At 65.1% G+C, this 111,095-nt stretch carries 108 protein-coding genes, 2 tRNA genes and 1 pseudogene (1 of these 111 only partly in view); 69 read left to right on the forward strand and 42 right to left on the reverse strand.

The window, feature by feature from the left end; all coding sequences use genetic code 11:
• Together WKW82_RS24580 and WKW82_RS24585 are read right to left on the reverse strand one after the other, a co-directional pair.
• Window positions 1-280, reverse strand: partial view of a response regulator gene (locus WKW82_RS24580; RefSeq protein WP_340344978.1) — the start only. It extends 4,190 nt beyond the left edge of the window; the window shows 280 of its 4,470 coding nt (coding positions 1-280); the start codon lies at window positions 278-280; the stop codon falls past the left edge of the window.
• 33 nt (window positions 281-313) lie between these two features.
• The gene (locus WKW82_RS24585; RefSeq protein ID WP_340344980.1) at window positions 314-1,477 is read right to left on the reverse strand and encodes a response regulator; all 1,164 of its coding nucleotides are present in this window, start codon (window positions 1,475-1,477) and stop codon (window positions 314-316) included.
• Window positions 1,478-1,730: 253 nt separating this feature from the next.
• Here WKW82_RS24585 and WKW82_RS24590 point away from each other — a divergent pair, with 253 nt between their 5' ends.
• The 3 genes from WKW82_RS24590 to WKW82_RS24600 are packed head-to-tail and all read left to right on the forward strand — an operon-like array spanning window position 1,731 to window position 3,897.
• A complete protein-coding gene (locus WKW82_RS24590) occupies window positions 1,731-2,228 on the forward strand; it encodes a flavodoxin family protein (RefSeq protein WP_340344982.1) in 498 nt (165 codons plus the stop codon).
• Complete coding sequence (locus WKW82_RS24595) at window positions 2,229-3,482, forward strand: MFS transporter (protein ID WP_340344983.1); 1,254 nt, start codon at window positions 2,229-2,231, stop codon at window positions 3,480-3,482.
• Between the two features lie 13 nt (window positions 3,483-3,495).
• Window positions 3,496-3,897, forward strand: coding sequence for an SRPBCC family protein (locus tag WKW82_RS24600; protein ID WP_340344984.1), 402 nt, complete (start codon window positions 3,496-3,498; stop codon window positions 3,895-3,897).
• A 77-nt stretch (window positions 3,898-3,974) separates the two neighbouring features.
• Here WKW82_RS24600 and WKW82_RS24605 read toward each other — a convergent pair whose 3' ends face one another.
• From WKW82_RS24605 to dnaG, 6 genes are all read right to left on the reverse strand, one after another.
• Window positions 3,975-4,733 carry a peptidoglycan-binding domain-containing protein gene (locus WKW82_RS24605; RefSeq protein WP_340344986.1) on the reverse strand — a complete coding sequence of 253 codons (759 nt, stop codon included), beginning with the start codon at window positions 4,731-4,733 and terminating at the stop codon, window positions 3,975-3,977.
• A gap of 185 nt (window positions 4,734-4,918) precedes the next feature.
• Entirely contained in the window at window positions 4,919-5,473 is a 555-nt protein-coding gene (locus tag WKW82_RS24610) for a DedA family protein (RefSeq protein ID WP_340344988.1), read from the reverse strand.
• A gap of 7 nt (window positions 5,474-5,480) precedes the next feature.
• Window positions 5,481-6,584: an HPP family protein gene (locus tag WKW82_RS24615; protein WP_340344989.1), complete on the reverse strand. Its 1,104-nt coding sequence runs from the start codon at window positions 6,582-6,584 to the stop codon at window positions 5,481-5,483.
• A 26-nt stretch (window positions 6,585-6,610) separates the two neighbouring features.
• The gene (locus WKW82_RS24620; protein ID WP_340344991.1) at window positions 6,611-7,840 is read right to left on the reverse strand and encodes a multidrug effflux MFS transporter; all 1,230 of its coding nucleotides are present in this window, start codon (window positions 7,838-7,840) and stop codon (window positions 6,611-6,613) included.
• Window positions 7,841-8,011: 171 nt separating this feature from the next.
• Window positions 8,012-10,381: an RNA polymerase sigma factor RpoD gene (gene rpoD / locus WKW82_RS24625; RefSeq protein WP_340344992.1), complete on the reverse strand. Its 2,370-nt coding sequence runs from the start codon at window positions 10,379-10,381 to the stop codon at window positions 8,012-8,014.
• A gap of 260 nt (window positions 10,382-10,641) precedes the next feature.
• Window positions 10,642-12,654 (reverse strand): DNA primase, encoded by a 2,013-nt coding sequence (dnaG, locus tag WKW82_RS24630; protein ID WP_340344994.1) that lies wholly within the window; start codon window positions 12,652-12,654, stop codon window positions 10,642-10,644.
• 73 nt (window positions 12,655-12,727) lie between these two features.
• Here dnaG and WKW82_RS24635 point away from each other — a divergent pair, with 73 nt between their 5' ends.
• Window positions 12,728-13,657, forward strand: coding sequence for a YihY/virulence factor BrkB family protein (locus tag WKW82_RS24635; protein WP_422823571.1), 930 nt, complete (start codon window positions 12,728-12,730; stop codon window positions 13,655-13,657).
• 32 nt (window positions 13,658-13,689) lie between these two features.
• On the opposite strand, the gene WKW82_RS24640 is transcribed toward WKW82_RS24635, so the two are convergent.
• Window positions 13,690-14,511, reverse strand: a complete 822-nt coding sequence (locus WKW82_RS24640; protein WP_340344995.1) for an IclR family transcriptional regulator — start codon at window positions 14,509-14,511, stop codon at window positions 13,690-13,692.
• Between the two features lie 133 nt (window positions 14,512-14,644).
• Here WKW82_RS24640 and WKW82_RS24645 point away from each other — a divergent pair, with 133 nt between their 5' ends.
• From WKW82_RS24645 to WKW82_RS24695, 11 genes are all read left to right on the forward strand, one after another.
• Window positions 14,645-16,399 carry an FAD-dependent oxidoreductase gene (locus tag WKW82_RS24645; RefSeq protein ID WP_340344997.1) on the forward strand — a complete coding sequence of 585 codons (1,755 nt, stop codon included), beginning with the start codon at window positions 14,645-14,647 and terminating at the stop codon, window positions 16,397-16,399.
• Between the two features lie 31 nt (window positions 16,400-16,430).
• Window positions 16,431-17,207, forward strand: coding sequence for an SDR family NAD(P)-dependent oxidoreductase (locus WKW82_RS24650; protein ID WP_340344999.1), 777 nt, complete (start codon window positions 16,431-16,433; stop codon window positions 17,205-17,207).
• Between the two features lie 61 nt (window positions 17,208-17,268).
• Window positions 17,269-18,468, forward strand: a complete 1,200-nt coding sequence (locus tag WKW82_RS24655) for an ABC transporter substrate-binding protein (protein WP_340345001.1) — start codon at window positions 17,269-17,271, stop codon at window positions 18,466-18,468.
• Window positions 18,469-18,548: 80 nt separating this feature from the next.
• Window positions 18,549-19,472 carry a branched-chain amino acid ABC transporter permease gene (locus WKW82_RS24660; RefSeq protein ID WP_340345003.1) on the forward strand — a complete coding sequence of 308 codons (924 nt, stop codon included), beginning with the start codon at window positions 18,549-18,551 and terminating at the stop codon, window positions 19,470-19,472.
• The gene (locus WKW82_RS24665; protein ID WP_340345005.1) at window positions 19,469-21,256 is read left to right on the forward strand and encodes a branched-chain amino acid ABC transporter ATP-binding protein/permease; all 1,788 of its coding nucleotides are present in this window, start codon (window positions 19,469-19,471) and stop codon (window positions 21,254-21,256) included. Before WKW82_RS24660 ends, WKW82_RS24665 begins: the two co-directional genes overlap by 4 nt.
• Window positions 21,257-21,271: 15 nt before the next feature.
• On the forward strand, window positions 21,272-21,982 hold the full coding sequence (locus WKW82_RS24670) for an ABC transporter ATP-binding protein (protein WP_340345006.1): 711 nt from the start codon (window positions 21,272-21,274) through the stop codon (window positions 21,980-21,982).
• 138 nt (window positions 21,983-22,120) lie between these two features.
• Window positions 22,121-23,080 (forward strand): MBL fold metallo-hydrolase, encoded by a 960-nt coding sequence (locus tag WKW82_RS24675; protein WP_340345007.1) that lies wholly within the window; start codon window positions 22,121-22,123, stop codon window positions 23,078-23,080.
• Between the two features lie 22 nt (window positions 23,081-23,102).
• Complete coding sequence (locus tag WKW82_RS24680; protein WP_340345008.1) at window positions 23,103-24,299, forward strand: MFS transporter; 1,197 nt, start codon at window positions 23,103-23,105, stop codon at window positions 24,297-24,299.
• A 57-nt stretch (window positions 24,300-24,356) separates the two neighbouring features.
• Window positions 24,357-25,544, forward strand: coding sequence for an NADH:flavin oxidoreductase/NADH oxidase (locus WKW82_RS24685; protein WP_340345009.1), 1,188 nt, complete (start codon window positions 24,357-24,359; stop codon window positions 25,542-25,544).
• Window positions 25,541-26,236 carry an EthD domain-containing protein gene (locus tag WKW82_RS24690; RefSeq protein WP_340345010.1) on the forward strand — a complete coding sequence of 232 codons (696 nt, stop codon included), beginning with the start codon at window positions 25,541-25,543 and terminating at the stop codon, window positions 26,234-26,236. Before WKW82_RS24685 ends, WKW82_RS24690 begins: the two co-directional genes overlap by 4 nt.
• Window positions 26,237-26,255: 19 nt before the next feature.
• On the forward strand, window positions 26,256-26,894 hold the full coding sequence (locus tag WKW82_RS24695; RefSeq protein WP_340345011.1) for an EthD domain-containing protein: 639 nt from the start codon (window positions 26,256-26,258) through the stop codon (window positions 26,892-26,894).
• Window positions 26,895-26,986: 92 nt separating this feature from the next.
• Here the strand turns inward: WKW82_RS24695 and WKW82_RS24700 are convergent, their stop codons facing one another.
• From WKW82_RS24700 to WKW82_RS24715, 4 genes are all read right to left on the reverse strand, one after another.
• A complete protein-coding gene (locus tag WKW82_RS24700; RefSeq protein ID WP_340345012.1) occupies window positions 26,987-27,418 on the reverse strand; it encodes a growth inhibitor PemK in 432 nt (143 codons plus the stop codon).
• 4 nt (window positions 27,419-27,422) lie between these two features.
• Window positions 27,423-27,689, reverse strand: a complete 267-nt coding sequence (locus tag WKW82_RS24705; protein WP_340345013.1) for a type II toxin-antitoxin system prevent-host-death family antitoxin — start codon at window positions 27,687-27,689, stop codon at window positions 27,423-27,425.
• 49 nt (window positions 27,690-27,738) lie between these two features.
• Window positions 27,739-28,497: a 3-hydroxyacyl-CoA dehydrogenase gene (locus tag WKW82_RS24710; protein WP_340345014.1), complete on the reverse strand. Its 759-nt coding sequence runs from the start codon at window positions 28,495-28,497 to the stop codon at window positions 27,739-27,741.
• A 192-nt stretch (window positions 28,498-28,689) separates the two neighbouring features.
• Entirely contained in the window at window positions 28,690-29,250 is a 561-nt protein-coding gene (locus tag WKW82_RS24715; RefSeq protein ID WP_340345015.1) for a phasin family protein, read from the reverse strand.
• Between the two features lie 191 nt (window positions 29,251-29,441).
• On the opposite strand from WKW82_RS24715, the gene WKW82_RS24720 reads away from it, so the two are divergent.
• A complete protein-coding gene (locus WKW82_RS24720) occupies window positions 29,442-29,888 on the forward strand; it encodes an acyl-CoA thioesterase (protein ID WP_340345016.1) in 447 nt (148 codons plus the stop codon).
• Between the two features lies 1 nt (window position 29,889).
• Here WKW82_RS24720 and WKW82_RS24725 read toward each other — a convergent pair whose 3' ends face one another.
• Together WKW82_RS24725 and WKW82_RS24730 are read right to left on the reverse strand one after the other, a co-directional pair.
• Window positions 29,890-30,294, reverse strand: coding sequence for a hypothetical protein (locus WKW82_RS24725; RefSeq protein ID WP_340345018.1), 405 nt, complete (start codon window positions 30,292-30,294; stop codon window positions 29,890-29,892).
• 40 nt (window positions 30,295-30,334) lie between these two features.
• Window positions 30,335-30,568, reverse strand: coding sequence for a CsbD family protein (locus WKW82_RS24730; protein ID WP_340345019.1), 234 nt, complete (start codon window positions 30,566-30,568; stop codon window positions 30,335-30,337).
• 182 nt (window positions 30,569-30,750) lie between these two features.
• Here WKW82_RS24730 and pncB point away from each other — a divergent pair, with 182 nt between their 5' ends.
• The 5 genes from pncB (at window position 30,751) to WKW82_RS24755 (ending at window position 37,326) form a co-directional block, all read left to right on the forward strand.
• Window positions 30,751-31,950, forward strand: coding sequence for a nicotinate phosphoribosyltransferase (pncB, locus tag WKW82_RS24735; protein ID WP_340345021.1), 1,200 nt, complete (start codon window positions 30,751-30,753; stop codon window positions 31,948-31,950).
• Window positions 31,947-33,359, forward strand: coding sequence for a sodium:proton antiporter (locus tag WKW82_RS24740; protein ID WP_340345023.1), 1,413 nt, complete (start codon window positions 31,947-31,949; stop codon window positions 33,357-33,359). The genes pncB and WKW82_RS24740 overlap by 4 nt, the downstream gene beginning before the upstream one ends.
• 5 nt (window positions 33,360-33,364) lie before the next feature.
• Window positions 33,365-34,354 carry a 2-hydroxyacid dehydrogenase gene (locus WKW82_RS24745; protein ID WP_340345024.1) on the forward strand — a complete coding sequence of 330 codons (990 nt, stop codon included), beginning with the start codon at window positions 33,365-33,367 and terminating at the stop codon, window positions 34,352-34,354.
• A gap of 43 nt (window positions 34,355-34,397) precedes the next feature.
• Entirely contained in the window at window positions 34,398-36,032 is a 1,635-nt protein-coding gene (locus tag WKW82_RS24750) for a DNA recombination protein RmuC (RefSeq protein ID WP_340345025.1), read from the forward strand.
• A gap of 109 nt (window positions 36,033-36,141) precedes the next feature.
• Complete coding sequence (locus WKW82_RS24755) at window positions 36,142-37,326, forward strand: MFS transporter (RefSeq protein ID WP_340345026.1); 1,185 nt, start codon at window positions 36,142-36,144, stop codon at window positions 37,324-37,326.
• Here WKW82_RS24755 and WKW82_RS24760 read toward each other — a convergent pair.
• A complete protein-coding gene (locus WKW82_RS24760; protein WP_340345027.1) occupies window positions 37,314-38,177 on the reverse strand; it encodes an LOG family protein in 864 nt (287 codons plus the stop codon). The two genes, WKW82_RS24755 and WKW82_RS24760, sit on opposite strands and share 13 nt — an antisense overlap.
• A 72-nt stretch (window positions 38,178-38,249) precedes the next feature.
• Entirely contained in the window at window positions 38,250-38,723 is a 474-nt protein-coding gene (locus tag WKW82_RS24765) for an Lrp/AsnC family transcriptional regulator (protein ID WP_340345029.1), read from the reverse strand.
• Window positions 38,724-38,824: 101 nt separating this feature from the next.
• Between WKW82_RS24765 and WKW82_RS24770 the strand changes: the two genes are divergently transcribed.
• Both WKW82_RS24770 and WKW82_RS40665 read left to right on the forward strand, forming a co-directional pair.
• Window positions 38,825-39,985: a M20 aminoacylase family protein gene (locus WKW82_RS24770; RefSeq protein WP_340345031.1), complete on the forward strand. Its 1,161-nt coding sequence runs from the start codon at window positions 38,825-38,827 to the stop codon at window positions 39,983-39,985.
• A gap of 8 nt (window positions 39,986-39,993) precedes the next feature.
• Entirely contained in the window at window positions 39,994-42,426 is a 2,433-nt protein-coding gene (locus WKW82_RS40665; RefSeq protein ID WP_422823572.1) for a diaminopropionate ammonia-lyase, read from the forward strand.
• A gap of 51 nt (window positions 42,427-42,477) precedes the next feature.
• Here the strand turns inward: WKW82_RS40665 and WKW82_RS24785 are convergent, their stop codons facing one another.
• Window positions 42,478-43,164, reverse strand: a complete 687-nt coding sequence (locus tag WKW82_RS24785; RefSeq protein ID WP_340345032.1) for a GntR family transcriptional regulator — start codon at window positions 43,162-43,164, stop codon at window positions 42,478-42,480.
• Window positions 43,165-43,363: 199 nt separating this feature from the next.
• On the opposite strand from WKW82_RS24785, the gene WKW82_RS24790 reads away from it, so the two are divergent.
• The 4 genes from WKW82_RS24790 to WKW82_RS24805 all read left to right on the forward strand — a co-directional run bounded on the left by WKW82_RS24790 (window position 43,364) and on the right by WKW82_RS24805 (window position 48,642).
• Window positions 43,364-44,341 carry a Bug family tripartite tricarboxylate transporter substrate binding protein gene (locus WKW82_RS24790; protein ID WP_340345033.1) on the forward strand — a complete coding sequence of 326 codons (978 nt, stop codon included), beginning with the start codon at window positions 43,364-43,366 and terminating at the stop codon, window positions 44,339-44,341.
• A gap of 205 nt (window positions 44,342-44,546) precedes the next feature.
• Window positions 44,547-45,323, forward strand: coding sequence for a LamB/YcsF family protein (locus tag WKW82_RS24795; protein WP_340345034.1), 777 nt, complete (start codon window positions 44,547-44,549; stop codon window positions 45,321-45,323).
• Complete coding sequence (locus WKW82_RS24800) at window positions 45,323-46,909, forward strand: 5-oxoprolinase subunit B/C family protein (RefSeq protein WP_340345193.1); 1,587 nt, start codon at window positions 45,323-45,325, stop codon at window positions 46,907-46,909. The genes WKW82_RS24795 and WKW82_RS24800 overlap by 1 nt, the downstream gene beginning before the upstream one ends.
• On the forward strand, window positions 46,906-48,642 hold the full coding sequence (locus tag WKW82_RS24805; RefSeq protein ID WP_340345035.1) for an acetyl/propionyl/methylcrotonyl-CoA carboxylase subunit alpha: 1,737 nt from the start codon (window positions 46,906-46,908) through the stop codon (window positions 48,640-48,642). The genes WKW82_RS24800 and WKW82_RS24805 overlap by 4 nt, the downstream gene beginning before the upstream one ends.
• A 273-nt stretch (window positions 48,643-48,915) precedes the next feature.
• Here the strand turns inward: WKW82_RS24805 and efp are convergent, their stop codons facing one another.
• The 3 genes from efp to WKW82_RS24820 form a co-directional block, all read right to left on the reverse strand.
• Complete coding sequence (gene efp / locus WKW82_RS24810) at window positions 48,916-49,470, reverse strand: elongation factor P (RefSeq protein WP_340333947.1); 555 nt, start codon at window positions 49,468-49,470, stop codon at window positions 48,916-48,918.
• A 139-nt stretch (window positions 49,471-49,609) separates the two neighbouring features.
• Window positions 49,610-50,692 (reverse strand): elongation factor P maturation arginine rhamnosyltransferase EarP, encoded by a 1,083-nt coding sequence (gene earP, locus WKW82_RS24815; protein WP_340345194.1) that lies wholly within the window; start codon window positions 50,690-50,692, stop codon window positions 49,610-49,612.
• Between the two features lie 31 nt (window positions 50,693-50,723).
• Window positions 50,724-52,703 carry a gamma-glutamyltransferase family protein gene (locus tag WKW82_RS24820; protein WP_340345036.1) on the reverse strand — a complete coding sequence of 660 codons (1,980 nt, stop codon included), beginning with the start codon at window positions 52,701-52,703 and terminating at the stop codon, window positions 50,724-50,726.
• Between the two features lie 263 nt (window positions 52,704-52,966).
• Between WKW82_RS24820 and uvrC the strand changes: the two genes are divergently transcribed.
• The 3 genes from uvrC to WKW82_RS24835 all read left to right on the forward strand — a co-directional run bounded on the left by uvrC (window position 52,967) and on the right by WKW82_RS24835 (window position 56,447).
• The gene (gene uvrC, locus WKW82_RS24825) at window positions 52,967-54,916 is read left to right on the forward strand and encodes an excinuclease ABC subunit UvrC (protein ID WP_340345037.1); all 1,950 of its coding nucleotides are present in this window, start codon (window positions 52,967-52,969) and stop codon (window positions 54,914-54,916) included.
• Window positions 54,917-54,993: 77 nt separating this feature from the next.
• Window positions 54,994-55,560 carry a CDP-diacylglycerol--glycerol-3-phosphate 3-phosphatidyltransferase gene (pgsA, locus tag WKW82_RS24830; protein WP_340345038.1) on the forward strand — a complete coding sequence of 189 codons (567 nt, stop codon included), beginning with the start codon at window positions 54,994-54,996 and terminating at the stop codon, window positions 55,558-55,560.
• Entirely contained in the window at window positions 55,557-56,447 is an 891-nt protein-coding gene (locus WKW82_RS24835) for a DMT family transporter (RefSeq protein ID WP_340345039.1), read from the forward strand. The genes pgsA and WKW82_RS24835 overlap by 4 nt, the downstream gene beginning before the upstream one ends.
• Here WKW82_RS24835 and WKW82_RS24840 read toward each other — a convergent pair.
• Entirely contained in the window at window positions 56,410-57,408 is a 999-nt protein-coding gene (locus tag WKW82_RS24840; RefSeq protein WP_340345195.1) for a LysR substrate-binding domain-containing protein, read from the reverse strand. The two genes, WKW82_RS24835 and WKW82_RS24840, sit on opposite strands and share 38 nt — an antisense overlap.
• A gap of 74 nt (window positions 57,409-57,482) precedes the next feature.
• On the opposite strand from WKW82_RS24840, the gene WKW82_RS24845 reads away from it, so the two are divergent.
• The 7 genes from WKW82_RS24845 to WKW82_RS24875 all read left to right on the forward strand — a co-directional run bounded on the left by WKW82_RS24845 (window position 57,483) and on the right by WKW82_RS24875 (window position 62,594).
• A complete protein-coding gene (locus WKW82_RS24845; RefSeq protein ID WP_340345041.1) occupies window positions 57,483-58,358 on the forward strand; it encodes an alpha/beta fold hydrolase in 876 nt (291 codons plus the stop codon).
• Window positions 58,359-58,377: 19 nt separating this feature from the next.
• On the forward strand, window positions 58,378-59,463 hold the full coding sequence (locus WKW82_RS24850) for a tartrate dehydrogenase (RefSeq protein WP_340345043.1): 1,086 nt from the start codon (window positions 58,378-58,380) through the stop codon (window positions 59,461-59,463).
• Between the two features lie 223 nt (window positions 59,464-59,686).
• Entirely contained in the window at window positions 59,687-59,959 is a 273-nt protein-coding gene (locus WKW82_RS24855; RefSeq protein ID WP_068642416.1) for an HU family DNA-binding protein, read from the forward strand.
• A gap of 16 nt (window positions 59,960-59,975) precedes the next feature.
• Window positions 59,976-60,051, forward strand: a tRNA-Val gene (locus WKW82_RS24860).
• 77 nt (window positions 60,052-60,128) lie between these two features.
• Window positions 60,129-62,036, forward strand: coding sequence for a SurA N-terminal domain-containing protein (locus tag WKW82_RS24865; protein WP_340345044.1), 1,908 nt, complete (start codon window positions 60,129-60,131; stop codon window positions 62,034-62,036).
• A gap of 29 nt (window positions 62,037-62,065) precedes the next feature.
• Window positions 62,066-62,141, forward strand: a tRNA-His gene (locus WKW82_RS24870).
• Between the two features lie 117 nt (window positions 62,142-62,258).
• Window positions 62,259-62,594 carry an H-NS histone family protein gene (locus tag WKW82_RS24875; RefSeq protein WP_340345045.1) on the forward strand — a complete coding sequence of 112 codons (336 nt, stop codon included), beginning with the start codon at window positions 62,259-62,261 and terminating at the stop codon, window positions 62,592-62,594.
• 87 nt (window positions 62,595-62,681) lie between these two features.
• On the opposite strand, the gene WKW82_RS24880 is transcribed toward WKW82_RS24875, so the two are convergent.
• On the reverse strand, window positions 62,682-63,668 hold the full coding sequence (locus tag WKW82_RS24880) for an NADPH:quinone oxidoreductase family protein (RefSeq protein ID WP_340345046.1): 987 nt from the start codon (window positions 63,666-63,668) through the stop codon (window positions 62,682-62,684).
• Window positions 63,669-63,854: 186 nt separating this feature from the next.
• On the opposite strand from WKW82_RS24880, the gene surE reads away from it, so the two are divergent.
• The 5 genes from surE (at window position 63,855) to rlmD (ending at window position 68,903) form a co-directional block, all read left to right on the forward strand.
• The gene (surE, locus tag WKW82_RS24885; protein WP_340345048.1) at window positions 63,855-64,613 is read left to right on the forward strand and encodes a 5'/3'-nucleotidase SurE; all 759 of its coding nucleotides are present in this window, start codon (window positions 63,855-63,857) and stop codon (window positions 64,611-64,613) included.
• Window positions 64,613-65,389, forward strand: a complete 777-nt coding sequence (locus WKW82_RS24890) for a protein-L-isoaspartate(D-aspartate) O-methyltransferase (RefSeq protein ID WP_340345050.1) — start codon at window positions 64,613-64,615, stop codon at window positions 65,387-65,389. Before surE ends, WKW82_RS24890 begins: the two co-directional genes overlap by 1 nt.
• An 11-nt stretch (window positions 65,390-65,400) precedes the next feature.
• On the forward strand, window positions 65,401-66,354 hold the full coding sequence (locus WKW82_RS24895; protein WP_340345196.1) for a peptidoglycan DD-metalloendopeptidase family protein: 954 nt from the start codon (window positions 65,401-65,403) through the stop codon (window positions 66,352-66,354).
• A gap of 99 nt (window positions 66,355-66,453) precedes the next feature.
• Complete coding sequence (locus WKW82_RS24900; RefSeq protein ID WP_340345051.1) at window positions 66,454-67,374, forward strand: sigma-70 family RNA polymerase sigma factor; 921 nt, start codon at window positions 66,454-66,456, stop codon at window positions 67,372-67,374.
• A gap of 98 nt (window positions 67,375-67,472) precedes the next feature.
• Entirely contained in the window at window positions 67,473-68,903 is a 1,431-nt protein-coding gene (gene rlmD / locus WKW82_RS24905; protein ID WP_340345053.1) for a 23S rRNA (uracil(1939)-C(5))-methyltransferase RlmD, read from the forward strand.
• A gap of 60 nt (window positions 68,904-68,963) precedes the next feature.
• On the opposite strand, the gene WKW82_RS24910 is transcribed toward rlmD, so the two are convergent.
• Complete coding sequence (locus WKW82_RS24910) at window positions 68,964-69,665, reverse strand: Bax inhibitor-1/YccA family protein (RefSeq protein WP_340345054.1); 702 nt, start codon at window positions 69,663-69,665, stop codon at window positions 68,964-68,966.
• 131 nt (window positions 69,666-69,796) lie between these two features.
• Between WKW82_RS24910 and WKW82_RS24915 the strand changes: the two genes are divergently transcribed.
• Window positions 69,797-70,204, forward strand: a complete 408-nt coding sequence (locus WKW82_RS24915) for a GlcG/HbpS family heme-binding protein (RefSeq protein ID WP_340345197.1) — start codon at window positions 69,797-69,799, stop codon at window positions 70,202-70,204.
• Between the two features lie 175 nt (window positions 70,205-70,379).
• Here WKW82_RS24915 and hemP read toward each other — a convergent pair whose 3' ends face one another.
• The 6 genes from hemP to bfr all read right to left on the reverse strand — a co-directional run bounded on the left by hemP (window position 70,380) and on the right by bfr (window position 73,840).
• Window positions 70,380-70,589, reverse strand: coding sequence for a hemin uptake protein HemP (hemP, locus tag WKW82_RS24920; protein WP_340345055.1), 210 nt, complete (start codon window positions 70,587-70,589; stop codon window positions 70,380-70,382).
• 94 nt (window positions 70,590-70,683) lie between these two features.
• A complete protein-coding gene (locus WKW82_RS24925) occupies window positions 70,684-71,097 on the reverse strand; it encodes an ExbD/TolR family protein (protein WP_340345056.1) in 414 nt (137 codons plus the stop codon).
• Window positions 71,098-71,102: 5 nt separating this feature from the next.
• The gene (locus WKW82_RS24930; RefSeq protein ID WP_340345057.1) at window positions 71,103-71,816 is read right to left on the reverse strand and encodes a MotA/TolQ/ExbB proton channel family protein; all 714 of its coding nucleotides are present in this window, start codon (window positions 71,814-71,816) and stop codon (window positions 71,103-71,105) included.
• Between the two features lie 14 nt (window positions 71,817-71,830).
• Window positions 71,831-72,535 carry a TonB family protein gene (locus WKW82_RS24935; RefSeq protein WP_340345059.1) on the reverse strand — a complete coding sequence of 235 codons (705 nt, stop codon included), beginning with the start codon at window positions 72,533-72,535 and terminating at the stop codon, window positions 71,831-71,833.
• A gap of 98 nt (window positions 72,536-72,633) precedes the next feature.
• A complete protein-coding gene (locus WKW82_RS24940; RefSeq protein ID WP_340345061.1) occupies window positions 72,634-72,906 on the reverse strand; it encodes a (2Fe-2S)-binding protein in 273 nt (90 codons plus the stop codon).
• Between the two features lie 457 nt (window positions 72,907-73,363).
• The gene (gene bfr, locus WKW82_RS24945; protein WP_340345062.1) at window positions 73,364-73,840 is read right to left on the reverse strand and encodes a bacterioferritin; all 477 of its coding nucleotides are present in this window, start codon (window positions 73,838-73,840) and stop codon (window positions 73,364-73,366) included.
• Window positions 73,841-74,081: 241 nt separating this feature from the next.
• Here bfr and ahpC point away from each other — a divergent pair, with 241 nt between their 5' ends.
• The 9 genes from ahpC (at window position 74,082) to WKW82_RS24990 (ending at window position 82,917) form a co-directional block, all read left to right on the forward strand.
• On the forward strand, window positions 74,082-74,654 hold the full coding sequence (gene ahpC, locus WKW82_RS24950) for an alkyl hydroperoxide reductase subunit C (RefSeq protein WP_340333918.1): 573 nt from the start codon (window positions 74,082-74,084) through the stop codon (window positions 74,652-74,654).
• A 79-nt stretch (window positions 74,655-74,733) separates the two neighbouring features.
• On the forward strand, window positions 74,734-76,335 hold the full coding sequence (gene ahpF / locus WKW82_RS24955) for an alkyl hydroperoxide reductase subunit F (RefSeq protein WP_340345063.1): 1,602 nt from the start codon (window positions 74,734-74,736) through the stop codon (window positions 76,333-76,335).
• A gap of 194 nt (window positions 76,336-76,529) precedes the next feature.
• Window positions 76,530-78,698 carry a TonB-dependent hemoglobin/transferrin/lactoferrin family receptor gene (locus tag WKW82_RS24960; RefSeq protein WP_340345065.1) on the forward strand — a complete coding sequence of 723 codons (2,169 nt, stop codon included), beginning with the start codon at window positions 76,530-76,532 and terminating at the stop codon, window positions 78,696-78,698.
• A 26-nt stretch (window positions 78,699-78,724) separates the two neighbouring features.
• Entirely contained in the window at window positions 78,725-79,861 is a 1,137-nt protein-coding gene (locus WKW82_RS24965) for a hemin-degrading factor (RefSeq protein WP_340345067.1), read from the forward strand.
• The gene (locus tag WKW82_RS24970; protein ID WP_340345068.1) at window positions 79,858-80,082 is read left to right on the forward strand and encodes a VOC family protein; all 225 of its coding nucleotides are present in this window, start codon (window positions 79,858-79,860) and stop codon (window positions 80,080-80,082) included. Before WKW82_RS24965 ends, WKW82_RS24970 begins: the two co-directional genes overlap by 4 nt.
• 9 nt (window positions 80,083-80,091) lie before the next feature.
• Complete coding sequence (locus WKW82_RS24975; RefSeq protein WP_340345070.1) at window positions 80,092-80,235, forward strand: VOC family protein; 144 nt, start codon at window positions 80,092-80,094, stop codon at window positions 80,233-80,235.
• Window positions 80,232-81,107, forward strand: a complete 876-nt coding sequence (locus tag WKW82_RS24980) for a heme/hemin ABC transporter substrate-binding protein (RefSeq protein ID WP_422823573.1) — start codon at window positions 80,232-80,234, stop codon at window positions 81,105-81,107. The genes WKW82_RS24975 and WKW82_RS24980 overlap by 4 nt, the downstream gene beginning before the upstream one ends.
• Window positions 81,104-82,141, forward strand: coding sequence for a FecCD family ABC transporter permease (locus tag WKW82_RS24985; protein WP_340345072.1), 1,038 nt, complete (start codon window positions 81,104-81,106; stop codon window positions 82,139-82,141). Before WKW82_RS24980 ends, WKW82_RS24985 begins: the two co-directional genes overlap by 4 nt.
• The gene (locus WKW82_RS24990) at window positions 82,138-82,917 is read left to right on the forward strand and encodes a heme ABC transporter ATP-binding protein (RefSeq protein WP_340345074.1); all 780 of its coding nucleotides are present in this window, start codon (window positions 82,138-82,140) and stop codon (window positions 82,915-82,917) included. The genes WKW82_RS24985 and WKW82_RS24990 overlap by 4 nt, the downstream gene beginning before the upstream one ends.
• A 2-nt stretch (window positions 82,918-82,919) precedes the next feature.
• Here WKW82_RS24990 and ppsR read toward each other — a convergent pair whose 3' ends face one another.
• Window positions 82,920-83,741: a posphoenolpyruvate synthetase regulatory kinase/phosphorylase PpsR gene (gene ppsR, locus WKW82_RS24995; RefSeq protein WP_213956392.1), complete on the reverse strand. Its 822-nt coding sequence runs from the start codon at window positions 83,739-83,741 to the stop codon at window positions 82,920-82,922.
• A 186-nt stretch (window positions 83,742-83,927) separates the two neighbouring features.
• Between ppsR and ppsA the strand changes: the two genes are divergently transcribed.
• The 7 genes from ppsA (at window position 83,928) to WKW82_RS25030 (ending at window position 91,740) form a co-directional block, all read left to right on the forward strand.
• Window positions 83,928-86,321 carry a phosphoenolpyruvate synthase gene (gene ppsA / locus WKW82_RS25000; RefSeq protein ID WP_340345077.1) on the forward strand — a complete coding sequence of 798 codons (2,394 nt, stop codon included), beginning with the start codon at window positions 83,928-83,930 and terminating at the stop codon, window positions 86,319-86,321.
• A gap of 380 nt (window positions 86,322-86,701) precedes the next feature.
• Window positions 86,702-87,079, forward strand: coding sequence for a 30S ribosomal protein S6 (rpsF, locus tag WKW82_RS25005; RefSeq protein ID WP_213956395.1), 378 nt, complete (start codon window positions 86,702-86,704; stop codon window positions 87,077-87,079).
• Between the two features lie 4 nt (window positions 87,080-87,083).
• Entirely contained in the window at window positions 87,084-87,386 is a 303-nt protein-coding gene (gene priB, locus WKW82_RS25010) for a primosomal replication protein N (protein ID WP_340345079.1), read from the forward strand.
• Between the two features lie 18 nt (window positions 87,387-87,404).
• Window positions 87,405-87,686: a 30S ribosomal protein S18 gene (gene rpsR / locus WKW82_RS25015; protein WP_007830781.1), complete on the forward strand. Its 282-nt coding sequence runs from the start codon at window positions 87,405-87,407 to the stop codon at window positions 87,684-87,686.
• A 13-nt stretch (window positions 87,687-87,699) separates the two neighbouring features.
• The gene (rplI, locus tag WKW82_RS25020) at window positions 87,700-88,152 is read left to right on the forward strand and encodes a 50S ribosomal protein L9 (RefSeq protein ID WP_340345081.1); all 453 of its coding nucleotides are present in this window, start codon (window positions 87,700-87,702) and stop codon (window positions 88,150-88,152) included.
• Between the two features lie 193 nt (window positions 88,153-88,345).
• Window positions 88,346-89,752, forward strand: coding sequence for a replicative DNA helicase (gene dnaB, locus WKW82_RS25025; RefSeq protein ID WP_340345083.1), 1,407 nt, complete (start codon window positions 88,346-88,348; stop codon window positions 89,750-89,752).
• Window positions 89,753-89,754: 2 nt separating this feature from the next.
• Window positions 89,755-91,740 carry a UvrD-helicase domain-containing protein gene (locus WKW82_RS25030; RefSeq protein ID WP_340345085.1) on the forward strand — a complete coding sequence of 662 codons (1,986 nt, stop codon included), beginning with the start codon at window positions 89,755-89,757 and terminating at the stop codon, window positions 91,738-91,740.
• 301 nt (window positions 91,741-92,041) lie between these two features.
• On the opposite strand, the gene WKW82_RS25035 is transcribed toward WKW82_RS25030, so the two are convergent.
• Both WKW82_RS25035 and WKW82_RS25040 read right to left on the reverse strand, forming a co-directional pair.
• Entirely contained in the window at window positions 92,042-92,737 is a 696-nt protein-coding gene (locus WKW82_RS25035) for a helix-turn-helix transcriptional regulator (protein WP_340345086.1), read from the reverse strand.
• Window positions 92,737-92,940 carry an MGMT family protein gene (locus WKW82_RS25040; RefSeq protein ID WP_340345088.1) on the reverse strand — a complete coding sequence of 68 codons (204 nt, stop codon included), beginning with the start codon at window positions 92,938-92,940 and terminating at the stop codon, window positions 92,737-92,739. The genes WKW82_RS25035 and WKW82_RS25040 overlap by 1 nt, the downstream gene beginning before the upstream one ends.
• Between WKW82_RS25040 and WKW82_RS25045 the strand changes: the two genes are divergently transcribed.
• Complete coding sequence (locus WKW82_RS25045) at window positions 92,931-93,149, forward strand: hypothetical protein (protein ID WP_340345090.1); 219 nt, start codon at window positions 92,931-92,933, stop codon at window positions 93,147-93,149. The genes WKW82_RS25040 and WKW82_RS25045 overlap by 10 nt on opposite strands.
• 49 nt (window positions 93,150-93,198) lie before the next feature.
• Here WKW82_RS25045 and WKW82_RS25050 read toward each other — a convergent pair whose 3' ends face one another.
• The 5 genes from WKW82_RS25050 to WKW82_RS25070 form a co-directional block, all read right to left on the reverse strand.
• Entirely contained in the window at window positions 93,199-93,651 is a 453-nt protein-coding gene (locus tag WKW82_RS25050) for an EVE domain-containing protein (protein ID WP_340345092.1), read from the reverse strand.
• A 5-nt stretch (window positions 93,652-93,656) separates the two neighbouring features.
• Window positions 93,657-94,028 carry a VOC family protein gene (locus tag WKW82_RS25055; RefSeq protein WP_340345094.1) on the reverse strand — a complete coding sequence of 124 codons (372 nt, stop codon included), beginning with the start codon at window positions 94,026-94,028 and terminating at the stop codon, window positions 93,657-93,659.
• A 327-nt stretch (window positions 94,029-94,355) separates the two neighbouring features.
• The gene (locus tag WKW82_RS25060; RefSeq protein ID WP_340345096.1) at window positions 94,356-96,152 is read right to left on the reverse strand and encodes a PhoH family protein; all 1,797 of its coding nucleotides are present in this window, start codon (window positions 96,150-96,152) and stop codon (window positions 94,356-94,358) included.
• Between the two features lie 168 nt (window positions 96,153-96,320).
• Window positions 96,321-96,797 carry a peroxiredoxin gene (locus WKW82_RS25065; protein WP_213956404.1) on the reverse strand — a complete coding sequence of 159 codons (477 nt, stop codon included), beginning with the start codon at window positions 96,795-96,797 and terminating at the stop codon, window positions 96,321-96,323.
• 137 nt (window positions 96,798-96,934) lie between these two features.
• Complete coding sequence (locus WKW82_RS25070; RefSeq protein ID WP_340345097.1) at window positions 96,935-97,321, reverse strand: Mth938-like domain-containing protein; 387 nt, start codon at window positions 97,319-97,321, stop codon at window positions 96,935-96,937.
• A gap of 67 nt (window positions 97,322-97,388) precedes the next feature.
• On the opposite strand from WKW82_RS25070, the gene WKW82_RS25075 reads away from it, so the two are divergent.
• Genes WKW82_RS25075 through WKW82_RS25100 form a run of 6 tightly spaced genes read left to right on the forward strand, consistent with a single transcriptional unit; the run spans window position 97,389 to window position 103,439 of the window.
• Window positions 97,389-98,612 carry a pyridoxal phosphate-dependent aminotransferase gene (locus WKW82_RS25075; RefSeq protein WP_340345098.1) on the forward strand — a complete coding sequence of 408 codons (1,224 nt, stop codon included), beginning with the start codon at window positions 97,389-97,391 and terminating at the stop codon, window positions 98,610-98,612.
• A 4-nt stretch (window positions 98,613-98,616) separates the two neighbouring features.
• A complete protein-coding gene (locus tag WKW82_RS25080) occupies window positions 98,617-99,942 on the forward strand; it encodes a homoserine dehydrogenase (RefSeq protein ID WP_340345099.1) in 1,326 nt (441 codons plus the stop codon).
• Window positions 99,942-101,357, forward strand: coding sequence for a threonine synthase (thrC, locus tag WKW82_RS25085; RefSeq protein WP_340345101.1), 1,416 nt, complete (start codon window positions 99,942-99,944; stop codon window positions 101,355-101,357). Before WKW82_RS25080 ends, thrC begins: the two co-directional genes overlap by 1 nt.
• 39 nt (window positions 101,358-101,396) lie before the next feature.
• Window positions 101,397-101,942 carry a molybdopterin-guanine dinucleotide biosynthesis protein B gene (mobB, locus tag WKW82_RS25090; protein WP_340345102.1) on the forward strand — a complete coding sequence of 182 codons (546 nt, stop codon included), beginning with the start codon at window positions 101,397-101,399 and terminating at the stop codon, window positions 101,940-101,942.
• Entirely contained in the window at window positions 101,935-103,188 is a 1,254-nt protein-coding gene (locus WKW82_RS25095) for a molybdopterin molybdotransferase MoeA (RefSeq protein WP_340345104.1), read from the forward strand. The genes mobB and WKW82_RS25095 overlap by 8 nt, the downstream gene beginning before the upstream one ends.
• Entirely contained in the window at window positions 103,188-103,439 is a 252-nt protein-coding gene (locus WKW82_RS25100; protein WP_340345201.1) for a MoaD/ThiS family protein, read from the forward strand. The genes WKW82_RS25095 and WKW82_RS25100 overlap by 1 nt, the downstream gene beginning before the upstream one ends.
• Before the next feature lie 192 nt (window positions 103,440-103,631).
• Here WKW82_RS25100 and WKW82_RS25105 read toward each other — a convergent pair whose 3' ends face one another.
• Together WKW82_RS25105 and dapA are read right to left on the reverse strand one after the other, a co-directional pair.
• Window positions 103,632-104,318, reverse strand: a complete 687-nt coding sequence (locus WKW82_RS25105) for an RraA family protein (protein ID WP_340345105.1) — start codon at window positions 104,316-104,318, stop codon at window positions 103,632-103,634.
• A gap of 35 nt (window positions 104,319-104,353) precedes the next feature.
• Window positions 104,354-105,237 (reverse strand): annotated as a pseudogene (dapA, locus tag WKW82_RS25110) (4-hydroxy-tetrahydrodipicolinate synthase).
• A 271-nt stretch (window positions 105,238-105,508) separates the two neighbouring features.
• Here dapA and WKW82_RS25115 point away from each other — a divergent pair.
• Window positions 105,509-105,997, forward strand: coding sequence for a molybdenum cofactor biosynthesis protein MoaE (locus WKW82_RS25115; protein ID WP_340345107.1), 489 nt, complete (start codon window positions 105,509-105,511; stop codon window positions 105,995-105,997).
• 136 nt (window positions 105,998-106,133) lie between these two features.
• On the opposite strand, the gene WKW82_RS25120 is transcribed toward WKW82_RS25115, so the two are convergent.
• Both WKW82_RS25120 and WKW82_RS25125 read right to left on the reverse strand, forming a co-directional pair.
• On the reverse strand, window positions 106,134-106,982 hold the full coding sequence (locus tag WKW82_RS25120; protein ID WP_340345108.1) for an acid phosphatase: 849 nt from the start codon (window positions 106,980-106,982) through the stop codon (window positions 106,134-106,136).
• Window positions 106,983-107,026: 44 nt separating this feature from the next.
• A complete protein-coding gene (locus WKW82_RS25125; protein WP_340345109.1) occupies window positions 107,027-108,019 on the reverse strand; it encodes a Bug family tripartite tricarboxylate transporter substrate binding protein in 993 nt (330 codons plus the stop codon).
• A gap of 102 nt (window positions 108,020-108,121) precedes the next feature.
• On the opposite strand from WKW82_RS25125, the gene clpB reads away from it, so the two are divergent.
• Window positions 108,122-110,743 (forward strand): ATP-dependent chaperone ClpB, encoded by a 2,622-nt coding sequence (clpB, locus tag WKW82_RS25130; RefSeq protein WP_340345111.1) that lies wholly within the window; start codon window positions 108,122-108,124, stop codon window positions 110,741-110,743.
• 6 nt (window positions 110,744-110,749) lie between these two features.
• Window positions 110,750-111,091 carry a hypothetical protein gene (locus tag WKW82_RS25135; RefSeq protein WP_340345112.1) on the forward strand — a complete coding sequence of 114 codons (342 nt, stop codon included), beginning with the start codon at window positions 110,750-110,752 and terminating at the stop codon, window positions 111,089-111,091.
• The last annotated feature ends 4 nt before the right edge of the window (window positions 111,092-111,095 follow it).

Raw genomic sequence — 111,095 nt, forward strand, 5'->3', positions numbered from 1 at the left:
CGAACTGCCTGAGCAACTCGTCGCGTTGCACCGCGCTCTCCACCCACATGGCGTTGCGCAGCGTCAGCCGCAGCCACACGAGCTGGGTCTGGGCCTCCTTGGTGCGCGCCATGCCGACCACTTCCTTGGACTGCAGCAACTGGATGTCGCGGTGGAAGCGGTCCTGCGTGAGCACGCTTTGCACGCCGAGCGCCAGCGTCAGCAGCAGCACCGACCCAAAGCCCAGGACCAGCTTGCTGCGCAGCGGCAGTCGTTCGAGCAGTTCGAGGAGCTTGCGCATGGGCGCTCGGTGGCCGGCGGGGAATCCAAGCCTTCAGGCGGATTCGGCGATGAAGACGAGCGCTTCCATCTTCCTTGCGATGTCCTCGTCGGTATCCGCGAAGCGCACGGCGATCTCGCGAAAGTCCTCCGCGCGCGCGAGGAAGGCATCGACGACATCGGGATCGAAATCGACACCGCGGCCTTCGTCGATCAGCTTCACCGCCTCCTCATGCGGCATGCCGTCCTGGTAGATGCCGCGGCGGGTGTGCGCGTCATAGGCGTCGGCCACGGCCATGAGGCGCGCCGCGATCGGGATGTCGTTGCCCGACAGGCCCTCGGGGTAGCCGCTGCCGTCCCACTTCTCCTGGTGGCTGTAGACGATGTCCTTGGCCACGCGCAGGAAGGCCACGTCGGTGCCCAGCTGGCGCTCGGCCTGCTCGATCGCATCGCGGCCCAGCGTGGTGTGGGTCTTCATGATCTCGAAATCCTCCGGGCTCAGCGTGCCTGGTGCGAGCAGGATGCGGTCCGGTATGCCGGCCTTGCCGATGTCGTGCAGCGGCGCCGACTTGAACAGCAGCGCGATCGTCGCGTCGTCGAGGAAGTGGCCGAAGCGCGGATGCTCGCGCAACTGCTGGGCCAGCACCTTCACGCCATGCTGCGTGCGGCGGATGTGCTTGCCGGTCTCGTTGTCGCGCGCCTCGGCCAGCGAGGCCATGGCCAGGATCGTCACGTCCTGGATCGCCACCACCTCGCGCGTGCGGCGGGCCACCTCCTGCTCCAGGTAGTCCTTCTGGTCGCGCAGGAAATCGGCGGCGGCCTTGATCTTGAGTTGGGTGTCCACGCGTGCCAACAGCACCGGCGGGCGGATCGGCTTGGTGATGTAGTCGGCGGCGCCGATTTCGAGGCCGAGCGTCTCGTCCTGCTCGGACGACAGCGCGGTGAGGAAGATGATCGGGATGTCGCGGGTACCGAGGTCCGCCTTGAGTTGACGCGCGACCTCGTGGCCCGACAGGCCCGGCATCATCACGTCGAGCAGGATCAGGTCGAGCGGATCGCCCGCGCGCACGACCTTCAGCGCCTTCTCGCCGCTGTTCGCCACCTTCACCGTGTACTGGTCCTTGAGCAGGCTGCTCAGCAGCATCAGGTTGTCAGGCGTGTCGTCCACCACCAGGATGGTCGGCCGACGGGCGATGTCAGGAACTGGATCGAGGCTCACCGCGGGTTCCTTCGGGAGGAAAAGTGGTACTTATACGCTGTGATCCGGATTCGCCATAGTCATTCGAACGCAGTACATGGGGCCCGATTTGCGGCGCGATGTGCCCGATGAAGTCACATTGACAAGGCCCCGCCAATGCCGGATGCCGCATCGACGCGGAGAACCCGAACTGCTCGTGCTTTGAAGGCGGCGGAATCATCGCAGCGACGCCAGCGCAAGCGGGCCGCGCCGGTTCCCACTATGCTGGCCGGCCATGACTTCGAAGACGCTGTTGATCGTCTACCACTCCATGACCGGCGGCTCCGAGCAGATGGCCCATGCGGCGGCCGACGGCGCGCGTGAGGAGGCCGGCGTGCACGTTCGTTTGCTGCGTGCCTCGGAGGCAGGGCCGGAGGATGTGCTCGGCGCCGACGGCTATCTGTTCGCCACGCCGGAGAACCTGGCATCGATGGCCGGCCTGATGAAGGATTTCTTCGATCGCTGTTACTACGCCGCGCTCGATCGGCTCAATGGCCGGCCGTATCTCGCGTTGATCTGCGCTGGCAGCGACGGCCAGAACGCACTGCGCCAGCTGGAGCGCATCGCCACCGGCTGGCGGCTCAAGCAGGTCGCGCCCACACTCATCGTCTGCACGCATGCGCAGACGCCGGAGGCCATCCTGCGGCCGAAGCAGATCGGCCCCGCTGACCTTGCACAGTGCCGTGAACTCGGCGCCGCATTGGCCGCCGGCCTCGCATTGGGCATCTACTGAATGTCTTCCACCACCACGCAGGCGCCCGCGCCATCCTTCGCGGCCTTGCGGCACCCCGGCTACCGGGCGCTCGTCGGCACCTACCTGCTGGCCATGATGGCCGACAACGTCGAGCACGTGATCAGCTACTGGATGGCGTTCCAGAAGTTCCAGTCGCCCGCGTTGGGCGGCTTCGCGGTGGTGTCGCACTGGCTGCCGTTCCTGCTGTTCTCGGTGCCGGTGGGTGCGCTGGCCGACCGGGTCGACCCACGCCGGCTGATCCAGTGCGGCATGGCGCTGTTCATGACGGCCTCCGCCGGCTGGGCGTACTTCTTCATCACCGACACACTGCAGATATGGCATGCGATGGTGCTGCTCATCATCCATGGCTGCGCCGGGGTGCTGTGGCAGGGTGCCACGCAACTGTTGCTCCACGACGTGGTGCCGGCGCGCGACCTGCCCAGCGGCGTGCGCCTGCTCGCGACCGCACGCTACCTGGGCGTGCTGGTCGGGCCGGCGGTCGGCGGGCTCATCATGCTGACCATCGGGCCACGCTACGGCTTGCTGCTCAACACTGTGTTCTTCCTGCCGGCATTTCTGTGGCTGTGGCGCGCGCCGTACGGGCCGCGTTTCCGCAAGGGTGCTGCTGCACCGCCGCGTGCGGTGCGTGGCCTGGTCGACATCCTCCAGACGATCCGTGAAGTGCGCGCCGATCCATCACTGGGCTCGATGATCCTGCTGGCCGGGCTGGCGTCCTTCTTCGTCGCCAACAGCTACCAGGCGCAGATGCCGGGCTTCGCGCGCGACCTCGGCCACGGCGACCCGGGCACCACCTACAGCATGCTGCTCGCGGCCGACGCCGCGGGCGCACTCCTGGCCGGCCTGCTGATGGAAAGCCGGGGTGGCCTGGTGCGCGCCGCGCCTTCGACCGCGCTGCTGCTGTGCATGTGCTGGTGCTTGTCGCTGGCCGCATTTGCAGCGACCGGCTCGTATCCGCTGGCGCTGCTGCTGTTGTTCGCGGCGGGCGTGTTCGAGTTGTCCTTCAGCTCGATGGCGCAGACACTGGTGCAGTTGAATGCGCCGGCTGCGTCGCGGGGCCGCGTGATCGGGCTGTTCAACATGTCGGCGTTGGGCCTGCGCGCGTTCGCGGGCATCACGGTCGGCTTGGGCGGCAGCGCGGTCGGCATCCATGCGTCGCTGGCGGGCGCGGCGCTGAGCCTGTTGATGATCCTGGTCCTGCTGCGATGGTGGCTGGCGCGGAACGTCAGGGCTTGAAGAGGAGACTCCCATGGCATCGATTCATCGTGAAATGAAGCTCACAGCGGACGCGGCCCAAGTCTGGGACGCCGTGCGCGACCTGGGCGCCTTGCACACCCGCCTGGTGCCCGGCTTCGTCGTCGATTGCCGCATGGACGGCGCCGACGCGCGCATCGTCAAGTTCGGCAACGGCGTCGAGGCGCGCGAGGTGATCGTCGACCTCGACGATATGGCGCGGCGCCTCGTGTGGTCCGCCGCGGGCGGCAGGCTGTTGCATCACAACGCGTCGTTCCAGGTGTTCGACGAAGGTGCCGGGAAGTGCCGGGTGGTTTGGATCGCAGACCTGTTGCCGAACGAGATGGCCCCGGCCATTGCGGGGAGGATCGATGCGGGGATGCAGGCGATGAAGGTGAAGCTCGAAGCATCCAATTGAGACTTGGCTTGCACAGCCCCGTTTGGAAGAGGCGTTACACCCCCCGCGCGGCAGCAGCGGATCGAGCAGGCATGCACTCAAATCAGGATGGGCTTGCGAGCATCGAGCGCAGTCAGGCTCTTGCAAAAAAAGCGATCTTCGAGGTACCGCGCCTCATAGGCCCTCACATCGTAGTGAACCCAGGTCGGTGCGACGTTGTCTGGTTCAAGGGCCTTTCGATTCACGGCGCCCCATCCGATCTGCGCATTCGATACTTCGACGAGCCTGCCCCGAATCTTGGTGCACTTGATGGCGTCCTCGCGCTTTCCTTCCCCAGGTTCGAGCGCGGCGTCCAGATCGACCGCCTTGCCGCAATGATTGGTCGTGTTGCGATGATGTTGTTGGTTGTCGACGCCGCAACGGTAGCCAGAGCTGAAGCTGAAACGGTGTTCGGGCAGGTAGAAGACAGCGGCTCTCACCGCCCACAGAAGCATTCGATGGATGCCCGGATATTCGTAGAGGTGGAAGGCCTCGGCCTTTTGATTGCCGAGATACTTTCCTTTGAACCGGCCTTGCCCAAAGCCATCGCATTTGCCACATCGGCATTTCAATTGGGCAAAGTCAATGGAAAATTGATCCGCGAACGAATCGATTGCCCGCAGCGTTTCACCGTCAGCAACGCCTGTGGGAGTGCTACTGCCCATGACGTCGCGCTGAAAGTTGCTGACCTGCAGTTCAGTGCCTGGCCCGAACTCTCCATCCGGTAGCGTTCCGCGAAAACCCGCAAGGCGGATCTGCAGTTCCTCCACGTCCGCGCCCTTGACGCCCTTCGAAAGAATCCTTGATCCGTAGTCCATCACTGCCTCCAGATGTTGGTGGGCCTTCCCTTGGCTTTTCCGGTGCGCATCGCAAGATTCCGACGATAAGGGTGAACGCTGCCCTCGGAATCCCCTGAAGTGATGAGGCTTGGGGCAAGACGCTTTCGCCAGGAGGCGATGCGGCTCAAAGACGTCGGGGCGCCGGCACGCTTTGGTCGGAGGCCCTACCGCCGAACCCGCCACTGCCGCAGCAGCGCCACCGTCAATGCGATGGCAAGGGCGCCAAAGACGATCACATGCTCGTGATGCTGCACCTTGCTCATCAAGGAATGCACCACGCCCGCGATGTTGACGCCGAACAGTGCGATGACCGACGCCCACACCACCGCCGCCACGGCGTCCAGCGCAACATACATCGCGAGCGGCATCTTGCTCATGCCCAGTGCCGCTGGCATCACCACGCGGAAGCCCCAGGCAAAGCGCATGAGGAAGATCGTCGCGACCGGATGGCGCTCGATGAAGCCCTGCACACGCGCCAGGTGCGCCGCGAGCTTCGGACGCTTGGCCATCAGTTCGGCGCCCTTGCGCCGCCCCACCTGGAAATAGAACTGGTCCGGGCAGAACGCCGCCAGCGCGCCCACGGCGATCAAAGGCAGCATCGACAGGTACCCCTGGTGCACCGCATAGGCGCCCAGCATCAGGATCGTCTCCCCCTCGAACATCCCGATGAAGAAGACCGCGTAGTAGCCGTAGTGTTCGAGCAGTTGGTGAGGGTGCATGTGCGATTCAGTTCCCAGGGCGCACGGCGCGATAGAGCGCACGCACGAAGTCGGACTGCGTGATCATGCCCACCAGCCGCTGCCCGCCGTCGATGATCGGTATGTGGTGATGGCCCGCATCCGAGAACAGCGGCACCAGGTCCAGCGCCGGCCGGTCGTCGGTCGCCACGCGCACCTGCTTCGTCATGATCTGCCCGACCACCTCCGCCTTGCTCGAGGTCACGCTGGGCGAAGGCTGGAGGAAGCTGCGCAGCCGCGCGCCCAGTCCCTGGTGCAGCCGCAGGTCGATGTGCCGGAAGAAGTCGGCCTGCGTGACGATGCCGACCACGCGCTGCGTGCGGTCCATCACCGGCAGTGCCTTGATGTGCCGCTGCTGCATGATCTGCCAGGCCTCCTGCAGCGGGGTGCCGAACTGCACCGACACCGGGTCGCGCGACATGATGTCGGCACAGCGCAACTCGCCCATGCGGCGCCGGAAGGATTCGACCTCGGTCTGCTGGATCAGCGATTCGAGGTCGTCGCGGCTGATGTCCAGCACCTGGTTGTAGCGGGCCAGCACCGCGTCCAGGTCGGCGGAACTGAAGCGCGCATCCGGCGGCGGCGTGGCGGGCGCGGCCTGGACGTGCGGATAGCGTCGCCCCGTCAGCGTGTTGTACGCCACGCCCGCCAGCATCAGCAGCAGCGAATTGGCCATCGCTGGAAACAGCGCGAAGGAGAAATCCGTTGTGTGCGTGAGCACGACCAGCAGGGCCATCGCGCCACCCGGCGGATGCAGGCAGCGCAGCGAGAACATCACGCCGATGGCCAGCGCGGTCGCGCAGGCGCCGGCCCAGGCGGCATCCGGAATCCAGTGGACGCAGGCGATGCCGACCAGCGCGGACACCGTGTTCCCGCCGACCACCGACCACGGTTGCGCCAACGGACTCGCCGGCACCGCGAACACCAGCACCGCGCTCGCGCCCAGCGGCGCAATCAGCCAGACGGCGCCCAGGCCGGCGAACTCGCGGCACACCAGGCCCGTCAGCAGAAGCCCCAGCAGTGCCCCGGCCACGGCGCGCAGGCGCTCCTTCGCGTCGATGCGCGTTGGCGCCGGCAGCCACGTGCGCAACATGGCGCGAATCGATCCCTCTGCCATGCTCAGACCGCGATCATCCGGCCGATCTCGGGCCAGCGGCGATGCAGCCACAACCAGGCCACGAGCCCCACACACAACATCAGCATCGACGACACCGCCAGCGCCACCGTCGAATGCATCACCAGCGGCGCGATCACGCCCGCGACGACGCCGTTGGCCGTCGAGCCGATCACCGCCTGCAGCGACGAGGCCATGCCGCGGCGCTCCGGGTGCAGGTCCAGCACCAGCAGCGTCACGCCCGGCACCATCAGCGCCCAGCCGAAGGCGAAGATCGCGATCGGCCACAGCGCCCACCAAACGTTCGGTGTGAACAGCAGGTTGGCCACCACGTTCACGAGCGAGGTCACCACCATGATCAGGAAGCCGTCGCGGATCTGCCGCTTGGGCGCCACCCGGCCCGCCATCTGCCCGCTGGCCCGTGCGCCGGCCATGATCCCGCCGATGGTCATGATGAAGAACCAGAAGAACTGCGTGGGCGCCAGCGCCAGGTGGTCACCCAGGAAGGCCGGCGCCGACAGCACGTAGAGGAACATGCCGTTGAAGGGCACGCCGCTCGCCAGCGCGAGCAGCAGGAAGCGCGGGTCGGAGCACAGCTCCCGGTAGCCGCGCATCAGGTGCCGTACATGGAACGATTGCCGATGGTCCGGATGCAGCGTCTCGGGCAGCAGCTTCCAGTTGGCCACGAACAGCACCACGCCCACGCCGACCAGGAACCAGAAGATGCTGTGCCACCCCAAATGCACGAAAAGGAACCCACCCACGATCGGCGCGATGGCCGGCGCCACGCCGAAGTAGATCGTGACCTGCGCCATCACCTTCTGCGCTTCCGCGGGCGGGAACATGTCGCGGATCACCGCACGCGACACCACGATGCCCGCGCCCGTCGACAGCCCCTGCAAGGTCCGGAACAGCACCAGCTGCCCGATGGTCTGCGACAGCGCACACCCCAGCGACGCCAGCGTGAACACCGCCAGCCCCCACAGCACCACCGGCCGCCGGCCGAAGCTGTCCGACAGCGCGCCGTGGAACAGGTTCATGAAGGCAAAGCCGAACAGGTAGCCCGACAGCGTCTGCTGCATCTCCGCCGGCGTCGCGCCGATGGTGGTCGCGATGCCCGAGAAGGCCGGGATGTAGGTGTCGATCGAGAACGGCCCGAGCATGCCCAGCACCGCCAGCAGCACGGCCAGCGCCCAGCGCGGCGCTTTCCAGAGGGTGTCGGCGTTGGGGTTCATGGGTGGGCTCGGGGGAGTGAAAACAATAAAGCGGACTTCCGGACGCAAAGGTCGCGAAGGTTCCGCGAAGGACGCGAAAGAAGCCAGAAAAATTTGGCTGTTCTTTCGCGACCTTTGCGAATCTTCGCGTCCTTCGCGGCCGGTCAAGTCCGCTTTTGAAGGCCGTTGAATTTACAACGTATCGATGAACGAGCGCAGCTTGTCCGAACGCGACGGGTGCTTCAGCTTGCGCAGCGCCTTCGCCTCGATCTGGCGAATCCGCTCACGCGTCACGTCGAACTGCTTGCCGACTTCTTCCAGCGTGTGGTCGGTCGACATCTCGATGCCGAAGCGCATGCGCAGCACCTTGGCTTCGCGCGGGGTGAGCGAGTCGAGGATGTCCTTGACCACGTCGCGGAGACCCGCCTGCATCGCGGCCTCGATCGGCGCCGTGTTGCTGCTGTCCTCGATGAAGTCGCCCAGGTGCGAATCGTCGTCGTCGCCGATCGGCGTTTCCATGGAGATCGGCTCCTTGGCGATCTTCATGATCTTGCGGATCTTGTCTTCCGGGATCTCCATCTTCGCGGCCAGGATGCCGGCGTCCGGCTCAAAGCCGAATTCCTGCAAATGCTGGCGCGAGATGCGGTTCATCTTGTTGATCGTCTCGATCATGTGCACCGGAATGCGGATGGTGCGCGCCTGGTCTGCGATCGAGCGGGTGATGGCCTGGCGGATCCACCACGTCGCGTACGTCGAGAACTTGTAGCCGCGACGGTATTCGAACTTGTCCACCGCCTTCATCAGGCCGATGTTGCCTTCCTGGATCAGGTCCAGGAATTGCAGGCCGCGGTTGGTGTACTTCTTGGCGATGGAGATCACGAGGCGCAGGTTGGCCTCGATCATTTCCTTCTTGGCATCGCGCGAGGACGATTCGCCCTCGTTCATGCGCTTGTTGATGTCCTTGAGCTGCGTGAGCGGCACCACCACGCGCGACTGGATGTCGGCGAGCTTCTGCTGCAGTTCCTGCACCGGCGGGATGTTGCGGGCCAGCACGGCGCTCCAGGGCTTGCCGGCGGCGGCCTGCTTCTCGACCCACTTCTGGTTCAGCAGGTTGGATGCGACCTTGTGGCCGTTCTTGTCGAGGCCGCTGAAATCGCGGATGAACTCTTCCTGCGGAAAGCCGCACTTGTCCACGATGATGCGGCGCAGCTCGCGTTCCTTCTTGCGAACGTCGTCGACCTGCGTGCGAACCATGTCGCACAGCTTCTCGATCGTGCGTGCGGTGAAGCGGATGGTCATCAGCTCGTCCGACAGGGCGCGCTGCGCCTTCTCGTAGGCCGGCGTGCCGTAGCCTTCCTTGTCGTAGATCTTGTGGACCTTCTCGAACATCTCGGCCATGCGGTCGAAGCGCTCCAGCGCGTCGCGCTTGAGTTCTTCCAGCTTCTTGGTCAGCGCCTTGGAGCCGCCGTTGCCGTCGTCGTCGTCTTCCGCGTCGAACTCGTCGAAGTCTTCTTCGGCCACGTAGTCGTCGGCCTCATTGGGGTTGGAGAAGCCGTCGACGATGGTCGAGATGACGACCTTGCCTTCGCGGATCTCGTTGCCCAGGCGCAGGATCTCGGCGATCGTGGCCGGGGAGGCCGAGATCGCTTCCATCATGGCCATCAGGCCGCCTTCGATGCGCTTGGCGATCTCGATTTCGCCTTCGCGCGTCAGCAGTTCGACCGTGCCCATTTCGCGCATGTACATGCGGACCGGGTCGGTGGTGCGGCCGAATTCGCTGTCCACGGTGGACAGGGCGGCTTCGGCTTCTTCTTCGGCTTCTTCCACCGTGGTGGCGGTGGGGGCGGTGTTGTTCAGCAGCAGGGTCTCGGCATCGGGCGTCTGTTCGTACACCGCCACGCCGAGGTCGTTCAGCATCGTGACCACGACTTCCATGGTCTCGGCGTCGACCAGCTTGTCGGGCAAGTGGTCGGAGATTTCGCCCTGGGTCAGGTAGCCGCGGGTCTTGCCCAGCGTGATCAGCGTCTTCAGGCGCTGGCGGCGCTTGGCCATGTCTTCTTCGGAGAGCACGGTCTCGTCGAGGCCGAACTCCTTCATCAAGGCGCGTTCCTTCGCCTTGCTGATCTTCATGCGCAGCGGCTTGACCTTTTCCTCGGTCGAGCTCGCAACCGGCTCACCCGCGAGATCGTCCTCGATGTCCGACATGTCGATGTCGGCCGACGGCGCGTCGTCCTTGGCCTTGGGCTTGCGGCCGCGCTTGGCGCCGGTGGTGGCGGGGGCGGTCGCGGCGTCACCGGCCGCGGCGGCGGCGGCCTTGGGCGGACGGCCGACCTTGCGCGGGGCGGCCGGGGCTGCCCCAGCGGCAGCGGGCGCGGCGGCAACAGCCGTGGCGGCTGCGGCGGGTTTCTTGAGTTCAGCGGTGGCGGGCGATTTCGTGGAGGTCAAGGGTTTGGCTTTCGTGGCAGTCGGGGCGACGGACGCCTTGGGCGCGGCGGCGGTCTTCAACGGCTTCGCCGCGACAGGTTTGGCGACTGACACGGCAGGCTTCTTGGAACTGGGCATACAACCTCGTGGATCAAGAATGAACAAGCGGAATCACTGAGCCAAACAGGGTTTGGCTGCGCCTACCCGGCGCGGGCATACAGAAACGGAGAGGAATCTCTCCAGACGGCAAGATGTCGGGCGAACATTTGGTGTGCAGTCCTTGCGGTGTATTGACCCTTTTCCCGTTGGGAAGTGCATTGCGCGTGGGGTCGGCCCGGAGGTGCTGCTGTCGCTCTTGCCGTACAGACAGCCTTAGATTATAGCTTGACAAGCAGAAATCAAGAGCTGTTACGTGCGGGAGAAAGTCTTGCTTGAAGCTCTCTTCGGCGTGTCTGCAACGCCCGGTAGCGGTCGAGGGCGCCCGGATCGGCGCCGGCGGCGGCAATGGCCTCGGTTTCCTGCGCCTTGAGGTGGGCGTCGAGGATGTAGTCGAGCACGTTGCGCAGTTCGGCCGCGGCTTCCGCCGCCGAACTGTCGGCCGCGGAATCGATGGGCGCGCCGTCCGGGCCGGTCATCACCTTGTCCACCAACGCCTCGAAGGGCAATCCGCGCATGCCTTCCCGCAGCGCCGCCCACGGCTGGGCGCCGTGCTCGTGCACCTGGCTGTCCAGCCACGCAAAGAGCTGGCCATGCGCGCCGGGCAGGTCGCAGAGGATGCCGTGCATTTCCTGGCTCATCGCCTCCCATGCCGTCGTGTTCGACAGCACGAGGCGGGCCGCGACGTCCGAGCGGCCGATGGGCAGGGAGCGGCCACGGGGCGCGGCATCGGCGGCGGACTTTTCGCGGCCCCAGCGACCGCCTCTGTCCTTGTCCCAAGTGCCCTTTTCCCATTTTTTCTTGATCGGGCGCTTGGCGCCGCTGACGCCGTCGCCGCTTTCACCCGGGCCGTGATCGGGCGTCCAGGAAGGCTCCCAGTCGGCATCCGGCATGAGCGGCCAGTCGTCCGTCGGTGACGATGACGGTGGGGGCGCCGACCCACGCCGGGCCGGCGCAGCGGGTTTCCACAGGTCGGTCAGCGCCTGCGAGCTCAGCTGCACCAGGCCGGCGATCTCTTCCAGCAGTTGCCGCTTCAGCGCGCCGTCGGGCATGGCCGTCCAGAGCGGGCGCACATTGCTGGTCATGCGGGCGCGACCCTCGGCCGTGCCCAGGTCGCAGCCGTCGCGGGCCGCGTCGAGCATGAAGCGGCTGAGCGGCGTCGCCTCGCCGACGAAACGGGAGAACGCGTCGGCGCCGTGCTCGCGGATGAAGCTGTCGGGGTCGTGCTCCGCCGGCAGGAACAGGAACTTGATGCTGCGCACGTCGGTGGCAAAGGGCAGGGCGCCGTCCAGCGCCTTGCGCGCCGCACGCCGGCCCGCCGAATCGCCGTCGAAACTGAACACCACCGACTCGGTGAAGCGGAACAGCTTCTGCACATGCTCCGGCGTGCAGGCCGTGCCCAGCGTGGCCACCGCGTTCGGGAAACCCAGCTGCGCCAGCGCCACCACGTCCATGTAGCCCTCGGTGACCAGCACGTAGCCCTTGTCGCGCAGCGCGCTGCGCGCCTCGAACAGGCCGTAGAGTTCCCGGCCCTTGCTGAACACCGGGGTTTCAGGGGAATTGAGGTACTTGGGCTTCTCGTCGCCCAGCACCCGCCCGCCGAAGCCGATGCATTCGCCCTTGACGTTGCGGATCGGGAACATCACCCGGTCGCGGAAGCGGTCGTAGCGCTTGTCCTCGCCGTCTTCGCCGGTGATGACCAGGCCGGACTCGGCCAGCAGCGGGTTGTCGTATTCGGGGAAAACGCTGGCCAAGGTGCGCCAGCCGGGCGGGGAATAGCCGATGCCGTATTGCCTGGCCACCTCGCCCGAGACGCCGCGGCCCTTCAGGTAGTTGACCGCGATGTCCGATTCGCGCAGGTGCTTGCGGTAGGCGTCACCGGCCTTTTCGAGGACTTCGGTCAGCGTGGCCTGCTTCTGGCGTTGGCCGGCGGCGCGGGCGCGTTCCTCGGGCGAGGCGTCGTCTTCGGGCACCTGCAGGCCGTACTGGCCGGCCAGGTCGTGCACCGCCTCGACGAAGCCCATGCCGGCGTGCTCCATCAGGAAGCCGATGGCGTTGCCATGCACGCCGCAACCGAAGCAGTGATAGAACTGCTTGGTCGGGCTGACGGAGAAAGAGGGCGACTTCTCGCTGTGGAACGGGCACAGGCCGGAGAAATTGGCGCCGGTCTTCTTCAATTGCACGTAGCGGCCGACGATTTCCACCACGTCGGCACGTGCGATCAGTTCCTGGATGAAAGAAGCGGGGATGGTCATGTCGGCGGGGAGCGGCAGATGATACGCATGGCGTCTTGCCTTCGCCCGGCGCGACTGCATACTGGCAGCAAAGATGATGCGCAATCCGTTCGCCAACGCCCCGCCCTTCATGCGCCACCCGCTGCGCTTCGCGTGGGGCGCACTCAAGGCCTTCCGGACGAACCAGGGGCTGCTGCTGGCGGGCGCGGTGGCCTACTATGCCTTGCTGTCGATCGTGCCGCTGCTGATCGTGATCGTGATGGCGATGTCCCACTTCGTCGGCGAGCACGAATTGCTGAGCACGATCGGACGCTACCTGGAATGGCTGCTGCCGGGGCAGTCCAAGGCAATCGTCATCGAGTTGTCGAACTTCATGGACCACCGCGACGTGCTCGGGCCGGTGTTGCTGGTGACGATGATCTTCTTCAGCTCGCTGGCCTTCACCGTACTGGAGAGCGCGATGGCGGTGATCTTCCACCACCGCAAGGCGCTGCACCGGCGGCATGCGCTGCTGTCGCTGGTGATGCCGTATCTCTACATCCTGAGCCTGTGCGTCGGGCTGCTGCTGGTGACAGTGGTGTCGGGCGCCCTGCAATTGATCGGGCAGGAAAGCGTCGAACTTCTGGGGCACAGCTGGTCGCTGTCGGGTGTGTCGGGGCTGCTGCTGTACCTGCTGGGGCTGGCCGGCGAGATCTTCATGCTGACCTCGCTCTACTTGGTGATGCCGGTCGGGCGGCTGTCATGGCGACATGCCTTGCTCGGCGGCGTGACGGCGGCGCTGTTGTGGGAAGTGACGCGGCGCCTGCTGGTCTGGTACTTCTCGACGCTGTCGCAGGTGAACGTGGTCTACGGCTCGCTGACCACGGCGATCGTGGTGCTGCTGAGCCTGGAGATCGCGGCGACGCTGGTGCTGTTCGGGGCGCAAGTGATTGCGGAGTACGAACGGCTGGAGCGAGCGCATCGGGCGAAGGTGGGCGGGCATGCGGCGAAGGGGCCTTGGCATCCGCCGGGGCGGCATTTGTAGGGGGTGGGGGGCGGACTGCTCAGCCCAGAATCTCAGCCAGCGCGCAGCGTCTGATGACCGAGGCGCTTGGAAATCTCGACGCCGCATGCCTTTGCGGCCTTGGCCTGCAAGCCGGTCCAGTCCGTGTCGAAGGATCGTGAGCGGCCCATGAGCGTCACGCCCAGGACGATGTTTCCGGAGTAATCGAAGACCGGTGCGGCAAAGGAGCTGACGCCCGGCGTCGGGTTGTTGATGGAGCGCGACACGCCATGCTGGCGCACCTCGTTCAGCATCCCCTGGAATTCCCCGCGATCGGCAGGTGTGGCGATGTCCGGCCCGAGCCGCCGCTCGTCCTCGAGCAGCGATTCCTCGATGAGCCTGGCGGGCAGATAGGCCGCGAACAGCCGGCCGGTGGCCGTGCCCGCCAGTGACATCACCGTCCCCGTCCGGATGTTGGTGTGGAGCGGATAGATCGCGTCGAAGAGGTAGACGATCGTCGGTCCCTGGTTGCCCCAGACCGACAGCGCCACGCTGTGGCCGGTTTCCCTCGCCAACTGTTCCGCGAAGGGCGTGGCCTCGCGCACGGGGTTGAGCATCCGGAGCGTGACCAGGCCCAGCTGCATGGCGGTCGGGCCGAGCCAGTAGTAGCCGGTCGAAGCCTCCTGCGTCACCAGGCCCAGTTTGGCGAAGCTCACCAGATAGGGGTGGGCCTTGCCCGGCGCCATGTCGGCCGCCTTGGCGAGTTCCCTCAGCGGCATGGGGCGGCCCTGCGCCCCCAGCGCCAGCAGCAACTGGCCGCCAGCCTCGATGGACTGGATGCCCCTGCGTTCCTTCTCGGAACCCGATTCGTTGCCTTCGTTTTCAAGTTCGGCCATGCATGTCTCCTAACAATTAGATTCTAACAATGTCGTTAGTTCAGGGTAAACCATTAGCATAGGAAAGATGCGTTAGCACCATACTAACGTCATCGGGTCGACGGATGGCCCCAACTTTCTGGAGTGACGGTCAATGAATAAGCAGGAATCGGAGTACGACGTACTGGTGATCGGCACCGGCGCGTCGGGCATGTCGGCGGCGGTCACCGCGGCCTGGCAGGGGCTCAAGGTGCTGGTCGTCGACAAGGCGTCGGTGTTCGGCGGCACCACCGCGCGTTCGGGTGGCTGGCTGTGGATCCCCGGAACCAGCCTGGCGAAAGAGCAGGGCGTCAATGAAGCGCCGGGCGCGGCCCGTGCCTACCTGCAGCACGAGGCCACCACGCATTTCGATGCAGCGCGCGTCGACGCCTTCCTCGAGAACGGCCCGAAGGCCTTCGACTTCTTCACCGAGAACACCTGCGTGCAGTTCGACATGCCGCCGGTGTTCCCGGACTACCACGCCGAAGCGCCTGGCGGCCAGCCGGGCGGCCGGTCCATGGTGACCCGTCCGTTCGATGGGCGGGAACTCGGCGAGCGCATCGCACTGCTGGCGCCACCGGTGCCGGAGCTGACGGTGTTCGGGATGATGCTGGGCTCTGGCAAGGAGCTGTGGCACTTCCTGCGCGCCTTCAAGTCGCTGGAGTCCTTCTGGTATGTCGCGAAGCGCTTCGGCGGGCATCTGCTCGATGTCGTGCGCTACGGCCGCGGGATGACGCTGACCAACGGCAATGCGCTGGCGGGGCGGCTTGCCAAGGCGGCGGTGGATCTCAACGTGCCGGTGTGGCTGAACTCGCCGGTGAAGTCGCTGATCGTGGAAGGGGATGCGATAGTCGGTGCGAACGTCGTGCAAGACGGCAAGTCGCGCGAGATTCGCGTGCGCCGTGGCGTGGTGCTGGCGTGCGGTGGCTTCCCCTATGACGTGGCGCGTCGCAAGCAGTTGTTCCCGCATGCGCCGACCGGCCACGAACACTTCACGCCCTCGCCGGCGCTGAACACCGGGGACGGCCTGCGCCTGGGGGAATCCGTGGGCGGATGGGTCGACCCGACGATCCCCAACGCCGCCGCCTGGTGCCCGACCTCGGTGACGAAGCGCAAGGACGGCTCCGAGGGTGTCATGCCGCACTTCATCGACCGGGCCAAGCCGGGTGCGATCGCGGTCACACCCAAGGGGCGCCGCTTCACCAACGAGGCGCTGTCGTATCACGACTTCATCCAAGACCTCGTGAAGGCTTGCAAGGGTCTCCCGGAAGTCACTTGCTGGCTCATCTGCGATCACAAGCACCTGCGCGAGTACGGGCTCGGGGCCGTGGCGCCTTTCCCGTTGCCCATCGGCAAGCATCTGAAGAACGGCTATCTCAAGAAGGGCAACAGCCTTCAGGAGTTGGCCCAGGCGATCGGCGTGCCGTATGTGGCGCTGCAGGAGGAGGTCGAAGCGTTCAACCGTGACGCGGCCCAGGGCGTGGACACGAAGTTCGGCAAGGGCAGCACGGCGTACAACCGCTTCCAGGGCGACTCGCTGGTGACGCCGAACCCGTGCATGGCGCCCGTCCGCCAGGGTCCGTACTACGCCATCAAGATCGTCGTCGGCGAGATCGGCACTTTCGCGGGATTGCTGACGGATGAGTCCTGCCAGGTGCTCACGCAGGACCGGCAACCGGTCCGGGGACTCTATGCCGTCGGCAACGACGCGGCCAGCATCATGGGTGGCAACTACCCCGGGGCCGGCATCACGCTCGGCCCGGCGCTGACCTTCGGCTACGTCGTGGGTAACGCGCTCGTGAATCAAACCCGGCGACCTGCGGCCGAAGTCGTGCAATTCGCCGCTCCGCGTCAGCGTGTGCACGCCTGACCTCAAGACATATCTACCGGAAAAGACTCCAATGGAAATCACTGAACTCATGGCGCCGCAGGTGCTGGCTGGGCGCATTGCGCTGGTGACCGGCGCGGGGCAGGGCAATGGCAAGGCCATCGCCAAGGGGCTTGCGAAGGCGGGCGCCCAGGTCGTCGTGACGGACCTGAACGAAGACAACGCCAAGGTTGTGGCCGGCGAGATCAACGCGTCTGGCGGGAAGGCCGTCGCCTACAAGCTGGACGTGACCTCGCGAGATGCCTGCCAGGCACTGGCGGCCACCGTGAGCAGCGAAGTCGGGCACATCGACATCCTGGTCAACAACGCCGGCATCATCATTCGCGAAGGGCTCAACAGCCCGCAGGTCGCCTCGAACCTCGAACGCACGCTGAACGTGAACGTGATGGGCACCTTCCTGCCGACGCACGCCTGGCTGGATGCGCTGAAGAAGACCAAGGGCGTGATCATCAACGTCGGATCCATCGCGTCGAGCACCGGGATTCCCAATGTCGTCGGCTATTCCCCATCAAAGGGCGCGGTCAAGCTCATGACGCAGGCCCTTGCCGTCGAGTTGGCCAAGGACGGCGTGCGGGTCAACGCGATCGCGCCCGGTGTCATCGAGACGCCGATGACCTCGTACACACGGGAAGCGCCGGAGCGCCTCGACAAGTTCATGTTGCGCACGCCGATGGCGCGCGTCGGGCAGCCGGAAGAGCTGGTCGGGCCCGTGGTGTTCCTGGCCTCCCACATGGCCACCTACGTGACGGGCGTGACGCTGCCCGTCGATGGCGGCTTCCTCGCCTCCTGATCAACCCCATTCCTTGTTCAAAACCCTGGACTCGTCGAGTTCATCCAAACCGGAGACAGCCATGCGCATTCCCAAGTTCCTGAAGCAAGCCGCCCTTGCCGCGAGCCTCGTTGCGGCGGCATCGGCCGCAAGCGCCCAAGACATCAAGCTGGGCTACAACGGCGACCTGTCGGCCTCGCCCTCCGCGCAAAGCGGCCAGGCAGCGGTGCTCGGCATGGAGGCCGCGATCGCCGACATCAATGCCGCGGGCGGCGTCCTCGGCAAGAAGCTGGCGCTCGTCACGCGGGACGACACGTCGGCCCCGCCCAAGTCGATCCAGAACATGAGCGAACTGGTCGACAACGAAAAGGTCGCCGCCGTGTTCGGTCCGACCAATTCCGGCAATGCGATGGCCTGGAAGCACATCGCCAACCAGAAGAAGATTCCTGTGATCGGCAATGTGGGCTCGGGCACCGACATCACCAAGCCGATGAGCCCGGGCGCGGACAACTACATGTTCCGCGTCTCGATGGTGGATCGCGAGCAGGTGTCCGCGCTGATGGCTTACGTCAAGAAGAATTCGGACAAGTCGAAGGTCGTCGGATTGATGGCCGAGACCACGGGCTACGGGCAGGGCGGGCTGAAAGACATGGAGGAGCTTGCCAAGGTGCAGGACATCAAGATCGCCGCGACCGAGCGTTTTGGCGTGGGCGACACGGACATGACTTCCCAGTTGAGCAAGATGAAGTCCGCGGGCGTCGACACGGTCGTGGTGTGGGCACAAGGCACGCCGATTGCACAGTTGGTTCGCAGCATGGAGAAGATCAACTACTTTCCGCTGGTGCTGACCTCGTGGGCGGCGGACAACATCACCTTCTATGACGCGGCCGGCAAGACCCTGGCGGAGAAGCCCATCTTCATGCGCACGGTCAGCGAGACACGCACGCCCGCCCAGCAGAAGCTGTTCGACCGCGTCGGCCCCAAGCTCAAGGCGCCGGGCTCCTTCTCCTTCGCGCTGCATGGCTATGACTCGGTCATGCTCTACGCCGCTGCTGCCAAGCAGGCCAACAGCGTGGATGGCCCGGCCGTTCGTGTCGCACTGGAGGACCTGAAGACCCCGGTGCAGGGCCTGCTCAAGACCTATGACAAGCCCTTCAGCAAGACCAACCACGAAGCCCTGACGGCCAAGGATCTCGTGTGGATTCGCTGGAAGGACGGCAAGCTGATGCCGTACTCGGACCCGATCGTCAGCGCACTGGCTGGCGCGGACTTCAAGCAGTAACGCGGCACACCCGCGACACACACGCGAATCACGCGACGCCGGGCCGCATCCCGCGGCCTGGCCAACATCTCGGAGGCAATATGGTTGAGGCGCTCTTGCAGGCGATTCTCAGTGGCTTGGCCGTGGGCGGTGCCTACTCGCTGGTGGCCCTGGGTTTCAGCATCACATTCACGACGACCAAGACACTGAACTTCTCGCATGGGGAGTTCGTCTCGGCAGGCGCATTCATCGGCATGAGCGCGCTCTTCCTGGTCCTGGGTCTTCCAGTGACCTCGACCACCTTCGGCCAGGCGCTGCCCGGCGCAGGCGCCCAACTGCTGGCATTGGCTGTGGCGCTCGGAGTCATGGGCCTGCTCGGATGGCTGCTCTATGCCATCGGCGTGCGGCCCTTTGCGGGGCGGCCCGGCATGGCCTGGGTCATGAGCACGCTCGGCTTCGGTGTCATCCTGCAGAGCATCGGCCTGGCCATCTGGGGGCCCAAGCCCGTGGTGGTGCCTGGGCCGGTGGGCGACGAGGTGATCCGGCTGCTCGGCGTCGGTGTCCGTCCGCAGGAACTCCTGACGCTGGTGGTTGCCGTGGTCATCATGATCGGCTTCGACTACGTCATGAGCAAGACGATGGTGGGCAAGGCGATGCGCGCCGTGGCGGCGAACGGCAACGTCGCCAGCCTCATGGGCATCAACACCAACGCGGTGATGATCGGCGCCTTCGTGATCAGTTCAGCGCTCGCAGGGCTCTCCGGCTTCCTGCTGGCGCCGATCGCGCAGGCCTCGCTTTTCATGGGGCTGACGGTGGGGCTCAAGGGTTTCTCCGGCGCCATGATCGGCGGCCTGAGCAATCCGCGGGGCTGCGTCATCGGCGGCTTCGTCCTCGGTGTCTTCGAGTCCCTGGTCAACCTGTGGCAGGCCCAGTGGCGCGAGGTGGCCGTCTTCGGACTGGTGATCCTGGTCCTCGCATTCCGTCCGACCGGACTGTTCGGCAAGAAGCTGGTGGAGAAGGTATGAAGCGCAGTCAACATCTGGTGGGCGTGTTGCTCGCCGCCGCCGCGCTGGTCGGCATCACGTCCCTCTTCGGCAACGACTACTACCTGCGCATCGTCTTCATGATGTGCGTCTACTACCTCTGCGCTGCGGGCATGAACGTGCTGGTGGGCTATGCGGGGCAGAAGTCGCTGGGCCAGGCAGGGCTCTTCGCGGCGGGCGCCTATGCGGTGGCGCTGCTGACGACGCGTACGGAAATGAACCCATGGCTCGCCCTGGTGGCTGCGGCGGGCATCTCCGCAGTGTGCGGGGTGCTCATCGCCTTGCCATCGCTGCGGGTGAAGGGGCCGTACCTTGCGATGGTGACGCTGGCCTTCGGCATCGTCGTGGAAAAGCTCGTGGGCGAGTGGACCGATGTGTTCGGCGGTGCACAAGGGATCTATGGCATCAAGGCCTTGACCTGGGATGGCCAACCCTTGACGCAGTTGCAGTGGGTCTGGCTCGGCATCGGCCTGTGCGCCTTGGCGCATCTCTTGTTGCGCAACCTGCTGGAGGGCCGCTTCGGTCGCGCGCTGCTGTCGCTGCAAGCCGACGAGATCGCTTCATCCTCGGTGGGCGTTCGCGTCTATCGGGCCAAGGTCATTGCGTTCGTCGTGGCGGCTGTGACCTGCGGCATTGCCGGGGCGCTGGTGGCCCAGCAGAACCAGTACATCAACTCCGACTTCATCACCTTCCACCTGTCGATCTTCATCCTGTTGCTGGTGCTGTTCGGCGGCGCCGGCTCCCAGTACGGGCCGCTGGTGGGCACCATCGTGCTGACGGCGGTCGATGCGGCCCTGGCGCGCTGGCCCTCGGCGCAGCACTTCCTCTATGGCTTCCTGCTGCTGTTTGCGCTCTATGTGATGCCGGGCGGCGTGACTGGCTTGTTCTCGAAGTGGTTCCGCCGTTCGGCCGAGGCGCCCGAGCCCTCGAAGGCGGCTGCCGTTCCCACGCGCATCGGCCCTGGAGGCCAGGGCGAATTGCTGGTGGTGCAGGGCGTCACCAAGAACTTCGGCGGCGTGAAGCCAGCCCAGAACGTGTCGTTCCGGCTGCAGCGCGGCCACATCCACGCGCTGATCGGACCGAATGGCGCAGGCAAGAGCACGATGATCAATATGTTGACCGGGTTGATCGATCCGACCGAGGGCTCGATCCAGTTCCTCGGCCAGGAGGTCTCCGGCCGGCCGGTGCATTCGATCTGCTGCATGGGCATGGGACGCACCTTCCAGAACCTGCGGCTCTTCGCGGAACTGTCGGTGCTCGACAACGTGATGCTGGGGCGTCACAGCCGGATGACGAACGGCTTCTTCGCTTCGCTGTTTCACCTGCCGAATGCGAAGAGGGAAGAGGCCGCGACACGGGCCCGTGCGCTGCAGTTGCTGGACCTGGTGGGGTTGCTGCATCTGGCACACCATCCGGCGGGAAGCCTGCCCTACGGCCTGCAACGCCGCGTCGAACTGGCACGGGCACTGGCGACCGAGCCGCAACTCCTGCTGCTCGATGAACCTGCCGCGGGTCTCAATCCGCAGGAGACGGCCGAGCTGGGGCAACTGTTGCTTCGCATCGGCAAGTGCGGTGTGAGCATCCTGATGGTCGAGCATCACATGGACCTGGTCATGTCGATCTCTGACCACGTCATCGTGTTGGACTACGGCATCAAGATCGCCGAGGGCAAGCCGGCCGAGGTGCAGGCCAACCCCCGTGTCGTCGAAGCCTACCTGGGCGTCGACGAGCCTGAAGAAGAACAACACGCGCTTTGCGCAGCCTGAACCGGAGACTCGATCATGCTGAAAATCGAATCAGTCAAGGTGGCCTACGGCGCAATCCAGGCCGTCAAGGGCGTGAGCATCGACGTGCGCAAGGGCGAAGTGGTGACCATCATCGGCGCCAACGGCGCCGGCAAGAGCACCTTGCTCAAGAGTATTTGCGGCCTGGAGCCCGTCACGGAGGGACGCATCCTGCTCGACGGCAAGGACATCACGAACGTCGCGTCGCATCATCGTGTGGGCCTTGGCATCGCGATGTCGCCAGAAGGCCGCGGCGTCTTCGCGGACCAGACGGTGCGCGAGAACCTGATGCTCGGCGCCTATTCGCGCAAGACCGACCCCGCCGCCACCGCGGCCGCCATCGAGCGCGAGTTCAAGCGATTCCCGCGGCTGCGCGAGCGCCAGGACCAGTTGTCCGGGACCTTGTCCGGCGGCGAGCAGCAGATGCTGGCCATCTCGCGCGCCCTGATGAGCGAGCCGCGCCTGCTGCTGCTCGACGAACCGTCGCTCGGCCTGGCGCCCTTGATCATCAAGGACATCTTCAATGCGATTCGCCAGTTGCGCGAGGCGGGCCTGACCATCCTGCTGGTCGAGCAGATGGCCAAACAGGCGCTCGGTGTAGCGGACCGGGCCTACGTGCTGGAGACAGGACACATCACCCTCGAAGGCACGGGCCGCGCACTGCTCAACGATCCCAAGGTCAAGGCCGCCTATCTCGGCTCGCACTGATACGACCTTGCAATCAATCGCATAACTGCGTTGGATCGCCTTGCCGTGCTACAGCACTGTCTGCGGCGCTCCGCCTTGTTCTGCGCTTGATTGCAAAGTCGTCGACCCCACCAGAACCACCCACACAAGGAACACCCCATGTCCGATACCAAGAAGTTCGCAAGCCAGGCCGACCTGGAAGAGAAGAACGTCACCTTCAGCCAGATCTCTGAGCACGCCTGGGCGTACACGGCCGAAGGCGACCCCAACACCGGCATCATCATCGGCGACGACGCCGTGCTGGTGGCCGACACCCAGGCCACGCCGGCGATGGCCGCCGATGTCATCCGCCGCATCCGCGAGGTCACCGACAAGCCGATCCAATACGTCGTGCTCACGCACTACCACGCGGTGCGCGTGCTCGGTGCCAGTGCCTACGCTGCGCAACACATCCTCGCGAGCCAGGACACGTATGACCTCATCGTCGAGCGTGGCGAGCAGGACAAGGCCAGCGAGATCGGCCGTTTCCCGCGCCTGTTCGCGGGCGTCGAGACCGTGCCGCCCGGCATGACTTGGCCGACGATGACCTTCACCGGAAAGATGACGCTGTGGCTGGGCAAGCTCGAAGTGCAACTGTTGCAGCTCGGCCGCGGCCACACGAAGGGCGACACGGTCGTCTGGCTTCCGGGCGAAGGTGCATTGCTGTCGGGCGACCTGGTCGAGTTCGGCGCCACACCGTACGCTGGCGACGCCTACTTCAAGGATTGGCCGAAGACGCTGGAGAACCTCGCCGCGCTCAAGCCCAAGGCGCTGGTGCCCGGCCGCGGCGCTGCGCTGACTACGCCCGAGGCGGTGTCCAAGGGCCTCAGCGAAACACGCGAATTCATCTCGGACGTGTACGCCACTGTCCGAAAGGGCGTTGACGGCGGCAAGGACCTGAACGCCGTCTACCGGGACACCTTCTCCGCCCTGAAGCCCAAGTACGGCCACTGGGTGATCTTCGACCACTGCATGCCCTTCGACGTCACGCGCTGCTACGACGAAGTGACGCAGTACACCGACCCGCGCATCTGGACCGCCGAGCGGGATGTCGAGATGTGGAAGACGCTGGAAGGTTGACGTCTCCCCGAGCGATGCAAGCATGAGCACGCGCGCCCTCGATTCCCGAACGCTCTGGCTGCTGGGCACGTGCGCGTTTGCGAGCATGGCGTCGATGCGCATTTGCGACGCCATGCTGCCGTCGCTGGCAGCGGAGTTCTCGGCAACGACGGGCCAGGTTGCGCGGACGATCTCCGGCTTTGCCTTGGCCTATGGGCTCCTTCAGTTGTTCTATGGGCCTCTCGGAGATCGTTACGGCAAGGTACGCGTGATCGCATTTGCGACGCTGGCTTGCACGATCGGAAGCATGGCGGCGGCGCTCGCACCTTCGCTGGACTGGCTGGTGGCCGGTCGCATCCTGTCCGGCGTCGCTGCCGCCGGAATCATCCCGTTGACGATGGCGTGGATCGGCGACAGCGTGGCCTACGAAGGGCGCCAGGAAGTGTTGGCCCGACTGCTCGGCGCGACGGTGTTCGGCATGATCTGCGGCCAATGGCTTGGTGGCCTTGTCGCCGAGGTGTGGAACTGGCGGGCGGCGTTTGCATTGCTCGCGACGATCTTCCTGGTCGGCGGCGCGATGCTGACCCGGCGAGCGCGCGGCCTTGCATCGCCTGCGCGGCCAGACATGGCAAGCGTTCCTCGCCGGCTCCTCGACGTGCTCGCCCAGCCATGGGCGAGGACGGTGTTGCTCGTCACCTGCATCGAAGGGGCGCTGGCCTTCAGCGCGTTGGCCTTCATTCCGTCCCACCTGCATGCTTCGTTCAAGCTGTCGATGCCAGCGGCCGGGGCGGTCGTTGCGCTCTATGGCGTCGGCGGCCTTGTCTACAGCCGGTGCGCACGCGTGCTCTTGCGGCGCTTCGGTGAAACCGGCCTGGCAACCACCGGGGGTGTCAGCCTGGGCATTGCTTTCGCGGCGATCGCCACCGCGCCATCCTGGCCGTGGACGCTTCCCGCCTGCATGCTGGCCGGCTTCGGCTTCTACGCCTTGCACAACACCCTGCAGACCCACGCGACACAGATGGCGCCGACTGCGCGCGGTACGGCCGTCTCGCTCTTTGCCTGTGTCCTGTTCCTCGGGCAGTCGCTTGGCGTGTTGCTCGCGTCGTGGGTGGTCGACACCGCGTCGACAAGCATGGTCTTCGCATCGTCAGCGCTCGGCCTCCTGCTGCTCGGCGTTGCGTTCGCGACCTTGATCCGGCAGCGGAACAGCCGGCTGCGCCAAGGCGTGATCGATGCCTGATCGCCCAAGCATGCGCAACCGCCGCGGTCTTCGCCCCTTCAACTCTCAGGCTTTTGCATGACCCCCACTGAACCACTTCTCTTCCAGCCCATCCAGCTTCGCGAGTTGGTGCTGAACAACCGTATCGTGATCTCGCCGATGTGCCAGCACGCCGCCGAGAACGGGCGCGCGACGCCGTGGCACATGGTCCACCTCGGCAAGTTCGCGCTGGGCGGCGCCGGGCTGATCCTCACCGAAAGCACTGCCGTCGATCCGCGCGGCCGCATCGGCACGGCCGACCTGGGGCTGTGGGAAGACAGCCAGGTCGAACCGTTGAAGGCAGTGGTCGATTTCGTCCATGCCAATGGTGGCGCCATCGGGGTCCAGTTGGCCCACGCGGGACGCAAGTCGGGAAGCCAGCCGTTGTGGGAAGGCGGCGCCGCGCTCTCAGAGCAACGCCTTGCATCCGATCCGCAGCCCTGGCAACGCCTCGGCCCGAGCGCCTTGCCTGCAGGCCCCGGATGGTCCGCGCCCGTGGCCCTGGACGCCGCGGGCATCGCGGACGTGGTGCAGTCCTTCGTCGACGCGACCTTGCGTGCCGATCAGGCCGGCTTCGACGTGGTGGAACTGCATTTCGGCCATGGTTACCTGGTGGCGAGCTTCCTGTCGCCGAACTCGAACCATCGTGATGACGAGTGGGGCGGCAGCCTCGAAGGTCGCATGCGCCTGGCCCTGGAGATCGCGCGCAGGGTTCGCGCGGCGTGGCCCGAAGGCAAGCCGCTGTTCTGCCGGCTATCGGCGGTGGACGGTAGCGTGGACGGGTGGAGCCTGGAAGATTCCATCGTCCTGTCGCGCGAACTTGCGCGCTGCGGCGTCGATGTCATCGATTGCTCGTCCGGGGGCCTCACCGAAGAAACCCGCGCACTCCCGGTGCCGCGCGGCCTCGGCTTCCAGGTGCCGTTCTCGGAACGGATCCGCCAGGAGGCGCAGGTCAGGACGCAGGCCGTCGGAATGATCGTCGACGCGCACCAGGCCGACGCGGTGCTGCGCGAAGGAAAAGCCGACCTGATCGCCTTGGGTCGCGAAGCGCTCTTCGATCCCTACTGGCCGCATCACGCCGCACTCACGCTGGGCGTCGACCCCGCCTACAAGCGCTGGCCCGAGCGGCACGGCGTCTGGCTCGCCAAGCGCGCCCCGGGGCTCGCGCGCGCCCGCGCACAGGCTGCCACCGAACTCATCGAATCCAATCTGGAGCAAACGACATGAACGTACGAATGGGCCTGATCCACAAGAAGCCGGATTGGTCGAGCGAGAGATTCAGCGCGTACTGGCGCGGCCACCACGGCGCACTCGCCAGGCGCGCGCCCGGCTTGCGCGGCTACTGGCAGAACCCGGTGACGGAGCGCTTGCAACGAGGCATCGATTTCGCGCGCGGACCGTGGGACTTCGACGGCTTTTCGCAGTTGTGGTTCGACGATGTCGGCAAGGCGGACCGCGCGTTCAATGACAGTGCGCTTGCCGCAGACCTCATCGCCGACGAGAACCACTTCCTGGGCGGCGTGCACATCGTGACCGCCGAGCAACGCGTGGTCATCGACTTGCCCGAGCGGGAAGCCCGCGCTCGCCTCTTGAAGCGCATGTCGATCCTCAAGCGGCGCCCTGATCTCGGCGAGGAGGATTTCCGCCGCGAATGGAAGGTGCACGGTGACCTGATGCGCAAGATGCCGGGCGTGAGCGCCTATCGGCAGAACGTGGTGATTGCGCGCGAGCGGGTGAAAGGCCAGCCCTGCGGCTACGACGACTTCCCGATCGACGGCATCGTCGAGCTCTGGTTCGAGGACGCCGCAACGCTGGAGCAGGCGTTCGGCTCGGCAGCAGGGAAGGAGACGATGGCCCATGCGAGGACCTTCCTGGCGGAGATCACGGCCTTCGTCGTGGCTGAGCGCCAGATTCTCTAGTAGCGGGAGGCCTCGAATGATGAAACGGATGACCCTTCTTGCCAGGAAGGAGGGGACGGCGACCTGCGATTTCCGGGCGTATTGGGCGGGGCCTCATGCGCAGCTTGCCCTGGGCATGGAAGGCATCACCCGTTACACCCATAACCGCGTGGACAAGGTGCTGTGGGCGAGCGATGGCGAGCCCGCCTTCGATGTCGACGGTATCGTGGAACTCTCCTTTGCCGACGCGGATGCCATGCGCCGGGCCCAGGCGTCCGCGGTGGGTCAGAAATACATCCCGGCGGACGAGCCGAATTTCCTCAAGGGCTGGACGCTTTGCGTGGTCGAGACCGAGGGCGATGAGCCTGTCGGGCAGGCGGTGAAAGTCCTCATCCCGTTCCATGCGCAGGCTGAGTCGCGGGACGTGCTCTGGTGCGAGCTTCGCCGAGTCGCGGCCACCACAGGCGACAAGCTCGCATTGAACTGGACGGTCTCCACGGCTCGCCGGGAGCGGCTGTGGGCAGAGCCAGATCCCCCGTCCGGCTTCATCTGCGTCTGGCTCGACAGCGTCGCCAAGGCCCATGAGGCTTTTGAACCCTGTTCCGAATTGCGCCGAGTCATGGAGTGCTGCACCACTGGGAGCGTCGCCTATCTCATCGACCTGCTTCGCATCAGGTAGACCTTCATCAGCAGCCCGCTGCTACCGAGGGTCTGCAAATAGGCGGCCATTCTGCGTCCATCGGTCGGTGCCCGACGGACTCGAGAGCAAGCTCACTCCCTCAACGTCGAGATTCGCGTCCCGGTACGAATGCTGGCCAGGATTCCAGCCTTGATCTGGTCGAACAGGGCGGGCGGCAGGAACCCGTAGTCCACTCGCGAGTCCCGGGTCGAAATCGGGCGCAAGTCATAGCCTGGCCAGGTGAAGCGATTGACTTCGGTCAAGATCACCCAGGACTTCTCGCCATCCAGCCCGAGGTGGCGCTTGACCCTTGCTGGAATCTCGATTCCCGATGCCGGATTTTCTGGCTGAGCATGTGTGATGGGAGACACGGTGACAACGATCTCTCCGTCGACTGATTCGATGGCGGTCACGATGACGCAAGGGCGATTCTTCGCCCCTTCGGTGTTCCCGCGTTGCTGTTCGCGATGCCACAGATAAGCGAAAGACACGACAAGGCCCACCTCGGGCGACGGGAAGGCCATTCGCTCAGTCTGTCAGGAGATCGTTCAGCTTGTCATGCCGCGCATCCATGCGGCTGTCTGCAAGGGCGCGGACCGCTTCTTCAGGAAGATCCGCCACGGCATATGCCTTCGTAGCGCGGGCTTTCAGGCGCACAAGCTCCTCGAACTCCTTTCGCGAGATGAAGTATCCAGTGACGCGGTTATGGCTCGTGACGGCCACGGGTTCGCCTTGGACGACTTCGCGATAGTGGCCAAAATTCTTGGCGAATTCGGTGGAAGGAACGGTGCGCATGATTTTCTCCGTGATTTCCGTATTTTACGTAATTTCATGCGCGCCGCGATCATTTCGGCGGCAACCGAATGGCCCCGTCCAGCCGGATCACTTCCCCGTTCAACATGTCGTTCTCGATGATGTGCTTCGCCAGCTTCGCATAGTCCGCCGGCGTCCCCAGCCGCGAAGGGAAGGGCACGCTGGCCGCCAGTGCGTCCTGCACCTCCTGCGGCATCCCGAACAGCATCGGCGTACCGAAGATGCCCGGTGCAATCGTCATGTTGCGGATCCCGTTGCGGGCCAGGTCGCGGGCGATCGGCAGCGTCATGCCGACCACGCCGCCTTTCGACGCAGAGTAAGCCGCCTGGCCCATCTGGCCGTCATAGGCGGCCACGGACGCGGTCGAGATCAGCACGCCGCGCTCGCCGGTGGATTCGGGCTCGTTCTTGCTCATGGCCTCGGCCGCGAGCCGGATCATGTTGAAGCTGCCGATGAGGTTGACCGTGACCGTCTTGCTGAACACCGACAGCGCATGCGCGCCGTTGCGGCCGACCGTCTTCTCCGCCGGCGCGATGCCGGCGCAGTTGACCAGGCCCACCAGCTTGCCGAGTTGCAGTGCCGCGGCGACGGCGGCCTGGCCGTCGGCTTCCTGGCTCACGTCGCACTTGACGAAGACGCCGCCGATTTCCTGTGCCACCGCAGCGCCCTTGTCGGCCTGCATGTCGGCGACAACGACCTTGCCGCCGCTGGCCGCCAGCATGCGCGCCGCACCTTCGCCCAGGCCGGACGCCCCGCCCGTGACGATGAAAACCCTTCCTTCGATCTGCATGAGAGTTGTCTCCTGATGTGAGGACGCGGATTATCGAAGACGCGCGCGCCGCAAAGTTACCGATCGTGCAGTCCTCGATGCACCCGCCGCGGACAAAAAAAGGGCCCTGTCTTGCGACAGAGCCCTGAATTGGATCCGGGAGGACCCAAGGAGACAACTTGTTCTAGAGGGGAGGCCGAAGCCTCGAATTACTTAGGCGCGCTTGCGGGTAGCGGTTTGCGCGGTGCTCTTGGCGGCGCTCACGGCCGAGTTCGACACGGCGGTGAAGTTGGCTTCGGCGACGTCGCTGGCTTGCTTGACAGCCTTCTGGACCGATTCGAAAGCGTTGTTGGCGGCAGCCACGGCGCTCTTCAGGATCGCGACGGCGGTTTCCGAGCCGGCGGGTGCGTTCTTCGAAGCGCTGTCGACCAGGTTCACCAGGGTCGATTGGGCTTCAGCGGCCTTGGCTTCGAAAGCCTTGGTGAATTCGGCTTGCGTGCCTTGGGTGATGTCGTACACGTGACGGCTGTAAGCGGTGACCTTTTCGGCCAGGGGCTGGAACAGGCTGGCTTGCAGGGCCAGGAGTTCTTGCGCGTCCTTGACGCTCAGCAGGGCCTGGGCGTTGCTGCTGGCTTCAGACAGGGCGGTCTTGGCAGTGGTGACGTTGAGTTCGATCAGCTTCTCGACGCCTTCGAAGGCCTTGGAGGTCAGGCCGAACAGGGTTTCGACGGATGCCTTTTGAGCGGCGAGGAATTGGTCAGCGGTCAGTGCCATTTGGTAGCTCCAGTAAAAAGATGAGAGGAAGAGAGGCTTTGTGCCGACATCCGCATTTGTTGCGCCGCAGCATGGATTGAAGTATAGGCCTGCGGACAATCAAATCAACACTTTTTTGTTGCTATGCAGCAATCTAGGGGGCGCCTTCTAAAACTCGGCGTAAATGGACGTAACGGGCACAATCCGGCGCCATGAATCGCCCAGCCACAAAGCCCACGCCCGACCACCGCAGCCAGTACGCCGCGTTCCGCACGATCCCCACCCGCTGGTCCGACAACGACATGTACGGCCACGTCAACAACGTCGTCTACTACAGCTGGTTCGACACCGCGATCAACGCCCTGCTGATCGAGCGCGGTGCCCTCGACGTCCGCCAGGGCGAGGTGGTCGGCTACGTGGTCGAGACGCAGTGCAACTACTTCGCCCCGCTGGCCTTCCCTCAGCCGGTCGAGGCCGGCATCCGGGTGACGCAGTCGGGCCGCTCCAACGTGCGCTACGAGATCGGCCTGTTTGAGCAGGGCGCCGAAACGGCTGCGGCGCAAGGCCACTTCGTCCACGTCTACGTCGACCGCAAAAGCCAGCGGCCAGTCGAGCTTTCGCCCGAACTGGCCGCGGTGGTTCAGTCGCTGACGCGCTGAATTACATCTTCATGGCCTTGATGTCGGCCTTGCCCTTGGCCTCGTCGGCCTTGGCCTGCTTCTCACAAGCGCTCTTTTCCGCACCCTTCTGGTCGTCGCACTTTTCCTTGGCGACCGCGTACTGGGCGTCTACCTTTTCTTCAGCCACCTTGCGTTGATGGCTGGGGCTGGGCTGGTAGGCCTGTTCCAGTTCGGCCTTGGCAACGTTTTCCTTGCCCTTGGCTTCCTTCTCGCACACGTCCTTGGCGTTGTCCTTCATCGTGTCGCACTTGGCCTTGTCGACCTTGTAGTCGGCCTCGATCTTTTCCTTGGCGACCTTGTATTCGTCCTTGGTCATGGCATTGGACGCCTGTGCGCCGAGCAGGCAGGACGAAGCGATTGCGATCATGAGCAGATGTTTTTTCATGGTGGTTTCTCCGGGTAGTTACTGAAAAGAGTGCAGGTGATCAGACGCGTTCGAACCAGAGCGCGCTCGGTTCGCGGCCATCCCGCGTTTCCCATTCGCTGACCTGCTTTTCGGCTTCATCGCGGCTGATGCCATGGCGTTCCTGGATGCGGCCGAGCAGCTGGTCGCGCTTGCCGGCGATGACGTCGAAGTCGTCATCGGTCAGCTTGCCCCACTGTTCCTTGACCTTGCCCTTGAGCTGCTTCCAATTGCCCTCGATGGTGTCCGTGTTCATGGCTTGCTCCTTCGTTGCGGTTGAGTCGTCGGCGTGTTTGTCGACGTGGAGGCAATGTGGCCGAGGCCCCTGCGCACAACGGTAGGACTTGCAGGGAAGGGCCCGTAGGCACGCGCCGACGCAAAGCGGCACAGGCCGTGATAATGGCCTCGGCACCCAAGAGACAACCCGGTTCTGCACCCATGATCATCAACAGCCTCCTCGACACCGACCTCTACAAGTTCACGATGATGCAAGTGGTGCTGCATCGCTTCCCGGGGGCGCGCGTGGAGTACCGCTTCAAGTGCCGCAACCCGGGCGTCAACCTCGCGCAGTTCGCCAACCAGATCCGCGAGGAAGTGCGCCACCTGTGCTCGCTGGAGTTCAAGGAACCGGAGCTGGCTTACCTGCGCACGATGCGCTTCATCAAGAGCGACTTCGTCGATTTCCTCGGCCTGTTCCGTCTCAACGAGAAGTACATCCAGATCACTCCGCAGCCCGACGGCCAGCTCGACATCCTCATCAAGGGACCGTGGCTGCACACCATCCTGTTCGAGATCCCGGTGCTGGCCATCGTCAACGAGGTCTACTTCCGCAACACGCAGCCCTCGCCGGACCTGGCGCAGGGCCGCCGCCGCCTCGAAACCAAGATCGCGCAGCTGCAGGGCGAAGGCCTGAGCGACCTCAAGATCGCCGACTACGGCACGCGCCGCCGCTTCTCCAAGGAATGGCATGAGGAAGTGCTGCGCACGCTGAGCGGCAAGCTCGGTGCGGTGACGGTGCCGGCCCGCCTCGGCGATCGCAGCCCGCAGCTCGCCGGCACCAGCAATGTGCTCTATGCGATGAAGCTGGGCCTGATCCCGCTGGGCACGATGGCGCACGAATACCTGCAGGCCTGCCAGGCGCTCGGTCCGCGATTGCGCGACAGCCAGGTGTTCGGCTTCGAGATGTGGGGGCGTGAGTACCGCGGCGACCTGGGCATCGCGCTGTCGGACGTATATGGCATGAGCGCCTTCCTGCGCGACTTCGACCTGTTCTTCTGCAAGCTCTTCGACGGCTCGCGCCACGACAGCGGCGACCCCTTCCAGTGGGGCGAGCGCATGCTGGCGCATTACGTGGCCAACCGAGTCGACCCGCGCACCAAGACGCTGATCTTCAGCGACGGCCTGACCGTCCCGCGCACCATCGAGCTCCACCAGCAGTTCCGAGGGCGTTGCCAATTGGCCTTCGGCATCGGCACCAACCTCACCAACGACCTCGGCTACGAGCCGCTGCAGATCGTCATCAAGATGATCCGCTGCAACGACCAGCCCGTGGCCAAGCTGTCCGACACGCCGTCCAAGAACATGTGCGAGGACGAGAAGTACCTGGCCTATCTGCGGCAGGTGTTCGAGATCGCATGAAGACCGTGGCTCGCGCTGCCGCCACGTTTTTCTTCGTCCTCCTGTTCCCGACGCTGGCCGGCGCGGCCGGGTTCGATGCCTCCGCGCTGTCCCCGCTGTGGGGCGTGCCCTTTGCCGGCATCCTGCTCTCGCTCGCCTTGATGCCCTTGCTGGCGCCAAGCTTCTGGCACCACCACTACGGCAAGGTGGCGGCGGCCTGGGCGCTGGCGTTCCTCGTGCCCTTCGGCGTGGCCTACGGGGCGCCGTTCGCAGGCGAGCAACTGTTGCACGCACTGGTGGGCGAATACATCCCCTTCGTCGTGCTGCTGACGGCGCTGTACACCGTGGCCGGTGGCATCCACATCCGCGGCAACCTGCATGGCGCACCGGGTTTGAACACCGGCATCCTCGGCATCGGCGCGCTGCTGGCCAGCCTGATGGGGACCACCGGTGCATCGATGCTGCTGATCCGCCCGCTGATCCGGGCCAACGACAACCGCAGGCACCGGGTGCATGTGGTGGTGTTCTTCATCTTCATCGTGTCGAACGTGGGCGGCTCGCTCACGCCCCTGGGTGATCCGCCACTGTTCCTCGGCTTCCTGCAAGGCGTCGAGTTCTTCTGGACGCTGCGCAACATCCTGCCGGACACGCTGTTCGTCGTCGGCCTGTTGCTCGTAGTGTTCTACCTGATGGATCGCCACTACTACCGCAAGGAAGGCGTGCTGCCCGCCGACCCGACGCCGGACACGCCCGGGATCGGCTTCGACGGTGCCCGCAACTTCTGGCTGCTGGGCGCGATCGTTGCGCTGGTGCTGATGAGCGGGGTGTGGAAGTCGCCGGTGAGCTTCGAGATCCACGGCACCCACGTCGGCTTGCCGGGTCTCGTGCGCGACCTGGGGCTGGTGGGGGTGACGTTGCTGTCGCTCGCGATCACCCCCCGCAAGGTGCATGCCGACAACCGCTTTTCCTGGGCCCCGATGGCCGAAGTGGCCAAGCTCTTCGCGGGCATCTTCCTGACCATCATCCCGGTGATCGCGATGTTGCGCGCGGGCGAGCAAGGCCCCTTCGGCGCGGTCGTCTCCGCCGTGACCCGTGCCGACGGCCAGCCCGACCCGGCCATGTACTTCTGGGCCACCGGCGTGCTGAGCGCCTTCCTCGACAACGCGCCGACCTACCTGGTGTTCTTCAACACCGCTGGCGGCAATGCCCAGACGCTGATGACCACCCATGCCGACACGCTGGCGGCGATCTCCGCCGGCGCCGTGTTCATGGGCGCTTGCACCTACATCGGCAATGCGCCGAACATGATGGTCAAGGCCATCGCGGACGAACGCGGCATGGGCATGCCGGGCTTCTTCGGCTACATGGCCTGGTCCGGTGGCATCCTGTTGCCCCTGTTCATCCTCACCACCCTCATCTTCTTTCGCTGAACATCATGAGCAAACCCAAGGTACTGATCGCACGCGGCATCTTTCCGGAAACCATCTCGCGGCTTGAAGAACACTTCGAGGTCGAGTCCAACCAGGCCGACGCGCTCTGGAGCAAGGCCGAACTGATTGCGCGGCTGCAGGGCAAGGTGGGCATGTTCAGTTCCGGCACCGAGCGCATCGATGCCGAAGTGCTCGACGCCTGCCCGGACTTGAAGATCGTCTCCAACATGTCCGTGGGCTACAACAACCTCGATGTCGACGCGATGACCGCGCGCGGCGTGCTCGGCACGAACGCGCCCGACGTGCTCACCGAGACCACCGCCGACTTCGGCTTCGCGCTGCTGATGGCGACGGCCCGCCGCGTCTCCGAGAGCGAGCATTTCCTGCGCGCCGGGAAGTGGACCAAGTGGGCCTACGACATGTTCTCGGGCGCTGACATCCATGGCAGCACGCTCGGCATCATCGGCATGGGACGCATCGGGCAGGGTATTGCCAGGCGCGGTGCGCATGGCTTCGGGATGAAGGTGATCTATCACAACCGCTCGCGGCTCGATGCATCGCTGGAAGCCGAATGCAAGGCCAGCTATGCGAGCAAGGAAGAGCTGCTTAAGACGGCTGACCACGTCGTCCTGGTCGTGCCCTACAGCCCCGCATCGCACCACACCATCGGCGCGGCTGAACTGGCGCTGATGAAGCCGACCGCCACGTTGATCAACATCGCGCGCGGCGGCATCGTCGACGATGCGGCGCTGGCCGTGGCCCTGCGCGAGAAGCGCATCGCCGCCGCCGGCCTGGATGTGTTCGAAGGCGAGCCCAAGGTGCACCCGGACCTGCTGACCGTGCCGAACGTGGTCCTCACGCCGCACATTGCCAGCGCCACCGTGCCCACGCGCCGCGCCATGGCTGACCTGGCGACCGCCAACCTCATCGGTTTCCTCACCCAGGGCAAGGCGGTGAGTCCGCTCAACCCCGCGGCGCTCGCTGGCAGGACATAGTGCAAGCCAGGCTGAACAAACAGGCAGAACAGAACTTCGCTGAATGATGGACTGGAACGGATGGATGGTGCCTGCCGCGCTGGCGGCTGTGGCGCTGCTGGTGGGACTGTTGGCGGGCTGGCTTTTCGGTGGCGCGTCGGCGCGTCGCAGCGCCGCGGAGACCTTGCGGGAGCAAGTGGACGAGGCCCGTGCGCAAGCGCTGCAGATGGCCACGGCCGAGGCCGAAGGCAGCCTGCGCCCGCAGATCGCGGTGGCGCAGGAGCGTGCGCGCGGGGCGGAGCAGGAACTCGGCGCGCTGCATGCGGAATTCGCCGACCTGCGCGCCCAGTCCGATGATTGGCGCGACGCGTTGGACAACGTGCGCGACGAGCGTGCGCAACTGGCCGAGCGCGCGGAACGCGTGCCGGTGCTCGACCAGGCGCTGACACAGGAGCGCCGCGCGCATGACGTGCTTCGCAACGAGGCCAGTGCGCTGCGCACGCAAGTCGCGGAACTGAAGACGCAGATGGAAGCCGATCGGCACGAGGCCGAGAAGGTGCAGGCGCTGCAACGCACGCAGGCCGAGGAAAAGCTGGCCTACCTGCATGAAGCGCGCGAGGCGCTGGCCAACCAGTTCAAGGCGCTGGCCAACGACATCCTCGAGGAAAAGAGCAAGCGCTTCGTCGAGCAGAACCAGACCAGCCTGGGCGCGCTGCTCGATCCGCTGCGCATGCGGCTGGCCGACTTCCAGGGCCGGGTCGAGCACTTCTACGACACCGAGGGCAAGCAGCGCTCCGCCCTGGCGCAGCAGGTGACGCAGCTGATGGAACTCAACCAGTTGCTCGGCGCCGAGGCCCGCAACCTGACGCAGGCGCTCAAGGGCTCGTCCAAGACGCAGGGCAACTGGGGCGAACTGATCCTGGAGCGCGTGCTCGAAGCGTCTGGCTTGCGCCGTGGCGTCGAGTACCACGTACAGCAGAGCCACACGCGTGAAGACGGCTCGCGCGCGCAACCCGACGTCATCATCCACCTGCCGGAAGACCGCAAGCTGGTGGTCGATGCCAAGGTGTCGCTGCTGGCTTACGAGGAATGCGTGAGCGCGGCGTCCGACGAGCAACGGCATTCGGCGCAGCGCCGGCACCTGGCGTCCATCCGAACGCACATCGACGGACTGTCGAGCAAGCGCTACGAGCAGCTCTACAGCCTGAAGTCGCTCGACTTCGTCTTGATGTTCGTGCCGATCGAGCCCGCGTTCATGCTGGCCGTGTCGGCCGACGACCAGTTGTTCATGGATGCGTGGGCCCGCAACGTATTGCTGGTCAGCCCGTCCACGCTGCTGTTCGTGGTGCGCACCGTGGCGCACCTCTGGCGGCAGGAGCAGCAGAGCCGCAACGCGCAGGACATCGCCAAGCGCGGCGCCGAGCTCTACGACAAGCTGGCGGCTTTTGTCGGCGACCTGGAGCGCGTCGGCAAGTCGCTCGACCAGGCGCAGGCCGCGTATGGCGAGGCCTTCAAGAAGTTCAGAAGCGGCAACGGCAATGCGATCCGGCAGGCCGAGATGCTGCGCGCGCTCGGTGTGAAGCCGACCAAGACCTTCAGTGCGGCCACGCTGGATGCGGCCATTCCGGAGGCAGGCCTTGAAGCGCCGGAGCCCGGGTTGCCCTTGATCGGACTTCCGGAAGACCTGCCACCAACATGAAAGCCTTGTGTGGCGGGATTGCCCCTGATCGACCTTCCGGAAGATCCGCCCTCGGCATGAATCTCTTGCGCAGCACCGCGAGGGCGCGGCCAATCGATCGGCAGGTGCGATGACGCCGGACCTGCTGCGCCTGATCGTCGCGCAAGTCTGCCTGCACGCGGCCATGACAGGCACGCGGCTGGCGTCGCCGCTGCTCGCACTGAAGGAAGGGCACAGTGCGGCGACGGTGGGGGTCTTGCTGGCCTTGTTCGCACTCACGCAGGTGTTCCTGGCGCTGCCGGCAGGGCGCTTCGCCGATCGCCATGGCTTGAGGCTGCCGCTGCAGATCGCGGTGGTTGCGGCGAGCTCGGGCGCCGCGCTGGCCGCCTTGTTCCCGGTGCTGCCGGTGCTCTGCCTGGCCGCGCTGCTGACTGGCGGCGCTACCGGCATCGCGCTGATCGCCTTGCAGCGCCACGTCGGCCGCGCCGCGGCCAACCCGACCCAGCTCAAGCAGGTGTTCAGTTGGCTCGCCATCTCCCCGGCCGCCGCCAACTTCGTCGGGCCCTTCGCGACCGGCCTGCTGATCGACCATGCAGGCAGCGTGCCTGGCGACCTCGTCGGCTATCGCACGGCCTTCGTACTGCTGGCCGTGCTGCCGGTCATCTGCTGGCTGTTGGCCCGAGGCACACCGGAACTGCCGATCACGCGCGCACCCGCCGGTACGCCAAAGCCGCGCGCCTGGGATCTGCTGGGCCAGCCGATGTTCCGACGCCTGCTGTTCGTCAACTGGCTGCAGTCGGCCTCATGGGACGTGCACACCTTCGTGCTGCCGCTGTTGGGCCATGACCGCGGCCTGAGCGCATCGGTGATCGGCTCGGTACTCGGCGCCTTCGCGGTCGCCGCGGCGGCCATCCGCGTGGTGCTGCCGATGGTGGCATCGCACCTCAAGGAGCGCACCGTCATCACCGCCTCGAACGTCGTCACGGCGCTGGTGTTCGCGGTCTATCCGCTGATGACCACGGCGCTCGGCATGGGCGCCTGCTCGGTCGCGCTGGGCATCGCGCTCGGTGCGGTGCAGCCGATGGTGATGAGCATGCTGCATCAGATCACGCCGCATGCGCGGCACGGCGAGGCGCTCGGCCTGCGGGTGATGACGCTCAATGCGTCCAGCGTCGCGATGCCGATGCTGTTCGGCGCGGCCGGCTCGCTGATCGGCATCGCGGGTGTGTTCTGGTTGGTGGGCGGCATCGTGGCCGCGGGGACGCGCGCGGTGTGGGGGCTGAAGGTTCCAGCCCCCGCCGATCACAGCTTGTAGAACTTCTTGATGTAGTCCCACGCATCCGCGGGCGCATCGACATACTCGAACAGGTTGACGTCGCCCGGCGAGATCACACCTTCGTCCACCATGAAGTCGAAGTTCACCAACTGCTTCCAGTAGTCCGAGCCGAACAGCACGATCGGCACCGGCTTCGACTTGCGCGTCTGCACCAGCGTGATGATCTCGAAGAGTTCATCCATCGTGCCGAAGCCACCGGGGAAGGCCACCAGCGCCTTGGCCCGCATCATGAAGTGCATCTTGCGGATCGCGAAGTAGTGGAACTTGAAACTCAACGCCGGCGTGACATACGGATTGGCCGCTTCTTCCATGGGCAGCGCGATGGCCAGCCCGACGTTGAGGCCGCCGCCTTCGTAGGAGCCGCGATTGGCCGCCTGCATGATGCCGGGGCCGCCGCCGGTGCAGATGAAGAGCTTGTCCTCCGGCTCCTTGTCGTTGCTGTATTCGGCCACGAGCTTGCCGAAGGCGCGGGCCTGCTCGTAGTAGTGCGAGCCGCGTGCGAGCTTGCGCAGGCGCTCGACCAGCGGTGCGTCGCCGGCTGCCTCGGCCTGGGCGATCAGTGCGCGCGATTCCTCCTCGCTGCGAAAGCGCGCGCTGCCGAAGACCACCACCGTGTTCTCGATGCCGTGCTTGCGCATCTCCAGGTCGGGCTTCATCAACTCCAGTTGCATGCGGATGCCGCGTGTTTCCCGGCGCAACAGGAACTCGGGGTCGGCGAAGGCGATGCGCGATGGATCGGGGTCGAGCGGCAAGCCGCTGTCGGCGTGGGTCTGCAGCGTGGCCCATGCGTCGGCCAGTCGCTTGTCATGGATGTTGTGGGTCTTGTTCATGGCGGTTCAGCTTGGAGGAAGTGGACTTGATTGTGCGCGTTGCAGGATGCGGGCCAACCTGATTTATCAGCGTCAAGCGGGTGGTTCGGCCAGCGGAATGCGCGTCTCGAACTTGGAGCAGTTCATGGCGAAGGTGCTCTTGAAATTGCGCACGTTGTTGTTCGACGAAAACACCTCGCGCGTGAAGGCGTGGTAGCGCTCCATCGAGGCCGCATTGACGACCAGCAGGAAGTCGAATTCGCCGGACACTTCGTAGCAGGCCATCACATCAGGCTCCCCGCTCATGCGCTTCTCGAAGTTGCGCAGCAAGGCATCGTTCTGCTTGTCCAGCTCGACAGAGACGAACACCGTGAGCGGTCGCCCGACCTTCAGCCGGTCCACGATCGCCACCTGCTTGAGCAGCACACCGGAGGCCTTGAGCTGGGCAATGCGGCGCTGGCAGGTCGCGGGGGAGGCGTTGAGCTTGTCGGCCAGTGCGCGCAGGGGAAGCGAAGCGTCCTGCTGCAGCTGGTCGAGGATCTGCGTGTCGAGGCGGTCGAGGTTCATGCGGTGTCTGTTTCATCCGAGGGGCGAAGTCGGGCGAAATGAAGCAAAAGCGGGGCGCGAATGGTAAATCCACCCGCTCCCCCGTTCCTAAGATCATCACCATGATCACCGAAGACTTCAGCCAGCAATTGGTGCGCTGGCGCCATCACCTGCACCGCCATCCCGAGACCGGCTTCGAGGAGAAGAAGACCTCCGACTACGTTGCCAGCGTGCTCGGCGCCTTGGGCCTGGAGGTGCACCGGGGCATCGGCGGTACAGGCGTCGTCGCCAACCTCAAGGTGGGCAAGGGAGAAGGCGCGATCGGCTTGCGCGCCGACATGGATGCGCTCGCGATCAACGAGGACGCCGCCGGCCGCGACCATGCCTCGCAGTCACCCGGCTGCATGCATGCCTGCGGCCACGACGGCCACATGGCGATGGTGCTGGGCGCGGCGCAGCTGTTGGCGGAGCGGCGCGATTTCAACGGCACGGTGCGTTTCATCTTCCAGCCCGCCGAGGAACACGGCCGGGGCGCCAAGGCCATGATGGACGACGGCCTGTTCCAGCGCTTTCCGGTCGACGAGATCCATGGCGCGCACAACATGCCCGGCATGCGGGCCGGCCATTTCGCGACTCGCACCGGCGGCATCATGGCCAGCGAGGACAACTTCGTGATCCGCATCACCGGACGCGGCGGACATGCGGCCCGGCCGCACATGGGCGTGGACCCGCTGGTGATCGGCGCGGAGATCGTGCTGGCGCTGCAGACGGTGGTGGCACGCTCGGTCGACCCCGGCATGTCGGCCGTGGTGTCCTGCACCGAGTTCATCACCGACGGCATCCGCAACGCCATCCCGACGCACGTGACCATCAAGGGCGACACCCGCAGCTACGCGCCCGAGGTGCAGGCGTTGCTGGCGCGCCGCATGCGCGAGATCAGCATGGGCATCTGCCAGGCGCACGGTGCCGAATGCAGCTTCGAGTACACGCACGAGTTCGCACCCACCGTGAACTGGCCCGAATGCGTGCCCACCGCGTTGGCCGCCGCCACCGCCATCGTCGGCGCCGACAAGGTCGATGCCAACGTGCAGCCGATGATGATCTCCGAGGACTTCGGCGCCTTCCTCCGCCACGTGCCGGGCGCCTTCGTCTTCATCGGCAACGGCGATGCGGGGCAGGGCGGCGTGCCGTTGCACAACGCGCGCTACGACTTCAACGACAACGTGCTGCCCGTGGGCGCCCGCTACTTCGCAGAACTGGCGCGCATCCGCCTGCCGCGCTGAAGGACACCATGCTGATTGCCAACACGCGCGCCCGTCGGGGCGCCTACGAGCCTGCGCTCGCGCAGGTCATGAACATCGCCGCCGCCCGTGAGAGCCGTCGCTGGCTGTCGCACTGGTCGGGCCTCAATCCCGGCGCGACGCCGTTGCGCACGCTACCGGGGCGGGCGCAAAGCCTGTCGATCGGCAGGCTCGATCTCAAGGACGAATCCGCGCGTTCGCCGCTCGGCAGCTTCAAGGTGCTGGGCGCGCCCATCGCGCTGCTGAGGCTGGTGCTGCGTCGTTGGCCTCACGACGCGTTCCAGCCTGCGGACCTGTTCGCCGGGCGGCATGCCGACGTGTTGAAGGACTTCACCGTCATCAGCGCCACCGACGGCAACCATGGCCGCGCGCTGGCCGCCGCCGCGCAAAGCCTCGGCTGCCGCTGCGTGATCGTGCTGCATGCGAATGTGAGCCAGGAACGCGAGGACGCCATCGCAGCCTTCGGCGCGACCATCGTGCGCGTGGCCGGCAACTACGACGCCTCGGTACAGGAGGCCGCTCGACTCGCCAAGGCCAACGGCTGGCAGGTGGTCTCCGACACCTCTTACGAGGGCTATGAAGACATCCCGCGCGACGTGATGCAGGGTTACGCGGGCATCGTCGACGAGTTGCTCGAAGGTCAAGCTGCATGCCCCTGGACGCACGTCTTCCTGCAAGGCGGCGTCGGCGGGCTCGCGGCCGGCATCGTGAGTTACTTCTGCGAGCGCTTCGGCGCAGCCCGGCCCACCTTCATCGTGGTCGAGCCCGAGCAGGCCGATTGCCTTTTCCAAAGTGCCCGCTTGGGCCGACCGGCGCTCGCGACCGGCTCGGTCGATTCGGTGATGGCCGGGCTGGCCTGCGGCGAAACCTCGCCCCTGGCCTGGCGCTTCCTGGAGCCGGCCGTCGATTTCTTCATGACGATCCCTGATGCCGCCGCCGTGGGTGCGATGCGCTTGCTGGCCGAAGGAGCGGAAGGTGACGTGCCCGTCCTGAGCGGCGAGTCAGGCGCCGCGGGCTTGGCCGCGTTGCAGCTGCTGGCCAATGCACCGTCGCTGCGCCAGCAGATCGGGCTCGACGGCGATTCGCGCATCCTCCTCATCAACACCGAAGGCGCGACGGCGCCCGGCGTGTACCGGGAGCTCACCGGCCGATCGCCCGCCGATGTGCTGGCGGCACAGACCGCCTTTGCCGCGCGCACGGACATCGACGAACACGCGCTGATGCATCGCATCGCCGCCCACGCCGAAGTGGGCGCAACCCCGCAGGGCGGCGTCTGCCGCATCGCGCTGACCGACGCCGACCGCGATGGCCGTGACCTTCTCGTGCGCTGGATGAAGGAACTGGCCCTCGACGTGCACATCGACCAGATCGGCAACATCTTCGGCATCCGCGCAGGGGCCCAAGCCGACGCCGCACCGGTCATGACGGGCTCGCACATCGACACCGTGGCAACCGGTGGCCGCTATGACGGCTGCTACGGCGTGATGGCCGGGCTGGAGGCGGTCCGCGTGATGAATGCGGGTGGCATCCGAACGCATCGCCCCGTCGTCGTTGCCGCATTCACCAACGAAGAGGGCGTGCGCTTCATGCCCGACATGATGGGTTCGCTCGTCCATGCGGGCGGCTATCCGCTGCAACAGGCACTGGCCACCGTCGGCACGGACGGCAGCGTGCTCGGTGCGGAACTCGCGCGCATCGGCTACGCGGGCGCCATGGCTTGCGGCGCGATCCGGCCGCATGCCTTCGTCGAATTGCACATCGAGCAGGGCCCGGTGCTGGAAGCCGAAGGCATCACCATCGGCGCGGTGCAGGACCTGCAAGGCATCTCGTGGCAGGAGATCACCGTCGCCGGCCAATCGAATCATGCGGGCACCACGCCCATGCACCTGCGCCGCGATGCGGGCTATGCGGCGGCGGCCATCGCGGTGTTCGTGCGCGAACTGGCGCAGCGCTTCGGCGGCAGCCAGGTGGCGACCGTGGGCTCGATGCAACTGCATCCGAACCTGGTCAACGTGATTGCATCGCGCGCCACCTTGACCGTCGACCTGCGCCACACGGACGAGGCGACCTTGCAGCGCGCCGAGGCCGAACTGGCCGGCTTCCTTCAGGCCTTGTCCGCGCGCGAATCGGTGAGCATCGAAACGCGCGCGCTGGCCCGCTTCGAACCGGTGCGCTTCGACCCGCGGATCGTGGGCCTGATCGAGCAATCGGCGGCCTGCCGCGGCCTGTCCTGCCGGCGCATGACCTCGGGTGCCGGCCATGACGCGCAGATGATGGCGCGTATCTGCCCCACGGCGATGGTCTTCGTGCCCAGCCAACAGGGCATCAGCCACAACCCGCGCGAGCACACCGCGCCCGCGGACCTGATGCACGGCGCCAACGTGCTGCTGGACGTGATGCGCGAGTTGGCCGACGAAAACTGATCCAGAGATTGAGCGGCAAACGCCCGGCGCGGCATCAGCGGACTCGGGCACTCAACTCCCCCAACCGCCTTCGGAAATGTGCCTGGCATACACCGCCAGTACGATGCGCTCCGAGTGCACCAAGTATTCGTTGAGCGCCGCCGCTGCCTCAACAAAGTTGCCGGCCACGGCCAATTCGACGATCTTCACGTTCATCTCGACGTAGGGCGCGTGCAGGAACTCGGCGTCGCGCAGGAAGCCGAAGGCCAGCCGCAGTTCGGCCAGCACCGGCGCGAACATCTGGGTGAGCCGTTCGCTGTCGGCCAGCTCCACGATGGCCATGTGAAATGCCATGTTGGCGGTGCCCACGCCGACCCAGTCGCCGCTGGTCCGGCATTGCAATTGCGTCTCCACCGCCTCGCGCATCTTCTTGCGGGCCGGATGGCGCGGGTAGGCCTGCGACAAGGCCTGGCATTCGATCAGCCGGCGCACCCGGTAGATGTCGATGATCGACGCGATGCTGGGGATGGCTACAAAGACACCGCGATTGGGCGCATGCTTGACCAGGCCGTCCTTTGTCAGCATGCGGAACACCTCGCGCAAGGTGTTGCGCGAAATGCCCAGGCTCTCGCTCAGCGTCTGTTCCGACAAGCGCTGGCCAGGCAGGAACTCGCCCTGCGTGATCTTCTGGCGCACCTGTTCGGCCATGCGTTCGGCCAGCGTCCGGGCAGCGGGGGAGGGGGTGTCTGGCGGATTCATCGGAACAGGTTTGTAACAGACGACACGGATGATTGTTCAACAGCGCTCGGGTATTTCCCTAGAAATTTGCGCCCGCCGAGTCTTCCAATTTTCATAGATTGTTCAACAATACGTCCAGTTTGAATCAATCATTAATTGCGATAGTTGAGCCATCCACCCTTTCGCTGTCACACCCCACAAGCCAAAACTGGAGCCTTCGATGACCTCTTCTTCCTTGCGTGTTCTCGCCGTTACCGCAATGTTCCTCGCCGGCACCCAGCCGGCTTGGTCCGCCGACTATCCGACCAAGGCGATCAAGATCGTCGTGCCGTATGCGGCCGGTGGTTCCACCGACACCCTGGCCCGGGTGGTCGCGGAGAAACTGGGCAAGCGCCTGGGGCAGGCCGTGGTGGTCGACAACAAGCCGGGCGCCAGCGAGCAGATCGCCATCACCAGCGTCACCAAGGCCGCGCCCGACGGCTACACGCTGCTGCTGTCCACGCTCAGCGGCCTGGCGGTCAATCCGGGCCTCTACGGCTCGCGCATCCAATACAACCCGCAGAAGGACCTCGCGCCCATCGTGCTGGCGGCCACCGTGCCCAGCGTGGTCGTCGTGCACCCGTCGGTGCCGGCCAAGAACATGAAGGAACTGGGCGCCTACCTGAAGAGCAAGCCGGGTGAGGTCAGCTATGCATCGGCCGGCGCCGGCACGCCCAGCCACCTCGGTATGGAGTACTACAAGAAGCAGAACGGCTTCGATCCAGTCCATGTCCCCTACAAGGGTGGTGCTCCGGCGCTGAACGAGGTGATGGGCGGGCAGGTGCAGCTGATGATGGCCTTGGTACCCGAGGCGATGCCCATGGTCAAGGGCGGCCGCCTGCGCGCGCTGGCCGTGACCACCACCAAGCGCCTTTCCACCTACCCCGACCTGCCGACCGTGTCGGAGTCCGGCGGCAAGGACTTCGACATGACCTTCTGGTACGCCTTCATGGCGCCCGCCGGCACGCCCCCGGAAATCGTGACCAAGCTGAACCAAGAGATCGACGGCATCCTGGCCGAGAAGGACGTCAAGGCCAAGCTCGACGAGATGAACCTCGACGTGGTCGGCGGCGCACCGTCCAAGGTCACCGACCTGATCAAGACCGACTCCGCCAAGTGGAAGAAGGTCATTGACGACGCCAACATCAAGGTCGATTGAGGAAGGTGTAGATCCTTCTGCTGCGACCTCCGATTTCGGGGCTGCAGTGTTGGCTCCGGCGCGACAAGCGCCACGCGCAGTTGCCAGCCTTTGCCGCAACTTCGTTGTCATCGCACGAGAGTGCGGTTCCCCGTCGCAGACCCGACCTTGGCGCCCTCGCTGCGAAATCTTCACGCCTTTCAACCCCTCAACGGCAAGGACTGACATGGACCTCAACAGCGATCTCGGCGAGAGCCTGGGTGCCTGGCGCATGGGCGACGACGACGCCATGCTCGGCATCGTCAGCAGCGCCAATGTGGCCTGCGGCTTTCATGCCGGCGACGCCGCCGGCATCCTGCGCACCTTGCGGGCCGCGGCCCGGCAGGGCGTGACGGTGGGCGCGCATGTGGCCTACCCCGACCTGGCCGGCTTTGGCCGACGCAACATGGACGTGGCCAGCGCCGACCTGGTGGCCGATGTGATCTACCAGATCGGTGCGCTCAAGGGCTTGGCCAAGGTCGCGGGCACGACGGTGCGCTATGTCAAGCCGCACGGCGCGCTGTACAACACCATCGCGCATGACGAGCGGCAGGCGCGGGACGTGATCGAGGCCATTCGCGCCATCGATGACAGCCTGTACCTCGTCGGGCTGGCCGGCTCGCCGCTGCTGCAGTGGGCGAGGGAAAGCGGCCTGCGCACCGTGGCCGAGGCCTTTGCCGACCGCGCTTACACGCCGCAGGGCACCCTGGTCTCGCGCCGCGAGAAGGGCGCCGTTCTGCACGACGCGGGCGAGGTGGCGGCGCGCATGCTGCGCCTGGCGACCGAAGGCGTGGTCCAGGCCATCGACGGCAGCACGGTGCGCATCGAGGCCGATTCGATCTGCGTGCATGGCGACAGCCCCGGCGCGATCGAGATGGCGCGGGAAGTACGCGCGCTGTTCGAGCGCTCGGGCGTGACGGTGAAGTCCTTTGTCGACGCAGTGCCCGATGGGGCGCGTCGATGATGCGCTTCCTGCCCGTCAATCTCGATGCCCTGCTGGTCGAACTCGACGACCTCCCGCAGACCCTGGCACTGCTGGCCTCGCTGCAGGCCGAACCCATCGCCGGCATCGAGGAACTGGTGCCGGCCGCGCGCACGCTGCTGGTCCGCTACCGTCCTGCCAAGGTGTCGCATGCCGCGCTGGTCGAGCGCATCGGCGCACGAAGCCTCGGCGCACGCGTCGAGCGCGCCGCCACACTGATCGAGATCCCGGTCGACTACAGCGGCGAAGACCTCGACGAAGTGGCCGGCATGCTCGGCATCCCGCGCGAGGAAGTGATCCGCCGCCACACCGCCAGCGAGTACACGGTCGCCTTCACCGGCTTCGCGCCGGGCTTCGCGTATATGAGCGGCGGCGATCCGCTTCTTAACGCGCCACGCCGCACCACGCCGCGCACGCGTATCCCGGCCGGTGCCGTCGGGCTGGCCGGGCCATTCAGCGGCGTCTATCCGCAGGCCAGCCCCGGCGGCTGGCAGATCATTGGCGTGACGGACCTGCCGATGTGGGACCTGGGGCGCGAAGTCCCTGCCTTGCTGCAGCCGGGCTTCCAGGTGCGCTTTGTCGACAGGGCGGTGCGGCCTGCAATGCCGCTGCCGGCATCGGCGGCGCGGCAAGTCGCGGCGCGCGTCGCCGACGAGTCGAGCGGAGGCTCCGCGCTGGAAATTCGCAGCACCGGCCTGCAGGCCCTGTTCCAGGACACCGGCCGCCATGGCCAGGCCGGGCAGGGCGTGTCGGCATCCGGCGCGATCGACCAGGGCGCATTGCGCGCGGCCAACCGACTGGTCGGCAATGCCAGTGATGCGGCGTGCATCGAGATCGTCGACGGTGGCTTCCATTTCGTCTGTCGCGGCGAGGCCGTCGTCGCCTTCACCGGTGCTGACGCACCCATCGACATCACCACGGCCGGCGGTACGCGCTGGTCCGCCGCGGGCTACCAGGCGATCGCGCTGTCCGACGGCGACAGCGTCCTGCTCGGCCAGCCACGCGCAGGCATGCGCTCGTACCTCGCGGTGCGTGGCGGTTTCGCCATCGCGCCGGTGCTCGGCAGTTGCGCCACCGACACGCTGGCCCGCGTCGGCCCCGCACCCATCGCGGCCGGCGACCTGCTGCCGGTGCGTCCGGTGGCGCGCGGCGCCATCGTGGGCGCGCCGGAGCAGCCACCCGCCGACCTCCCGACCATGGAAAACATCGTCACGCTTGACGTGGTGATGGGCCCCCGCACCGACTGGTTCACGCCCGAGGCGGTGGCGCTGCTGGCCAGCCAAGTGTGGCGAGTCACGCCGCAATCCAACCGCGTTGGCCTGCGCCTGGCCGGCGACCAGCCTCTGTTACGCGCCAACACGGCCGAACTCCCGAGCGAAGGCACATCCCTGGGCGCCCTGCAGGTGCCCCCCAGCGGCCAGCCCGTGCTGTTCCTCGCCGACCACCCGCTGACCGGCGGCTACCCGGTGATCGGTGCCGTCGCCACGTATCACCTCGACCGCGCGGGCCAGATCCCCATCGGCGCCAGCGTGCGCTTCAACCCCATCCACCCATTCGCTGCCTCATGAAAAAAGTCCTGATTGCCAACCGCGGCGAAATCGCCGTGCGCATCGCGCGCGCCTGCGCCGACTACGGCGTGAAGTCCGTCGCCGTCTATGCCGACGCCGACCTCGACGCGTTGCACGTCCGCATGGCCGACGAGGCCTATGGCCTGGACGGCCAGCGCCCCGCCGACACCTACCTGCGCATCGACAAGCTGCTGGCCATCGCCGAACGCAGCGGTGCCGACGCGGTGCATCCGGGCTACGGCTTCTTGTCGGAGAACGCGGGCTTCGCGCGCGCCGTCCTCGCCGCAGGCCTGCGCTGGATCGGCCCGCCGCCGGACGCCATCGACGCATTGGGCGACAAGGTGCAGGCGCGCAAGATCGCGATGGAAGTGGGCGCGCCGCTGGTCGCCGGCACGCCCGGGCCGGTGGACACCGCGTCGGAAGTGCTCGCCTTCGCTGAACAGCACGGCTTGCCGATCGCCATCAAGGCCGCCTTCGGTGGCGGCGGACGCGGCCTCAAGGTGGCCTGGCGCATGGACGAGGTGGCGGACCTGTACGAGTCGGCGGTGCGCGAGGCAGTCACGGCTTTCGGCCGCGGCGAGTGCTACGTCGAGCAGTTCCTCGACCGCCCCCGCCACATCGAGGCGCAGGTTATTGCCGACACCCACGGCCAGGTGGTCGTGCTCGGCACGCGCGACTGCTCGCTGCAGCGGCGCAACCAGAAGCTGGTCGAGGAGGCGCCCGCGCCCTTCCTGACCGATGCGCAGCGCGAGCGCATCCATACCTCGGCGCGTGACATCTGCGCCAAGGCCGGCTATGTCGGCGCCGGCACGGTGGAATTCCTGCTGAGCCCCTCTGGCACGATCTCCTTCCTCGAAGTCAACACCCGCCTGCAGGTCGAGCACCCGGTCACGGAGGAAACTTCCGGCATCGACCTGGTGGTCGAGCAACTGCGCGTGGCCGACGGCCTACCGCTGTCGATTGTCGAGACGCCTGTGCCGCGCGGCCATGCCTTCGAATTCCGCATCAACGCCGAGGATGTTGGCCGTGGCTTCCTGCCAACGCCCGGCCCGGTCCGCCTGTTCGAGCCGCCCTCGGGCCCTGGCGTGCGCGTGGACACCGGCGTGCTGTCCGGCTCCACGGTCCCCGGCACCTTCGATTCGCTGATGGCCAAGCTCATCGTCACTGGCGCCACCCGCGCCCAGGCCATCGCCCGTGCGCGCCGCGCGCTCGCCGAGTTCCGCATCGAGGGCGTGGCCTCGGTGTTGCCCTTCCATCGTGCCGTGATGGCGCAGGAGGACTTCACCTCGACCGACAGCTTCCGCGTCCACACCCGCTGGATCGAGACCGACTTCGCCAACACCCTGACCGCCGCCGTCCGCCCCGAGGCGCCCGCATCTGAAGTGCCCCTGGTCCGTACCGCCATCGAGATCGACGGCCGCCGCATGGCACTCGCGCTTCCACCCGAACTCCTGCGCGGCCTCCAATCCGCGTCAGGCAGCGCCGCACCGGCAGCAACGACGCAAGCGCCGGCCGATGCCGACCCCGCCACAGTCGCCGCCCCCATCGCCGGCACGCTCCAGTCCTGGAAGGTCGCCGATGGCGACACCGTCGCCCAAGGCGACCTCATTGCCACGATGGAAGCCATGAAGATGGAAATGCAGGTCACCGCCCATCGCGCTGGCCGTATCACGCTGAAGGCGGCGCCGGGCGCGTACTTGCCAGCGGGTTCGCCGGTCGCCGACATCGGCTGATCCCTGGAAGAAGCAACTGACCGCGCCGAGGCTTCGCACCTCAGGCGCGTCGGACGTCAATGACGGTGCCCTCGGGCGCACGCAACCGTCATCCGGATCCAATGGAAGTTCTTGGGATTCCTTTCGCGACCTTCGCGTAACCTTCGCGTCCTCTGCGTACGCATGTCCGATCCCGACCCCGAATTCGGGTAGATCCAGCGCCACCCACCGCAACGACCCCGTAGAAACGAAAAAAGCTCCTTTCGGAGCCTTTCATGTATGCGAGGGCAAGCCTCAGACGCGCTTGCGGTACTCGCCCGTGCGCGTGTCGATTTCGATGCGGTCGCCTTGCGCCACGAACAGCGGCACGCCCACTTCGAAACCGGTCGAGATCTTGGCCGGCTTCATGACCTTGCCCGAGGTGTCGCCCTTGACGGCAGGTTCGGTCCAGGTGATTTCGCGTTCGACGCTGGTCGGCAGTTCGACCGAGATGGCCTTGCCGTCGTAGAACACCACTTCGACCGGCATGCCGTCGTCGAGGTAGTTCAGCGCGTCGCCCATGTTCTCGGCTTCGACTTCGTACTGGTTGTATTCGGCGTCCATGCAGACGTACATCGGGTCGGCGAAGTAGGAGTAGGTGCACTCCTTCTTGTCGAGCACGATCTGGTCGATCTTGTCGTCGGCCTTGAACACGACTTCGGTGTTGAAGTTGGCGATCAGGCTCTTGAGCTTCATGCGCACGGTGGCGGAGTTGCGGCCGCCGCGGCTGTATTCGGTCTTGAGGACGACCATCGGGTCCTTGCCATGCATGATGACGTTGCCAGCGCGGATTTCTTGAGCGATTTTCATATCAGGGTCTCTGGATGTTGGGCCGCTCGGAGCGACTGCAGACGGAGGGCCTGAAGCTGCATGTTTCCCGCGGCGGGTTCAGCGAAAGGGGTGCGGGACCAGATGGAAGCCCGGCCCGAATTTCGCAAAGCCCGCAATTTTAGCTTTTTTGCGAAATCAGGCCGCGCAACTGTGTCACCAGATCGTTCTGTTGCAACAGCCGGTCGCGCGCGGACTGCGCATTGATGCGCCATTCCGCCAGCGTCGCGCGGTCGAGCGAAGGCAGGGCGCCGGCCTCGAATCCGTTCCAGACTTGGTGGCCGTGGCGCAGCGAGGCTGGGGCGCCCAGCCAGTCCAGGAAGGCCGCCAGCTTGACGTGGTGCGCATCGTCGTCCTGGGGATAGATCTGCCAGACCATCGGTGCGCCGGCCCAGATGGCCCGCACGAAGGAGTCTTCGCCCCTGACGAAATTGAGGTCGCAGGCCCACAGCAGGTGGTCGAAGTCCGGCTGCGCAAGATGGGGGAGGCAGGAGATCGACAGCGCGCCGGACCGTTCCACGCCCGTGCCGGCAATCGCCTGGACGGCGCGCGCCGCACGGCCGGGCGTGACCAGCAGCCGCGCCGGTGCCGGCCCGGCCGCGAGCTGGGCCAGCAGGTCCGCCAGCGCCGGCGGCTCATAGCAAAACAGCGAAACCAGCCGCTCGCCCTGCCAATCGATCCCCTGCGCGCCCAGCCAGGCGGTGCGGTCGAAGGCTTCCTGGCGCGCCGACAGGTCCGGCTCGCGCAGCAGGCCGCCCGTGGCAGTCGTGAAGCCCGGATAGTAAAAGCGCTTCGACAGCCCTTCGCCCGGCCCCCGGAACACGGGGGAGGGCAAGCCGTGCAGCCGTTCCACATAAGGCTCGGCCGACAGGTACTCGAGGTTGATCCAGGGCCGCGGCGGCCGGCCATCCGAGGCGGCCTCCGCGAAGCACGCGATCAGCTCAGGCGCCGGATCGCAGCCGAAAGCCTCGATCAGCACATCCGGCGCCGGCCCCTTCGCGGCCTCCAGCACGGCCGCCGGCGCGCGCCAGTCGACCACCTGCACCCCGACATGCCCCGCCGGCGCCATCCACTCCAGCGCCGCGCCATCGTCCACCCAGAGCCGCACGCCGTCGCCCTGCGCCGCCAGCTGGCAGGCCAGCCGCCAGCACACCCCCAGGTCGCCATGGTTGTCGATGACTTTGCAGAAGATGTCCCAGCGCATCATGGCGATTGTGCGGCCCCGGGCAGAGGGCTCAGGGCATCGACCCCAGCACGATCCCCTCACGCCGTGGGTCCGCGCCGCCCGTCAGCACCGTAGCGCCGTCCACCTTCCTGCGAATGATGGTCGAAATGCCGCTGCTCTGCGCGGCGGTCGACACCGTATGGCCGAGCGCCCGCAGCCCGGTGATCAGCGGATCGTTGTTGCCGCCGTTGGACGTGTCGATGGCCGGATGCTCGCCGCCGACGTTGGTAGTCGGGCTGTTGGCTGCACCGAAGTCCACCATCGACGTCGCCTGTTGCGCATCGAGCCCCCAGTCCAGCGCGCCCACCGTGGTCTTGACGACGTACTGGATGATCGTGCCGCCGCCCGGCGATCCGGTGGCCATCAGGAAGTCGCCCGTGTCGCTGCCCTTGAACACCAGCACCGGTGCCATCGTGCTGCGTGGCCGCTTGCCCGGCGCCACGCGGTTGGCCACCGGTACGCCGTCGGCATCGACCGGCGATGCGCTGAAGTCGGTCAACTGGTTGTTCAGCATGATGCCGCGCGCCATGTGATACGAGCCGAGCGTCGACTCGACCGTCGTCGTCATCGTCACCACGTTGCCTTCCTTGTCGACGATGGAGATGTGCGTCGTGCCTTGCTCCACCGTCTTGTCGATGCCCAGCGGCGGCGCGCCGAAGTCGCCGGCGGCGGCCGTGCCCATGCTCTTGTCGAGGCTGATCAGGGCGGCGCGCGAGCTGAGGTAGTTCTTGTTCAGCAGCGTGTCGGGGCTGCCGCCGGGCAGTGGCACGAAGTCGGTGTCGGCCACGTACTTGTCGCGGTCGGCATAGGCCAGGCGCTCGGCCTCGCTCACCAGGTGCACGCCCATCACGGCGGGCTTGCCGCCCTCCAGGTTGATGTTGGTCGGCGGATAGTTGCCGAGCTGGAAATTCTCCAGGATGCCGAGCGTGGACAGCACGCCGATGCCTCCCGACGACGGCGGCGACATGCTGCAGACGTTGTACGTGCGGTAGGTCGCGCACACCGGGTCGCGCCGCTTGGGCTGGTAGCTCGCCAGGTCGGCCAGCGTGGTCTTGCCCGGCGTGATGACCGAGCCGTCGGCGCCTTGGGTCGCCTGGATCTTGGCCACGATGTCCGCCGCGATCGGGCCGGTGTAGAGCGCATCGGCGCCCTTGCTGGCCAGCGCTTTCAGCACGTCGGCATAGGCCGGGTTGGTCAATGTGGTGCCGAGGGGCTTGGGATTGCCGGCGGCGTCGAGGAAGTAGGCGGCAGCCTCGGCGTCGCGCTTCAGGTTGGGTGCCGAGAGCGCGATGGCCGCGGCCATGCGCCCGCCGATCTTGAAGCCGTTGGTCGCGAGATCCGTGCCTTCGCCGAACAGGTCCTTCCAGGGCAACTTGCCGTGGTCGCCATGCGCGAGCGCGAGCATCCGCATCACGCCCGGCGTGCCGATCGAACGGCCGCTGGCTCGGGCATTGGGCAAGGGCGCCGTCTGGTCCGAGGTGTCGTCGACGTAGCGCAGGTAGTTGCCGGTGGCGGCGGCGGGCGCGGTCTCGCGGCCGTCATAGGCCTGGACCTTCTTCGTCCTGGCGTCGTAGTGCAACAGGAAGGCGCCGCCGGCCAGGCTGCTCGATTGCGGCTCGACCAGGCCCAGCACCGCTTGCACCGCGATGGCCGCGTCCATCGCGCTGCCGCCGGCCTTGAGCACATTGCATCCGGCACGGGTGGCCAGCGGATGGTTGGCCACCACCATGTAGCTCTTGGCCGTGACCACCTTGCGCCCGGTGATGTAGCCGGAAGCAGGTTCCGGCAGGGCGGGGTCGCCGGCCAGGCCGGATCCGACCGTGACCGCGGCGCCCGATGCGCTGGTGGCCTCGCAACTGCTGTCCACCGCCGCGGGCGGCTGCGGCGTGATGGGGAAGTAGTAGCCGTGGTTGGAGTCCCCGCCGCAGCCGGCGAGAACGAAGGACAAGGCGACCGGTGTAGCAAGCCACCAGCGATGTTGGGTTTTCATGAGGCAATCCATCTTTGTTTTAACGACGCCGCGGCGCGTTGCACCGTGGCCCTCCCGCGTACCGCACGGGGCGTGCGGCAGCCGGAACATCCTGCTTCAGAAAATGCCGTGAGACAAGGCCGACACTACCGATGCGCAGTAGGTCCCGAGCATCGCCGGGCCGCCCCCACGGTGCGAGGACCCTCGGGGACAGCGAGAAAAAGCCAGTGCCGAGCGGTGGGAGCACCCTGATCCTGTTTGCAGGCCAAGCCACAATATCCGCCATGTCAGACGTGCATTCCGATCAACTCCTCAGCGAAGTCGCGGCCTTGCCGCAATTGCCAGGCGTCTACCGCTACTTCGATGCGGCCGGCGCGGTGCTCTATGTGGGCAAGGCGCGCAACCTGAAGAAGCGCGTGGCCAACTACTTCCAGAAGAGCCACGGCGGCACGCGCATCGGCCACATGATCAGCAAGATCGCGCGCATGGAGACGACCGTGGTGCGCTCCGAGGCCGAGGCGTTGCTGCTCGAGAACAACCTCATTAAGACGCTCAAGCCCAAATACAACATCCTGTTCCGGGACGACAAGAGCTACCCCTACCTGAAGATCGCCTCGCACACCTACCCGCGCCTGGCCTACTACCGCGGCGCGACCGACCGCAAGCATCGCTACTTCGGCCCCTACCCGAGCGCCTGGGCGGTGAAGGAGTCGATCCAGTTGCTGCAGAAGGTGTTCAAGCTGCGCACCTGCGAGGACACCGTCTATGCCAACCGCACCCGGCCCTGCCTGCTCTACCAGATCAAGCGCTGCACCGGCCCCTGCGTGGGCTACATCACGCCCGAGGCCTATGCGCAGGACGTGGCCAATGCCGAATCCTTCTTGATGGGCGACACGCAAGCCGTGCTCGGCCAACTGGAAGCCCGCATGACCGCGCATGCCGAGAAGCTCGAATTCGAACAGGCGGCCGAACTGCGCAACCAGATGGCGGCCATCTCGCGCGTGCTGCACCAGCAGTCGATCGAGATCGCATCGGACAAGGACGTCGACATCCTGGCCGTCAAGGTGCAGGGCGGCAAGGCCTGCGTCAACCTGGCGATGGTGCGCGGCGGCCGGCACCTCGGCGACCGTGCCTACTTTCCGGTGCACGTGGAAGACGCGTCGCTGGTCCACCCCGACGAGCTGGACGAAGGCAGCACGCCCGCCGTGCTCGACTCTGTCGAGGTCCAGGTGCTCGAGGCCTTCATCGCCCAGCACTACATCGACGTGCCCGTGCCCGCCACGCTGGTGCTCAGCGAACAGGTGAGCCGCGCGCTCATCGAGGCGGTGTCGCAGCAGGCCGGCGTGCGCGTCACGGCCGTGTTCCAGCCGCGCGAGCAGCGCCGCCATTGGCTGGAGATGGCGCAGACCAATGCGGGCCTGCAGCTGGCCCGCCTGCTGGCGGAAGAGGGCTCGCAGCAGGCCCGCACACGTTCGTTGGTGGACGCGCTGGAACTCGCGCCAGACGACCTCGACGCCCTGCGCATCGAATGCTTCGACATCTCGCACACGGCCGGCGAGGCCACGCAGGCCTCTTGCGTGGTGTTCGAGAAGCATGCGATGCAGAACCGCGAATACCGCCGCTTCAACATCGAAGGCATCACGCCCGGCGACGACTATGCCGCCATGCGCCAGGTGCTGACGCGCCGCTACGGCCGCCTCGCCGAAACCATGGCCGCCGAGACCGACGCCCCCACGCCCGGTGACGGCGGCGGCGCTGACGCACCCGCCGGCACCAAGGCTGCGCGCATGCCCGACCTAGTGCTGGTCGACGGCGGCAAGGGCCAGGTCTCGATGGCGCGCGAAGTCTTCAGCGAGCTGGGCCTGCCACTGTCGTTGATCGTCGGTGTCGAGAAGGGCGAGGGCCGCAAGGTCGGTCTGGAAGAACTCGTGTTCGCCGATGGCCGCGAAAAGGTCTACCTCGGCCGCGACTCCGCCGCCCTCATGCTGGTCGCCCAGATCCGCGACGAGGCGCACCGCTTCGCCATCACCGGCATGCGGGCCCGGCGCGCCAAGGTCCGCGTGGGCGGCAGTCAGTTGGAAGACATTCCCGGCATCGGCCCCAAGCGGCGCGCCCGCTTGCTACAACGCTTCGGCGGAATCCGCGGCGTTGCAGCAGCCAGCGTCGAGGACATCGCATCGGTCGAAGGCATTGCCCTGGACCTTGCGGAAGACATCTACAGGGCCCTTCACTAGTCCAGCCCCAAGGCCACGCTAATGCGATCCTCGCTGGTGGCGTGAACAGCCTCCAATCCAAGTCACAATCAAGCGCTATGTTCTGGACCCTGCCAACCATCATGACCTGGACGCGCATCGTCGCGATTCCCCTGATTGTCGGTGTGTTCTACCTGCCCATTGCCGAGCCGATGCGCAACCTCATGGCCACGGTGATGTTCGTCGTCTTCGCCGCGACCGACTGGCTCGACGGCTACCTGGCCCGCAAGCTCAACCAGACCTCCTCCTTCGGCGCCTTCCTCGATCCGGTGGCGGACAAGTTCCTGGTCTGCGCCTCCTTGCTGGTGCTGGTGCACCTGCAGCGCGCCGACGTCTTCGTGGCACTCATCATCATCGGCCGCGAGATCGCGATCTCGGCGCTGCGCGAATGGATGGCCCAGATCGGAGCGAGCAAGAGCGTGGCCGTGCACATGGTCGGCAAGGTCAAGACGGTGGTGCAGATGGTGGCGATTCCGTTCCTCCTCTACCACGGCGTCCTGTTCGGCGTGATCAACACGAACTGGTGGGGACAAGTCCTGATCTGGATCTCCGCCGTGCTCACCGTCTGGTCGATGGTCTATTACCTGCAGAAGGCGCTGCCCGAAATCCGGGCCCGCGCCAAATGACGGCCGGAGGTCGCGACACCGCCTGGCTTCGCATGATGCCGGCGGTCTTCGTGCTGATCTGGAGCACCGGCTTCATCGTGGCGCGCTATGGCATGCCCTATGCGCCGCCGCTCAAGTTCCTGGCGGTTCGCTACGCCTTCTCGGTGCTCTGCTTCGGGTTGTGGATTGCCGTCGCGCGGGTCGCATGGCCGCAGAAGCGGGAACAGTGGCTTCACCTCATGGTCACCGGCATCCTGATGCAGGCAGGCTACCTGGGCGGCGTTTGGGCCGCGGTCAAGGCCGGCATGGGCTCAGGGCTCATCGCCTTGCTGGTCGGCATCCAGCCCGTGCTGACGGCCGTGTGGCTGTCGCTCAATGGCGGGGCCATCACCAGGCGCCAATGGGCCGGACTGCTGCTCGGCTTCGCGGGCCTGGTGCTGGTGGTGTCGCGCAAGCTGGGGCAGGGCGGCGAGGTCACCATCGTCAGCATGAGCCTGGCCATTCTGGCGCTGCTGTCGATCACGGCCGGCACGCTCTACCAGAAGCGCTTCGTCGAACCTTGCGATGTGCGCAGCGCCAGCGCGGTGCAGCTTGCAGCGGCACTTGTCGTGACCTTGCCATTCGCACTGCTTGAAAGCGATGCCATCGTCTGGAATGCGGCGGTGATGGGTTCGCTAGCATGGTCGGTCCTGGCGCTGTCGCTGGGAGGCAGCTCGCTGCTCTACATGCTGATCCAGCGCGGCACCGCGACAGCGGTGACCAGCCTGCTGTACCTGGTGCCGCCGACCACCGCGGTCATGGCCTGGCTGCTGTTCGATGAACCCATCACCCTGACGACCCTGGCCGGCATCGCGATGACGGCCGTTGGCGTCAGCCTGGTGGTGCGCGGGGACGGCGCGCCGGCTTAGCGCCGCGACGTGCGGCCTTCACCCCGGCCGCCGGCTCGACCCTCCACGGCTCGGCACGAAACGCCTCTGCCAGGAAGTCGATCAGCAGACGCACGCGGCGCGGCGTCTTCGGGCGCCACGGCGCGATCCAGTGAATGTCCGCGTCGGGCATCGCATACTGCGGGAGCACCTGCACCAGTTCGCCCGAGGCCAGTTGCGGCGCAATGTCCCAGAGGCTGCGCAGCATGATCCCGCGCCCCTCCAGGCACCAGTCGCGCACCATCTCGCCCGAGTTGCTGGCGAGTGTGCCGCGCACGCGAACGCGCTCCGTGCTGCCGTCGCGCGAATGCTTCAAGGTCCAGAGATCGACCGGCCGTTGCAGGGCATTGGCGTTCTCACGCGTCACCAGGCATTCGTGTTCCGCCAGCGCCTGCATGTCGGCTGGCGACCCGCGCCGGTCCAGATACCGAGGCGCCGCGGCCAGCACGCGCTGGTTGCGCGCGATGCGACGCGCCACCCAATCGCTCGCGTGCCGGCTCTGCACGCTCCACAGCCACACAGCGCCGTCATACCCTTCGGCCCCCAGGTCGGGCAGTTGCTCGGTCAGGTGAAGATCGATCCGCAACCCCGGATGCTTCGCCTGGAATGCCGCAACCGCAGGGCCGACCCAAAGCCGCCCGAAGCCAAACGTCGCCACCAGCCGCAAGGAGCCGCTCAACGCGTTCTGCCGCTCCGACAGTTCCGTTTCCAGCGCGGCGAAACCCTCCAGCAGGCCATCGGCCCGCAAGCAAAGCGCCTCGCCCTCGGCCGTCAGGCTCAGTCGCCGCGTCGTGCGCTCGAACATGCGCTGGCCCAGTCGCGCCTCCAGCGCACCCAGCCGCTTGGTCACGACCGAAGGCACCACGCCCAGCGCAAGCGCCGCCCCGGCCAGACTTCCTTGCGTGCGAATGCCCTGCATCAGTTCAAGATCGTCGCGATCGATTCGTGCCATTTGAGAAAGTATCGGTTCGCAGATTGTTGCTTGATGCGTGCTGGCGCGCAACGCACAATCTTCCTGTGCTCAATACATTCACCCCCTTCGATGTTCAACGCGGCCCGGTCCGCCTTCATGGCCGCATCGGCGGCCAAGGCGCACCGCTTCTGCTGTTGCACGGCCATCCCCAGACCCACGTGATCTGGCATCGCCTGGCCCCATTGCTCGCGCAGCGCTTCACGCTCGTCATGATGGACTTGCGCGGCTATGGCGACTCCAGCCGACCCATCGCCGACGCCGACCACGCTGCCTACAGCAAGCGCGAGATGGCGCTCGACGCGCTGGCCGTGATGCAGCACCACGGCTTCGATCGCTTCAGCGTGCTCGCACATGACCGCGGCGCGCGCGTGGCGCATCGGCTCGCCGTGGACCATGTGGACGCGGTCGATCGCATGTTGCTTCTCGACATCGCGCCCACACTGGCGATGTACCGCGACACCAGCGAGGCCTTCGCGCGTGCCTACTGGCACTGGTTCCTGCTGATCCAGCCGCCGCCCTTGCCCGAGGCGTTGATCGAGTCCGGGCCGGCACGTTATGTACGCAGTGTGATGGGCAGTCGTCACGCCGGCCTCGCGCCGTTCGCGCCCGAAGCGCTCGCCGAATACGAGCGTTGCGCCGCGATCGAAGGCACGGCCCATGCCATCTGCGAGGACTATCGCGCCTCCGCATCGATCGACCTCGAACACGACCGCGCCGACATCGCCGCAGGTCGATTGCTCACCCAACCCCTGCAGGTGCTGTGGGGCGAGCACGGTGCGGTCGGCCGCTGCTTCGACGTGCTGTCGTTGTGGCGTGAGCGCGCGCTCAATGTGTCCGGCCACGCGTTGCCGTGCGGCCACTACCTTCCCGAAGAGGCGCCGCAAGCCATTACCGACGCGGCCCTCGCATTCTTTCAATAACGATTCCTGGAGACCAAGAATGAGCACCCAACGCATCGCAGTCATCGCCGGCGACGGCATCGGCAAGGAAACCATGCCCGAGGGCATCCGCGTGCTCGACGCGGCCGCGCGCAAGTTCGGCATCGACCTGAAGTTCGATCACTTCGACTTCTCGAGTTGGGACTACTGCGAGAAGCACGGCAAGATGCTTCCCGACAACTGGAAGGACCAGATCGGCGGACACGATGCCATCCTGTTCGGCGCGGTCGGCTGGCCCGAGAAGATCCCGGACCACGTGTCGCTGTGGGGCTCGCTTCTGCTCTTCCGCCGCGAGTTCGACCAGTACATCAACCTGCGTCCCGCGCGCCTCATGCCCGGCATCACGGCACCCGTGGTCCGTCGCGACGGATCGCCGCGTCAACCCGGCGAGATTGACATGTACATCGTTCGCGAGAACACCGAGGGCGAGTACTCCAGCATCGGCGGGCGCATGTACGAAGGCACGCCTCGGGAGATCGTGATTCAGGAAACGGTCATGTCGCGCATCGGCGTCGATCGGGTGCTCAAGTTTGCATTCGAACTCGCCCAGTCGCGACCCAAGAAGCATTTGACAAGTGCAACCAAATCCAACGGCATCTCCATCACGATGCCGTACTGGGACGAGCGCGTTGCCGCCATGGCCAAGGACTATCCCGGCGTCGAACTGGACAAGTTCCACATCGACATCCTCACCGCGCATTTCGTGCAGCGCCCCGACTTCTTCGACGTCGTGGTCGCCAGCAATCTGTTCGGTGACATCCTGTCCGATCTCGGCCCCGCGTGCACCGGCACCATCGGCATCGCGCCCAGCGCCAACCTCAACCCGCAACGCACCACGCCCTCCCTGTTCGAACCCGTGCACGGCTCTGCCCCCGACATCGCCGGCAAGGGCATCGCCAATCCGATCGGGCAGATCTGGTGCGGCGCGATGATGCTCGAATTCCTCGGCCACAAGGACGCGCACGATGCGATCCTGGCTGCAATCGAGGCCGTGCTGGCCCCGCAAAGTGGCGCGCCACGCACGCCGGACATCGGTGGAACGGCAGGCACTATCGACCTTGGAAAGGCGATCGCCGAAGCGCTTTGAAAGCAGTTCGCGAAAGGCCTCTAAAATTGCGGGTGCCGTAGGTCCGCCCGGCGTGATGTCTTATTGACACTCCGGAGACCAGTGGCTTTAATCGTTGTCGGCAGTGCGCTGCCGACGCGCCGAAACTGTCTCCCTCCTTCTCGCACCGCGCAGCGCGGCACCACTGCGGGGTCGGTCATGCCATCGGCGATACCTGACAACTTTTTTCCGACAAGAGGCCCTTGTGAACAAGACCGAACTGATTGAGCACATCGCAAAGAATGCCGATATTTCCAAAGCAGCCGCTACCCGTGCACTCGAATCCACCATTGGCGCGATACGCACGACCTTGAAAAAGGGCAACTCCGTGTCCCTCGTGGGATTTGGTACTTTCGCTGTCGGCAAGCGTGCCGCGCGCACAGGTCGTAACCCGCGTACCGGCGCTGCGATTAAAATCAAGGCCGCCAAGATCCCCAAGTTCCGTCCCGGCAAGGCGCTGAAAGATGCGCTGAACTGAGACATCGTTTTCGGTGGGGTGCTTAGCTCAGCTGGTAGAGCGGCGCCCTTACAAGGCGTAGGTCGGGGGTTCGAGCCCCTCAGCACCCACCACCCGATGCAAAGGCGAACAGGTTGTTCGCCTTTTTTGTTGCCTGAGTTCGGGCCGCGTTCGATAGAGAGAGTGCTCAATGTTTGATTTCTTCCGCAAGCACAACAAGATCGTCATGGTGTTCTTGTTCTTGCTGATCATTCCGTCGTTCATCTGGTTCGGCGTCGGGGATCGCTACGACAAATCCAACCGTGGCGAGAAGGTTGCGAGCGTCGACGGCCACGACATCACGCGGCCCGAATGGGAGCAGCAGCACCGCGTGGAAGTCGATCGCATCCGCCAGCAGAATCCGAATGTCGATGTGGCCATGTTCGACACCGATGCGGCCAAGTACGCCACCCTCGAGCGCCTGGTGCGCGATCGGGTGCTGCAAGCCGCAGCGGCCAATACCCACATGACGGTCTCGGAAGACAAACTGGCCCGCGTGTTCGCGGCGGACCAGGGCCTGGCCATGTTCCGTGGTGCGGATGGCAAGTTCGACCGCGCCTTGTTCCAGCGCGCCACGCAGCAGACGCCCGAGCAATACGAAGCCTCGGTGCGCGCGGGCCTCGCCACGCAACAGGTGCTGGGAGGCGTTGCCGCTTCGGCCTTTGCCACCAAGGCGCAAGCCGATGCAACACTCAATGCGTTCTATGACCGCCGCGAAGTGCAGGTGGCCCGTTTCAATCCGACCGATTTCGCCAGCAAGGTCACGGTCAGCGACGCGGACCTGGATGCCTGGTACAAGGACCACAAGGCACAGTTCCAGGCACCGGAGCAGGCCGACGTCGAATACGTCGTGCTGGACCTGGATTCGGTCAAGAAGAACATCGCCGTCAGCGAAGCCGACCTCAAGACCTACTACGAGCAGAACAAGGCGCGCTTCGGCACCAAGGAAGAGCGCCGCGCCAGCCACATCCTGATTACCGCGCCGGCCAGTGCACCTGCCGCCGACCGCGAGAAGGCCAAGGCAAAGGCCGAACAGTTGCTGGCCGAAGTGAAGAAATCCCCCGCCAGCTTTGCCGACATCGCACGCAAGAATTCGCAGGACCCCGGCTCCGCCGAAAAGGGCGGGGACCTGGACTTCGTGAAGCGTGACGGCACGATGGTCAAGCCCTTCGAGGACGCGATGTTCTCGCTGAAGAAGGGCGAGATCAGCGGCCTGGTGGAAACCGAGTTCGGCTACCACATCATCGAGGTCACCGACATCAAACCGGAGACCACGCCTTCCTTCGAGCAGGTGCGGACGCGCATGGAGGACGAGGCCCGCGCGCAAATGGCGACGCAGGAATTCGCCAAGGCGGCCGAGTCGTTCACCGACATGGTCTTCCAGCAACCGGACAGCCTGCAACCGGTGGCGGACAAGTTCAAGCTCAAGATCCAGACGGCCACCGATGTCGCGCGCACGCCGCCGGCCACCCTGACGGGCCCCTTGGCCAACCGCAAGTTCCTCGATGCGCTGTACGCGGCGGATACGCGCGAACGCAAGCACAACACCGAAGCCGTCGAAGTCGGTCCCAGCCAGCTCGCATCCGGACGCATGACCAAGTACATGGCAGCGCGCACGCTCGAGTTTGCCGAGGTCAAGGACAAGGTGCGTACGGCGTTGATCGCCGAGCGTGCCGGCGCACTGGCCAAGGCCGAGGGCGAGGCCAAGCTCAAGGCGTGGCAAGCCGATGCGGCAGGCGCGAAGCTGACGGAGCCCGTGACGATCTCGCGGCTTGAACCGCAGTCGCTGCCAGCGCCGGTCGTGGAAGGTGCGTTGCGCGCCGACACGACCAAGCTGCCGGCCTGGGCCGGTGTCGACATCGGCGCGCAAGGCTATGTGGTGGTCCGCGTGAACAAGGTGGTGCCGCGCGAGGCGCCCAAGCCGGAGCAGGCGGCGCAAGAGATCGGACAGTTCTCGCAGATCGTTTCCAGCGCGGAGAGCAACGCCTACTATGAGTTGCTGAAGCAACGTTACAAGGCAGAAATCAGCGTTCCGAAGCCTGCGGCGGCAACACAGTAAATTTTGACGCTATAATTGAAGGCTCTTTGGTGGCTGTAGCTCAGCTGGTAGAGTCCCAGATTGTGATTCTGGTCGTCGTGGGTTCGAGTCCCATCAGCCACCCCAAAACATCCTGAAACGCGCCCGTCTGTCCGACGGGCGCGTTTTTTTGCGTCTGCCGGTTGGAAGCATTATTTTTTTGAATTAGAATTTTTTCTTTTCAAAATAGAGAAAGCAGGCCAAATGTCCTCTCTTGCCGATATCAATTCCCAGATCAAGAAGCACGACGAGCAGATCGCGCAATTGCGCAAGCAAGCCGAGGAGCTTCGCAACCAGGAGCGTGCCGCCGTCATCGAGGACGTGCGCGCGAAGATTGCGGAATACGGCCTGAGCGCTGCTGATCTGAAACTCGTGGCGCGTGGTGCTGCTGGCAAACGCGCTGGTGCAGCACCCGCAAAGGCCGCTGTCAAATACCGTGGTCCGAATGGCGAAGGTTGGTCGGGTGGCCGTGGCCGCAAGCCGCGTTGGGTGACCGAGGCCCTGGCAGCCGGCAAGTCGCTCTCCGATTTCGAAATCTGATCTCAGCACTGGCCTCAAAAGAAAAGCCCGCATCGCGGGCTTTTTCAATGGTGAGCCGCCATCGAACGGCGACGCGGGTTCGCTGCCTCAGTTGACCATCACCAGCTTGCCCTTGACGCCGCGTGACCCCATGTGGGCATAGGCGGCCTTCAGGTCTGCCATGGGCATCGTGCTGTCGATCACGGGCTTGATCTTGCCCTGGCCATACCATTGGGCCAATTCGGCCATCATCGCCGCATTGGCCTTGGGCTCCCTTTTGGCAAAGTCACCCCAGAACACGCCCACCAGCGATGCACCCTTGAGCAGCATCAAATTGAAGGGCAGCGCGGGAATGGGGCCCGATGCGAATCCGACCACCAAATAGCGGCCGCGCCACCCGATCGAGCGGAAAGCGGGCTCGGCAAAATCACCGCCCACCGGGTCGTAAATGACGTCGGGGCCTTTGCCATCGGTCGCGGCTTTGATGGCATCGCGGAAACCGTTCGGCAACGCATGTGTCGTGTAATTGATGGTGATATCCGCACCGATGGACTTGGAGAGTTCGCATTTCTCATCGGTCGACGCGGCCGCAATCACGCGGGCGCCGGCGGCCTTGGCAATCTGGATTGCAGCCGTGCCGACACCGCCGGCCGCGCCCAATATCAACACGGTCTCGCCGGCTTTGAGTTGGGCCCGGTCCATCAATGCATGCCACGACGTGGCATAGATCATGATGAAAGCGGCCGCATCCACATGCCCGAAGCCATCGGGCAAAGGCATGCAGAGCGCCGCGGGCGCCAGCGTATGCGTGCCGAAGCCGCCGGTGCCGGACAGGCAGGCCACGTTCTGGCCCACCTTGAGGTGAGTCACACCTTCACCGACTGCCTGTACGACGCCAGCGTATTCCGAGCCCGGCACGAAGGGCAACTGCGGCTTCATCTGGTACTTGTTCTGGACGATGAGCAGGTCCGGAAAGTTCAGGCTGGCGGCCTTGATCTCGATCAACACCTGGCCGGGGCCGGGTTGCGGTGTCGGAAGTTCCTTCCAGGTCAGCGCATCGACGCCAATCGGGTTTTCGCAAAGCCATGCGTGCATGTCAGGCCTCCCGCCGGGCCGTCACGAGGGAGGCTGCGCCCCCGCGGGGGGCAATGAACACACGAAGTGATGAATGTGGGGGCATGGGTTGAGTCTCCTTTGAGGGCGGCCATGATACGGTTGCCGGCCGCGGGCCCAATGTCTCTGGCGTGACCGGGTGCAACCCTAGAATGCCGCCACAACGCCATGAAAATTCTCATCTCCAACGACGACGGTTACCAGGCACCAGGCATCGTCGCACTGCACGACGCACTCAAGGACATCGCCGACGTCGAGGTCGTCGCACCGGAACACAACAACAGCGCCAAGTCGAATGCATTGACGCTGGCGGCACCGCTCTATGTGCATGCGGCGCACAACGGCTTCCGGTATGTGACCGGCACGCCCGCGGACTGCGTCCACATTGCGCTGAAAGGCCTGCTGGGCTACCGGCCGGACCTGGTCGTCTCAGGCATCAACAATGGCGCCAACATGGGGGACGACACGATCTATTCAGGGACCGTGGGTGCGGCCATGGAGGCGTACCTCTTCGGCATCCCGGCGATTGCGTTCTCGCAGACGGAGAAGGGTTGGGCGCACATCGAAGCCGCGGCGGAAGTCGCGCGGCGGCTGGTGCTGCAGATCGAGCGCGAGCGCATGCTCGAAGGGCCGGCCTTCCTGCTCAACGTGAACGTGCCGAACCTGCCGTTTGCCGAATTGCAGGCCACCAAGGTCTGCCGGCTCGGGCGGCGCCATTCGGCGGAGAAGGTCATCACGCAAGACAGCCCGCGTGGCGAAACCATGTACTGGATTGCCGGTGCCGGCAGCGCCAAGGACAGCGGAGAAGGCACGGATTTCCATGCCGCGTCGCTGGGCCATGTCGCGCTGACGCCATTGCAGATCGACCTCACCGATCACGCCAACCTCGGCGCCTGGCGCGACGCGGTCGCACGCCTCACCAGCTGATGGCCACGCAGCGCCCGAGTTTCCCGGTCCGGCTCAAGCCGACCACGTCCGCCGTCTTGCAGGGTCGCACTTCCGCCGTTCCGGTGCGGCCTGCCGTGCTCAGCAGCACGCCTTCGATGGCGTCCGACGCGGTACGCGCCCGCATGGTGCAGAAGCTTGCGGCGCAAGGCATTGCCGACACGCGCGTCCTGCGCGCCATGGGTGCCGTGGAACGCCATCGTTTCGTCGACAGCGCGCTGGTCAACCAGGCCTACGAAGACACGAGCTTGCCGATCGGCCTCGGCCAGACCATTTCCAAGCCCAATGTCGTGGCCCGCATGGTCGAGTTGCTGCTCGGCGCGCCGGCCTTGAATGGCAAGCCGAACGATCGACTCGGACGCGTGATGGAGATCGGCACCGGATGCGGCTACCAGGCCGCGGTGCTGAGCCATGTGGCGAGCGAGGTCTACAGCATCGAGCGCCTGCGCGGCTTGCACGAGAAGGCGCGTTCGAACCTGCGGCCGTTTCGTCTGGCGACAGTGCACCTGTTGCTGGGCGACGGCATGATCGGCTATGCGAAGGGTGCGCCGTATGCCGGCATCATCGCGGCCGCCGGTGGCGAGTCAGTGCCGGAAGAATGGATTTCGCAGATCGCTGTCGGTGGGCGTATCGTGGCGCCCACACACGCCGTCTCAGGCGGACAAGCGCTGGTCGTGATTGACAAAACCGCCGCCGGCGTGCAGCGCCGCGTTCTTGAGGCGGTCCACTTTGTCCCCCTAAAATCGGGAATTGCTTGAAGGAAGAACTAATGCAGGGTATTGGCAATCGGAGCTGGGTCGCCGGCGTTTCGCTGGGGTTGACGCTCGTGATTGCGGGTTGTGCCACGCCACGCAGTCCCGCACCCGTTGAGGACCGCGGGGTGATGACGAGGACACCGGCGCCTTCCGCGCCTGTCGTCGCCAACCCCGGTGGCTCGCCATTGACCGTTGACCAGCAGGGCCGCCCCCTGGCGGGCATCGAGAACTATGGCAAGCCCGGTTATTACGCGGTGCGTCCGGGCGACACCATTCGCCGCATCGGTGCCGACACCGGACAGCGCTGGCAGGACGTTGCCCGCTGGAACAACCTGGAGAACCCCGACCAGATCGAAGTGGGTCAGGTCCTGCGCGTCATCCCGCCGCTTGGCAACGTGGCCACCGTGCCGGCGACCGTCGGCCCGACCCCGCCGGTCACCCCGGCCGTGGTCACGGCACCGGCCGCCGCATCGACCGGAGCCGCAAGTGCAGCCGCCGTGGCCGCAGCCGCTGCAGCAAGCACGCCGGCGGCAAGTACACCCGTCAAGCCGCCGGTCACGACCTCATCCGTCGCGCCTGCGGCAGCGGCTTCTGGCGACGAGGACGTCGGCTGGATCTGGCCGGCGCAGGGCAGCCTGGTCGCGGGCTTCGATGAAGTAAAGAACAAGGGCCTGGACATTGCCGGCAAGGCTGGCGAACCAGTGCTTGCGGCCGCTGATGGTCAGGTGGTGTACGCGGGTGCCAACCTGCGCGCCTATGGCAACCTGATCATTCTGAAACACAACAGTACCTACCTCACGGCGTACGCGCACAATCAGACGCTGCTGGTCAAGGAAGACCAGACGGTGCAAAAGGGCCAGAAGATCGCCGAGATGGGTAACAGCGGGACTGACCGCGTCAAGTTGCATTTCGAGATTCGCCGTCAAGGCAAGCCGGTCGATCCGGCGCGCTACCTGCCGCCTCGATAGCGACCGTGCCCGACGCCCAACACAGGGGCGCGGGCGGTGGATACCCCATGTGCTGATCTCACACAACGCCTGCGATTACCGCAGGCGCGGAGGGAACAGATGGCGTCCCAGAGCGACGAAGACCCGCAGCGCCTCCCGGGTCGGGAACCATTACAGGGGCTTGAAGGTGGCGACTCGCTGACTCGCTACCTTCGTGACGTTCGGCGCACGCAACTCTTCACTTCCGCCGAAGAGTTCCAGACCGCATCGGCGGCGCGCGCCGGCGACTTTTCGGCGCGCCAGTCGATGATCGAGCACAACCTGCGGCTGGTGGTCAACATTGCCAAGGGATACCTCGGCCGAGGGGTGCCGCTCGCCGATCTCATCGAAGAGGGCAATCTCGGATTGATGCACGCCATCAACAAGTTCGAACCGGAGCGTGGCTTTCGCTTCTCGACCTATGCGACTTGGTGGATACGTCAATCGACCGAGCGGGCCGTGATGAATCAAGGCCGTGCGATCCGGTTGCCGGTGCACGTGGTGCGTGAATTGCAGCAGGTGCTTCGTGCGCGACGAACGCTCGAAGGCGATCCGGAGTTCGTGGCGCGTCGACCGGACGGCGTTCGTGTCGAGGACATTGCCGCGCTGTTGGGGCGCGACATCCAGGAGGTGAGCGCATTGCTGGTATTGGCCGAGACGCCGCGCTCGCTTGGCGCGGGCGGCGAGCACGGCGGCGAGGACGGTTTGAGCGTGGCCGACACGGTGGCATCGGATGACAATGCCACCGATCCGTCCGGCGTGACGCATTCGCACGAAGTCGAGCAGCTGCTCAACAACTGGATCGAGGCGCTCAGTTGCCGCGAGCGCGAAGTGCTGGAAGGCCGCTATGGCTTGCACGACCGCGAGCCCGAAACGCTCGAAATACTGAGCGTGCGCCTTGGCCTCACGCGCGAGCGGGTGCGCCAGATCCAGAACGAGGCACTGGCCAAGATGCGCCGCCACCTGATGCGCGCGGGTATTGGCCGCGACGCGCTTTTTTGAAGTGACCCATGCTCAGCGGCCGTGCAATGCGCCTGGCGCCTCGTCCGTGCCGAACCGGCAGGCGCCGTCGGCGCATCCCGCGCTGAGACAATGGGCGCATGACAACAGAAACAGCAGAGAAGAAAGTCCCGCCACTCCCCGACGAATGGCTGCAGGTCGAATCGCTCGACCTCGACGCGCAAGGCGTGGCGCACAGGTCCGATGGCAAGGTGGTTTTCATCGAAGGCGCACTGCCTTTCGAGGAAGTGCAGATCAAGGTATTGCGAAAGAAGAACAACTGGGAGCAGGGCGTGCTCACCGCGTTGCAGCGCGAGTCGCCGCAGCGCGTGCGGCCGGGCTGCAAGCATTTCGGCCTGCATCCGGGCGCATGCGGCGGTTGCAAGATGCAGCACCTCGATGCTGCCGCGCAGGTGGCCGTCAAGCAGCGCGCACTGGAGGATGCGCTGTGGCATCTCGGAAAGGTCAAGCCTGACAACATGTTGCGGCCGCTGGAAGGTCCGTCGTGGCACTATCGCTACCGCGCGCGGCTGTCGGTGCGGCACGTGATCAAGAAGGGCGTGGTGCTGATCGGGTTCCACGAGCGCAAGAGCAGCTATGTGGCCGACATGACCGAGTGCCCGGTGCTGCCGGCGCAAGTCAGCGATCTGCTGGTGCCGCTGCGCGGCCTCATCGATTCGATGGAAGCGCGCCAGACCTGCCCGCAGATCGAACTGGCCTGCGGGGATGCGCCCGGCGGCACGACGCTCGGCGTGATTGCACTGGTGCTGAGGCACCTCGAGCCGCTGTCCGCCACTGACATTGCGCGGCTCCGCGCCTTTGCCCTCGCACACCCCGGCGTCCAGTGGTGGCTGCAGGCCAAGGGCCCGGAAACGGTCAAGTTGCTCGACGAAGGCGGTGCGCCGCTGTCGTACGACTTGCCGGATTTCGGCATCCGCATGCCGTTCAAGCCCACCGACTTCACGCAGGTCAATCCGCACATCAACCGTGTGCTCGTCACGCGCGCCTTGCGCATGCTCGACGTGCGCCGCGAGGAACGCGTGATCGACTGGTTCTGCGGACTGGGCAACTTCACGCTGCCGCTGGCCACGCAGGCCGGCGAAGTGCTGGGCATCGAGGGCAGCGATACGCTGGTGGCGCGCGCCAACGAGAACTTCAAGCGGAATCGGGCGAACGCATCCGACAGCCGTCCGCTGAGCCCGACCCGGTTCGTCTCGCGCAACCTGTTCGAGATGACGCCCGAAATGCTGATCGCCGATGGCCGAGCGGATCGCTGGCTGGTCGACCCGCCGCGCGAAGGCGCCTTCGCGCTGGCCAAGGCGGTGGCCGAGTTGCACCAGGAACCTGAACGCCGCGGCGACTGGGCGCCACCGAAGCGCATCGTCTACGTGAGTTGCAACCCGGCCACGTTGGCACGCGACGCCGGCTTGCTGGTGCATCAAGGCGGCTACCGCTGCAGCCACGCCGGCGTGATCAACATGTTCCCGCACACGGCGCACGTTGAGTCGATGGCCGTGTTCGATCTCGAATAGTTCGCGTCCCAAATGACAAAAGGGGCCGAACGGCCCCTTTGTTGTCTGCGCTCTTGCGACTCAGTCTCGTTCGCCACCAAAGATGCCCAGCAGTGCCAGCAGGCTCTGGAACACATTGAACAAGTCGAGGTAGAGCGACAGCGTCGCGCTGATGTAGTTGGTTTCCCCGCCATCCATGATCTGCTTGAGGTCATACAGGATGTAGGCAGAGAAGATGCCGATGGCTGCGACCGAGATGGCCAGCATGCCGGCCGTGGAGCCGACGAACACGTTGATGATCGACCCGACGAACAACACCATCACGCCGACGAAGAGGAACTTGCCCATGCCCGACAGGTCGCGCTTGATCACTGTTGCAAGCGAAGCCATCACGAAGAAGACGCCGGCCGTGCCGCCGAATGCGGTCATGACGAGTTCAGAGCCGTTCTTGAAGCCCAGTACCTGCGCAATCAGGCGCGAGAGCATCAGGCCCATGAAGAAGGTGAAGCCAAGCAACACCGGCACGCCGGCGGCCGAGTTTTTCGTCTTTTCAATGGCAAAGATGAAGCCGAATGCGCCTGCGAGGAAGACGATCAGGCCGAAGCCGCCACTGAGGCTCGCGGTGATGCCAGTCTGCACGCCGATCCACGCGCCCAGCACGGTCGGGATGAGGCTGAGGGTCAACAGCCAATAGGTGTTGCGCAGGACGCGCTGGCGCTCGGCCTGCGGCAGCGCCTGGCTGTAGCCGGCGGCGACGTCGATGGAAGTGACGCGGTCGTTCATCTTGAAATACTCCTTTGGTACTGCTGACTGCAATTGGGTGCATTTTAGAGCGCGACAAGGGGTCTGCAGCAAAAACCGCGCCGGCCTGTCGCCGTTATGCTTGTAGGTTCACTTCGCAAACCACATCGATCATGAAGACCAAGTCCTATCTCGAACTTGCCGACGTCAAGGCCATCGCCGCCGCAGCTGAGGCGGAAGCGCTCAAGAACAACTGGGCGGTGACGATCGCCATCGCCGATGACGGCGGCAATCTGCTGTGGCTGCAACGCCTCGACGGCGCCAACGCCCTCTCTGCGCACATCGCGCCCGCCAAGGCACACACCGCGGCCATGGGCCGGCGCGACAGCAAGGGTTATGAAGACATCATCAATGGTGGACGTACCGCGTTCCTGACCGTGCCTGCCTTGCACGGCATGCTCGAAGGCGGCGTGGCCATTGTCAAGGACGGGCAGGTGATCGGCGCGGTGGGCGTGAGCGGCGTCAAGTCCAATGAAGACGCACAGGTCGCCCAGGTCGGGATCGCGGCGATCGGCCTCTGACCTTTCGCCGCCGCAAAGCAAAACGCCGACCCCGTGGTCGGCGTTTTTGTTTGGCGGCATCGTGAAAAAAAAGCTTGGCTAGTCGGCAAGCCGTTGGCTAGCAAAAAACGACCTTCGGAGAGCTTCTCTCCTCGGTCGCCCCACGATGAAACTTGCCCAGGACGACAGGCCGGCCCTACTTGGTGAGGATCAGCTTGCCCAGTTTGGTGGCTTGAAGGCGGTAGAGCGACCCGTTGTGCAGGATCCCGACCGTCTTGTTGCCTTGCAGCAGCGCCGCGCTTTCCACCAGCGGCACGGGTTTTTCGCCAATTGCCACACCTCGGCCATCTGCGCGGTCCAGTGAAGGATGGCTCAGGACGGAGAAGGAGGTCAGGGTGGTTTGCATGGCGAGGGCCTTTGCTGAATCGATAAGTTAATGATAATGATTCGCAATACATTTGTCAATCGGAATGATTGAAAATGCAGTCAAAAGATCTTGATTACTTCGCCTCGGGTTCGGTGATGAAGCCGATCTTGCGCACGCCGGCCTCGCGCGCTGCGGACATCGCCTTGGCCACGCGCTCGTAGCGCACTTCCTTGTCACCGCGGATGTGCAGTTCGGGCTGCGGCTCCTTTCCGGCTTCGGCGGCAAGGCGCGGTCCCAGGTCGGCATCGCTGATCAACTGGTCGTTCCAGTAGTAGTTGCCGTCGGCCCTGATGCTGAAGACGATGTTCTCGGGCTTGGTCAGCTCGCGCTCGCTGCTGGCGCGCGGCAGGTCGATGGCGACGGCGTGCTTCATCACGGGCACGGTGATGATGAAGATGATCAGGAGGACCAGCATGACGTCGACGAGCGGCGTCATGTTGATCTCGTTCATCACCTCATCGGGCTCGTCTTGGGTTCCGAAGGCCATGGTGCTCAGCCTTTCTTCAGCGGCAGCACGTTGGCCGGCTCGCTGCTCTGGACGCGGGCGCCCGTGACGAAGTAGGCGTGCAGGTCATGCGCGAAGCTGTTGAGCTTGGTCAGCACGAACTTGTTTCCGCGCACCAGCGCGTTGTAGCCCAGCACCGCCGGAATGGCCACGGCCAGCCCCAGCGCAGTCATGATGAGCGCCTCGCCGATCGGGCCCGCAACCTTGTCGATGGTGGCCTGGCCGGCGCTGCTGATGCTCATCAGTGCGTGGTAGATGCCCCAGACCGTGCCGAACAAGCCGATGAATGGCGCGGTGGAACCGACCGAGGCCAGGATGGCCAGCCCGCTCTGCAGGCGCGCGGTGAATTCGTCGATGCCGTTGCGCAGGCAGCGCGTGACCCAGTCGCTCACGTCGAGCGAATCATGCAGATGCGCCTTGGTGTTGCGATGGTGCGCGGTGGCTTCGCGGCCTTCCAGCGCGAGGACTCGGAACGGGTTGGCGTCGTCCTTGCCGAGCTTGTTCAGTGCAGTGGCAAAGTCCTCGCTGTGCCAGAAGTCGGACGAGCCGCGGGCCAGGCGCTTGTAGCGGATGATGTCCAGCGCCTTGATCAGGATGACGATCCAGGACGCGAGTGACATGCCGATCAGCAGCAGCGCGACGCCGCGGGTGACGATGTCGCCTTGTGCCCACAGGTTCATCAGGCCAAATTGGGAATCCATGCGTTGCTCCAGATCTATTCGGGTTTTGTGAAATTGATGGGCGCCAGGAAGTAGCGCAGTGTTTCTTCGTTGACGCCGGGGCGGGTCAGCGGCGTGATTTGCGATTTCAGGACCGCGTCGCGCGCGGCCTGGTCCAAGCGCTCATAGCCGCTGGAGGTCCGGATCTCGGCGCGCTTGGGAATGCCGGCGTTGTTGAAGTACACGGCGATGACCACGCGGCCGAACTCGCCCATGCGCTCGCTCACGCGCGGGAGGATCGGCTTGGGCTCCCGGATGTACTGGACTTGTCCCTCGGTGAGTTCGATCACGCGCGGGGGCGCAGGCGGCGCGGGAGGGGGCGCGGGTGGAGTTGGCTCTGGCTCTGGCGGCGCCGGGGCGGCGACCGGTGCAGGCGGCGGTGGCGGCTCGACCGTGCCGGTGGGCGCATTGGGTGTCGGCGGCGCGGGTGTCCGGATGGCCTGCGGACGCGGCGGCGGGGGCGTCTTTGTGACCTCGCGCTTCACCGGAGGCGGCGGTGGGGGCGGCGGCGGAGGCGGCTCTACGGGCTTGGGTGGCGCGATCAATTCGCTGAGGATTTCAATGGGGATCACCACCTCGGCTGCCTTGCGGATCAGCCCGGTCTGGAGCGCCCAAAGGGCGGCGACGTGGAACAAGACCACGCCGCTGGCGATGACAGTGTTGCGGGATAGCCCGGCGGGAGCATTGAAGCGGTCAGACACGAGCGATCTATTCAACGAAGGGTGGACGCATGGAGCGCCCGGATGCAGCAACAACCGCTATTTGCTAAAAATCCACCAGGCTGAACCGGCCACGAAAATCAGGCTGCCGACGAGCGTTGCGATGAGTTCCATGACTTGCTGCCCTTGATGGAGTTGGCAAGCTGGATCACGTGCGCCTCGTCACCGCGATGAATTGCGGCAACCGGATGCGAAGCACTGCACTGCGCGAACACGTCGCGGGCACATCCTTCGCACTGGCCACACTGGGTGGCAACGCCAAGTTCGAATTGCACTTCGTCGAACGTCATGCCGGCTCGCGCATGACGCGCGATTTCTCGGTCGGACACTCGGCGGCAGACGCAGACGATCATGGCGAAGAGGCAGCGGTTGGCTGGCTGTTGGTGAAGACTTGATTATAAATACGAATCTCTCGCATTTGCAATAACTATCCGTCCAGCGGGGTCGGAGGATTGCCCCGGTGCCGGACAAGACGGGCGAGCAGCATGTGCCTTGACGGTGCCGCTTGCCTCTGAAGCCTGGCTTGCCCGGCCGAATGATCGAGCGCGAAACCGATGAGGCCGAAAAGCAAGGGACCGATCAGCCAATCTGCCGAACTGACCCGAATGCCACGTGCAAGGTCTTCAGTCAATACCCGCGGCGGCGGTTGTCGGCACGGCCATTCATCGGGCGGTGCGGGGGGCAGTTCAGCCTGGGATGCCGGCGACCCTGTCGCTGATGAGAATGAATGCTAATCACAAGTAAAGTCCGGGCATGAAAAAAGGGCCGAAGCCCTTTGGTGGAATGGTCCTCGCGAGCCTGGCGGCACGTTCAGGCCGCTTCACCCATCTGGCTCTGCAGGTAGTTCTGCAGGCCGACTTTCCCGACCAGGTCGATCTGGGTTTCAAGGAAGTCGATGTGCTCCTCGGTGTCGTCGAGGATCTTCTGCAGCAGGTCGCGCGACACATAGTCACGCACCGACTCGCACTGGGCGATGCCGGCCTTGATGGTGGCTTGCGCTGCGGTCTCGCTCCTGAGGTCGCAAGCGAGGATTTCCGGCACGTCTTCGCCGACGTTCAACTTGCCAAGATCCTGCAAGTTGGGCAGGCCGTCGAGCATGAAGATGCGGTCCATGAGCCAGTCGGCGTGCTTCATTTCGCCGATGGATTCTTCGTATTCCTTCTTGGCCAACTTGTCGAGGCCCCAGTGCTTCAGCATGCGGTAGTGCAGGAAGTACTGGTTGATGGCGGTCAGCTCGTTCTTGAGCTGCGCCTGGAGGTGTTCGATGACTTGAGGGTCGCCCTTCATGGTGTTTTCCTTATTGTGAACTGCCAATTGTGCGAGTTCGTTCACATAGGACGCAAGTTAAGACCCCTTGTTCGCAGTCTGCATGCGTTTGATGGCGATACGCGTTCGCATTGGGGATGACCCTGTCTCATAGCCGTGACAGTGCCTTTTAATAGTTATGGTCTATCAAAGTGACAATATGAATTGGGTATACTCATGGCTCACCCTTTCATTCACTGTCACTTCGTTCAAGGAACCAGGCATGTCTCTTATCAACACCGAAATCATTCCCTTCAAGGCCACCGCGTATCACAACGGCAAGTTCGTTCCGGTGAGCAATGAAAACTTCAAGGGCAAGTGGTCGGTCGTGGTGTTCTATCCCGCAGACTTCACCTTCGTCTGCCCGACCGAACTGGGAGACCTGGCGGACAACTACGCTGAATTCAAGAAGCTCGGCGTCGAGATCTACGGCGTGTCGACCGACACCCACTTCACCCACAAGGCTTGGCACGACACGTCGGACACGATCCGCAAGGTGCAGTACCCGCTGGTCGGTGACCCGAGCGGCCAGCTGGCCCGCGCCTTCCAAGTGATGATCGAAGAAGGCGAAGACGCCGGCCTCGCTTATCGCGGCACCTTCGTGATCGACCCGGAAGGCAAGATCAAGACCGCCGAAGTGCACGACAACGGCATCGGCCGCGACGCTGGCGAACTGCTGCGCCGCGTGAAGGCTGCGCAGTACGTGGCCGCCCACCCCGGTGAAGTCTGCCCGGCCAAGTGGACTGAAGGCGCCGAGACGCTGAAGCCGTCGTTCGACCTCGTCGGCAAGATCTAAGCACGCCTTGCGCAAAGCCCGGGCGCTCGTTTGGCCCCGGGCTTTTTTGTTCCCTTTTGATTTCTGAAAGTGAGTCTTCATGCTCGATGCAGCCACCAAAGCCCAACTCAAAAGCTATCTCGAACGCGCCACGCAGCCGATCGAAATCGTCGCGTCGCTCGACGACGGCAAGGCCTCGGCGGATGTGCTGTCGCTGCTGAAGGACGTCGCTGAAGTCTCGCCGCTGGTCAAGTTGACCGAAAGCCGAGACGACAACCATCGCAAACCTTCGTTCTCGATCAATCGCCCGAGCGAGAACCACGGCCCGCGCTTTGCCGGCCTGCCGATGGGCCATGAATTCACGTCGCTGATCCTTGCGCTGTTGCAGGTCGGCGGCTATCCCCCCAAGGTCGAGCAGGCCGTGCTCGACCAGATCCGCGCGCTCGATGGCGACTTCGAGTTCGAGATCTACGTCTCGCTGACCTGCCACAACTGCCCGGATGTCGTGCAGGCGCTGAACCTGATGGCGGTGCAGAACCCGCGCATCCGCGCCACGATGATCGAAGGCGGCACCTTCCAACAGGAAGTGAAGGAACGCCAGGTGATGGCCGTGCCGACCGTGTTCCTCAACGGCACCGAGTTCGGCCAGGGCCGCATGAGCCTGGAAGAGATCCTCGCGAAGATCGACACGAGCGGTGTAGAGCGCGAGGCGAAGAAGATTGCCGGCAAGGACCCGTTTGATGTGCTGATCGTCGGCGGCGGCCCTGCCGGTGCCGCTGCGGCGGTGTACGCCGCGCGCAAGGGCATTCGCACGGGCGTCGCTTCGGAACGCTTCGGTGGCCAGGTGCTGGACACCATGGGCATCGAGAACTTCATCTCGATCAAGGAAACCGAAGGGCCGAAGTTCGCGCACGCGCTGGAAGAGCATGTGCGCGACTACGACGTGGACATCATGAACCTGCAGCGGGCCAGGGCCCTGGTGCCGGGCAAGGAGTTCATCGAGGTTCAACTCGAAAGCGGGGCCTCGCTCAAGAGCAAGTCCATCGTGATTTCGACCGGCGCGCGCTGGCGCAACATCAATGTGCCTGGCGAGCACGAGTTCAAGAACAAGGGCGTGGCCTACTGCCCGCATTGCGACGGCCCGTTGTTCAAGGGCAAGCGCGTTGCGGTGATCGGCGGCGGCAACTCGGGCGTCGAAGCGGCGATCGACCTGGCCGGCATCGTGGGCCACGTCACGCTGATCGAGTTCGACACGCAACTGCGCGCCGACGCGGTGCTGCAACGCAAGCTCAAGAGCCTGAAGAACGTCGACATCTACACCAACGCGCAGACCACCGAGATCACCGGCGACCAGAAGGTCAACGGCTTGGTCTTCAAGGACCGCGCGACGGGCGAACTGAAGACGGTGCCGCTAGAAGGCGTGTTCATCCAGATCGGCCTGGTGCCCAACACCGACTGGCTCAAGGGCACGGTCGAGTTGTCGAAGCACGGCGAGATCATCGTGGACGCCAAGGGCCAGACTTCGGTGCCGGGCGTGTTCGCGGCGGGCGACGTGACGACGGTGCCGTTCAAGCAGATCATCATCGCGGCGGGCGAGGGCGCAAAGGCGGCGCTCAGCGCGTTCGACCACCTGATTCGCACTTCTGCGCCGGCCGAGGATTCCGCGGCGGTCAATAGTCTTGCGCCGGAAGAAGTCCTGTAAATGCGAACTATTCGCATATAATTTTGGACCCGGGCACTTATCGCCCGGCCCACCGCCAGCCAGGCCCCCGGTGCGCATTCGCGCGCGGTCCAGCGAGCAGTTCCACGACAACTGTTTTCCCTGGACCCTTCGTGCCCGCCCACTGCGCCCCCGTATTCCCCGCATTCCCCGTACTCCGCCTACGCACCCTGACCTTGCTGATCGCCTGTGGCCATGCCGCTGGCGCCTCGGCCCAAGACAGCACGCGCACATCCGTGCTCAAGGAGGTCGTGGTCAGCGCCACGCGTTCCGAGCAAAGCAAGGACGACCTGCCCGCGACCGTCGAGGTGATCGACCGCAAGACCATCGAGTCGGAGCAGATCAATGACATTCGTGATGCCGTGCGTGACGTGCCCAACGTGTCGGTCAGGCGCGCACCAGCCCGCTTCGGCCTTGCGCTGGGTAACACCGGACGCGACGGCAATGCTGGCTTCAACATCCGCGGCCTCGACGGCAACCGCGTGCTGCTGCTGACCGACGGCGTGCGGACGCCGCGCAGCTATGTGTTCAGCGCCAATGCCTTCGGGCGTGACTACTTCGACGTCAACCTGATCGAGCGCATCGAGATCGTCAAGGGGCCGGTCTCGGTGCTCTATGGCTCCGATGGCTTGGCCGGGTTGGTCAACTTCATCACGCGCGAACCGGCCTCGTATCTGCGCGACGGCAAGGCCTTCGGTGGAAGCGCGAGCATTGCGTACAGCGGCGACGACGACGGCTGGAACACCGGCGTGACCCTGGCGGGCAAGCCGAGCGAGACGGTGCAATGGTTGCTTTCCGCAAGCGTCGGCCGCACCCATGAACTTGAGAACATGGGCCAGAACTATTCGGCCAACACGGACCGCACGGCCCCCAATCCGGAGCGTGACAAGAACCAGGGCCTGCTGGCCAAGGTGATCCTCACGCCCAACGCCGCCCAGCGCCACACCTTCACGCTGGAGCACGTCGACAAGACGGCGAAGTACGACCTGCTGTCGGGCCTGTCCAAGCCGCCGCTCAATTCGACCTCGGTGATCGGCCTCGACGCCAAGACCGACATGCAGCGAGACCGGCTCACCTGGGATGGCCGCGTGCGGATCGACTCCGCAGTGGCCGACAACCTGCAGGCGATCGTGAGTTACCAGAAAGCCAAGTCCCGCGAGTACATCTTCGAAGACCGCCTGTCCGCCGCAGACCGATCCCGAGACGTGACCTTCGACGAGGCCACCTGGCAACTCAACCTGCAAGCCAGCAAGGCGATCACCATGGCCAATGGCTGGGGCCAGCGCATCACCTACGGCGCCGACTTCATCCGCACCGATGTGGAAAACCTGCAGACCGGCTTGACGCCGCCAGCCGGCGAGACCTATCCGCTCAAGCGCTTCCCCGACACGCGCGAGACCAGCGCCGCCCTCTACATCCAGGACGAATTCATCCACGACCGCTGGAGCGTCACGCCCGGCGTGCGTTTCGACCGCTTCGACCTCGATGCGGACCAGGCCGGTTTCAACGCCAATGCCGTCTCGCTCAACGGATCGGCCGTGTCGCCCAAGTTGGGCGTGCTGTTCCATGCGACGCCGGACCTGGCGCTGTATGGCAACTACGCCTCCGGCTTCAAGGCGCCCAACGCCTTCCAGGTCAACAACTTCTTCGAGAACGTGATCCAGGGTTACAAGACGATTCCGAACCCGAATCTCAAGCCCGAGAAGAGCCAGAACTTCGAACTGGGCCTGCGTGGCCGCATCGGCATCTTCCGCTTCGAAGCCGCTGCCTTCACCGGCGACTACAAGAACCTCATCGAGAACGACAAGCTGGTAGGCGGCCGTGGCATTCCGCGCATCGATCCGCTGATCTACCAGTCCGTCAACATCGGCCGCGCGCGCATCAGCGGATTCGAGTTGAAGGGCGAGTTCGACTGGCGCGAGGACGGCATCGGCATCTCGATGCCCTTTGCCTACGGCCAGACCAAGGGCACCGATCGCACCAACGACCGGCCGCTCAATTCGGTCGATCCGCAGAAGTTCAACGTTGGGCTCAAGTACACCGCGCCGACCTGGAACGTCCGGCTGGACGCGGTCTACCACGCGGCCAAGAAGCGCTCGGACGTCGATCCGACGGAAGTCACGACCGGCCTGCAGTACCTCACGCCGTCGGCGACCACGCTGGACCTCAGCGCGCAGTGGAGCATCCGAAAGGACTTGCGTCTCAACATGGCTGTCGTCAATCTCACGGATGAGAAGTACTGGATGTGGAGCGACGTGCGTGGCCTCACGACCACCTCGCCCATCCGCGATGCGTACACGCAGCCGGGCCGCCACTTCAATGTGACGCTGGTGGCAGACTTTTGATGACTGAACAAGGAAGGAACTGCTCGATGAGCCTGGAAGAGATGCGGAAACGCTTCGCCGCGCTGCGCGCCGAGGGCAAGCGCCACAAGGACGCCGCGGAGGCGATGGGCCTGAGTGAAGGCGAAGCCATCGCGGCCCACGTCGGTGCGCATGACACGCTGATCAAGTCCATTCCCTTGCGCGGGCCCTGGTTGGACCTGTTGCAGGCGCTGGAACTGTGCGGCCCGGTGCTTGCGCTCACGCGCAACGCCTCGACGGTGCATGAAAAGACGGGCGTCTACGAGAACCTCTCGGGCAGCGGCCATGTGGCGCTGGCGCTCGGCGAAGACATCGACCTGCGCATCTTCTTCAATCAATGGCACGCAGGCTTCGCGGTGACCGAGGGCGCCAGCCTGAGCCTGCAGTTCTTCAATGCGCATGGCGTGGCGGTGCACAAGGTCTTTGCGCGCCAAGGGACCGATCGTGATGCGCTGCAATCGGTCGTCGATGCGCATGCGGCAGCGGAACCGGCCATCGCGTTTTCCCCCGCAGCTCCGAAGCCCGCGCCACGCGCCGACAGCGCGATCGACGCCGCAGCGCTGGCGGTAGCCTGGGGCGCCATGCGGGACACGCACGAGTTCTTCGGCCTGCTGAACAAGTTCGAGGTCGAACGCCAGCAGAGCTTTCGCCTGACGCAGGGCGCGTTCACGCAACGCGCCGAGAAAGCTGCGGTGCGCGACCTGCTGAACGAGGCGTCGTTCGACGGCACGCCGATCATGGTGTTCGTCAGCAGCCCTGGCTGCATCCAGATCCATACCGGCCCTGTCGTGCATGTGGAGCCGATGGAGATGCGTGGCATGCAGTGGCTCAACGTGCTTGACCCCGGCTTCAACCTGCACATGCGCGAGGACCTGATCGATGCCGTGTGGATCGTGGAGAAGCCGACCAGCGATGGCGTGGTGACTTCTGTGGAGGCCTTCGATCGCGAGGGCGGGTTGATGGCCATGTTCTTCGGTGCACGCAAGCCGGGCGTGCCGGAGCGCGAGGCCTGGCGCCAGATCGTGCGCAAGTTGCCGCGCATCGAGGGGACGGCATCGAGCGCCGCGCCGGGCCGCCCCAGGCAAACTCGCGCCCCCTTGGCGAGCAGCGAGGACACGTCAATGCCGAGCGTGGGGGCCCAATGACCAATTTGAAGACGGTCGAGATCAAGGCCTTCCTGCCCGCAAAGGACTACGCGCTGTCGCAGCGCTTCTACCAGGACCTGGGCTTCACCATGGCCTCTGACGGCGGCGGCGTCTCCTACTTTCACTATGGGAACTCGAGCTTCCTCCTGTGCGAGTTCTACGTGCAGGCATTCGCGGAAAACCTGTCGATGCACCTGCTGGTGGAAGATGTGAATGCATGATTCGAGCAGGTGAAGGTCACTGGCGTGGTCGAGAAGTACGGCGTGCGCCTCACGCCGCTGGAAGAGCAGCCGTGGGCCATGATCGACTTCACATTGACCGATCCGGCCGGCGTGTGCTGGCGCATCGGCCAGAACATCGATCGCAAGCCATGAGTCTCCCGATGAATGAGCATCTGCGGCGCCGCGCCGTCCTGTGCGGCATGACGGCTGGCTTGGGCGTGCTCGGCCTGCCGGCGATGGCTCAGCAAAAGGGGCCGCGCCTGATCACGGTCAGCGGCGCCATCACCGAAGTGGTCTACGCCCTCGGTGCGGAACAACAACTCGTGGGCACCGACACCACCAGCCTCTATCCACCACCCGCGCTGAAGACGCCCAAGGTGGGGTACATGCGCCAACTGTCAGCCGAGGGCCTGTTGTCGCTCAAGCCTGATGCGGTGATCGCGACCACCGAGTCGGGGCCGCCCGTGGTGCTCGACCAGTTGCGCAGCGCCGGCGTCAAGCTGGAACTGGTGGAGGCCGATCACAGTTGGGGCGAGGTGCAGCGCAAGGTGCAGGCGGTGGGCCGCGCGGCGGCGCGTGAGGTGCAGGCGCGAGATTTGCAAGCAAGACTTGATGGCGAATGGACCGATATGCAGAAGCGCGTCGCGGCGTTCACCGGGCGCAAGCCGCGCGTGCTGTTCGTGCTGTCCCACAGCGCCAGCCCGCAGGTGTCCGGCGAGAAGACGGCTGCCCATGCTGTCATCGGATTCGCCGGTGGCGTGAACTGCCTCGCCGGCTTCCAGGGCTACCGTCCGATGACGGCCGAAGCCATGGCCAGCGCGGCACCCGACATCATCCTCACCAGCACGCAGGGCATCGAGGCGCATGGCGGTGTCGACAAGTTCTGGGCGCGTCCCGAGCTCGCTTTGACGCCCGCCTTCAGGAAGCGCGCTCTGGTGACGCAGGATGCCCTGCTGCTTCTCGGCTTCGGCCCGCGACTGCCCGGGGCCATCGGCGAGTTGCACCAGCGTTTTCTGTCGGTATGAATGCCCGGCTTTCGATGCACGCAGCCCTTGTCGGCGGCGGCGTGCTGCTGGCGATGGCCTTTGCGCTGGGGGCCGCATCGGGCGCCTATGCCATCAGCATCTCGCAACTATGGCAAGTGATCACCGCGGTGTGGAACGACGCGGCCGACCCGTCGCCGCAGCAACTGGTCTTCATGAACATCCGCTTGCCGCGGCTCCTCCTCGGCGTCGCGGCGGGCGCTGGCTTGGGCATGTCGGGCGCATTGATGCAGGGGCTGTTCCGCAATCCGCTGGCCGACCCGGGGCTGATCGGCATCAGCAGCGGAGCGGCCCTGGCGGCGGGTGTGACCATCGTGCTCGGCGCCTGGTTGTGGCCGGTGCTGCCGCGCACATTGGGCAGTTGGACGCTGGTGACCATGGCCTTTGGTGGCGGCTTCCTGGTCACCTTGCTCATCTACAGCCTGTCACGCAGTGAAGGTGGCACGCGCATGGCGCTGATGCTGCTGGCGGGTATTGCCATCAATGCGCTGGCCGGCGCGGGGCTCGGGCTGCTGAGCGTGATGGCCACCGATGAACAACTGCGCAGCCTGCAGTTCTGGTTGCTCGGCAGCCTGGGCGGCGCGCGCTGGAGCGCGGTGATCCTCGTGAGCGTGGTCGTCTTCATCGCTTGCGCATTTGCCCTGACGCTGTCGGCCCCGCTCAATGCCATCGCGCTGGGTGAATCGCAGGCCGCATTGCTCGGCGTCGACGTCGAGCGTGTGAAACGTCGTGCCATCGTGGTCACGGCCCTCGCGGTCGGCTCGGTGACGGCGACGACGGGGATCATCGGCTTCATCGGATTGATTGCGCCGCACTGGGTGCGCATGGTGGCGGGGCCGGACCATCGCGTGGTGCTGCCGGCTTCCGGCCTGTTGGGCGCGGCGCTGGTGCTGGCGGCCGACACGGTGGCGCGCACCGTGATGGCGCCGGCCGAACTTCCGCTCGGCGTGCTGACGGCCTTCATCGGCGTGCCGATGTTCCTGCTGATGCTGCGCCACTTCCGGAATCGCGTATGACCTTGTCATGCATTGCCGCCAGCGTACGGATTGGCGCCAAGATCTTGCTTGCGGAGTCCACGGTGCACCTGCATCCGGGTCGGGTCACGGCGATCATCGGGCCGAACGGGGCCGGCAAATCGACCTTGCTTTCATTGCTCGGCGGCCAGCGCCGACCGACGAAGGGCAAGGTGATGCTGGACGATCGGCCACTGGAAGCCTATCCACCCGCGACGTTGGCACTGCGGCGGGCGCTGATGCCGCAGGAGAGCGCGGTTGCGTTCGACTTCAATGCGCAGGAGATCGTGGCGCTTGGGCGCTTCCCGCATCGGCTGAAAGCCAGCCTGGACGAAGACCAGATCATCTCCGGCGCAATGGCGCTGACCGATGTCTCGCCCCTGGCACCGCGCATTCTCAACACGCTCTCGGGCGGCGAGAAGGCACGCGTGCACATGGCGCGCGCGTTGGCGCAGCTCTGGCATCCGCGGCCCGACAACGCGACCCGCTGGCTGCTGCTGGACGAACCCACCGCCGCACTCGACATCGCGCACCAGCATGCTGCGATGCGCTTGCTGCGAGACTGGTCAGCCAAGGGCGTCGGCGTGGTCGCGGTGCTGCATGACCTGAACCTGGCCTTGCGCTATGCGGACGACGTGGTGGTCGTGCGCTCCGGCACCGCCGCAATCCAGGGTGCGGCAGCGAGCGTGCTGCAGCCTGAACTGATCGAGTGTGTCTGGGGCACCTCCTGCCAGGCAGTCGCAGGTCGCGACGGGGCAGTGCAGTACCTGTTCGGCTGAGCTCAGTAGGTCAGCCGCTCCGGTCGCAACTCCTGCAGGATCGTCGTCGCAATCTCCTCGATCGACTTGGTGGTCGTCGACAGCCACCGGATGCCAGCCCGCCGCATCATCGCCTCGGCCTCCGAAATCTCGTGCCGGCAGTTCTCGATGCTCGCGTAGCGCGAGTTGGGCCGCCGCTCGTTGCGGATCTGGGCCAGCCGCTCGGCCTGGATCGTGAGTCCGAAAATCTTCTTCTTGTGCGGCAGCAGCGCCGGTGGCAATTGGCGGCGGTCGAAGTCCTCCGGTATCAGCGGATAGTTCGCCGCCTTCAGGCCGTGCTGCATCGCAAGATACAGCGAGGTCGGCGTCTTGCCGCTGCGGCTCACGCCCACCAGGATCACGTCGGCACCATCGAGGTCGCGGTTGCTTTGGCCATCATCGTGCTGCAGGCTGAAATCGATGGCCGCGATGCGCGCGTCGTACTCCTTGCTCTTGCTCACGTCGCTGAAGCGACCGATGCGGTGGTTTGACTTCATCGCCAGTTCGATTTCGAGCGGCCGCACGAAGGTGCCGAACATGTCGAGCAGCATGCCCTTGCAACCGGTCTCGATGACTTCGAGCACATCCATGTTGGCGAGGGTCGTGAAGACGATGGGCCGCTGCCCCTCGATTTCGGCTGTGTGATTGATGCGCCTGACGGCCTGGTGGGCCTTGTCCACCGTGTCAGTAAAAGGTAGTCGAACATGCCGAGGGGTCAATTCGAACTGCGCCAGGACGGCGTTGCCGAAGGTCTCTGCGGTGATGCCGGTGCCGTCTGAAACAAAGAAAACCGTGCGAGTGTGCATGTTTGGTCGCCTAGGGTTGTGGCGCGCAAGAACGTAGCGGCGCCTACAATTCGGGCCAATTATGGGGATCCAAGCCCCGCGTCCTGTTTTTCTTCCCATGCTTTCCGCGAACGCACCCCAAGCAACGACAACGATCGTGCGCCGCCGTCGGCATGGCCCAAAGGTTTTAACTTCCGGAGCTTTCCTATGTCTGACCTCTTTGAAGCGACCGCCCTGGTCGTTCCGTTTGAGAACCTGAGAATGACCGACGTCGAGTCGGTCGGCGGCAAGAACGCCAGTCTCGGCGAGATGATTTCGCAACTGCCGCAGGGCGTGCGCGTGCCCACCGGCTTCGCGACCACGGCCCATGCATTCCGCCAGTTCCTGGCCCATGACGGCCTGGCCGACAAGATCAGCAAGCGCCTCGCCGCGCTTGATACTGAAGACGTGCGCGCACTGGCCGTGGCCGGAGCGGAAATCCGCGGCATGGTCGAAGCGCAACCCTTCCCCGAAGACCTGCAAAAGGCCATCGCGGACGCCTTCGCCACTTTGAGCGCCGGCAACCCGCAAGCCAGCTTCGCCGTGCGCTCGTCCGCCACGGCCGAGGACCTGCCCGACGCATCCTTCGCCGGCCAACAGGAGACCTTCCTCAACGTGGTCGGCATCGACGACGTGCTGCACAAGATGAAGGAGGTCTTCGCCTCCCTCTACAACGACCGTGCCATCAGCTACCGCGTGCACAAGGGCTTCGCGCATGACGTTGTGGCGCTGTCGGCCGGCGTGCAGCGCATGGTGCGCTCCGACCTCGGCGCCGCCGGCGTGATGTTCACCATCGACACCGAATCGGGCTTCGAGGACGTGGTCTTCATTACCTCCAGCTACGGCCTGGGCGAAACGGTGGTGCAGGGCGCGGTCAACCCCGACGAGTTCTACGTCCACAAGCCCATGCTCAAGGCCGGCAAGCGCTCAGTGATCCGCCGCAACCTCGGCTCCAAGCTGATCCAGATGGAGTTCGCCACGCCCGAGGAAAAGAAGGCGACGGGCAAGCTGGTCAAGACCACCGACGTGCCGACCGAGCAGCGCAACCGCTATTCGCTGACCGATGCCGACGTCGAGCAACTCGGCAAGTACGCGCTGGTGATCGAGGAGCACTACGGCCGTCCGATGGACATCGAATGGGGCAAGGACGGCACCGACGGCCTGCTCTACATCCTGCAGGCGCGCCCCGAAACGGTGAAGAGCCAGCAGCAAGGCAAGGCCGAGCAACGCTACAAGCTGCTGGGCAAAGGCGCCGTGCTGGCCGAAGGCCGCGCCATCGGCCAGAAGATCGGCACCGGCCCCGTGCGCCTGGTGCACAACATCAGCGAGATGGACAAGGTGCAGGCCGGCGACATCCTCGTCACCGACATGACCGACCCCAACTGGGAACCGGTGATGAAGCGCGCCTCCGCCATCGTCACCAACCGCGGTGGACGCACCTGCCACGCGGCCATCATCGCGCGTGAACTCGGCATCCCGGCCGTGGTCGGCTGCGGCGACGCGACCGAGCTGCTCAAGGAAGGCACGCTGGTCACGGTGAGCTGCGCCGAGGGCGACACCGGCTTCATCTACGACGGCCTGCTCGAGACGGAAGTGACCGAGGTCACGCGCGGCGAGATGCCGCCGATCGACCTCAAGATCATGATGAACGTTGGCAATCCGCAGCTGGCTTTCGACTTTGCGCAATTGCCCAACCACGGCGTGGGCCTGGCCCGCCTCGAGTTCATCATCAACAACAACATCGGCGTGCATCCGAAGGCCATCCTCGACTATCCGAACGTCGACGTGGACCTGAAGAAGGCCGTCGAGTCGGTGGCCCGCGGCCATGCCTCGCCGCGCGCCTTCTACGTCGACAAGGTGGCCGAAGGCATCGCCACCATCGGCGCGGCCTTCTGGCCCAAGCCGGTGATCGTGCGCCTGTCGGACTTCAAGTCGAACGAATACCGCAAGCTCATCGGCGGGTCGCGCTACGAGCCGGAAGAAGAGAACCCGATGCTGGGCTTCCGCGGCGCCGCGCGCTACGTGAGCGATGAATTCCGCGAGGCCTTCCTCATGGAATGCGAGGCGCTGCGGCGTGTGCGCAACGAAATGGGCCTGACCAACGTGCAGATCATGGTGCCCTTCGTGCGCACCCTGGGCCAGGCCGAGCGCGTCACCGGCCTGCTGGCTGCCGAAGGCCTCAAGCGCGGCGAAAACGAACTCAAGATCATCATGATGTGCGAGGTGCCGAGCAACGCCATCCTGGCCGACGAGTTCCTGCAGTTCTTCGACGGCTTCTCGATCGGCTCCAACGACCTGACCCAGCTCACCCTGGGTCTGGACCGTGATTCGGGCCTCGAACTGCTCGCCGCCGACTTCGACGAACGCGACCCGGCCGTCAAGGCGATGCTGAGCCGCGCCATCAAGGCCTGCAAGTCGCAGGGCAAGTACGTCGGCATCTGCGGCCAGGGCCCCAGCGACCATCCGGACTTTGCATTGTGGCTGGCGGAGCAGGGCATCGAATCGATCTCGCTGAATCCCGACAGCGTGATCGAGACCTGGAAGCAGCTCTCGGCGCGCTGATAGGCGCAGGCGCGCCAAGCGATCCGAGCGCGCCCCGTGTTGCTCTCGCGCCATGCAAATAGACAGAGACAGCGAAGCGGCTGTGCTGCTCTGCGTGCGTCAATTTGCAACTTGTAGTCCGTTTGGTGTCGGACTTCGGTGCGCCGCGAGGGCAGTCAAAGGCGAGAGCAGCGGGGGCCAATTCGCATTGGCCCCCGCTGGGATCCGCGTGGCCGGGCGCCCGGACAAGGCTGCGGAACTCGACCGCGCACTCGGCGCCTGACGTTCTGAAGCCTTGGGGCCAGAAACCGGGCTATAATCATCGGCTTTGCCTTGCCACACCGCGCTCGACGCTGCGGGTGGCTTAACCCCTTCCTCAGGGAAGACCCATAAGGAGCGCCATGCGTCACTATGAAATCATTTTGCTGATCCACCCGGATCAGAGCGAGCAAGTTCCGGCCATGCTGGAGCGTTACAAGGGCCTGATCACGGCCGGCGGCGGCAAGATCCACCGCGTTGAAGACTGGGGCCGTCGCCAACTGGCCTACCAGATCAACAAGCTCAACAAGGCTCACTACCTGTGCGTGAACATCGAAGCTGAGCAAGCTGTGATGGCTGAACTGGAACACGCGTTCAAGTTCAACGACGCCGTGCTGCGCCACCTCACCGTCCAGAAGAAGAAGGCCGACACCGGTCCTTCGTCGATGATGAAGACGGTCGAGCGCGAAGAAGCCCGCAAGGCTCAACAGGCCGAATACGCTGCCGCCAACAACAACTGATGGCGTGAAGGCTGCCGCAGCCAACCAGGTCCGCCTGACTGCCTGCGTCGCCGAACTCGGATCCCTGCGATACACGCCTGCCGGATTGCCCGCCATCGACCTGAAGCTCGAACACGAGTCGACTGTCGAAGAGGCCGGAAAACCCAGGCAGGTGAAAGCGGCCCTCAAGGCCGTGGCGTTCGGCGCGATTGCCGAGCGACTCGCAAGGCAGGCGATGGGAAGTCTCTGGTTGTTCCAAGGCTTTCTCGCAACTCCGGGCAACGGCAAGCATCCGGTTCTGCACATCCAGGATTTTCAGCAAGATTAATTTTTCAGAGGTCCAACCATGGCCACGTTCAAGAAATTCAATAAAGACAAGCGCCCGAAGCGCAACACCCAGTCGCTGCTGTTCAAGCGCAAGCGCTTCTGCCGCTTCACCGTCGCTGGCGTCGAAGAGATCGACTACAAGGACATCGACACGCTGCGCGACTTCATCAGCGAGAACGGCAAGATCATCCCCGCACGCCTGACCGGCACGCGCGCGATCTACCAGCGCCAGCTCAACACCGCCATCAAGCGCGCACGCTTCCTGGCCATGGTGCCGTACAGCGACCAGCACCGCGTCTAAGGAGCCAGACACCATGCAAATCATTCTTCTGGACAAGGTCGTCAACGTCGGCGCCCTCGGCGACATCGTCAAGGTCAAGGACGGCTACGCCCGCAACTTCCTGATCCCGTCGGGCCGTGCCCGCCGCGCCACCGAAGCCAACAAGGCCGAATTCGCCGCCAAGCGCGCCGAACTCGAAAAGGCTGCGGCCGGCAAGCTGGCCGAATCGCAAGCCCAGGGCGAAAAGCTCGGGGGCACGACCATCAAGCTGACGCAAAAGGCTGGTGTCGACGGCCGCCTGTTCGGCTCCGTCACCAACCACGACATCGCTGACGAACTGAACAAGCAAGGCTACAAGGTTGTGAAGTCGCAAGTGCGCATGCCCAACGGCCCGATCAAGGTCGTTGGCGACAGCACCGTGAGCGTCGCGCTGCACACCGACGTGGTGGTCGACATCACCGTGACCGTCTACGGCGAAACGGCTTAAGCCTTTCGCACTCGCAGGGCTGCTCTGGCGGCCTTGCACTGATTTATCTGCAAGAGGCCGCCTTCGGGCGGCCTTTGCTTTGCGCTGCCCAAGTTGTCCTTGTCGCTGCACCGCAATCCCACTGCTTATCCACAGCGTTATCCCATGACGCAACCTGCCGTGCGCCGTAGCATGTCGGGTTGCAAGGAATTCCATGTCCGCCGTTTTCTCCTATGCCGACAATGACGCGTCGGACGATCGCCAGGTCGCACAACTGCGCATCCCGCCCCACTCGATCGAAGCCGAGTCGAGCGTGCTCGGCGGCCTCCTGCTCGACAACGGCGCCTGGGACCGGGTGGCCGACCTGCTCGAAGAGGGCAACTTCTATCGCTACGAACACAAGCTGATCTACACGGCAATCAGCACTCTGATCAACGGCAGCAAGCCTGCCGACGTGATCACGGTGTTCGAGAATCTGCAGAGCCTGGGCAAGGCCGACGAGATGGGCGGGCTGGCCTACCTCAACTCGCTCGCGCAATACGTGCCCAGCGCAAGCAACATCCGGCGCTATGCCGAGATCGTTCGCGAGCGCTCGATCCTGCGCAAGCTGGTGAGCGCCGCCGACGAGATCGCCACCAACGCCTTCAACACGCAAGGCAAGTCGGTCGACAAGATCCTCGACGAGGCCGAGCAGAAGATCTTCCACATCGGGGAAGAGGGCACGCGCGGCAAGCAGGGCTTCCAGAGCATGGACTCGTTGGTGGTCGAACTGCTCGACCGCGTGACCGAGATGGCCGACAACCCGAACGACATCACCGGCATCCGCACCGGCTTCGACGAGTTCGACAAGATGACCTCTGGCCTGCAGCCTGGCGACATGATCGTGCTGGCGGCGCGTCCGTCGATGGGCAAGACCTCGCTCGCAATCAACATCGCCGAGCACGTGGCGCTCAACGAAGGCCTGCCGGTGGCCGTGTTCTCGATGGAAATGGGCGCCTCGCAATTGGCGGTGCGGATCGTCGGCTCCATCGGCCGCATCGACCAGGGGCACTTGCGCACCGGCAAGCTCACGGATGAAGAATGGCCGCGCCTGACCGAAGCCATCGAGAAGCTGCGCACGATCTCGCTGCACATCGACGAGACGCCCGGCCTGACGACGAGCGAACTGCGCGCCAACTCGCGTCGCCTTGCGCGCCAGTACGGCAAGCTCGGCCTGATCGTGGTCGACTACCTGCAATTGATGAGCGTGTCGAGTTCGATGAACGACGAGAACCGCGCCACGGCCGTGGGCGAAATCTCGCGTGGCCTGAAGATGCTGGCCAAGGAACTCAAGTGCCCGGTGATTGCGCTGTCGCAGCTCAGCCGGGGCGTGGAAAGCCGCACCGACAAGCGCCCCATGATGAGCGACTTGCGCGAATCCGGCGCCATCGAGCAGGACGCGGACTTGATCATGTTCATCTACCGCGACGACTACTACAACAAGGAGTCGAAGGAGCCCGGCGTGGCGGAAGTGATCATCAGCAAGCATCGGAATGGTCCGACCGGCACGGTGAAGCTGTCCTTCCTGAAGCCGCTGACCAAGTTCGAGAATCTCGCCGGGTACGGCGGGCATGATTTTTGAGCATGCCTGTAGCACCTCAGCACGATGACACCAGGCCCGCCCGATTCGTTCCCAAGAACATTGCACCGACCCTGGAACAGCTGGCGATACAGACGGCCGTCGACAACACCATCCTTGTCGAGGCCAACGCAGGTGCCGCAAAGACAACGACCATCGCCCTGCGACTGGCGGAGTCGTGGTCGCGCGGTGTTCCACCGGCAAACTGCCTGGCGCTGACCTATACGGTTGCGGCTCGTGACGCACTGGGTGCCGCATTGGGAAAGATCGGTGTTCCGAGTCAAGTTGTCCGGCAATTTCGCATTGAAACTTTCGAGTCGTTTGCTCGGGCGGTGCTTGCCGAGCTTGACGGTGGAGTGGTCCCGATCAGGCCGACGGCGGAGTCGTTGAAGGAGATTGTGTGGGCCGCTATCGAGGCAGTCGCGCACGAACAGCGAGAGCGGGGACGCCAGGACTTCGAGATTCCATCGCTTGGGGACAACTCGGCCGTCGAGTCTTTCCTGCGCGCAAACCACAATTTGAAGGGACGGATGCTTTTGGCGGCGGATGCGGACGACCAGCCCGCCACGCAAGATCTGGCCGACTCGTTGGGCTGCAGCTACATGCACCTGCGCTTGTTCAAGGCCTACGAGCGGAGTCGGCAGCCCTGGCATCGCGACTACCCGACTTTCCGGGGCGCGTTCGATGCGACCTACGATCTTGCCACCCTCATCCTGAAGGATGAGCTGCCCCGCAATCTCGGCGCGTGGCCCGCGCGAGTGCGCGTGCTGCTCGTCGACGAGATGCATGACATGAACCAAGCCATGAGTCTGATCCTCACGCGCTTGCTGGATGCCAATTGCTTCTTCTGCGGGGTGGGCGACGTCGACCAGGTGATCTATTCAGCTGCTGGCGCTGACTCGAAGTTCATGCAGGGCGAAATCCAGCGCCGGGGAACACGGAGGATCACGCGCTACACGCTGACGTCGAGCTTCCGATTTGACGCTACCTTGGCCAAGGCCGTGTCGCGTTTCAAGGCGAAGCCATGCGTTTCGGCAAGTGCGCATGCCACCCATGTGACGACACTTTCCTATGCGGGCGATGACGCAGACAGTTGCGAACGCCAGGTCGTGCAGGCCATTTTGAAATGGCGCTCTTCGCGCGAGAAGCTCTCCGGATTTGCCGTGCTGCTGCGGCATCCATCGCAATCTGTCGCGTTGGAGAATGCTTTGCTTGCCGCCAATATTCCGTACGTTTTTGCACCCGGCTTGGACAGCTACCTCATGCGGCCGGAGATACTTCTGATCCGCGGACTGTTGGCCGTAGCGACCGATCGGTTCGAGAGCATCGATGTTCCGCAGACCCGGCGCAAGGTTGTGGAGGCGTTCGTGTTGTTCTGCGATGTGCGCCTTCAACTCCAGAATTGTGATCACTTGTCGCAACGCGAACAGCTGAAACAGGTCGTCGATGCAGCCGCCGACAACAAGTTGATCCTGCGCGACATCTTTGAAAACCACGTGCTCAAGGGCGTAGACCCGACTGTGGCCAAGCGCCTTCGAGAGGCTGTGCGAATCGCCCGGATGGAGGCGGGGCCTCAGTTGCTGGCCCGGGTCATCGAGGCGCTGCGCCTCGATCTTCTCGCGATTGCTGCATTCGTGGAGAGCGGGCGTCGCGAGGAGGTGCAGGGCAACTTGAGAGGGTTGTTGCAGTTGTCCGATCGCTTCTCGACGCCAGCAGATTTTTTCATGCACTTGAACGAATCGGAGGCCAGGTTGCGCGGCTTACCTGCCTCAACGACACGGGTGGTATTGGGCTTGGTGGAATCGGTCAAAGGTCTTGAGTTCGAGCATGTGGCGCTTCCCTACCTGCGGCAGGGTGAGTTTCCGTGCCCTTCCGGGACGCCACTTGAGGAGGAAAACCTGTTCTATGTGGGCATCACGCGCGCACGACGCTTCCTGAGTCTTTACGTCGATCGCGATTTCCCGAGTGCTTTCGTTCGACGCCTGCACTGAGCCTAGAAAAAGCAGTTGACCGCGCTCAACCTTTGGAAAAGCAGCATGGAGCCTGAAACTTCCGCCTTCGATCACGTTCGCCGCCGGGGTGAGAGCGCTATGCACCCGATTGCACCGCGCTCGACGTGCCATGCGGCGTTGCTCGGCCTTGCGGGCATGAGCCCACCGCGTTCTCGCGCCTTGCCTGGCACGCCGATCGCGGCGCACTCGGGCGCATCCAACTGCTTATTCTAGGCTGAGCGGCCAGAGTAGATGCGATGGCTGTCGTCGGGGCAATGCTGGGCTTTGCCGAACGTTGCGTTCAACTCGCCTTGATATGTTCCGCGCGCACCTTGCGTATGAAATCGGCCAAGGTCTTGCCGGGCTCGTCGCGGAAGCGTTGCCCCAGCGTCTCGATTTTGTCGATGCGATCGACCCGGAACCCGCGGAAGTCGTTGCGCATCTCGCACCAGGCCGACAGCGTCCAGACCTTGCCCCAATAGAAGCAGCCCAGCGGCCGCACCGTGCGCTCGCTCGGCGCGTCGTTCAGGTCGCGGTAGACCAGGTGCAGCTTCTGCCGCGAATGCACGGCTTCACGCAGCGTTTGCAAGCGCGATCGCGTGGCGTCGTCGAGCGCCAGCGCTGGCGCATACAGCGCGATGGCTTCGGCAGATATGCGCGCAGCGGGCGGTAGCACCGACAGGATTTTGCCGAGCGCGCTTTCGATGTCGCGCGCCATCGCCGCGTCGACCCAGCTTTGCGCGAGGCGCGCAGCCGCCACCAGCGCACTGGCTTCGTCCTGCGTGAACATCAACGGCGGCAACTCGAAGCCTGCGCCGAACCGATAGCCCACGCCTGCTTCGCCTTCGATGGGCACGCCCTGGTGCTGCAGGTCCGCCACGTCACGGTAGACCGTTCGCTCCGAAACCTCGAGCCTCTGCGCCAGGAATGCGGCCGTGGTCAGCCGGCGCCCGCGAATGAGCTGCACGATCTGGAACAGGCGGTCGGCACGACGCATCAGATGAGCCGCCGCGCGTAGTCTTCGACGAAGTAGCGCTTGCCGCGCTGCACGACGGTGTGGCCTTCCGCCTCGAGCTTGCGCATCTGCGCCTCGATGCCGCCGGGATACTTGGGGTTGAGTTCGCCGCCGATCTTCAGCGTCCGCCACCAGGGTGTCGTCCCGTGCACTTCCTCGACGGCATGCGCGACCCATGTGCGCAAAGATCGCGGTCGTCACCGTGCAGCCGATCGTGGCCTGGTGCCGCGCCGCGATGTCTTCGCCAATGCCGAACACGGTGGCCAGCCGACCTTCGGGCACACCGCGCATCGCCGCCTCGACCTCCTGGGGGGAGGGCGTGGCGATCGTGCCGCCGCCGCGGCGCGCGCGCATCGCGTCGGGGATGGGCTTCACATTCGGCAGATGCGGGTAGCTTGCGAGACGGTCTTGCCAGCGCTTGCGTGTCTTGGCCATCTCGTATCTCAGAGCTCAAGCGACTTCACGTCGGCCTTCATCACATCGGCAATCAGCCGCATGTCGTGCGCGTTGACCTCGAACAGCCCGAAGCGGAACTTGGCGCCCCAGCGCTTCGGGTCCTCGACGAAATCGAAGGCCTCGATGAGCGGCGCGATCGGCGCCTCCGCTGACTTCGCATATCTGACGTCGCGACGCCATGGCACGAAGCCGTTGCCCATCTCCGCGGTGTAGGGCTCGCCCGGCTGCACCACGCCGATCGACACAAAGCTTTGCAACTTGTCAGTGCCGCCGAACACCGTGGCCGGCGAGTAGTAGGCGACGCGGTCACCGGGTGTGATCCGCTTGAGCGGTGCGCCCTTGCCATGGCCGACCTGCATGAAGCCCATCGGCCGATGGTCGCGGCCGATCCGCGCGTGCTCCGCGCTGGCGATGGCGATCCAGTTTCGGGGCATGGCCATGGTGTTCAGGCCGTGGCGTGAAGGCCGACTTCGTTGCCTTCGGTATCGCGCATGTGGGCGATGAAGCCGATGCCCTGCGGCAGTTCGAACTTCGGCGAGACGATCCGGCCGCCGGCGCCTTCGATGCGGGCGAGTGCGGCATCGATGCTGGGCATGCAGTCGAGGTAGATGCGGATGCCGCTACCTGGTGATGCACTCGCGTTGGCGCCGAGTTGCAGGCAGCCACCGGTCGAGGGTGCATCGTACGGAAACACGGCCAGTTGCTCGCTGCCGAAGTCCTGGCGCTTCAAGGTGCGACCGAGCACGGTCTCGTAGAAGCGCTGTGCGCGGTCCATGTCGGTGACGGGAATCTCGAACCAGTTGACGGCGTTGCTCATGTCGAACTCTCTTTCGTTGGAAGGGAGCCTCGATGGTGCGAGGGTGCTGCTGACAGCGTATTGTCAGTAGCCTGTCACTTGGACGCAAAAAAGCCCGCTGCGCCGGGAGCGGCGAGCGGGCGATTGCGGGGCATGGAGGCGGGTGCGGGACCCGAACGCAGAGGTCGAAAAGCACGCAAGAGTCGCAAAGGAATCCCGAAGAAAATTTTGAACTCTTCTGCGACCTTTGCGACCTTTGCGACCTTTGCGACCTTTGCGACCTTTGCGACCTTTGCGACCTTTGCGCTCCTTGCTGTCCTTTTGCGTTCGGCCGTCCGATGCCGAATTTCAGAGCACTTCGCTGGCAAAGTCCGCCAGCCGCGAGCGTTCGCCGCGCGCCAGCGTGATGTGCCCGCCGTGCGGCCAGCCCTTGAACTTGTCGACGGCGAAGGTCAGGCCGGAAGACCCTTCCGTCAGGTAGGGCGTATCGATCTGCGCGAGGTTGCCCATGCAGATGATCTTGGTGCCGGGGCCGGCGCGCGTGATCAGCGTCTTCATCTGCTTGGGCGTCAGGTTCTGCGCCTCGTCGACGATCACGTACTTGTTGAGGAAGGTGCGGCCGCGCATGAAATTCATGCTCTTGATCTTGATGCGCGAGCGGATCAGTTCGTTGGTCGCGGCGCGGCCCCACTCGCCGGCGCTGCCGCCGTCGCCCTTGGCTAGGAACTCGAGGTTGTCGTCCAGCGCGCCCATCCACGGGCCCATCTTTTCTTCCTCGGTGCCGGGCAGGAAACCGATGTCCTCGCCGACGCTCACGGTGGCGCGGGTCATGATGATCTCGGTGTAGCGGCGGTCGTCGAGCACCTGCGTCAGGCCCGAGGCCAAGGCCATCAGCGTCTTGCCGGTGCCTGCCGTGCCGGTGAGCGTCACGAAGTCGATCTCCGGGTCCATCAGCACGTTCATCGCGAAGTTCTGTTCGCGGTTCTTGGTCGACACGCCCCAGACGGCATTCTTGGCCGAGCTGTAATCCTTCAGCGTCTTGAGCACCGCGGTCTTGTCGCGGATCTCGGTGACGCGGGCGTACATGCTCGGCTCGCCGGGCGCCTCGAAGAAGACGAACTGGTTGATGTAGAGGTTGGGGACGATCGGGCCGGTGATGCGGTAGAAGGTCGTGCTGCCGCTCTGCCAGCTCTCGACGGTCTTGCTCTGGCGCGTCCAGAAGTCGGGTGGCAATGCCAGCGAGCCCGAGTAGAGCAGGTCGCCGTCTTCCAGCGTCTTGTCGTTCTGGTAGTCGTCGGCGGCCAGGCCCAGCGCGCGCGCCTTGACGCGCATGTTGATGTCCTTCGACACCAGCACCACTTCCTGCTTCGGATGGCCGGGACGGTCCTTCGAATACAGGTCGCGCAGTGCATGCACCACGCCGAGAATCTGGTTGTCGGCCTTGCCCTGCGGCAGGCTGCTCGGCAACGAGAAGTCCATCACCTCGGTCTGGAAGAAGAGCTTGCCACCGGCGCCGGTGTGGCCGGTGGTGTCGAGGCGCAGGCCCTTGGCCATGTCGGCCCCCTTGGCGCCGGCCAGCGCATCGAGCGTGCGGCTGGTCTGGCGGCCGTTGCGCGCGACTTCGGTCGTGCCCTTCTTGTGGCCGTCGAGTTCTTCCAGAACGATCATCGGCAGGTAGATGTCGTGTTCCTCGAAGCGGAACAGGCACATCGGGTCGTGCAGCAACACGTTGGTGTCCAGTACGAAAAGCTTGGCCGGGCCGTTCGACTTGGCACGGCGCGGGCGGCTTTCCTGTGTGACAGCCTTGGGGCGGGCGACCGGCGTGGGTGCCGCGACAGGCGCAGGCTCGCGCTCGGTGCGCGCCTGCACCGGTTCGGGCACGTGTTCCACGACATGTTCCGGCGCGGGTTGCGGGCGCGGCTTGGTTTCGACCTGGTGCATCACCGCGTCCGGCGCTGCGCCACCGGCTTCACTCGCCCGGGTGTCGAACAATTCCAGCGGCTGCGGCGCCACGCCACGCGAATTCTCCGCATGACGGCTGCCGCTGCTGCGGCGCGAGGGTTTGGAAGACGAATGCGCCGGCGCGTCAAGCGCGTCGGGCGACAGAAGGGCGGCGCGCTTCGTGGGGGCGGGGGGCAGGGGCATGGAGTGGGGTGCTCGCAAAAAGAAGGGAACCAGTAAGCAAAAAAGCCGCCTGGCGAGCCGGGCGGCTTTTTTGAGGGAACGCGGTTGTTGCGATCAACAGCATGAGACCACTATACACGCCCCCTTACCACGTCAGTCTTGCACATGGTGCGAATGAAACAAGTCGTTTCAAGCGGCCTTCTTGAGCGCCTTGACTTCCTTCAGCACGTCGTCGACATGACCCGGCACCTTGAGGCCGCGCCATTCGGCCTTGAGGATGCCATCGGCGCCGATCAGGAAGGTGCTGCGCTCGATGCCCTTGACCTTCTTGCCGTACATGATCTTGTTCTTGACCACGCCGAACATGTGGCACATCTTTTCTTCCGTGTCGGCGATGAGTTCGAACGGGAGTTCAAGCTTGGCCTTGAATTCATCGTGCGACTTCATGTTGTCGCGCGATACGCCGAACACCGTGGCGCCGGCCTTCACGAAGTCCTTGTAGCGGTCGCGGAACTGCATCGCTTCGGTGGTACAACCGGGCGTGTTGTCCTTGGGGTAGAAATACATCACCAGCACATGGCCGAGGTGAGACGTGTTCGATACCTTGATGCCACCGGTCGCGTTGGATTCGAATTCGGGAATGGGTTTGTTGACAACGATCGCCATGAAACTTGTTTTCTCCGTTATGGTTCCCGAGGGAAGATTGGCCGTTGCTTACCGAAAGCCACCGGGGACGGCTTTCGGTGCCCGCGGGTGAGCGTCCGCCAGCCTTTTCGCAACCCATGATTTTACCCCGAAATGCCTCAGTCGCCCGCGGCAGGGGTCTCGATGAGTAGCGCCGCCAGCACGTGGCGCCCCTCACCCGCGAGGATGTTGTAGGTACGGCAAGCCGCCGCCGTGTCCATCGTTTCCACCCCTGTGCGCAGGGCCATCAACGGCTGCAGCCATTGCGGCCGGGGAAAGCGAATACGCACACCGCTGCCGAAAATCACCAGTTCGGCGCCCAGTGATGCAAATTGCGCGAAATGCGAGGAATTCAAGTCCTCGAACCGTTCGCAGTCCCAGGCAAAGCGCTCGCCACGCGAGCCGACCACGACGCTGTGCTCGACCTTCTCGTTGTTGATGGCGACCCAGCCCGGGCCGTGTGCTGTGATGGTTTGGGCGTCGGATTTGTCGGGCTGGAGCTTCATCAGAGGGGGTGCGGAACTGTGGTCAAATTATAGGTTTTCCCCAGTGTCAAGCCGCCCGGGAGGGCCTTTGAAAACGCTCAAGAAATCGACCAAGCTCGCCAATGTGCTTTACGACATCCGTGGCCCGATCATGGATGCCGCGAAGCAGATGGAGGAAGAGGGTCAAAAAATCATCAAGCTCAATATCGGGAATCTCGCGATATTCGGCTTCGACGCACCTGAAGAGGTGCAGCAGGACATGATCCGCAACCTGCCGGGATCGGCGGGGTACTCTGACAGCAAGGGCATCTTCGCGGCGCGCAAGGCGGTGATGCACGAGACGCAGAAGCAGGGCATTGCCGGCGTCACGCTCGATGACATCTACCTGGGCAACGGGGCCAGCGAACTGATCGCGATGGCGACCAACGCGCTGTTGAACGATGGCGATGAGCTGCTGCTGCCGGCGCCGGACTATCCGCTGTGGACAGCGGTTTCCAGCCTGTCGGGCGGCAAGCCGGTGCACTACATCTGCGACGAGGCTAACGGCTGGATGCCGAGCCTTGACGACATCCGCTCCAAGATCACGCCGCGCACCAAGGGCATCGTGGTGATCAACCCGAACAACCCGACGGGGGCACTGTATTCGGTGGATTTGCTCAAGGGCATCATTGCCATCGCGCGCGAGTTCGGCTTGGTGATCTTCGCGGACGAGGTCTACGACAAGGTGCTGTACGACGGCGTGAAGCACACGGCCATCGCGAGCCTCAGCAGCGACGTGGTCACGCTGACTTTCAACTCGCTGTCGAAGAGCTATCGCTCTTGCGGCTATCGCGCGGGGTGGCTGGTAGTGTCGGGCGACAAGAAGCGCGCGGCAGACTACATCGAGGGTCTGAACATGCTCTCGAACATGCGCCTGTGCGCGAATGTGCCGGGGCAGTGGGCGATCCAGACGGCGCTGGGCGGTTACCAGAGCATCAATGACCTTGTCGGCGAGGGCGGACGGTTGCGCCGCCAGCGTGACTTGGCCTACGAGCTGATCACCGCCATCCCGGGTGTGACCTGTGTGAAGCCGGTGGCCGCGCTCTACATGTTTCCCAAGCTCGACCCGAAGATCTATCCGATCGAGGACGACCGCCAGTTCTTCCTCGAACTGCTGAAGGAAACCAAGGTGATGCTGGTGCAGGGCACTGGTTTCAACTGGGCCACGCCGGACCACTTCCGCATCGTGTTCCTGCCGCATGAAGAAGACCTTCGCGAGGCGGTGAACCGCATCGCCCGATTCCTTGAGCGCTATCGCAATCGAAATGACTGAATCCATGAAACCCATCCAGGTCGGCCTTCTGGGCATCGGCACCGTCGGCAGCGGCACCTTCAACGTGCTCAAGCGCAACCAGGAGGAGATCAAGCGCCGCGCGGGTCGCGGCATCGAGATCACGATGGTCGCGGACCTCGACACGGAACGCGCCAAGGCGGCCGTTGGCGAAGGCGTACAGGTGGTGAGCGATGCGCGTGCAGTGATCGCGAATCCCGACATCGACATCGTCATCGAACTCATCGGCGGCTACGGCATCGCGAAGCAACTCGTGATGGAAGCCATTGCTGCGGGCAAACATGTGGTCACCGCCAACAAGGCGCTGCTGGCCGTTCATGGCACCGAGATTTTCGAAGCCGCGCAGAAGAAGGGCGTGATGGTCGCTTTTGAGGCGGCGGTGGCCGGTGGCATTCCGATCATCAAGGCACTGCGCGAAGGCCTGACAGCCAACAGCATCCAGTGGATTGCCGGGATCATCAACGGTACGACCAACTTCATCCTGTCCGAGATGCGCGACAAGGGGTTGGACTTCGGCACCGTGCTGAAGGAAGCGCAACGCCTGGGCTATGCCGAAGCCGATCCGACCTTCGACATCGAAGGGGTGGATGCCGCGCACAAGGTCACGCTGATGAGCGCGATCGCGTTCGGCATTCCGGTGCAGTTCAGCAAGGCGCACGTCGAGGGCATCACCAAGCTCGCGGCACAGGACATCAAGTACGCGGAGCAACTCGGCTACCGCATCAAGCTGCTGGGCGTGACGAAGCGTGCGAAGAATGGCATCGAGTTGCGCGTGCATCCGAGCCTGGTGCCGGCCAAGCGGCTGCTGGCGAATGTCGAAGGCGCGATGAATGCGGTGGTCGTGCATGGCGATGCGGTCGGCACGACGCTTTACTACGGCAAGGGTGCAGGGAGCGAGCCGACCGCGAGCGCGGTGATCGCCGACCTCGTCGACATCACGCGCCTGCACACGGCCGACTCGGCGCAGCGCGTGCCGCATCTGGCCTTCCATCCGAACGCGATGAATGATCACCTCGACGTGTTGCCGATGCGCGAGGTGGTGACCAGCTACTACCTGCGCTTGCGCGTGGCCGACGAGGCTGGCGTGCTGGCCAAGGTGACGGGTCTGCTGGCCAACGCCGGCATCAGCATCGATGCGGTGCTGCAGCGCGAGGCCGATGAAGTGGGCGGTGAAGGCTCGACCCAGACCGATCTGATCATCCTGACGCATGACACGCTTGAAGGCACGGTCGATGATGCGCTCGCGGAACTGCAGGCGCTGCCGACGGTGCTCGCGCCGATCGTGCGGATTCGCAAGGAAGAGCTGAGCTGATGCGCTATCTCTCGACCCGCGGCGACACGACGCCGCGCAAGTTCTGCGACATCCTGCTCGAAGGCCTCGCGCCCGATGGCGGGCTCTACCTGCCGGAGCGCTATCCGCAGGTGGATATCGCGACGCTGGCGAAGTGGCGTAACCTGCCGTATCACGAGCTTGCATTCGAAGTCCTCTCGCTCTACATCGACGACATCCCTGCCTCCGATCTGAAGGCGATCTGCGCGAAGACGTATACGGCGGAAGTCTTCGGCACCGACGAGATCGTGCCGCTGCGCGAACTGGAAGACGGCGTGTACCTGGAGGCGCTGTCGAACGGCCCGACGCTGGCATTCAAGGACATGGCGATGCAGTTGCTCGGCAACCTGTTCGAGTACGAACTGGCGCGCCGTGGCGAAGAGCTGAACATCCTCGGCGCGACCAGCGGCGACACGGGCAGCGCAGCCGAGTACGCGATGCGCGGCAAGCATGGCGTGCGCGTGTTCATGACCTCGCCGGAAGGCCGCATGAGCCCGTTCCAGCAGGCGCAGATGTTCAGCCTGCAGGACGCGAACATCCACAACCTCGCGATCGCCGGGGTGTTCGACGATTGCCAGGACATCGTGAAGGCGGTGTCGAACGACCTGGACTTCAAGCGCAAGTACAAGATCGGCACGGTCAACTCGATCAATTGGGCGCGGCTGCTGGCGCAGGTCGTCTATTACTTCGCCGGCTACTTCCAGGCCACGGCGAGCAACGACAAACCGGTGAGCTTCACCGTGCCCTCGGGCAACTTCGGCAACGTCTGCGCGGGCCATGTGGCGCGCATGATGGGCCTGCCGATTCATACGCTCGTTGTGGCGACGAACGAGAACGACGTGCTCGACGAATTCTTCCGCACCGGCGTCTATCGCGTGCGCTCGGCCGCCGATACGCATGAGACCTCGAGCCCATCGATGGACATCAGCAAGGCCAGCAATTTCGAGCGCTTCGTGTTCGACCTGGTCGGGCGCGATGGCGCCAAGCTGCGCGGCCTATTCGAGGTTGAACTGGGCAAGAGCGGGCGCTTCGACCTGAGCAACGATCCCGCGTTCAAGCAGGCTGCCGAACGCTTTGGTTTCCGCAGCAGCCGCAGCACTCACGCTGATCGGCTCACCACCATCCGCGACACCGACAAGCGCTTTGCCACGCTGATCGACACGCACACGGCCGATGGCCTCAAGGCCGCGCGCGAGCATCTCGCGCCGGGCGTGCCGATGGTCGTGCTGGAAACCGCGCTGCCGATCAAGTTCGCCGAAACCATCGTCGAGGCGCTGGGCCACGAGCCCGATCGTCCGAAGCGATTCATCGGTATCGAGGACTTGCCCAAGCGCGTGACCTCTTTGCCGGCGGATGCAGGCGCAGTCAAGGCTTTCATTGCCGCGCACTGTGATTGACGGGGGCGTTGCGCGGCTTTGCCGTGGCGCCGGGTTCGCATGAAGGTCATCGGCTTCGCAGGCTATTCCGGCGCGGGCAAGACCACGCTGGTCGAGCAACTGATTCCGGTGCTTCGCTTGCACGGGCTGCGCGTGTCCGTGGTAAAGCACGCGCACCACAAGTTCGACATTGACCATCCCGGCAAGGACACCTGGCGCCATCGGGAAGCGGGCGCCTTCGAGGTGGTGGTGGCGTCGGATAGGCGACTGGCGCTGATGCGCGAGTTCGAGCAGTCGGCGCAGATGTCGGTGCATCAGCTCATCGCTGAACTCGATGAAAGCGTCGACTGGGTGCTGGTCGAGGGCTTCAAGCACAGCGACCTGCTGAAGATCGAAGTCTGGCGTGCGACGACGCCGGACGAGCCGCCGCGGCCCGCGCGCTACGTCGCGGACGAGTTCGTGACGGCCATCGCCACCGATACGCCGGCCGGCTTGCCGGCGCCCACCCGACTGCCGGTGTTCGACCTCAATGACCCCGAGGCCATCGGGCAGTGGCTGATCGACAGCGGTTCGCGCTTCGAATACAAAGCTCCTCACGATGTCTGAAACCGCCGCCCCCAAACGCCCCCCATTGATGCCGCTCGACGAGGCGCTTGCCACCTTGCTGGCGAAGGCGACGCCCGTCTTGGGCAGCGAGAGCGTGTCGACCTTCGAGTCCGATGGCCGCGTACTGGCGCAGGACGTGGTGTCGGGGCTCACGGTGCCACCGCGCGACAACAGTTCGATGGACGGCTACGCGGTGCGGGCCGCCGATTGCGCCACGGCCGGTGTGGAGTTGTCGGTGGCGCAGCGCATCCCCGCCGGCACCGTCGGCGTGCCGCTGGGGGCGGGTTCCGCGGCGCGTATCTTCACGGGTGCGCAGATCCCCGCGGGGGCCGATGCGGTGGTGATGCAGGAAGACACGACTGCCATTGCCCAAGAGGGCTCGCTCGGCCGCGTGCGAATCGACCTGGTTCCGGCGCCAGGCCAATGGATCCGCCGTGCGGGCGAGGACGTGGCCAGCGGGGATGTCGTGCTGTCGCGTGGCGAGCGCCTGTCGCCGGCCGCGCTGGGCCTGGCGGCGAGCGTGGGCATGGACCGGCTGCTGGTGGCGAAGCGTCCGCGCGTGGCGCTGCTGTCCACCGGCGATGAACTCGTGATGCCCGGCGAAGTGGCGCCCGAGGCGATGAAGCCCGGTGCGATCTACAACTCCAATCGCTTCTTCATGCGCGCCCTGCTGCATCGGCTGGGCTGCGAGGTGAACGACCTGGGCATCGTCCCGGACAACCGCGAGGCGACCATCGACGCCCTGCGCCGCGCGGCCGAAAGCAATGACTTGATCATCACGACCGGCGGCGTTTCGGTGGGTGAGGAAGACCACATCAAGGCGGCAGTGCAGGCGTTGGGCGAGTTGCAGCTGTGGTCACTGTCGATGAAGCCGGGCAAGCCCTTTGCCTATGGGCGGATCGGCAAGGCCCATGTGACGGGGCTGCCAGGCAATCCGGTGTCCAGCTTCCTCACGTTCCTGCTGCTGGTGCGGCCGTTCCTGTTGACGCTGCAAGGGGCGGCGCGAGTTGCGCCGCAGCCTGTCGCCATGCGTGCGGACTTCGACTGGCCGCGTGCGGACAAGCGTCGCGAGTTCCTGCGCGCGCGTCGCAATGCGCAGGGCGGCCTCGACGTGTTTGGCAACCAGAGTTCGGGCGTGCTCACCTCCGCAGTGTGGGGCGACGGCGTCATCGACACGCCAGCGGGCCAGCCGTTCAAGGCGGGCGACATGGTGCAGTTCATTTCCTTTGCTTCGTTGTTGGCGTGATGCGGATCAGCGTGCGTTATTTCGCCTCGGTGCGCGAGGCATTGGGCCGGGGCAATGAGTCGGTCGAGACGGATGCGCCGACGCTGGCTGCGCTGCGCGACGAACTGATCGCACGCGGCGAGCCCTATGCGAACGCGCTGGCGCGTGGCAAGGCGGTTCGCATGGCGCTGGACCAGTTGATGTGCGCCGAGACTGTCGCCTTGAAAGACGGCGGCGAGGTCGCGTTCTTTCCGCCGGTGACGGGCGGCTGACATCAACCTAACCCCGAATGCGCCTTCGGCACCGGTGCGGCCGCCAGAGGCGGCTGCTCTTGCGGGTCCGTCCAACCCTGCACTGGCGCGGTCCGCAGCCCATCGAGGGGACGCACACAGCGGCCCGGCAAAGTCAGCTCCGCGGGTGCCCACGAACAGGCATTGCTCGCCCTGCGCCCCGCGCCGGCCGGGTCACATCACTCCGAAGGTCTCCAACGCCTTGCAGGCACTCATGCCACCCTTGATCGCATCGGCCACCTTGTTCTCGGTGCGCACCTTCTCCAGCGCCTTGGCGATCGCTTCCGCCTCGACCGCGCGCGGGATGACGATGACGCCCTCGCGATCGCCGAACAGCAGGTCGCCGGGGGCGATGCGAACGCCATCGATCTCGATGATGCAGCGGTAGTCGATGACCTGGCCGCGCACGCCCTGGTCCTGCGCGTAGGTGCCGCGGCAGAACACGGTGAAGCCGAGGCTCTCGATCTCGTTGGCATCGCGCACGTAGCCGTCGAGGATGGCGCCGGCGGCCTTGAGGTGCTGGGCGCGCGTGGACATCAGGCCGCCCCACAACGCGTAGAGGAGCGAGGCGCCGGTGGCGATGTAGATCTCGCCGGGCTGCAGGTCGTCCAGCGCCTCCAGCATCAGGCCGAAGGGCTTGCCGGAGAGCGGCCCCTTCGACTTGCTGCCATCGTTGATGACGTCGGCCTCCAGCACCGGCATGGCACGACCGATGATGCGCATGGCCTTGTCCAGCGGCATGATGCCGGCCGGCAGGAACTGGCGCTGGTAGCCCATGGTGTCCAGCACGTCTCCGACGGCGGCGACGAAGAGTTCGTCGCGCATCTGCTGGAACAAGGCTGCATCGTTGTGGTCGGGCATGGTGTCGTTGTCTCCGCAAGGTTGGGGCTTCGATGCTACGCAAGCTGGCCGAGCATTGCATGGAGGCGAACACGCATGGACTCGGATGCGGCAGTCATCGGCGGGCGGAGCGCTTCGCTCATGAGGCCATCCAGGGCGAGCGCGGCCTTGACCGGTGCCGGGTTGGGTTCGGCGAACATCAGTTCGATGAGCGGCAGCAGCGGTTGCCATTGCGCTCGCGCCTCGGCGAGCCGGCCTTCGCGCAGCAAGCGGATCACCTCGACGAATCGCCCGGTCTGCAGATGACCGCTGGCCGCGATCGCACCCACGCCGCCTTCTGCCACCGTGCTGAAGATCTGCGTGTCTTCACCGGCCAGCACTGCAGGCGGCCGTCGGTGATGATCGCGCGCGTCTTGTCGGCATCGCCGCCGCAGTCCTTGACGGCCACGATGTTGGGGTGCGCGGCGAGGGTGAGGAAGGTGTCGCGTTCCAGCGTCGCGCCCGTGCGGTAGGGGATGTCGTAGACCAGCACCGGCGCCGTGCTCGCGTCGGCAATGGCGGTGAACCAATGGACGAGGCCTTGTTGCGAGGGGCGGATGTAGTGCGGCGGCGGCACCAGCAAGCCGGCCAACTTTTCGCGGCCGAGGCGCTGTACCCAGGCGAGCGTCTGGCCAAGGTGATATCCGGAGATCCCCATGATGCGCGGCAGGCCCGGCGCGCTTTCCGCAACGGTGGCGAGCGCGGCCAGTTGCTCGGCCTGGTCTAGCGCCGCGGCCTCGCCGGTCGAGCCACAGACCACGGTGCCGGCGATGCCTGCGGTCGCCAGGCGTTGCACCAGCGCACGCAGCGCCGCCTGGTCGACGGCATCGCCCGCGAAAGGCGTGACGAGCGGCACCCAGAGGCCGGAAAAATCGGGAGTGGTTGAAGAGTTGATGGACACGCAATTTCCTTCCAGGAATCGACCGATGGAATGAACCATCGTCGGGTGCGCGCACATCAACACACGTGGGGCCGGGAGGCTCCTTGCAGGTTCCGTCGCTCATCCGACGACGGAACCGCAGCTCCGGTCAGACGAGCTTTGGTTTTTTGGCTTTGCCGCCCAGGCGTGCGACGTCCAGGCCTTCGTGCGAAGGCGATGGGAAGTGCGGGAGCCAGGAAGACATAGGGCTGCAATGTACTACGACGCCTGGTGCAAGTGCCACAATTTGCCCATGAGCCAGCCGTCACGCGTTTCGATCCAGACCCATGATTTCGACCTCGCCGCCGAGGTCGCCGCGCTGCGCGGCAATGACATGCGCGTGGGCGCGGTCTGCAGTTTCATCGGGACGGTGCGTGACCGGAGTGACGGATCGGCCGTGGCCTCGATGGAGCTGGAGCACTACCCGGGCATGACCGAGAAGGCGATCGAGGCCATGATCGATGAGGCTGGGCGTCGATTCGACATCCTCGGCGCGCGCGTGGTGCACCGCGTGGGGCTGTTGCAGCCGCTGGACCAGATCATGATGGTGGCGGTGGTCTCGGCGCACCGCGGCTCGAGCTTCGAGGCCTGCGAGTTCCTGATGGACTACCTCAAGACCCAGGCGCCGTTCTGGAAAAAGGAACAGACGCCCGAAGGCGCCCGTTGGGTGGATGCGCGCGTGGCCGACGACAAGGCGCTGGCGCGCTGGGGTATTCACGCCGCCAACGCGCAGAAGGTGTGAAACTTTCTACTGCGGCCACCGATCTCGGGCCTGCGGTGCTCACCGCACGAGAGTGCGGTTCCGCGCCGCAGACCCGACCTCGGCGCCCTCGCTACGAAATCTTCACACCTTCTGCCCGCAGTCAACGCGTTGTGGACTAGGGCGCCGTAGCGGCCGAGCCCGCAATCGTCGCGGCCTCGGTGGCGCACGCAGCCGACTGCGGCGCACCGGCTGCTCGGGCCTTGGCAATCTCGTCGCGGGCCGCGGCCATCTGCGCGTTGAACACTGGGTTGGCGTGCAGGCGCGCGACCGTTGCGGAGCCGACCAGCCGGCCGGCTTCGACATCGCTCTGCCAGTGAACGCCGCAGATGGCGCGGCTTTGCGAGAAGGCGCGGCCACGTTGCAGGATGGCGTCCGCGCGGTCCGGCGCGAGTTCGGCCAGCACCAGCGCCCAGCCCCAGCCCGCGGCCGAATGGCCTGACGGATAGGAGCCATCCTTGGCGAGGAAGGCTTCTTCCTTGGGCGTGCAGCTCGCGGTCTTGTAGACGACGAAGGGCCGCGTTCGCACGTACTTGTCCTTGGCCTTGTAGGTGGACAGGCCGGTGTCGGTCAGCGTGCGGCGCAGCAGCATGTTGAGGTTGGGCGTGGCCTGCTCGGAAATCTGTACGCCCAGGGCGCATGAGAAGACTGACGCGGCTTCAGGGAAATGCAGATTCGCGTCCTGCACGGCCATCGCTCCGCGTGGCGTGCCTTGCAGCTTGGTGAGGTTGCGGAAGGTCGCGGTATCGGCCGCGTAGGCCGGCGAGTCCGCGGCGGGCGGGGCTGACAGCAGGGCGAGGCTGTCGGGCAACTCGGCAGGTGCGAGATAGCCCTTGAGATAACCGGTGCCGGCGCGGAACTCGCCTACTTCGGCGGCCGATGTGGGCGCGACGACGCGGGTCGAGGTGGTGCAGGCGCCGGTGGCCAGTGCGACGGCCAGGGTGGCCGCCAGTGTCTTGATTTCCATGGATGTCTCCTCCTGATTTTGGAGGCGACATCGTAACGGGGCGGCTACAGCGCCTTGAACCCGCTCGCCTGGATGATCCGCTCCCACGACTGCGTGTAGGTTCGCACACGGCCGGCGAACTGGCCCTGCGGCTCGTACCCCACGGTCAGGCCCATGTTGGTGAGCTTGTCGCGCACGTCGGGCATGGCCAGCACCTTCTGCAGCGCGGCACCGAAGCGATCGACGAAGGCCTGCGGCGTGCCGACCGGCGCGAACACGCCGTAGTAGGGCAGGTCGTTGAGGTTGGCAAAGCCCAGTTCGGTGAAGGTCGGCACTTGCGGCAGCAAGGTCTGGCGCTTGGCGCCGATGCTGGCGACGATTCGCACCTTGCCGGCGCGATGGTTCTCGATGAAGTCGGGCACCGAGGCGATGCCGGCGCTGATCTGGTTGCCGAGCATGTCGGCGGTCATCGGCGCACTGCCGCGGTAGGGGGCCGACTGGAGGTCCAGCTTGGATTTCTCGGCAATCATCTTGACCAGGAATTCCGGGATCGAGGCCGGTGCCGGCACGCCGATGGTGTCCTTGCCGCCCTTCTGGGTCTTGACCCATTTCAGGTATTCGTCGAAGGTCTTGGCTGGCGTGCCGCCCGACACGGCCAGTACATTCGCGAAGGTGGCGAATCCGGCCACGGGCACGAAGTCGCTGGCCGAGTTGTAGCCCGGGTTCTTCACCACTTGCGGCAGGATCGAGATGGTGTGGTCGTGCGACAGCAGCAGCGTGTGGCCGTCGGCGGGCGAGGCCTTGAGCGCCTGAGCGGCGATCTGGCCGCCGGCGCCGGCACGGTTTTCGACGACGACGGGGACGCCCAGTTCGTCCTTGAGTTTTTCGCCGAGCGTGCGGGCGATCGCATCGGTGCCGGCGCCTGCCGGGAAACCGACGAGCAGGCGGATCGGGGTGCCGCTTTGTGCTTGCGCGAAGCCTGCCAGCGATGTGAGAGCGGCGAGCGTCACCGCGCCGCGGACACCGCGCGAAAGGACACCTCGTCTTGAAAAGAACATGATCGACTCCAGAGCAGGTATTGATGAAAAGAAGGCGGCCAGGGCGCGATTTGCCCTTGAAGTGCCGCACAACAGTCCTATTTTGAATGCAGGAATCAAGCCATGCGTCAAGACAAACTCACCACCAAATTTCAGGAAGCCCTCGGCGATGCCCAGTCGCTCGCCCTGGGGAATGACAACGCCTACATCGAGCCAGTGCACCTGCTGCTGGCGATGCTGCGCCAGGACGAAGGTCCGCGCGCGGTGCTCGAACGGGCCGGCGCCAACGTGCCCGGCCTCGTGCAGGCCGCCGAAGCCGCGATAAAGAAACTGCCGCAGGTGCAGGGGCACGATGTCGTGCAGGTCGGGCCGGATCTCAACAAGCTGCTGCAGGCCACCGAGAAGGAAGCGATCAAGCGCAATGATCAGTTCATTGCGGGTGAACTCTTCCTGCTGGCCGTGGCGGACAGCAAGGCCGAGATCGGCAACATCGCGCGTGCCAACGGGCTGACCCGCAAGTCGCTGGAGGCCGCGATCGAAGCGGTGCGCGGCGGGCAGGGCGTGAACAGCGCCGATGCCGAAGGCCAGCGTGAAGCGCTCAAGAAATACTGCCTCGATCTGACCGAGCGTGCACGGCTCGGCAAGCTCGACCCGGTGATCGGCCGCGACGAGGAAATCCGGCGCGCGATCCAGGTGTTGCAACGCCGCACCAAGAACAATCCTGTGCTCATCGGTGAACCCGGCGTGGGCAAGACCGCCATCGTCGAAGGGCTGGCACAGCGCATCGTCGCGGGCGAAGTGCCGGAGTCGTTGAAGGGCAAACGGGTGTTGTCGCTCGACATGGCTGCGCTGCTGGCCGGCGCCAAGTTCCGCGGCGAATTCGAAGAGCGCCTGAAGACGGTGCTGAACGAACTCGCGAAGGACGAGGGCCAGACCATCGTCTTCATCGACGAACTGCACACCATGGTCGGTGCCGGCAAGGCCGAGGGTGCGATGGACGCGGGCAACATGCTCAAGCCGGCGCTTGCGCGCGGCGAACTGCATTGCGTCGGCGCCACTACGCTGGACGAATACCGCAAGTACATCGAGAAGGATGCTGCGCTGGAGCGCCGCTTCCAGAAGATCATCGTCGGCGAGCCGAGCGTGGAGGCGACCATCGCCATCCTGCGCGGCCTGCAGGAGAAGTACGAACTGCACCATGGCGTGCAGATCACCGACCCGGCCATCGTGGCTGCGGCCGAGTTGAGCGACCGCTATGTGACCGACCGCTTCCTGCCCGACAAGGCGATCGACCTGATCGACGAGGCTGCGGCCAAGATCAAGATCGAGATGGACTCGAAGCCCGAGGTCATGGACCGGCTCGACCGCCGCCTGATCCAGTTGCAGATCGAGCGCGAGGCGGTGCGCCGCGAAAAGGACGAGGCCTCGCAGAAGCGGCTCGGCCTGATCGAGGAAGAGGTCGTCCGCCTGCAGAAGGAGATCGCCGACTACGACGAGATCTGGCAGGCCGAGAAGGCACAGGCCCAGGGCAGCGCGCACATCCGCGAGGACATCGACAAGATCAAGTTCCAGATCGCGGAATTCACCAGCAAGGGTGACTTCAACCGCGTCGCCGAACTGCAATACGGCCAGTTGCCTGCGCTCGAGAAGCGCTTGAAAGAAGCCGAGGCCAGCGAGGCGAAGAAGGGTACGGCGAGCGCGCCGAAGCTGCTGCGCACGCAGGTCGGCGCGGAAGAGATCGCCGAGGTCGTGGCACGTGCCACCGGCATCCCGGTTGCCAAGCTCATGCAGGGCGAGCGCGACAAGCTGCTCGTGATGGAAGACAAGCTGCACGAACGCGTGGTCGGCCAGGACGAGGCGATCGGCGCGGTGGCGAATGCGATTCGTCGCTCGCGCTCGGGCCTGAGTGATCCGAACCGCCCGACCGGTTCCTTCCTGTTCCTCGGCCCGACGGGCGTGGGCAAGACCGAGCTGTGCAAGGCACTCGCCGGCTTCCTGTTCGACGCGGAAGACCATCTCATCCGCATCGACATGAGCGAGTTCATGGAGAAGCATTCGGTCGCGCGCCTGATCGGCGCGCCGCCCGGCTACGTGGGCTACGAGGAGGGCGGCTACCTGACGGAAGCCGTGCGCCGCAAGCCCTACAGCGTCGTGTTGCTCGACGAGGTCGAGAAGGCGCATCCGGACGTCTTCAACGTGCTGTTGCAGGTGCTCGACGATGGCCGCCTGACCGATGGCCAGGGCCGCACCGTGGACTTCAAGAACACGGTGATCGTGATGACCAGCAACATCGGCTCGCCGATCATCCAGGCGATGGTGGGCAAGCCGGCCGAGGAGATCAAGGACGCTGTGTGGGACGAGTTGAAGAATTACTTCCGCCCCGAGTTCCTGAATCGCATCGATGAGACGGTGGTGTTCCACGCGCTCGACGCAAAGAACATCGAGGCCATCGCGGCGATCCAGCTCAAGGTGCTGCAGGCGCGGCTGGCGAAGATGGACCTGGGCCTGGACGTGTCGCCGGCGGCGCTGGCGGAGATTGCCAAGGTCGGCTTCGACCCGGTGTTCGGTGCGCGGCCGCTCAAGCGGGCGATCCAGCAGCGCATCGAAAACCCGTTGTCGAAGCTGCTGCTTGACGGCAGCTTCGGGCCGAAGGACACGATCCACGTGAAGACCGACCCGATCCATTCGCCGGGCAAGTTCGACTTCACCAAGGAAGGGGAACCTATGGCCGAGGTGGTAGCCTAAGTGCCGATGTTCAATTTTCTACTTCGCGTCGTCTTGTTCTGCATGGGGCTGGTGCTTGCCGCCAGCCTGCTGTTCGCGGTGCTGTTCCTGGCCGCACTGTGGATGATTGGCTATGTGTGGGCACGCCTCACTGGCAAGCCCGTCAAGCCGTGGGTGATGCGCTTCCATCCCGGCAGCGGTTTTGACCGCTTCAGGCAAGCCACGAAACCGCCGGAGCCCAACGCAGCCGACGTGGTCAATGCGCGGGCGCGCGGTGAGTCGGTCGAGCAACCGGCGCGCATCGTCCGCGGTGTGCCGGGCGACGTGACCGACGTGATGCCCAAGGCGCCGCCGTCGCCGGAGCGCTGAACAG

The organism is Variovorax rhizosphaerae, from assembly GCF_037889975.1.
Lineage (GTDB): Bacteria > Pseudomonadota > Gammaproteobacteria > Burkholderiales > Burkholderiaceae_C > Variovorax > Variovorax rhizosphaerae.

What these genes read in the sequence shown, in the direction of transcription:
- WKW82_RS24590 (WP_340344982.1), top strand. Translation starts at nt 1,731, where the DNA reads ATGACTTCGAAGACGCTGTTGATCGTCTACCACTCCATGACCGGCGGC.
- WKW82_RS24595 (WP_340344983.1), top strand. Translation starts at nt 2,229, where the DNA reads ATGTCTTCCACCACCACGCAGGCGCCCGCGCCATCCTTCGCGGCCTTG.
- WKW82_RS24600 (WP_340344984.1), top strand. Translation starts at nt 3,496, where the DNA reads ATGGCATCGATTCATCGTGAAATGAAGCTCACAGCGGACGCGGCCCAA.
- WKW82_RS24605 (WP_340344986.1), bottom strand. Translation starts at nt 4,733, where the DNA reads ATGGACTACGGATCAAGGATTCTTTCGAAGGGCGTCAAGGGCGCGGAC.
- WKW82_RS24610 (WP_340344988.1), bottom strand. Translation starts at nt 5,473, where the DNA reads ATGCACCCTCACCAACTGCTCGAACACTACGGCTACTACGCGGTCTTC.
- WKW82_RS24615 (WP_340344989.1), bottom strand. Translation starts at nt 6,584, where the DNA reads ATGTTGCGCACGTGGCTGCCGGCGCCAACGCGCATCGACGCGAAGGAG.
- WKW82_RS24620 (WP_340344991.1), bottom strand. Translation starts at nt 7,840, where the DNA reads ATGAACCCCAACGCCGACACCCTCTGGAAAGCGCCGCGCTGGGCGCTG.
- rpoD (WP_340344992.1), bottom strand. Translation starts at nt 10,381, where the DNA reads ATGCCCAGTTCCAAGAAGCCTGCCGTGTCAGTCGCCAAACCTGTCGCG.
- dnaG (WP_340344994.1), bottom strand. Translation starts at nt 12,654, where the DNA reads ATGACCATCCCCGCTTCTTTCATCCAGGAACTGATCGCACGTGCCGAC.
- WKW82_RS24635 (WP_422823571.1), top strand. Translation starts at nt 12,728, where the DNA reads ATGATGCGCAATCCGTTCGCCAACGCCCCGCCCTTCATGCGCCACCCG.
- WKW82_RS24640 (WP_340344995.1), bottom strand. Translation starts at nt 14,511, where the DNA reads ATGGCCGAACTTGAAAACGAAGGCAACGAATCGGGTTCCGAGAAGGAA.
- WKW82_RS24645 (WP_340344997.1), top strand. Translation starts at nt 14,645, where the DNA reads ATGAATAAGCAGGAATCGGAGTACGACGTACTGGTGATCGGCACCGGC.
- WKW82_RS24650 (WP_340344999.1), top strand. Translation starts at nt 16,431, where the DNA reads ATGGAAATCACTGAACTCATGGCGCCGCAGGTGCTGGCTGGGCGCATT.
- WKW82_RS24655 (WP_340345001.1), top strand. Translation starts at nt 17,269, where the DNA reads ATGCGCATTCCCAAGTTCCTGAAGCAAGCCGCCCTTGCCGCGAGCCTC.
- WKW82_RS24660 (WP_340345003.1), top strand. Translation starts at nt 18,549, where the DNA reads ATGGTTGAGGCGCTCTTGCAGGCGATTCTCAGTGGCTTGGCCGTGGGC.
- WKW82_RS24665 (WP_340345005.1), top strand. Translation starts at nt 19,469, where the DNA reads ATGAAGCGCAGTCAACATCTGGTGGGCGTGTTGCTCGCCGCCGCCGCG.
- WKW82_RS24670 (WP_340345006.1), top strand. Translation starts at nt 21,272, where the DNA reads ATGCTGAAAATCGAATCAGTCAAGGTGGCCTACGGCGCAATCCAGGCC.
- WKW82_RS24675 (WP_340345007.1), top strand. Translation starts at nt 22,121, where the DNA reads ATGTCCGATACCAAGAAGTTCGCAAGCCAGGCCGACCTGGAAGAGAAG.
- WKW82_RS24680 (WP_340345008.1), top strand. Translation starts at nt 23,103, where the DNA reads ATGAGCACGCGCGCCCTCGATTCCCGAACGCTCTGGCTGCTGGGCACG.
- WKW82_RS24685 (WP_340345009.1), top strand. Translation starts at nt 24,357, where the DNA reads ATGACCCCCACTGAACCACTTCTCTTCCAGCCCATCCAGCTTCGCGAG.
- WKW82_RS24690 (WP_340345010.1), top strand. Translation starts at nt 25,541, where the DNA reads ATGAACGTACGAATGGGCCTGATCCACAAGAAGCCGGATTGGTCGAGC.
- WKW82_RS24695 (WP_340345011.1), top strand. Translation starts at nt 26,256, where the DNA reads ATGAAACGGATGACCCTTCTTGCCAGGAAGGAGGGGACGGCGACCTGC.
- WKW82_RS24700 (WP_340345012.1), bottom strand. Translation starts at nt 27,418, where the DNA reads ATGGCCTTCCCGTCGCCCGAGGTGGGCCTTGTCGTGTCTTTCGCTTAT.
- WKW82_RS24705 (WP_340345013.1), bottom strand. Translation starts at nt 27,689, where the DNA reads ATGCGCACCGTTCCTTCCACCGAATTCGCCAAGAATTTTGGCCACTAT.
- WKW82_RS24710 (WP_340345014.1), bottom strand. Translation starts at nt 28,497, where the DNA reads ATGCAGATCGAAGGAAGGGTTTTCATCGTCACGGGCGGGGCGTCCGGC.
- WKW82_RS24715 (WP_340345015.1), bottom strand. Translation starts at nt 29,250, where the DNA reads ATGGCACTGACCGCTGACCAATTCCTCGCCGCTCAAAAGGCATCCGTC.
- WKW82_RS24720 (WP_340345016.1), top strand. Translation starts at nt 29,442, where the DNA reads ATGAATCGCCCAGCCACAAAGCCCACGCCCGACCACCGCAGCCAGTAC.
- WKW82_RS24725 (WP_340345018.1), bottom strand. Translation starts at nt 30,294, where the DNA reads ATGAAAAAACATCTGCTCATGATCGCAATCGCTTCGTCCTGCCTGCTC.
- WKW82_RS24730 (WP_340345019.1), bottom strand. Translation starts at nt 30,568, where the DNA reads ATGAACACGGACACCATCGAGGGCAATTGGAAGCAGCTCAAGGGCAAG.
- pncB (WP_340345021.1), top strand. Translation starts at nt 30,751, where the DNA reads ATGATCATCAACAGCCTCCTCGACACCGACCTCTACAAGTTCACGATG.
- WKW82_RS24740 (WP_340345023.1), top strand. Translation starts at nt 31,947, where the DNA reads ATGAAGACCGTGGCTCGCGCTGCCGCCACGTTTTTCTTCGTCCTCCTG.
- WKW82_RS24745 (WP_340345024.1), top strand. Translation starts at nt 33,365, where the DNA reads ATGAGCAAACCCAAGGTACTGATCGCACGCGGCATCTTTCCGGAAACC.
- WKW82_RS24750 (WP_340345025.1), top strand. Translation starts at nt 34,398, where the DNA reads ATGATGGACTGGAACGGATGGATGGTGCCTGCCGCGCTGGCGGCTGTG.
- WKW82_RS24755 (WP_340345026.1), top strand. Translation starts at nt 36,142, where the DNA reads ATGACGCCGGACCTGCTGCGCCTGATCGTCGCGCAAGTCTGCCTGCAC.
- WKW82_RS24760 (WP_340345027.1), bottom strand. Translation starts at nt 38,177, where the DNA reads ATGAACAAGACCCACAACATCCATGACAAGCGACTGGCCGACGCATGG.
- WKW82_RS24765 (WP_340345029.1), bottom strand. Translation starts at nt 38,723, where the DNA reads ATGAACCTCGACCGCCTCGACACGCAGATCCTCGACCAGCTGCAGCAG.
- WKW82_RS24770 (WP_340345031.1), top strand. Translation starts at nt 38,825, where the DNA reads ATGATCACCGAAGACTTCAGCCAGCAATTGGTGCGCTGGCGCCATCAC.
- WKW82_RS40665 (WP_422823572.1), top strand. Translation starts at nt 39,994, where the DNA reads ATGCTGATTGCCAACACGCGCGCCCGTCGGGGCGCCTACGAGCCTGCG.
- WKW82_RS24785 (WP_340345032.1), bottom strand. Translation starts at nt 43,164, where the DNA reads ATGAATCCGCCAGACACCCCCTCCCCCGCTGCCCGGACGCTGGCCGAA.
- WKW82_RS24790 (WP_340345033.1), top strand. Translation starts at nt 43,364, where the DNA reads ATGACCTCTTCTTCCTTGCGTGTTCTCGCCGTTACCGCAATGTTCCTC.
- WKW82_RS24795 (WP_340345034.1), top strand. Translation starts at nt 44,547, where the DNA reads ATGGACCTCAACAGCGATCTCGGCGAGAGCCTGGGTGCCTGGCGCATG.
- WKW82_RS24800 (WP_340345193.1), top strand. Translation starts at nt 45,323, where the DNA reads ATGCGCTTCCTGCCCGTCAATCTCGATGCCCTGCTGGTCGAACTCGAC.
- WKW82_RS24805 (WP_340345035.1), top strand. Translation starts at nt 46,906, where the DNA reads ATGAAAAAAGTCCTGATTGCCAACCGCGGCGAAATCGCCGTGCGCATC.
- efp (WP_340333947.1), bottom strand. Translation starts at nt 49,470, where the DNA reads ATGAAAATCGCTCAAGAAATCCGCGCTGGCAACGTCATCATGCATGGC.
- earP (WP_340345194.1), bottom strand. Translation starts at nt 50,692, where the DNA reads ATGCGCTGGGACATCTTCTGCAAAGTCATCGACAACCATGGCGACCTG.
- WKW82_RS24820 (WP_340345036.1), bottom strand. Translation starts at nt 52,703, where the DNA reads ATGAAAACCCAACATCGCTGGTGGCTTGCTACACCGGTCGCCTTGTCC.
- uvrC (WP_340345037.1), top strand. Translation starts at nt 52,967, where the DNA reads ATGTCAGACGTGCATTCCGATCAACTCCTCAGCGAAGTCGCGGCCTTG.
- pgsA (WP_340345038.1), top strand. Translation starts at nt 54,994, where the DNA reads ATGTTCTGGACCCTGCCAACCATCATGACCTGGACGCGCATCGTCGCG.
- WKW82_RS24835 (WP_340345039.1), top strand. Translation starts at nt 55,557, where the DNA reads ATGACGGCCGGAGGTCGCGACACCGCCTGGCTTCGCATGATGCCGGCG.
- WKW82_RS24850 (WP_340345043.1), top strand. Translation starts at nt 58,378, where the DNA reads ATGAGCACCCAACGCATCGCAGTCATCGCCGGCGACGGCATCGGCAAG.
- WKW82_RS24865 (WP_340345044.1), top strand. Translation starts at nt 60,129, where the DNA reads ATGTTTGATTTCTTCCGCAAGCACAACAAGATCGTCATGGTGTTCTTG.
- WKW82_RS24875 (WP_340345045.1), top strand. Translation starts at nt 62,259, where the DNA reads ATGTCCTCTCTTGCCGATATCAATTCCCAGATCAAGAAGCACGACGAG.
- WKW82_RS24880 (WP_340345046.1), bottom strand. Translation starts at nt 63,668, where the DNA reads ATGCACGCATGGCTTTGCGAAAACCCGATTGGCGTCGATGCGCTGACC.
- surE (WP_340345048.1), top strand. Translation starts at nt 63,855, where the DNA reads ATGAAAATTCTCATCTCCAACGACGACGGTTACCAGGCACCAGGCATC.
- WKW82_RS24890 (WP_340345050.1), top strand. Translation starts at nt 64,613, where the DNA reads ATGGCCACGCAGCGCCCGAGTTTCCCGGTCCGGCTCAAGCCGACCACG.
- WKW82_RS24895 (WP_340345196.1), top strand. Translation starts at nt 65,401, where the DNA reads ATGCAGGGTATTGGCAATCGGAGCTGGGTCGCCGGCGTTTCGCTGGGG.
- WKW82_RS24900 (WP_340345051.1), top strand. Translation starts at nt 66,454, where the DNA reads ATGGCGTCCCAGAGCGACGAAGACCCGCAGCGCCTCCCGGGTCGGGAA.
- rlmD (WP_340345053.1), top strand. Translation starts at nt 67,473, where the DNA reads ATGACAACAGAAACAGCAGAGAAGAAAGTCCCGCCACTCCCCGACGAA.
- WKW82_RS24910 (WP_340345054.1), bottom strand. Translation starts at nt 69,665, where the DNA reads ATGAACGACCGCGTCACTTCCATCGACGTCGCCGCCGGCTACAGCCAG.
- WKW82_RS24915 (WP_340345197.1), top strand. Translation starts at nt 69,797, where the DNA reads ATGAAGACCAAGTCCTATCTCGAACTTGCCGACGTCAAGGCCATCGCC.
- hemP (WP_340345055.1), bottom strand. Translation starts at nt 70,589, where the DNA reads ATGCAAACCACCCTGACCTCCTTCTCCGTCCTGAGCCATCCTTCACTG.
- WKW82_RS24925 (WP_340345056.1), bottom strand. Translation starts at nt 71,097, where the DNA reads ATGGCCTTCGGAACCCAAGACGAGCCCGATGAGGTGATGAACGAGATC.
- WKW82_RS24930 (WP_340345057.1), bottom strand. Translation starts at nt 71,816, where the DNA reads ATGGATTCCCAATTTGGCCTGATGAACCTGTGGGCACAAGGCGACATC.
- WKW82_RS24940 (WP_340345061.1), bottom strand. Translation starts at nt 72,906, where the DNA reads ATGATCGTCTGCGTCTGCCGCCGAGTGTCCGACCGAGAAATCGCGCGT.
- bfr (WP_340345062.1), bottom strand. Translation starts at nt 73,840, where the DNA reads ATGAAGGGCGACCCTCAAGTCATCGAACACCTCCAGGCGCAGCTCAAG.
- ahpC (WP_340333918.1), top strand. Translation starts at nt 74,082, where the DNA reads ATGTCTCTTATCAACACCGAAATCATTCCCTTCAAGGCCACCGCGTAT.
- ahpF (WP_340345063.1), top strand. Translation starts at nt 74,734, where the DNA reads ATGCTCGATGCAGCCACCAAAGCCCAACTCAAAAGCTATCTCGAACGC.
- WKW82_RS24965 (WP_340345067.1), top strand. Translation starts at nt 78,725, where the DNA reads ATGAGCCTGGAAGAGATGCGGAAACGCTTCGCCGCGCTGCGCGCCGAG.
- WKW82_RS24970 (WP_340345068.1), top strand. Translation starts at nt 79,858, where the DNA reads ATGACCAATTTGAAGACGGTCGAGATCAAGGCCTTCCTGCCCGCAAAG.
- WKW82_RS24980 (WP_422823573.1), top strand. Translation starts at nt 80,232, where the DNA reads ATGAGTCTCCCGATGAATGAGCATCTGCGGCGCCGCGCCGTCCTGTGC.
- WKW82_RS24985 (WP_340345072.1), top strand. Translation starts at nt 81,104, where the DNA reads ATGAATGCCCGGCTTTCGATGCACGCAGCCCTTGTCGGCGGCGGCGTG.
- WKW82_RS24990 (WP_340345074.1), top strand. Translation starts at nt 82,138, where the DNA reads ATGACCTTGTCATGCATTGCCGCCAGCGTACGGATTGGCGCCAAGATC.
- ppsR (WP_213956392.1), bottom strand. Translation starts at nt 83,741, where the DNA reads ATGCACACTCGCACGGTTTTCTTTGTTTCAGACGGCACCGGCATCACC.
- ppsA (WP_340345077.1), top strand. Translation starts at nt 83,928, where the DNA reads ATGTCTGACCTCTTTGAAGCGACCGCCCTGGTCGTTCCGTTTGAGAAC.
- rpsF (WP_213956395.1), top strand. Translation starts at nt 86,702, where the DNA reads ATGCGTCACTATGAAATCATTTTGCTGATCCACCCGGATCAGAGCGAG.
- rpsR (WP_007830781.1), top strand. Translation starts at nt 87,405, where the DNA reads ATGGCCACGTTCAAGAAATTCAATAAAGACAAGCGCCCGAAGCGCAAC.
- rplI (WP_340345081.1), top strand. Translation starts at nt 87,700, where the DNA reads ATGCAAATCATTCTTCTGGACAAGGTCGTCAACGTCGGCGCCCTCGGC.
- dnaB (WP_340345083.1), top strand. Translation starts at nt 88,346, where the DNA reads ATGTCCGCCGTTTTCTCCTATGCCGACAATGACGCGTCGGACGATCGC.
- WKW82_RS25030 (WP_340345085.1), top strand. Translation starts at nt 89,755, where the DNA reads ATGCCTGTAGCACCTCAGCACGATGACACCAGGCCCGCCCGATTCGTT.
- WKW82_RS25035 (WP_340345086.1), bottom strand. Translation starts at nt 92,737, where the DNA reads ATGCGTCGTGCCGACCGCCTGTTCCAGATCGTGCAGCTCATTCGCGGG.
- WKW82_RS25045 (WP_340345090.1), top strand. Translation starts at nt 92,931, where the DNA reads ATGTGCGCAAAGATCGCGGTCGTCACCGTGCAGCCGATCGTGGCCTGG.
- WKW82_RS25050 (WP_340345092.1), bottom strand. Translation starts at nt 93,651, where the DNA reads ATGGCCATGCCCCGAAACTGGATCGCCATCGCCAGCGCGGAGCACGCG.
- WKW82_RS25055 (WP_340345094.1), bottom strand. Translation starts at nt 94,028, where the DNA reads ATGAGCAACGCCGTCAACTGGTTCGAGATTCCCGTCACCGACATGGAC.
- WKW82_RS25060 (WP_340345096.1), bottom strand. Translation starts at nt 96,152, where the DNA reads ATGCCCCTGCCCCCCGCCCCCACGAAGCGCGCCGCCCTTCTGTCGCCC.
- WKW82_RS25065 (WP_213956404.1), bottom strand. Translation starts at nt 96,797, where the DNA reads ATGGCGATCGTTGTCAACAAACCCATTCCCGAATTCGAATCCAACGCG.
- WKW82_RS25070 (WP_340345097.1), bottom strand. Translation starts at nt 97,321, where the DNA reads ATGAAGCTCCAGCCCGACAAATCCGACGCCCAAACCATCACAGCACAC.
- WKW82_RS25080 (WP_340345099.1), top strand. Translation starts at nt 98,617, where the DNA reads ATGAAACCCATCCAGGTCGGCCTTCTGGGCATCGGCACCGTCGGCAGC.
- thrC (WP_340345101.1), top strand. Translation starts at nt 99,942, where the DNA reads ATGCGCTATCTCTCGACCCGCGGCGACACGACGCCGCGCAAGTTCTGC.
- mobB (WP_340345102.1), top strand. Translation starts at nt 101,397, where the DNA reads ATGAAGGTCATCGGCTTCGCAGGCTATTCCGGCGCGGGCAAGACCACG.
- WKW82_RS25095 (WP_340345104.1), top strand. Translation starts at nt 101,935, where the DNA reads ATGTCTGAAACCGCCGCCCCCAAACGCCCCCCATTGATGCCGCTCGAC.
- WKW82_RS25100 (WP_340345201.1), top strand. Translation starts at nt 103,188, where the DNA reads ATGCGGATCAGCGTGCGTTATTTCGCCTCGGTGCGCGAGGCATTGGGC.
- WKW82_RS25105 (WP_340345105.1), bottom strand. Translation starts at nt 104,318, where the DNA reads ATGCCCGACCACAACGATGCAGCCTTGTTCCAGCAGATGCGCGACGAA.
- WKW82_RS25115 (WP_340345107.1), top strand. Translation starts at nt 105,509, where the DNA reads ATGAGCCAGCCGTCACGCGTTTCGATCCAGACCCATGATTTCGACCTC.
- WKW82_RS25120 (WP_340345108.1), bottom strand. Translation starts at nt 106,982, where the DNA reads ATGGAAATCAAGACACTGGCGGCCACCCTGGCCGTCGCACTGGCCACC.
- WKW82_RS25125 (WP_340345109.1), bottom strand. Translation starts at nt 108,019, where the DNA reads ATGTTCTTTTCAAGACGAGGTGTCCTTTCGCGCGGTGTCCGCGGCGCG.
- clpB (WP_340345111.1), top strand. Translation starts at nt 108,122, where the DNA reads ATGCGTCAAGACAAACTCACCACCAAATTTCAGGAAGCCCTCGGCGAT.
- WKW82_RS25135 (WP_340345112.1), top strand. Translation starts at nt 110,750, where the DNA reads ATGTTCAATTTTCTACTTCGCGTCGTCTTGTTCTGCATGGGGCTGGTG.